Below are 115343 nucleotides of genomic sequence, written 5' to 3' on the forward strand. Positions count from 1 at the left end.
AAAATCCCTACGACTGTAACCTTGTTCTCTTATGCTCTCATAATACGTGGGGCTTAGGTCTCTTTTTTTATTCATAATAATAAATATATTAATAAAGGAATATAGATGGCCATTAGCCATTTTACCGACAGTTCTAAAGTTATTGAATCATTTGTACTCGAAAAATGATATATATCATGTTTTTGAGTCGTGTTTATTTATATTTTTATATGTTCTTTTATTTATAACAATTTATGCACGAACTATCTATAGCCTTAGGAATTGTAAGAATTGCTGAAAATGAAACAAAAAAAGCAAATGCAAAAAAAGTTGAAAAAATAGAGCTTGAAATTGGTACTCTTGCGGGAATAGAATTTGATTCTTTAGATTTTGTTTGGTCTTCTGCTGTGAAGGATACGGTCTTGGAAAATGCCATTAAAAAAATTAATGTTATTTATGGCGAAGCAAAATGCTTTGATTGTGATACAAGCTTTAAATTAGATAATATTTATGATGCCTGCCCAAACTGTAAAAGTTATTTAAAAGGCATTATAAAAGGCAAAGAATTATTAGTGAAATTTTTAGAGGTTTCTTAAAATGATTATCAATGCCATATTTTAAAGACACTGTACCAATTAACCAACTTTAAGAAAATAAAAACTATTAGTATTATGTGCGGAACATGTGGTTGTGGATCAGGAGCGGATGGGGTATCCATTCAAAATCCAAAGGAAATAAAAACTAACGAACATCATCACCATCAACATGATGGACATACGCATCATCATGGTCATTCACACGATCACCATGACAACCATTCTCACGGTCATGACCATCATCATCATAAAATGGTTATCGATTTGGAGCAGGATATTTTGCAGCAAAACGACATAATGGCCGCAAGAAACAAAGGCTATTTTGAGGCAAAAAATATTTTCGCTTTGAATTTAGTTAGCTCCCCAGGATCTGGGAAAACTTCTATTTTGGAAAAAACGTTATCAGATTTAAAAGATGAGATTCCTTTTTATGTTATTGAAGGCGATCAACAAACCCTTAATGATGCAAATAGAATTGATGCTTTAGATATTCCTGTTGTCCAAATAAATACTGGAAAAGGATGCCATTTAGAAAGTGATATGGTTTATAAAGCTGTTAAGCAGTTAAACATAACTGATAATTCTATACTAATGATTGAAAATGTTGGGAATTTGGTTTGTCCATCCATGTTCAATTTGGGAGAATCAAAGCGCGTAGTGATTATTAGTACTACCGAAGGTGAAGATAAGCCCATCAAATATCCCGATATGTTTCACTCGTCTGATATTTGCATCATAAATAAGATAGATTTGTTACCCTATGTAAACATCAACATGAATAAATTAAAAGAATACGCTTTACAAGTGAATCCGGATTTACAATTCTTTGAAGTCTCTGCTACAACCGGAGAAGGCATGACAAAGTGGTATGACTGGTTAAAAACCCAAAAACCCTAATTCGTAATCCAAAATATTATGTGTCTATCAATACCAGGGAAATTAATCGAAATTACAGCACAACTTGATGAAACTTTTAGAACAGGAAAAGTCTCTTTTGATGGTGTGGTTAAAGAAGTAAGCTTAACTCTTGTTCCAGAAGCAAATATTGGCGATTACGTCATGGTACATGTTGGTGCGGCTATAAGCGTAGTTGATGAGGAAGAAGCAAAAAAAACTTTTCAGATTTTAAAACAACTCGGTGAACTTCATGAATTGAATGAAGGCGAAGCGTAATACCATAATTATTTCAGGACTGTGCATATGACACACATCCTTGATTTCTAAACTATATTCAATAAAAAAAGTAACCTTAATAATCCTATTAATATCTACTGCATTAAATGCTCAAATTGGAAATACATTCGAATCTGCTACTCTATATTTAAGAAATAACGAAGTTTTAAAAGGAGAGGCAAGAATACTTAAAGACGGAACAATTAAATTTAGAAAAAAAAAGAAAGAGAAAAAAATAATTTACACTTACCGAAAAGTCAAAAAAATAGAAATATACGAAGACGGAGTTAATGAATGTTATAAGTATAAATTTATTGCAGGAAAGATACCTAAATTAATGAAAGTAATTAGAGAATATCCTGGACGAATCAATTTATTCGTAATTGAATACCATAATAATAATTCTGGAGCTTTTAATACTGGACAAACATCATAAATAATGACTCCCGCAGGAAAAACAAATGTAGTTACTAATACAGGATCAATTATGAATTCTGGAGTAGCATTAGGTGTAGTAAATGAATATTATGTCAATAAAGGCAGTGGACATGAAGTAATTAAAATAGGTAATGACCATCCTGTTTTCGGAAAACGCCATTTCAAAAAAAACGTTAATGAATTCTTTAAAGATTGCCCAGAAATTATAAGGAAAGTAAAGGAAAATGAATTTCGCAGAAGAGAAATGGTTTCTATTGTAGATTTTTATAATGAAAATTGTGCTTCCAAATAAACTGTTTCCAATAACTAAGTCTTCGTGTGGCATGAAATGCCCAACATGGAGACCGTGTTGACTGAACTGGGTTAGTATGCTGTTAGTGTCAACATCCAAAATTTTCTTTTAGGAATTTTAGTACTGTCGCGCTTATAATTAACTGTAAATGAACAACCCCAAAGCAGAGTTTCGAGGTATCTACTTAGCCAAACAAACTTAGTTGACTTTTATGGTAACTCTTGTATTCTTTCGTGTCATCCCCTTGATTACTGATATACTTCTGGATTACTTCTTCATTCGCATACTGTCCAACTGTATTTACATAATATCCACTGCTCCAAAATTGACCTCCCCATAACTGCTGTTTAACTTCTGGATGTAGTCGAAAAAGCTCTTTGGCTGTAATACTCTTTATTGTTTGATCTATCTTTTTTACCGATAACATTGGAACACTTTGAAGTAAAAAATGAACATGATTCTCATCTGAACCAATCTCTAAAAACTCTATTCCAAATCGCTTTTCATTATTTATACATACCTCGACCAAACTCAACTCTACATTCTCAGAAAGTATACTCCTACGATATTTTATAGCGCAAACTAAATGATATAGTAACAAGCTCTTATTGTGCCTCTTATGAATATGCTAACTCATAAGACAAATATAATCACTTAGTTACCATACCCCGAAGCAGAGCTTCGAGGTATTCTCTTGATTAAACAAGTTAAGTTATTCTTTGATTTTTTAGTAACTATTCAGTGGAAATTCACTGGTTATCAACAAATTCGTGTTGTACTCTTCTTGTTTTTCGAAAATCATTGGTTCTATTGACATTGATTGATAAGTCAATGATAGTATCACAATGAAACATCCTCAACTATTTTGATTACCGAAGCGCCAATGCATCAGTAGAATTTTTTAATGCCAAAATAAAAGCCTTTAGGGCAGAATTCAGAGAGGTTAGAAACGTGGATTTTTTCCTCTTTAGACTTACATCAATTTTTGTGTAATCCTAAAACCCCACAAGCTTTATCCTTAAACCCTTTTTCACATTCTTATGATATTGATGAAAATGCAAAAACCTGTAAGTCACAAGGTTACCAAGTTTTTGCTACTAATTGATTTGTTTAAAAGTCGGGGTAGCAGGAAGTATGCCTTAACCCTTATATCTATAATAATCAAAAAATTACATGTTATTAATTACTCTTGGTAACCGAATAGGTAACTTATTTGATAGGAACTTTTGTTACATTTTACCTTTTATTTAGTCGAGCCTTAAAAAAGAGGTTTCATTTTTCCAGTTACATCATTTTGTAATAGAATAAATTTTGATGCGCTTATTATAATTTGGGTATTGATTTTAGAAATAAGCCAAAGAGCTTCTGCTTTGAGTTTCTTCATTAATTTCTTGAAGTTAAACCCAGCAGCAGCCATTATAAAATTAATAGTATCTCCAATTTGTCCTTTAAGGAAGTTCCTAGCAGCCCTATGGTCAGATTTCAGGTGACCAATAATAGGTTCAATCGCAGCTCGTCTGCTAAAGTGTTTTCTTTTTTTCCGTTTTTGGTATTCGCTGTCTTTTTTCAATGGTGGTTTAGGGATGTTGATTTGGGTATTAGCAATCATTTGTTTGCCTTTATAACCTCTGTCCACGGTAGCTGTCTTTGGTGATTTACCTGTAAGATATTTGGTTTGTTCAATACATCCACCAAAGTATGGCCATCATATACATTTGTGCTAAAGGTCATTGCCCCTACAATAACACCTGTCTTTTGAGTGAGTACTACCGATGCTTTGCAACCATACTCATATTTTTTGTGAGCTTTTCCTTTACTCATGCAATAGGCCTCTGGTTCGTGAAGACTATAAATTTTGTTTTTAGTGTGTTTCTCTTGAGCAAGTACTTTTTTATAAAGTTCTAATTCACTACTGTAAATACCTTGTGGTAATTTGCGTTCTAATTCTCTAACCAAACGCCCTGCTATGGTTTTGAGTTTTCGCTTGGCTGCATTGGCTTTTTTTCTGCGTTTGGGGTGGTTGCCATTATAGGTATCCCTGACCAATTGCTTACTTGTACGTTTATAACTTCGTCTTAGTGCTATGTTTGATTTTTTAGCTTGTTTTACACACTTGTCAATGATCTTTTTGTGTAGTTTGGCATCTGTTGGATAGCTAATATTCTTTTCTTGTGCTGTACTATCAATACTGACATGTTTATCGTTTCCGTCTTTACCGTGTTTATCTATGGAGTGTTTTAATATTTTTTCTATGCCCTGTTCGCCTATACGATGACGAAAATGAACCAGATCACTTGCAGCACAGGGCTGTCCCCATTGTTGAACGGAATTGCCTGAAAAATATTGAAAATAGACATTCATCTCCCAATGTTCTTCCACTAGTTTCTCATCGGAGAGATTGTAGACAGTTTTTAAAATCAACAAGGAGGTCATTAACCTTATACTGTGGGCTGGACGACCTTTATTGGAATAGAATTTTTTGAATTCAGCCTCAAAATAATCCCAATCTATAGTATGTGATAGCAAGTAAAGCTCATGGTTGGGATTTAATTGCTCTTTTAATGTGGGAGCTAAAAAATGTAATTGGTTTTTTGATTCTTTTTTTGCACGCATTTGACAAGGTTTTATACAGAAAGATACTAAAACCTTGTCTTTTTTGAAAAGTTATTTAAGCTTTATTTAATCGCAATCAACTGATAAATAAATTGTTAAATGATTTATAAGGGTTGACTATTTAGGTGTGATAAATATATAATAGTATTAATTATTTTACAAGAGTAATCAGGGCTAATATTAAATGTAAATAGAAAAGGGCATTTTCAATAATTAATTTCTAATGTCATTAATTAAACAAATAACCTTTTTCACTTCTAGTTCTAACTTTTCATAGTCTTTACTGGCTATAATATCTTTTGAGATTAATTGAGAGCCCATGCCAACACAGGTAACGCCAGCATCAAACCAGCCTTTTAGGTTTTCCTCTGTAGGCGAAACTCCTCCTGTGGGCATAATGCTTGTCCATGGTTGTGGCCCTTTAATGCCTTTTACAAACTTTGGCCCGTACAGGTCGCCTGGAAATAATTTGACGATCTCACAGCCTAATTCCTCGGCTCTTGCTATTTCAGTTAAACTACCACAGCCCGGAGACCATAATACTTTTCTACGGTTACAAGCAATAGCAATATCTTCCCTTAATACAGGGGTCACGATGAAGTTTGCTCCCAAGGCCATGTACAAAGATGCAGCTGCTCCGTCTGTTACCGAGCCTACGCCCATGATCATTCCTGGTAATTCTTTAATGGCATACTTGGTGAGTTCTCCAAAAATTTCATGAGCGAAATCACCACGTGCCGTGAACTCCATTAAACGTGCCCCACCGTCATAACAGGCTTTTAAAACATTTTTGCTCAGTTCTATATCACTATGGAAAAACAAAGGGATCATCCCTATATCTTTCATAGTTTGCGCCACTTCCATTCTTGTAAATTGTGCCATTTTTCTAATTGTTTAATCGTTGATTTGTGTAGTTGTTGAACTGTTAAACCCATAAACGATCCAACAGATCAACAATTAAACATATATTATCTTGCTACGCGTCCTGAGGCGTCCCCACCCATTAATTTTTCTACTTCATCAACTGTAACTAAGTTTGCATCGCCTTTAATGGTATGTTTTAAACAGGATGCAGCAACTGCAAAATCCAATGCGTTTTGGTCGTCTTCTGGGTATTTTAACAAGCCATAGATCAAACCGCCCATAAACGAATCGCCACCACCTACTCTATCGACGATATCCGTTATTTGGTATTGGCGCGTTTCGTACATTTTTTTACCGTCGTATAAAACGCCTGCCCAAGTGTTGTGCGATGCAGAGATAGAGCCACGAAGTGTCGTAATCACTTTTTTGGCCCTTGGGAATTTTTCCATCATTTGCTTGCAGACCGATAAGAATGCTTCGGCTTTTACCTCGTGGCCATGTTTGTGAACATCTAAACCTTCTGGATGGATCCCGAAATGCTTTTCGGCATCTTCTTCATTTCCTAAAATAATATCACAATAGGAAGTTAGTTCAGTCATTATTTTTTCTCTATGTTTTTCATCACAAAAAGCCCATAGCTTTGCTCTATAGTTTAAGTCTGTGGAAATGGTAATGCCTTTTGCACTCGCCGCTTTTACAGCTTCTAAACAAACATCGGCAGCACCTTGAGAGATCGCAGGAGTAATACCTGTCCAATGAAACCATTCTACACCTTCAAATACAGCATCCCAATCTATCATGCCCGATCCAATTTCTGCTATTGCAGAATGGGCCCTATCATATACCACTTTACTGCCTCTGGAAACAGCTCCTGTCTCTAAAAAATATATTCCCAAGCGGTCGCCTCCCCAAACTATCTTATCCACTCCAACACCACGTTTGCGCATTTCCATCATAGCACATTCGCCAATATCATTCTTTGGTAAGCGCGTTACAAAATCAACATCAACGCCATAATTTGCAAGTGAAACTGCTACATTTGACTCGCCACCTCCATAAATAACATCAAAATTATTTGCTTGTGAAAATCTCAAAAATCCTTGCGGAGCTAATCTTAACATGATCTCTCCGAATGTGACTACTTTACTCATTTCAATATGTCTTATTTAATATTACTTTATTCAGAATTAATTTTTACAACTTCTTCAAACAAAAATTACCTGTTAAATCTGCCTGATGTATTACCCTCTAAAATGTTCATTACTTCATTTACAGAAGAAAAGTTTACATCACCTTCATAGGTATGTTTTAGGGCACTAGCTGCGGCTCCAAATTCCATAGCTTTAAAGTCGTCAAAATTTAATAAACCATAGATTAACCCAGCTGCATAAGCATCACCAGTTCCAATTCTATCAACAATATGAGTGATATCGAAATCGGTAGTCTCCCTAAATTCATCACCGTTCCACATTCTAGAGCGTATTTTATGCCAGGATGCATTAATAGGCGTTCTAATTTTATCAAATATTTTTTTGATAGAAGGGAACTTCTTTAATAAAAGCTTTCCAGCCTCAATAAAATCTTCATTAGAATCTCCGTAATCACTTCCTAACACTTCATTCATCTCATTGACACCACCAATAAAAATGGTTGAATAATTTAATAAATCTGATAATGTTTCTTTTGGGTCGGCCCCATATTTCCATAAACCACTTCTATATGTAGGGTCGGCTGATACCTCTATGCCTTTTTTCTTAGCTAAAACCAAACCTTCTTTTAACGTATGATATCCTCCTTCACAAAGTGCAGGAGTTATACCTGTCCAGTGGAACCATTTACAGTTTTTAAGTGAGGCATTCCAATCTACCATCTCTGGTTTAATCTCTGAAAAAGATGAATGTGACCTATTATAAGAAATAGAATTAGGACGCATTACTGCCCCTACTTCTAAAAAATAGATACCTAAAGGTAGTTTAGAACGCACTGTTGAAGAAGTATCTACTCCAAATTTTCTTAGATAAGAAATGGCAGTATCACCAACAAAATCATCAGATATGCACGAAATGTGCTTTACTTCACCACCAAAATTTGCAATTGAAATACCAACATTAACTTCTGTTCCACCGAAATAAAACTCTAGACGATTGGATTGAATGAATTTTTTGTTCCTTTCGGGGGAAAGGCGCATTATGACTTCTCCAAATGTTACTATTTGATTCATAATTGTTTGTATTCGCTATTAAATTTAGTGAGAGAAAATAGCCTTTAAAACTAGAAGGATGTTTTTTAATTTATCTTATTATAGAATGCTTATTAACTAAATGCCAATCCGCCATTAATATCCACATTATTGCCTGTTAAAAACGATGATTCATCACTAGCTAAATAAGCTACTAAATCGGCAACCTCATGTGCACTTCCTTCTCTTCTCAATGGTGTTGCACCAGCTACTTTTTCCCTAATCTCATCTTTTGTGAAGTCATCATGGAATTTAGTTCCTATTAAACCAGGACAAATTGCATTCACTCGAATTCCTTTAGGCCCAAGTTCTTTTGCCATCGCTTTAGTAAATGTGCTTACAGCGCCTTTAGAAGCAGCGTACAATGAAGATCCACCGCCACCACCATCTCTTGCTGCTTGAGAAGAAAGATTGATGATAGAGGCTCCTTTGCCCATCAAAGGTTCAAAAGCTTGCATAACAAATACAGTAGACTTAAAGTTGACATCCATAACTAAGTTAAAAAATGACTCATCCAACTCTTGTAATGACTTGCGTGCGAAAAGACCACCTGCATTATTCACCAAAATATCGACTTTATCGCCGAACGCTTCAACCGATTTTGCCTTTAAATTCTCAATATCAGCAAGTTTTGACACATCAGCTTTAACTGCAATAGCTTCACCTCCCATAGATTTAATTTCCTCTATTGTCTCCTTGGCTCCAGATTCAGAATTATAGTAGTTTACAACAACTCTAGCTCCTTCTTTCGCTAATTTAATCGATATTGCGCGACCGATGTCTCTAGAACCGCCTGTAACAACTGCCACTTTTCCTTTTAATTTACTCATTTAGTCTTTTGGTTTTTTGAAAAGTTAAATTGTGAACTACTAAAGTTTCACCTAATAACAATTTTAATATTATATCCCTAAAGCTTGCCCTCCACCAATTTGGATCGTTTCAGCTGTTATAAAAGCAGCATCTTTACTTGCCAAGAAAGAAATAACACCCGCTACATCTTCTGGTTGACCTAATCTACCTAGCATGATATTATTTGCCCAAGAAGCAAAAACTTCTGGTTTCGTTGCTTTAATTTGTGCATGGAATGGGGTATCAATGGTTCCAGGAGATACTGCATTTACCCTAATGCCATATTCAGCTAAATCTTTTGCTAAGGCTCTGGTTATGGCATGAACCCCTGCTTTAGATGTTCCGTAGATTCCTGCTCCAGGCCCTCCAGCAGTCCATCCTGCATTTGAGGTGTAATTAATTATAGAAGGGTGTTCTCCTTTTTTAAGAAAGGGTATGGCGGCTCTTGATGCAAAAAACACAGAATCGAGGTTAAGTGCCATCACAGATCTATAAAACTCAGTAGTCATTTCTTCAAATCGAGATCTTCCGCCTAATCCACCTGCATTGTTTACAAGAAGGTCTATTTTTCCGTACTTTTCACCAATCTTGGTAATGTTTGTGGTTACTTCTTCATCTTTTGTGACGTCGAAGCCGTAATATTCTGCAGTGATTCCTTCGGCTTTAAGCTCTTCAACTCTTTTAGCTCCTACTTCGTCTTCAATACCATTTAATATTACGGTATATCCATCTTTACCCAATCTTTTTGCTACTTCGAAACCAATACCACCAGTAGCTCCAGTAATTATTGCTACTTTTTCATTTAGATTACTCATATCTTTTAAATTTATTCTTTATGTTATACTTATTTTTCTTAATTTATTATTTCTTTTTCTACAGGTTCAATTTTTTTAATCAACATAAATATGGATATCACTGCCATTGGAGCTAAAATAGCTATTACTATAAACGCCGGTGTATACGATACAGATGCGATCATTGGGATTAACGAATTCATAATAATTACAGAAATTGCGGCAACACTTCCTGCTAATCCTGCTAATGTTCCAACTGAGGGGCCTTTTAATAAATCACTTGATATGGTCTGAATATTCCCAATGGCGAACTGAAAGCCGAAAAGAACAATGCTAACTATATATATAAATGTCATAGGGTTTTTCTCCGTTACCAAGAAAATAATACCCAGTAAGCCTACAAAAATCAAAGAACAACCGATGGTAATGGTTATCTTTCTGGCAGCATCCACTGATTTTTTCTCCATTAACTTACCAGAATACCAACCACCTAGTATACTACCAGCCATACCGCCTAGATAAGAAATCCATATGGTAGAGCCTATCTCTTCTATACTAAATTCGAATTTCGAATTTAAATATAGAGGCATCCACCCTACAAAAAGCCACCATATGGGTTCAATAAAAAATCTAGAAGCCAATACGCCCCACGATTCTTTATAACTTAAAATTTTCGCTACACTTAAACCTTTTCCTTTTTTTGAATCGCAAGCCTCTTTTTCAATTTGACTGTTCATAATAAGGCTTCTTTCTTTGTCGGTAATCCAAGGATGGGATTCTGGTGTTGTTTTATTTATAAATAACCAAGGAATCACCCATAGCAAACCGATTGCACCTATGATGATAAATGTTGTTCTCCAACCAAAATGACCGTATAGAAATGCAATTAATATTGGTGCAATAACACTTCCTAATGAAGCACCCGCATTGAAAATACCTTGTGCTATGGCCCGCTGTTTAACAGGAAACCATTCCCCATTACTTTTAACAGCTCCTGGCCAATTACCCGCTTCTCCTAATCCTAAGAGTGCTCTAAAAAGTGTTAATGAAAATAACCCGCGTGCAAATGCATGTAATATTGATGCAACAGACCAAACAACAATAGATACCGTAAAGCCTAAACGTGTCCCAATAATATCATATAACTTGCCTGATAAAAATTTGCCCAATGCATAGGTAATCATAAAGACATTAAGCATCACTGCATAATCTGACTCATCCATACCAAGGTCCTTGCCCATTTCTGGCCACATCACCCCAAAGGCAGTTCTATCAATATAATTGATAACTGTAGCAAGACAAATTAATGTAATAATCCACCAACGTAAACCTTTAATTTTCATCTGTTTCGTTTATTAATATTATTATAATAGGAAGTCTTCTTAAAACGAATGACTTCGTTCTAGAAAAAGGCAACATGTGCTGTTATGAATGTCATATGAATATAGCCTGACTATATTGCGTAGTACACTCCCCTCCTAAATATATTTATTCAAAAAATGAGAGCGTGCAATCTCATTTTTAAAATCAATTTATGTTATTTCACATTATAGCAATATTGATATAATACTCTAAAATGATCTTTCATTTTTTGTTTCGCCAATGCAGGATCTTGTTTCTTAATAGCTTCATAAATATCTGTGTGTTCCTTAATACCTAAAACAGATAACCGTTTATCACAAACATGATACTTCTCAAAATTCATAATTATTTGTGGTGTGATAGATAACATAAATGTATTCATTGTACTATTACCACTGGCCTTTGCTATTGCTAGATGAAACAACAAATCTTCTTGGACAGCATCTTCACCAGATAACACCTTTTCTTTATAGGCATCTAAAGCTTCTTTTATATTTTTTAAATCTTCATCAGTTCGTCTTAATGATGCTAACCGGACCGTTTTTAATTCTAATAATATTCTGGTTTCTACTAGCGATTTAAAACTTGGGGCTTCTAATCTTAAAATATCATCTATCATCCCATTCATGGCTACGACACCAATGTTGGCCACAAAAGTCCCGCTTTGGGGGATCGATTTCAATAAGCCATAAAACTCTAGCTTTTGTATAGCATCTCGAACGTTGCTTCTACTTACTTCAAATTTTTCGGATAACATTCTTTCGGAAGGGAGCTTATCCCCTGGTTCAAGATTTTTATAGTTTATTAATTCTTTAATCTTACTGATAATTGAATTTTGTATTTTCTGATTATCACTTAAAGTAAGTACTTCTAATTTCATATATTACAATTTAATGCTCAAATAGTTACTGTTGCAACTTCTACACAATGATTCCTCTAATTACTAATTTATTTCCTTTACTAGCTAATCTCATTATATCCATAAATTGGTTAACCAAACAATGTGGTTAAAATTAAGTAAAACGGTTTAAATTATTTGCTTTTTTAATTCATATTTTACTGGCCGTAATTAACGACCAGTGAAACATGACAAAAACTAACTCAAACTCAATTTCAATTATTAATGTTTTACTTCTAAATTATAATATTTGACAGTTGAAAAAGCACCTTCATCTTTTGTAACCAAATAGTTCCCTGCCTTAAAGTAATTTTCGAAAACACCCCATTTCTGAATATGGATATCATCATAAACTTTATTTTCCTTGTCATTTAAAATAACTTCCATTCTACCTTCTGCAGCTTTAATTTCTAAAGTAAACGGATCGAATCCTACATATTCTTCAAAGGTATATCCTTCAGCATCTCCCCAAGCATCTGTATATAATATCTCGGTGTCTGAGGCATTTAAGTTTTTTAATATTTTAGTTGTCACCCTAACTTTACCATAGGTCCAATAAAGCTTTAAAATTGGTGGTGCGTTATTATCGGCTTGACCAATTAAATCTCGTTGTGCATTTGTTAGCCTACCGTGAATTTGCATGATAATTGTTCTATGGTATTTATTATCGGTATCCTTCGACACGTCTCCCATCTGCAACTTACCTTTCATATTACCTCCTTGCTTGAAAGTCCAATTTGTATTGTTACTTCCTGGTACCATTTGTTCTCTTAGCTCGGTTCTGGAATAGGACGAGTTTGCTGTTGAGGCTCCTGGGTAGGTGTAAAACACTAAAGCTCCGTTTATAGAATCATTATAAAAAAATGGTTTTAATATGCCATTAGTCCCATAATTTAAAATCTCTGGTGGTTTAACTTCTGTAGGGTTCCCAATTGGCAGTGTCACTTTCCAATTATTTAAGTCTATATTCGGCAACTTATACGCTACTTCTTCAGTTTCCTCTGGCCCTTCTTCCCCTAACTCTTCTTCTAATATTATTTTATTTTCTTCATCGGTATTATTAGAAGAACAGCCAAACATTATGGCAAAAGCCATCATGGCTAAAAAAAAACTCTTAATACTTACCATATGTAATATTGTTTTGCTCAACTGAAAATAACTTTTAATGACCAACCTCTAATTCGTAAAACATGACTTTTGAAAATGATCCTTCATCTCTACTTTGAAAATAGTTTCCTGCTTTAAAATAGTTTTCGAAAATACCCCATCTGCGCATGTGAATATTTTCATAAACTTTATATTCATTATTATTTAGGACTACAACCATTTTTCCGTCAGACACTTTTACTTCAAGTGTAAATTTTCTAAAACCCACTTCTTGTTCAAAATTAAAACCTTCATCATTATCCCATGCATCTTCGTGAAGTAACTCTTCATCGGTGGCATGTATGTTTTTTAATACTTTTGTTTTTATCCTAACCTTACCATTATCCCAATATATTTTTAAAATAGGTGGTGCGTTATTATCATCTTCTCCTATTAAATCGCGTTGTTCATTGGTTAAACGCCCATGTATTTGCATAATAATGGTTCTGTGGTATTTCCCATTAGAATCTCTAGTTGTGGCTTCCATGGCTAACTTACCTTTCATATAAGCGCCTTGTGCAAATGTCCAGTTTACGTTATTATTACCTGGCATTATTTGCTCTCTTAATTCGGATCTAGTATACTTAGTATTTCTAGTTTTAGAATTGGTTGGCATGGCATGAAATACGATAGCACCTTGGGTTGAATCGATATACATGTAAGGCTTTGCCATCTCATTACTAGCGAAATCAAGAATTTCCGGCGGATCAATTTCATAAGGCTTTCCATCGTTATTCGTAGCTGGCAACGTGACTTTCCAGTGGCTTAAATCTATATTAGGTAGTTTATATTTTTTCCGTTTCTTCTTTTTCTTTTTAGATTTCTTTTCAATTTTAAAACCCGATTCTGTAACGTCACTTTTCTTGTTTTGAGAAGTAACGCTAACAGATAGAAATATTGATAAGATGATTACTAATAGTTCTTTTCGGAAGTTTTTCATTAATAATGGATTATAAATTATAACCTTGGGTATACCTTAACATTATCTACATATAAATCTACAGGAGTAACCGCCCACAACCATATAGATATTAGTCCAGAATCATTTGAAGTAAAATCAACTTTAACTTGAGTAAATGTTGTTTTCCCTTTAACCTCCGTTCCTAGATAAGTAACTATCGCATTTCCTGCAAGAGACTGATTAAGTGCATCAACACCATCGGTAAAATGACCATCAAGAATTTCGGCAACCATTCTTCTGCCACCTATTGGATCGTCTGCTGTATCGTCTTTTATAGCATATTCAAATTCTAGAGTATATTCCCAATTAGGAGATACTACAAGTGCTTGGTACGCATGCCTTGTATCACTACTGGCCCACTCTGCTGCAGACCTTCTTCTATTCCATTTTGCTCCTCTTGTTTTTGCCCCATTATCTGTTCCATCATACAGCAACCAAGACCCATCGCCACTAGATTCAAAACCATTATTTGACCATCCGTTTGAAAATGAAATTTTCCAATTATTACTACTATCTTCCATATCTCCGTTTAAAACGTCTGGATTAATGGGAACAAATCTATCTACTACTTCTACCTCCAAGGTTGTAGAGGCAGATGCTCCATTTGCATCACCAGCCGTGAGTGTTACCGGATAGGTACCTTCGCCTCCCTCAAACGTATAGGTAGGATCTTGTTCTGTTGAAGTATCTCCTCCTCCAAAATCCCAAAGAAACGTGGTAGATTCTGTAGCAAGGTTATTGAATTGAATGGTATTAAAATCTCTCTCTCCAGGAACATACGAAAAGTCCGCTGTTGGTAAAAAATTATCAGCTTGAGAGTTAGCATCTGGTAAATCATCTCTAAAAAGACTGTCATCACAACTAAATATAAAACTAGCTGTAACTATACAAAAAAGCAATAATGCTGTTTTATGGAAAATATTTACTTTATTTTTCATAGTTTTTTATTTTAAATATTAATATCCTGGGTTTTGTGTTAATAGGCCTCCACTTAAATTTATTTCTCTTGCCGGAATTGGCAATAATAAGGCTCTGCTATTATAGATATATCCCATTTCTGCAGCATGGGCACTCAATACAGCATCTGCAACACCAAATCTAATGAGATCGAACCAGCGCTGGTTCTCAAATGCTAATTCTACACGTCTTTCAAGTAAAAGTTCTTCTTTTGTGATGCTTGTTATCATATTTGGAGCAGTATCTGGAAACGCTCTATCTCTTATCCTTTGAAAAGAACTCAAAGCACCAGCGCCAACAGTTGCCGCACCTCCTGCCAAAACTGCTTCAACGTGCATCAAAAGTACATCGGCAAAACGTATAGCAATATAATCGTTACCGGCATTACGCGCGTTAGGCCCATAAGGGTCAGGATCTGCATTAATATCGAATCCATCAGGGAAAAACTTAGCGACTTCATTTTCATCATCTGGAAGGTTACCGTCCAAATTAGTAATAGAAACTGCTGTTCTCTCTCCTCCAAATGCATCAAAATCGGCCTTAAGGTTGGCATTAACTATGTTTTGACCATCTTCTCTACCTGCACGTACAAACGAAGTAAATTCAGAAGAAAAACTTTGGCTTTCTTGAGCATTTCCTGACTGATATTGAATAGCAAAAATAATTTCATTATTCAATTCAGAATAAAATACGTCGGAATAATTAGGTTCTAACTCAAATTGACCACTGTTAATTATGGCTTCACACAATTGCTGTGCCCCAGAATAATTAGGGCTTGCCTGTGTTAAATATACCTTTGCCAATAAAGCTTGAGCCGCAGCTTTTGATGCTCTAGATTTATAAGTGTTGTCTAGTACATTAATGGCTTCTTGAAAATCTTCTATAATTTGTGTATATACGTCTGCTACAGGCACTCTGGTAAAAAGAGGCGTTTTATCATCCGCAGGACCTATTACTGTAATAACCAATGGTACATCACCAAACAATCTAACTAATTTAAAATAAGCATAAGCTCTTAAAAATTTAGCTTCGGCTGTATATTTCGCTTGATTACCTGCATCAGCAATATCAATAAAATTAAGGACATTATTCGCTCTGAAAATAGCTTCATACATAGACGCCCAATAATCTTCAGATTCCACATTGTTGGCATTCACCACATATCTGTGAAAATCTGACTTTGAACCTTCGAGTGTTGCATTTCTCGTATTATCGGTGCGATGCTCTGTTAAAAGATGTTCAAATTGCACCCCTCTGTTAAAATTACCAATATTTGTTTCAGTATTTTCGTTTACTCCTTGAAAGGCATCATAAATTCCTATAACCCCCGCCAACACATCTGAATCAGATTGGAAAAATGCATCCACTGCCACTGCAGTATCTGGTAATGGGTTTAAAAACTCGTCACTGCAGGAAGTGAAGATAAATCCTGTAATGGCAAAGACTAAATATTTTATATGTTTCATAATTTGTTCTTTATTAAATTAAAAATCAATGTTTAGACCGAATGTTACCGTTTTATATATTGGTGTACCCGCTCTTTGCGATCCATAAGCTCTAGGATTATCGACATCTACATGCTCTGGGTTAAAACCGTGGTAATCATCTGCAGTGATATAAATCAAATTCTGAGCGGTGGCGTAAAGTCTTAGTCCTGTAACCCCTAATTTTGCTGTGATATCATCTGGCATATTGTACCCAAGATTTACATTACGTAATGAAAAGTAGTCTGCACTTGCAATAACCTCACTTGTTAACACCTTTTCTTGAATGAAGGATTCGTGTGGTACAAGACCATCAGTAACTGCTTGTGCTTCTCCCCCACTTCTGGTTCTGTTTCCAAACCAATTATAGAAATATTGATCCCCTATATTATTTACCTGGGCGCCAAGGCTACCTTGTAACATAAAAGAGAAATCAAAGGCTCCAAATTTAAATTCATTAGTAAAACTGTACACCAAATCTGGATAAGGATCTCCTAAAATAGTTTTGTCATCATCGGTAATGATACCATCTCCATTTAAATCTTTCACTATAGTGTCATCAGCTTGACCGTTAATTCGATTCCAAGGATTGTCTACATATGTTGTTCTAAATTCATCATCACTATAAGTTTCGTCTACTACAAAGCCCCAGAAAGATGATATGGGTTCGCCTATTCGGTTAATCCATTGCGAATTTCTACCATAAGTATCTTCTATTAACGCGTTGTTCGAATCACCAAAACTGAGTAGTTCATTTTGGTTGGTGGACGCAATTAAAGTCGAATTCCAAGAAAATTTCTCGCTGGAAACATTTCTCGTTCTCAACTCCAATTCCCATCCCCTGTTTTGCACTTTACCTAAATTTACAATACCACCATTAAATCCAGTAACATAAGACACTGGGTTAAATAACAGTAATTCATCACTGGTTCTTTGATAAAAATCCAGCGATCCAGATATTTTATTATTTAAAAATCCGAATTCCACTGCAGGATTTAATTCCTCTGAAGCTTCCCACTGTAACAATGGGTTTGCAATATTTAGTGACGAAACACCAGCAGCTATATTGCCATCAACAACTGCGTTGGAATTTTGTAACAACGCCAAATAGGGCCATGCGTTTACAACATCGCTACCTACATTAAAATTCTCAGCACCAGTAAGGCCGTAACTCACTCTAAACTTTAATTTGCTTAGAAAATCACTATCCCTTAAGAAATCTTCTTTATGAGCATTCCAACCTATAGATGCCGCTGGGAAATTACCATACTTTGTTTCTCTACCAAAAACGGAACTACCATCACGTCTAAAAGAAACGGACACTAAGTATTTATCAGCAAAAGCATAATTAATCCTACCAAAATAACCTACCTTTTTCAGCTCTGTATTGGATTCCAAATATTCGGCAATTGCCGTAGCACCTTGTAAGTTTTTAAGTAAATCGTTAGAAAACCCATTGCCTGTAACCTCACTATTTTCGCTTTTTCTCTGTTGTATGGTCATACCTGCTAATAGATCAAATTCATGATTACCAAATACTTTGCTATAATGTAAAGTATTATCTGAAATCAGTCTAGTTCTATTTCTATTCTGCAAATTATATTGCGCTCTACTATTTCCGGCAGCATGATGTAATGTACCATCATATCTTGTTCGCTTTCTTTGTTCCAAAGTAACCCCCAAAGATGTTTTTGCCGTAAGCCCGTCTAAAATTTCAACACTTAAAAATGTAGAACCATATAGCTTCGTATTATACTCATAATGTTCTCTCTCAACATATTGTGCATATGGATTTGAATCACCTGAAGTACGAGGTCTACTTGTGCTTCCATCTCCATTTATATCTAAGTTTAACAAATGGTTTTCATAGAAGTAATCCCCTATACCCACATCTGGATAAGACCCACGATTTATAAACTGAAGGGTTTCTGCTGTATGATAAATAGGTAACCAAGGTGATTGGCGTATTGGATTATGAATTGATGTTGGTAAACGTCTTTGTTTTGTGTAAGACGGTGTGGCACTTAGCCCAAATCTCACTTTTTTACCCAATTTTGAATCTACCTTCAAACTTGCAGTATATAATTTGTAATCATCTGTTATTACTACACCTTCATCATGAAGGTATCTTAAGGATGTACTGAACTTAGTAGTCTCGGAACCTCCTCGTGCGGCAAAAGAATGACTTGTTACGTTTCCTCCATCAAAGAAAACATCTTGCCAATCCCTGTCAATTCCAGTAGTAGCAACTAATAATTGGGCATATTGCGTTTCATTAGAAAGTTCTCCAGTTTGAGCCAGCTCCTTTTTAGCCCAACTTGAAACACTTTTTCTATAATCATCACTTCCATGCGCATCTTTAAAACCCGTGTAGGTTTGATAGCTAAATTTTGTTTTACCTTCCTTACCACGCTTTGTAGTAATCATGATGACCCCATTAGATCCTTCACTACCATAAATAGCTGCAGATGCGGCATCTTTTAAAACTTCAAAAGACTCAACATCATTCATATCAAGATTACCAAGAAAGTCTGAACTTACTACTATCCCATCAACTACAACCGCAGGACCAGAGTCAGCAGTAATAGAACCAACCCCTCTAATGGTAATGGTGGGAGCACCACCAGCTTCTGCATTGGTAGCTTGAATATTTACACCTGATACTTGGCCTATAAGAGCATCATCTACTCTTGATACTGCTATTTGGTCTAAATCATCATTAACAACTTTAGAGATAGCTCCAGTAAGGTGAGATTTTTTCTGAGTACCATAACCCACAACAACAACCTCATCCAATTGAGCCAAATCTTCAGCTAATGAGATATTAATAGTTGTTTGGTTACCAATTATTTGTACTTGTGTAGTAAATCCAATATAAGTGAATTGTAACACCTCTCCTTCATTGGCTTGTATTTGATAGTTTCCGTCGAAATCGGTGGTAGTCCCTCTAGTAGTATTTACCACAATAACATTTACACCGGGAATGGGAATGTTATCTGTAGCGGACACCACCGTTCCTTTAATGACCGTTCCATTCTGGGCAATCATTACAATATTGAAAAACAATATTATAATTAGAGTTAGCTTAGTTTTTAAATTCATAATTAGTTTTTTATGTTTAAAGTTTATTAGTAGTCTCCTAATTTTGATTAGCTTTTGGAAATTATCTAGCTAAAAAATCACTTTATTAAAAACAACTGTTCTGATTAAATTTTTGTAATTTCGCAGAACGCATGTTTTATGAAAGTAATGCATGTTTTAAGTTTTTACTTCCCTCCTAAAAGAAGTAAATGATCGTTAAAGGGATAGGCGTGCACCTATCCTTTTTTTGTACTATTTTTTCATATTGTATTAAAATTTTGTGAAGCGTTAGACATTTAGTTTAGTTGTTGTATTATTTGGAAAACCAAATTGGTTTACCAGATTGGTTTTCCAAATATATATTAATTTTTTGTTAAAACAAATTAATTCCAGATTTTAACACTGTTATTACATAAAGTCTTCACGAATTGGACTAAAAACATCAATTAATTTGCCTGCTTTCCTACAAATTGCCCCATGCATCACGTGTGGCGGAATGTAAAAAGCATCGCCAGCTTTCATCATTTTAGTTTCATTGCCAATAGTTAGTTCAAATTCGCCACTTACTACATAAGTTACTTGCGAATGGTAATGCTCATGCATGGGGCCAACGCCTCCTTCTGCAAAATTTACATCTACTAGCATGATTTTATCATCATAGCCCATTATTTTTCTTTGAACACCTTCTCCAGCGGTTTCCCATTCGATTTCATCTCCCATTAAAAACTCTTTACTTGCTCCAAATGTTTTCATTTTTATTTCTTTTTAATTTATAGTTATATACGTAAACGGTCCGACCCATTTATATTCATTGTTTGCGATTTCTAGTTTATGCTCATTGTTATTTGATGAATTACTATTAGCTAGCAGTAACATTTTTAGCTTGCCATTCACATCTTCAATTTGAATAGCGGTATAATTATCGTTATTATAAGCAACTTTTAAACTTACAATATTGCTATAAGCATTAACTGCAAATTCTGATACTGTACTATAATTTCCATGTGATTCAATTACAGATGCAAATGTTGTGTTTTTAGCATTTCTTCTAATTATAAGAGCTGGTTCTCTTCTTAAATTAAACTCTGGATCTTTTGCTCCTATTCTTGCCAAAATCAAATCATCTTCAGCATCTGCTGCGGTTGTAAGGGTATAAAAATTACCATGATTTAACCATGAAAATGTCGTATTGTCTGAAGCTGGTTTTCCTTCAGCTTCTTTCCATAAATGCTCATAACCATTTGACTTTCCCAATGGTACTAAAACTGAAGGCACTGTATATTCAAAATTCGTTTTCATGAGTTGCCCTAAGTAATAATATGGGAAATCATACTGGTTTTCACTTTCAGAAGTCACATTCATGATATCTACCACGAAAGGTTTTTCGAAATCTTCATCATCAATAATTGCAAAAGTTCGATGCAGTTGTGTTCCTGGATATGCATTCGTTTCTTTTGCACTTACTATTTGAACTTGTGGATTTGTATCATCATAAAGATGTAATTCTGAATGATGCTTACTGCCTACTTTGTATTCCCCTCCAAAATGACTAACCTCATTTTGCGTTATCGTATTATGTGCAATGGTTTGTTTTGCCCATGTTTTATTTTCTTTTAAATAATTGCCCCCGCCTTTTTGTTCTATATTAACAAAACGTGCCAAACCATAATCTTGGATAACTTCTTCACCATTTTCATATAGAGAAAAGGACAACTTATCATAATGTCCATGACTCAACCCTTGAGCTGCATATTTAAAAACAAGTTCTAAACCTTCACTTCTTAAAATGCCAACACCTCCTTGATCTCCATTGGGACCATCAGATAAATTGATTGATTTTTTCTCAAATAACTTTTCTTTACCTTCTTTAATACCTAATGCTACTGCCAATCCTGAGTCGTCTAACAAAACACAGTCTTGTTTTTTAGCAATACTTAATAATTCTGCATTGTTTCCTCCAAAATGATAGGCTATATCTACAGCTGTAACCAACTCTCTTGAATAATACGACATGCCTTTTTGTCCATCATTTAAAGGAAAAAACTCACCATCAGCATCTGATAAATTTATCAATGTATTGACTGATTTTAATAACACGCCTTCTTTATAGTCAAAAATATTAAGCTCTGGTTTTACATTATGTAATGCTTCAGCAAATATCAAAAACGGATACATAGCATAACGCTGATAGTAAGGGCCTTCGGTATAATACCCATCAGGAGAAAAAGGTTCATCTATATTAGCTAAAAACCCAACTTTTTGACCTTCAACTTTTATAAAACCTCCGTCATTATCCTTCATACCAACTTCTAAATTATCGGTTTTTAATCCATTTAGTGCTCTTTCAAGTAAGTCATCATTATCCATCACTAGTGCAATCATACCAACAGCAACATTCCCCCACGTACTATGGTTGTGTACTCGATTAAAAAATTGTGGGTTACCTTCCGAAATAAAATTTGCAAATGGAATAAATAAGTCGTTTTCTAACGTATCTCTTTCTTCTTTTGAAAGCCATTCATATATACAATCATAGGCTTGACTTGTATAAACCAACCAATTAGAATCGTTTAAACATTGCCAGAAAATTTTACCTCTTGCATACGAACGGGTTTGTGGGTGAATAGGCAAGTTTGGATATAATTTTGCATACGCCATTAGCATATCGCGTACATAAATAGCGTACTTTTCGTCTTCTAAAATTTGAAATAATACACCCGCCTTTTGAAGTATTAAAAAGTTTCGTTTGTGCCGCTCGTGTGTGTAACCCCCCGATAAATGTTTTGGTATAGGAACTTCTATACCTAATTCGATTTCGGCATCTACTTCTTCTATTGTGTTTTCTAAAGTTTTATCAAAAATTGGAATGCTTCCTAAATTTGCTCTAATATCTTTAACACCTTGTTGAGTTAAAATAAGATTTGGATGACCTGAATCATTTTCTGGAGTACTTTTTTCTTTCTTTTCAGAACAAGAAGATACCAATATCAACAGTAGAAAAAATTTCGCAAATTTCATCATTTATGTAAAATTGTTATATTTTAAAATTGGTTTACCAATTTGGTTTACCAAAAATACAATTTTATTTGAATTATCAAAATATTATAAGATTTAATTTTTTCAACTATCAATTGTATATAGTATAGCGTTTAACCACAAACAATTTAACGGCAAACTATACATTGTAGACGCCACCATTAATATCTAGCGTAGCACCAGTAATAAAGCCGTCGTATTCTGATGCCAGATATAAAACCGCTCGAGCTACATCAGCTGCGTTGCCTGCTCGTTGAATTGGAATGGAAGCCGTTGTTGTTGTCGCTGATTCTTTTGTCGTATGCGTGTTGTGAAAAGAAGTTCCAAGAATTAACCCTGGAGCGACGGCGTTAACGCGAGTACCTTGAGGTCCCAATTCAGCAGAGAGTGCTCGTGTTAACGTTAGGATAGCACCTTTACTAGTAGCGTAAGCAAGTGATCCTGGGTGACCTCCTTTACGCCCAGCCAGTGATGCCAAATTAACAATACTGCTATTGTCATTTTTTGCTAAATAAGGCGATGCGGCTCGGGTTACAAACATCATGGATGTAAGGTTAATATCCATTACCTTGTGCCAGAACCCAGTCTCCATTTCGCTCAGCATTTTACGTGCAACAAGTGAACCCGCGTTGTTAATAAGTATGTCCAGACCACCTAATACTTCTACTGTTTTTTTTGACCATTGCATTCGCATTGGCTTCGTTTGTTAAGTCACCACTTATAGCAACCGCCTTTTGCCCTTTGCTAGTTGCGTAGTCAATTAATTGGTTCGCAGTATCTGCACTAGAAAAATAGTGGATGGCAACATTAGCACCACTATTAATAAAATGCCTAGTGATTGATTCACCAATTCCTTGAGCACCAGCAGTTATTAGAACATTTTTGCCTGCTAATTTATTGTTCTTCATATTATTCTCAAATTAATTGATTTAATCATTTTTAGTGAAATAGCCTTCATTGGACACGGCATCATCACTAATAAATATACTTCCGGTTTTAAACCACACTTCAGCGTAGTTTCCGTCTTCATATTGTTTTTTAATGTCACCACCATGTATTTCAGCACCAGAACACCAATTTTTATTTACCTCTGGGGATTTTCCATTTGTTTGATTGTAAGCCCCAAGTTTAAAAAATAGACCTTCACCAGTGTACGCTTCTTTTCGTTCTACTCCATCTTGACCCATTGGCACAAATAATTTTTGTGTTTGCTCTGATATATCTGCAGTTGTTGTGTATTCTGATTCGATTAAGTTTTTTGTGAATGTTTTGGTTTCATGTCCTTTACTAATAAATTTTAAGGTCATAATACCATTCTTAACCTCGATTTCATAACTAAATTCTTCACCTAAAGCAATCCCCTCTTTAGGTTCTTCTGGGTAGGTGTTTGCTTCAGTACCAACAACAGAAAAGTCATGCCCCCAAACAGCTGTGGAATAATCCCATCTTCCAGAATTGTTATTACCTTTTGTATTGATTTCATAATGCCAAAAAACCGAACCTTTGGTATGACTAGGGAATTTTTTGTAAAATATTTTAAGTGGTTCGTTTTCATGTTTATCTGCACTATGAATTTGACCAACTACTACTGCGTGCGAAGCTGCTACGCGAGCATCACCGGTAGCAGATACATTCATTACTTTAAGTGTCGCTGTCAATTTATCATTAGCAGTTTTTGGATACCATTTTTTTACTTGCGCCAATTCAGTTCTTGTATTATTTGAAGTTCCATGTGTGTCTCCACCATTTGGTGTCTTAAAAACAATCCAATCGCTATTGCCATCATTTGCAGTATAAAAGAAATCTTTGTTTTCAAAATTATTTGCAAAACCCGCATTTGAACCATCGCCTAAAATCAATTTCCAATGATCAAAAAAAGGAATAATGTCACTTGCATAAACGGTTTTTTTGGTTTCTTTTTTATTCGTTTTTTTTGCAGTATTGTTACAGCTGTTAAGTATTATGAAAACACCGAAAATTAAGAGTGCTGATATTGATGTGATAATTTTTTTATTCATTTTTTTATTGTTTGGATTCATTATTAGAAATAATTCAAAAGTGCTAATATCCCATTATAGGAAATCACTAAAGAAAAGAACAATGCTGCATACATTCCAATATAAACACCGAGACTGGTTTTATAATCTTTCATCACCTTTTTACTGCTTAACATGAGTATAATTCCGAGTACTACAATGGGCAAGACAAATACATTAAAGACTTGTGATAAAATTTGAATCTCAATAGGATTTGCTCCAAATGCCGGCCCTATTAAAGCCACTAAACAAGCAATAGCGGTGATAATTCTAAACTGACGTGAATTGGTGTCTAAGGTTCCGGATTGATAATCGGCCACTAATAATGGTGCTATTAATAAACAAGGGAATATGGACGATAAACCAGCGCTTAAAGCCCCAAAAAAGAATATGGTAACGGCCCATTTACCAGCAACGGGTTCTAAGGTATTTGCCATATCCAAAACTTCAGTTACTACTTTTCCTTGATGAAACAAAGCCCCACAAGCAACTGCCATTATAGTGGCACTAATTATAAATATTAAAATAGCGGCTGTTATAGAATCCTTTTTTTGTTGCTCAAGATTTTTAATAGTCCACCCTTTTCCTTTTACAAAAAGGGGACGCGATAAGAAAGTGGCAGAAGCCATGGTCGTGCCAACAAATGCTGCAACCAACATTTTACCACCAGGAATCTCTGGAATGGTTGGTATTAATCCCTTAACTACATCTATTGGAAGTGGCTGCACAAAGAATAATGACAACACAAACGATAAACCCATTAAGGTTACAAATATGACTAGAATCTTCTCAAAAAAAGTATACTTCCCTACCAGCATCAGCAAGTAAAAAGTAACTATTATTATGACAGCTGTAATTAATACCGTTTCATATTTAAATGAACTTAAACCTTCAAAATTTACTGCTAAAATTTCAAAAATAATGTTTGAAGAAATACCTAAGATACCCATTAGAGAATTCCATTGTCCAAACGTAATCCCCACAATAATCAAAATCGCTAAGGCTTTACCATATTTTAAATGCTTTTTAAATCCGTAAAGGGCCGTTTCACCTGTAATCAAGGCATAATTACCATAAGCAAACATTAAAATCCCTGAAAAAAAACAGCTTAATAAAAGCACCCATAATAATTGCATTCCAAATTTACTTCCAGCAACAATCATGGACGTGACACTACCTGTTCCAATAGTATAACCAATGGCAAAAATACCTGGGCCAAAACCTAATATAATCGCAATAATTTTCTTAAGAAACGACTTTTTATTTCCGGATGTTGGCATAGTAAGGTGGTATTATTTTGGTTAGTTATTTCCAGTTAGTATGATAGAACTTTCCCGTGTCATCATCTACCCTTTGATAGGTGTGTGCACCAAAATAATCACGCTGTGCTTGTATTAAATTAGCTGATGAATTTGCTATTGCAAAGCTGTTTAAAAAGTTAATGGATTCACTTAAACACGGAATTGGCAATTCATTTAAGATACATTCAGAAACTACTTTTTTAACAGTTGGTTTTAATAATTTTATTTGCTGAATAATTTTTTCGTTAGACAATATATTATTTGTTGTTTTAAAAATTTCAACCAACTCTACCATAAGATCCGATTTGATAATACAACCGTTTGTCCAGATTCTAGACAGTTCACTTAAATTCAAATGCCAATTATAACTTTTAGAAGCTTCGTGAATTAATTTAAAACCTTGATAATGATTCATGATTCTAGCAAATTGATATGCTTTTAAAATATCGTCATTAGTCAGATTCAGCTTTGAATCGTCCTTCGATTTAAAATTTTTACTCACAGCTATTCTCTCTTCTTTATAAAAAGAAGTATAGCGAGCGAACAAGGCAGAAGCTATCATCGTACTAGGTACTCCTAACTCAGCAGTTGTTATGGTTGTCCAGTTTCCTGTGCCTTTATTTCCTGCTTTATCCATTATTTTATTAACTAGCCAATCATCGCCGTCCTTTTTTCTTAAAATATCAATGGTAATTTCCAGCAAATAACTATTTGTTATTTCTTTCCAGGATTTTAAAATATGAGCCATTTGGTCTGGATTATTACCCATAGCCTTTAAAATACTGAAAACCTCTGCCAACAATTGCATTTCAACATATTCAATGCCGTTATGTACCATTTTAACAAAATGGCCACTACCTTCGGTTCCAATATAGGTGCAACATGGCTTATTGTTTTCATCTTTTGCAGCGATGGCTTCTAAAAAGGGTTGCACTTCTTTGTAAGTATCTTTATTACCTCCCGGCATAATGGATGGCCCTTTTAAAGCGCCTTCTTCTCCACCCGAAACACCAGCTCCAACAAAATGTATATTTTTAGATTTTAAGTAATCGAACCGTTCTTTTGTTTTCTTATAATTTGAATTTCCGCCATCTATTAAAATGTCTTCTTCTGTTAAAAATGGCATCAAATCTTCAATAACTAAATCAATTATTTTACCAGCATTTACCATGAGCATAATCTTTCTTGGCGTTTGCAAAGAATTCACAAAAAATTCAATATTATCAAAGGGAAGTGCAGACGATAACTCCTCAAATTCATTCTTGAAATTAAATGCAATATTTTCTTCTACGCCATCTACATGTCTATTAAACATAGATATTTTAAATCCTTTATTTGCCAAATTTCTACTAAGGCTTTTGCCCATAACACCCAATCCAAACAAACCGAATTCTACTTTTCCTGATAACCCTTTTTTTATCACTTCTACAATATTCTTAGGCGTTAAACTTATATCTATTTTAATGGCATTTTTTGGTTCTTCTAAAATATCAAATTGCGATTTTAACAAATTAGAACTCATAAAATGATTATCCCGTTTATTAATTCTATCTAAAATTTGTTCAAATGACCCGTAAAGAAAAACCCATTTTGTATAACTTTCAATGCCACTATTTAAAATATCACGATAGCTTTTTTTTAATGCTGAACAAACAATAACACAACTGTTATTTTTCAATTGTTTTATAGCTAGTTTATTTAATGTTTGCAACCACTCCAATCTATCATCATCATTTAAAGCTTGCCCTTTTGACATTTTCAAAATATTGCTTTTAGGATGGTAATCATCCCCATCAAAAAAAGGAATTTGTAATGCCTCAGACAATAACTTACCTATGGTGCTTTTACCAACACCAGAAACACCCATGACATAAATAACTTGTTTTGAATTCATTTACTTTATAATTGTGAACTCCATTTTATTCCCAGGTTCGATCGTATGCTTTCTGTTTTCTGAAATACCATCAATAGATATGTGAATAATTTCGTCGGATAAAGATTGAATCATTAATTTATCATCGTTTAATTTTAAAAACACATCTGAAACGTCTGAAAACTCAATATTAATCTCATTTAATTGTAATTGTTTTACCGAAAAAAACATTTGAGCATACTCTTTTGTTAAAGAGGCTGATTGCTCTCCAGTGATTTTCCAAATTGAGGCATTTAGTTTCCAATCCTTCAAATCTGGATTTTCTCTTCCTTCTTCAATTCTATTTGAATAGCCTTTATAAGGATATAGTGCCGTTATAAAACTAAAATTGGTTTGGTCTTTTTTAGAAACTACAGACCAGCCTTTTCCACGTTGACCAGAACTAGCAACTTCATCTGTTGTAATTAATTGATAAATATCTAAACCCTCAGCATTATCGAAAGTTGACCTTATTAAATTTGGTGATTTTTCCAAGCTGTAATGCCCTTGCCAAACTTGTTTGTAAGTATGTTTATTATTAGATTTAAAATTATCCTTTACAATCCAAAAATCGTCTTTTACATAAATAACCTGTCGGCTGTAATCGACTCCAATATTTTCAAATCCATCGTGGCTACCAACAAATACATCTAAATCTTCACTTGTGTTCCAAACAATCATTTTTGGTTTTGGTAACTCTCTAAATTTTCCAAAACCACTACCCCCTTTATTCGATGTGTATTGCTTTCCTTGTAACTCATCATCTACCAAAGCAACATTTTTGGTCATCGAATTTTTAAACAACTCTAAATCTTTAAGCGAATATCTTACTTGATAATTTGGCAATATCACCTTGCCATTGGCCATAGCCTGAACACCTAGTATATCGCCATGCTGATGGTCTGGTTTTTTATCATCTAAGCCGTTAGAAATTATCATCATTTTATCCTCGTTATTCCAACCTTCACGCATAATGTAATACCCCGTTATTGGGAATGATAAAGATTTAGTAGTTGGTTTTACAGTCTCTATTTTTTTTAACATTTTTAACTGTTCCTCACTCAGATACCAATACATTTTGGACTTCACAAAGCTGTTAGCGAAATAGCCCATTTCTGGAGAATTAAAGAGTAAATACCCTAAAGTTAAGGCTCCCGAGATATTGTTTTTTTCTGCCCATGGATTATCGGTATCATCAGAAAGTACTGGAGCCGATTTATCTGGATAGGCAATTTTAGTCAAGGTTGTAAATAATGATTTTAATTTTTCCTCCCAAAAATCATTCACTTTTAAATGACTGTTTTTTGCTAATTGATAGACGTAGAAATAATTATCAATATCGCTCATGTGGTAATGCACGGTACGCTCAAACTGAAAGCCATCATCTTTAATTTCCTTTTCTAAATGCTTTTCTAATAACGCCATGGAACGCTCATACCACGCATCGGTATCTTTAAAATCCCTTAATAATATGGAAAGCATTGCGAGAGCAGACATCCCTCTTGTTTGATGATTTCCAGGAGTGAATTCGGGATTGTTTTCATATAAATTGGCACCATGTTGCAGTAAAGTCGCTATAGTAAGTAGTTGGTCTGAATCTGAATATTCCTTTTCGCCTAAAAACATGTTATGGATTTGCAACCAATTTAAAATGCGATACCCTGACCTGAATACTTCGTAAACCCCATTGCCGCCTTCTATATTCTCATAGTCATCTCTAACCAATGCGGCATTAAGTGACTTCAATTGGTTTTTAAAATAGTTTAAATATTCAGGGGTTTTATTTTGGTAATTATAATAAAAAGCAACATCCACCATTTTATGTTGACGTGCTAAATGTCTCAAGGCATAAGCATTGACAGACTCTCCGTTTAAATAGTTAAAAGGCAATTTCCATGGTGTGTCACCATTATATTTTGCCATGTGATCCAATGCTCTTTCTGTATGGTCTTGCCGAACTTTTGGATAAGTTTCTTGATATAATTGAAATCGCTGCTCAAAATTTTTCCAATCATAAAAATAGCGTTCAGAAAACGTCTCTCTAAAATACTGGGCTAAATGGGCTTCGGCTATAGATCCTTCATTAGTAATTTTATCCTTAACCTCAACTTTTAAATAGTTCGCTAGATTTTCATTTGAAATAATAGTGGTAGCAGGTATTTCCTGTGAAAAAATATTCTGAGATAATAGAAGTAATCCCAACAAAAATAATTGTATTGAATTTTTCATTTTTTAAACCCTTTAGTACATTAATTTTAATTTAAGGTTTTGAACTACTTTTATTTCTCCGGAATTTTTAGTAGTATTATCAACTGGTTTTTGCTCTTTTTCTCCCCATAAAACGGCAATAACTTTTACAGGATTATTACTGAATGTATTATTGGAAAAATCAACATTTACAATGCCTCGATTTTTTATCAAAATGTCCTCTTTTGAATCTTTACCAGAATTAGTAATCGTGTTATTTTTAAACACTAGATTGCCTCCAATGGTAGACTCGTCATAGCCTCCACGGTAGTAATCTAAAACAGTTTCATTTATATTGTCAAAAGTGGAATTAGTAACATATACAAACTCGGCATTATAGTCTCCTTTGTCATTGGTTTCTTTATTTAATTGAATCCCTTTATCACAATTTTTAATGATTGTGTTCGAAACCGAAACGGTATCTGCAAATGACCCTTTTGATACGCTTAGCACACTTTTAAAGTTACTTATTTCAGAATCTTTAACCCATAGATTATAAGATTTGGACATGTTTTTATCTAAGGTTGCAAATGCATCTTGTGTTTTGTTCCCTTTAAGTATAATATCTTCAATGACGAGGTTGCCCTTGGGATTCATCTCAAAAGCGGTATTTTCAGAAGTAAATACCAACTCAGCTTTGTTATTTTTATCTTTAGAAGTAATGGTGATTTTTTTGTCGATAACCAATGTTGAATCGATACTATAACTCCCAGAATTTAAGGAAAGAATATCACCTGAATTTGCCTTTTCTAGACTTTCTACCAATCTTTCATTTGTTGCAACTGAAATTGTTTTAATCTCATATTTTGGCCTTCCCGAAGAAAACCAATCTGTACCATATTTAGTTTTATCTATTAATACAGTGTTATCTTTTATAGGTATCACAATAGCTCCAACACCATTATTTTCTGAAGTTCTTTTATTACCAAAAATATCTGTGGTAATGGTTTCAAAATCAAAACCTGAATAGACCTCTTTATTATTTTCAGCAGGAATAAATAGTAAATCTGATACTTTACGTACTTCAAAACCTTTCGTTATTATGCCTTCTGGTTTTACTTTACTTTTATTTTCAACATTTAAAATGTTGTTTTTAAATAAAACGCCATCAACCTCATCATAATTCTCTATTGGATATTCATCACCTTCATGACTAAATATTAAATTATTAGCCACAATAGTTCTTATTGGTCTTGCCGAACGGATTTCAGATGCTGGTAACACATCACTCTGGCTTACATTAGACCCCACACTAAAATGAAAAGGGGTTTTACAATCTATATATGTATTGTAGGCTACCACAGCATCAGTTACTTGAAGATATCTATTTTGTGGTGACTTAGGTATGCCATTCATAACGGCTAAAGGCGCTCTAAATGTGTTTCCTTTTAACTTATAGAAATAGTTATTGGTAATCCAGTGCCCTGTATTTATAACACGAATGCCACCAATAAATTCTGAATTATCATTCCCTATAAAAACATTCCCATCAATGACCGCATAGTTGCCATGTCTTAAAACCAAAGAGCCTTCACTTTCAAAAAACACATTGTTTCTAAACTCATTAAAGTTTGATTTACTCGAAATTATTTCAACCTCGCCGTTACAACGATCAAAGAAATTATTCGCTACATAAGTGTGTGACGGTGCCATAGAAGTACCACTATCTCCTAGTTGCATTGTTTCGCCGTGAGGGCCACCTTTTCTAGGTCTTGATCCAAAATGATTATTAACTATTTGATGGTAATTTTTAATGTGTTCATTTCCTTTTAGTTGAACCATTATTGTAGGACCAAAATTAGATTTTCCAGTGATATAACAATTACTCAACTCGTTATGTCTACCCCAAAATTCCACCCAATGGTCGCTTACATCTCGATCTGGTTGTGTGAATTCTTCAATAACACAATGGGTGACTTTAGAATGATTTGCAATAGCACCTTTATCAATTTTAAACTGAATAACATTTTTTGAAGGCGTATATCCGTTTTTAAAATAAAGATCTCTAACCTCTAAATAATCACCACCAATTTGTAAATTTGAAGCGCCTTCAATAAAAACTTTACCAGGAGTTTCAGCTTTTAGAACAATAGGTGATTCTTTTGTTCCTTTTCCATAAAATTGAATTTGAACATCCTTCCAAACACCATTTGACAAAACAATATAATCTCCAGCTTTGCTGTTTTCTATTGCAGTATTTAGCTCTTCTATATTAGTTACTTTAATAGTGTTTAATTGTACTTGTTCCGTGCAAGCCACTAATACAATGACTAAGCTTAAAATGAATAAGTTTTTTTTCATGTGTTTATTTGTATTGTTTTTTATTGGTCACATGCGACATCCATCTAATCATTTCACTTCGGTATCAAGTTTTAGTTATGGATGTTTCATGTGTTTATTTATTATTCTTAATTAAGTCAATGAATCATTTTTTGTTATGCAAATAAGTAATGCTACTGCTAAGCTTGTTTCCAGATTTCCTGAATGGCATTCAAGTCTTTTTTCATGGCATCAAACACGACTTTTTTATCTACAGATAGTGTACTGTTCCCTTTTTCTGCGCCTCCCAAATCATACTCAAGATGGAGTGAAACTGGCGGTTTTAGTTTGTAATGCTTTAGTAACTTAAAATATTTATCGAAATCAACCATCCCTTCTCCTATTGGCACATTAACTGCTTGCCAACTACCATTAACCTTATCCCATTTATAATCTTTTAAAACAATCACTTTAATATTAGGATGTAAAAGTTGCAATCCGTTTTCCCAAGAAAACCCACCTTCAACCATGGCATGTCGAATATCATATTGTGCACCAAAATATTCTGGATTAACAGTTTCAATAATTTTCTTTATTTCCCAATAGGAGGCGCCCACATTCTTACCAGCATGATTTTGATAACATCCTACAAGCCCTAACTTCTCGTTTATATTGCCTAACTTATATATTTCTTCTTGATACATCTTTAATGTATCTAACATAGATTTTCCTTCTATGTATTTAAACCAATTGGTTCTATAATATTTAATACCACATTTAGAAGCACTTTGCAATATGTCCATATCCAGCGTGTTATTAACACTCTCAATACTTGTGGTGATCATTTTACAGTTAGAACCGCCTTCCTTGATTTCTTTAACTGCTATTGGGAGATCACTTTTTACAGTTTCTGGTAGGACATGACCTTTTGGTCGAACCGTTAAGTCAACTCCTGAAAAACCCATTTCTGCAGCCATTTCTCCAGTAGTCTTATAATCTAAAAACTGTAGATGTTTGGAAAAAATGTTAACATCTAAACGATTATCAACGGGACTTCCTTTTAACACTTGGTAAGGGAATGCTGAAAAGGACAGCAAACTTGCTGCACATGCCGTTTTAAAAATAAAATGTCTTCGAGTAGTCATTTATGTTTTTTATAAAATTAAATATAACTAGTAAAAAATTCACTCTCCAATTTACTATTAAAAATAAACTTCAGTTGTTTGCTTACAGGTTCAAAAAGAGGCTGTCTGAAAACTAATTAACTCTTGTCAAACTGAGCGCAGTCGAAGTTTCAATGTTTTGAAAACCAAAGCATGTCGACTGCGCTACCATTGACATCTATTTTATGTATTTGATTTTCAATTATTTAAATTTTAATCAAAATCTTTAAAGCACCCCTAAAGTCCCCTCTAGGGGACAATCCATAATTTAAAATTTTCAGTTTCAAATTCAAGTTCTGTTTCATTGTCAACATTACCGCTTGATAAAATTTTTTGGCTCGGGTCTCAATGTGACATTTAAGCTAAAAATTGACTTTTCAGACAGCCTCTTTAGAAATCAATAACAACTATTCAAACCAATCAACTATTACCTTCTTAACCAAACTTCCAGCATCAGCATTTATCTTTAAAAGACAAATACTGCTGCTTAAGTCTGAAATATTTAATCTGCTACTAATTTACCCAATATGAGAAAATAAAATAAAAGGGAATTTGTTTTCATAATTTTAAAAATGTTTCCTCAATTTTTTATATTAACTATAAATAATTATTTTTGGTTTTCCAATTTGGTTAACCAGATTGGTTTTCCAAATATAATTATTATTTTGCATTCTCCAAATAATTTTAACAAAAACACTAGAAATGAATAAATTATCAAAAGAATTAAAAGAAAAACTTTACAAGATAAGTACTGCAACCATAGCTACATGCTTATATAAAAGAGGATTACGGAATCAGTTTATTCAAAACGTGTTTTCACTTAGTATGTTGAAAAAAAACATGGTTGGAGAAGCTTTTACATTAAGGTATATACCAGCTAGAGAAGATTTGAATCCAGTTAGTGTATTTCGAGATCCAAAACATCCACAACGAGTCGCTATTGAAACTTGTCCTGAAGAAGCTGTATTAATAATAGATAGTCGGAAAAACGCACGAGCAGCTTCAGCTGGGTCTATACTCGTGACTAGACTTATGAAGCGTGGTGCTGCTGGTATTGTAACAGATGGAGGTTTTCGAGACTCCGAAGAAATTGCCAATCTAAATTTTGCTTCTTACCATCAAAAGGCATCAGCTCCAACCAATCTAACGCTTCATCAGGCTATTGATATTAATGTACCCATTGGCTGTGGCGATGTAGCTGTATTCCCTGGGGATATTGTTGTTGGAGATAAGGACGGCGTTATAATAATTCCTCAAGATATAATAAATGATGTGATTTTAGAATGTGAAGAAATGACATTATTTGAAGATTTTGTCTTAGAGCAAGTTAATAATGGTGCTTCAATAATTGGATTATACCCACCTACTAATGTGCAAACTTTTAGCGTATTTGAAAAATGGAAATCAAATAAAAAAAGTTCATATAATACTGAAAATAATAGATGATGGGATAAGGAAAACGCTCTAAAACGACATTACTATTATAATCTATTTCTTATTGGCGTGTTGTCTATATTGGTTTTTGTTTCTTTTGGGCTTGCAACAAAAAGTCGGACAAATTTTCTAAGACCTATGCCACATTTTTCATTTGATAAAATTCTAATTCCATTTCTTTAGGTGTTTTATTTCCCAAGGAAGAGTGTGCAGGGGTTTCGGTTTACCTCTTCCATCAATACTGAATCGGAACTGCTTTTTCGCTAAAGGATGTTTCAGCGGTGGGTGAGGTAAAATAAATGATTTATTCATTTTAAAGCCTTATTTGCATTGAAGTATTATAAATAGTATTTTAAAGCCTTATTTAGCAACCTAACTATATTATATGAACTGGGACTTAATCCTTCAGGGTATTTACATTTTAGCAGTAATCGCTACCTCTTTAAGAATCATTTGGGACACCCGTAGCCATAGTAAGACCATAGCCTATTTAATGCTAGTTATTTTCTTTCCAATTATTGGTATGATTATATATTTCGCCTTTGGTGTTAATTATAGAAAGAGAAAAATCTACGATAAAAAACTCTTTCAGAATAAGGATTTAAGATCAAAACTCGAAAAACAAATCAATTCAAGATCAAAAGATATATTGTCCGATGACACTAACGACATTGATGAGAACAACAAATTGGTAAAGTTCCTGATTCATGAAACCTTAAGCCCTGTTACGGCCAATAACAAGGTAAAACTATTGGTAAATGGAGAAACAAAGTTTCCCGAAGTTTTTAAAGCCATAGAAAGTGCTAAAGATCACATTCATGTTGAATATTACATTTTCGCAGATGATGAAATAGGATGCGAGTTTGTAGAAGCACTGATAAAAAAAGCAAAGGAAGGTGTAAAGGTTAGATTTATCTATGATGATTTTGGTAGCAGGTCAATAAGAAAGAAACAGGTTCCCAGATTAAAGGAGGCTGGTGTAGAAGCCTTTTCGTTTTATAAGATAAAGTTAATCGCTTTTGCAAATCGGATTAATTATAGAAATCACAGAAAAATAATTGTTGTTGATGGAGCTACGGCATTTGTTGGTGGCATTAATGTAAGCGACCATTATGTGAATAAAAGAGATACTGGTAATGATAAAAAAGAAAAAAAGAAGGCGTTATTTTGGAGGGATACCCATTTAATGTTGCAAGGCCCAGCCGTTGCCTATTTACAATACACCTTTATCACCGACTGGAATTATTGTTCAGAAAGTACCCTAGCACCCGATGATCATTTTTTTCCTAAGCATTCAAAAATCCCGAAAAGCGAATCCAAGATAATGCAGATTGCCGCAAGTGGTCCGGATTCTGATCTGCCTAATATAAAATTTTCCTTGTGCCAGGCAATACATCAAGCTGAGGAGGAAATATTGATTACCACACCATATTTTATTCCTGGGGAAAGCGTAATGGATACCATTATTATGGCTGCGAATAGTGGCGTAAAAGTAAAATTATTAGTTCCAGCGAAATCGGATTCAAAAATAGTTGATGCTGCGGCCAGGTCTTATTATACCATGTTGCTAGCCGAGGGTGTTGAAATATATTTGTATGAAAAAGGATTTATACATGCAAAAACAATGGTGACAGACAAAAAACTTTCAATAATCGGTACCGCAAATATGGACATCAGAAGTTTTGACCTTAATTTTGAAGTTAATGCATTGGTGTACGATGAAGAGTTTGCAAAGGAACTATGCGATGTATTTGAAGATGATTTAAAATATTCAAAGAAAATCGACCCAGAAAAGTGGATGTCACGCCCAAAACATATTCAGTTAATCGAGAAAACAGCGGGCTTATTGTCCCCAATGCTTTAAACACTGTATTTTTATAATTCTTTTAAATTGTGGGTTAAGAATTTCCAAAAATTTTCCCTTAATTTAAAGACTTCAATTAATAACGTTTTATACCATAAAGAACTCTCTATAAAAAGGGTGGTTATAAATCTAAGTGAATAGCAAGTGAGTAAGAGGCTCGCGCAATGTTACGGTTTACACCGTTTTGATTGCTAACGGTTTAATGATTTAACAGTTTTGTTTTTTAGTAATTTTGATACCGTTTGTTCTTTCTTGAAAATGGAAAATTCTAGCTCAAAATTTGAAAACTACCGTAATCGCTTAGGCAGAATATAGTCCAGATTTAAATCCAATAGAAAAGAAATGTGCACAAGCAAAAAGTGTCAGACGAAAATTTAACTATTACGCCTAACGAACTCTTTTTATATTCAAAATTATGACGTTTTATTTTGATTTAGCTATAATAAACTAAAAATTCCCCGATACTTTTGTATCGGCGCCCCTTTTTCTCCCTCTTCCTCAATGAGGGTTGAAGATTAGAAGGAAAATTAAAACACAAATTTAAGAATAATCCATAACAAGGAATTGGATTTCATACCTTTTGCCATCTTTTTGGTAAATTATTATTTCATTTGGTCAGCCCTTAAGTGGAATTGAAGTGAGGTATATATATAACACCGTATTCCCCCTTCTTTAGGTTTTTTTTTAAAATTCCATTACAGCACAAATAAGACTATAGTGTCCATAGATTAGAGATTCCCAGATATGAAAAGGCGCATAAAATGACGGGGTATCGATTAGCACACCTATTTTTTGGCATCACTGACTTGCCTTAAGATTCCCCAAACTAAAGAGAAAGAACTTAAAATAGTATTTTCATTTTGTTCAATACAAAAGTTTACAAACCTAATGCAGATAAAAGACACCTTACATCTTGATGTGCAGGTTTATTTCAAAGAGAAATAAAACAATCATTCCATATTTCATTAAAAAGAATATCATTCAAAATTATATATTTAAGAGACACACTTATCTCATTTTCAATAGGTCGACTTGATATATATCTTAAAAATTCATGAATTCGGTATAATTATTTGCTTTTCGATATAACTCAACTTCTTCTCTTTTCATATATCTTTTTACTTTATAGTTTAGTTCTTCTACATAACCAAAGAAATCACCGTGAGGATTATTATAATCATATAATGGTAATGCGTGAATATTAGCTTTCCCTGATTCTCCAATAGTTGGAATTCCTTGAACATCTCTATTTGTTAATTGTATAGGTGTTTTATTATAAAGAACTAAATTGAGCTTATGAATATGAAATCTAGCAGCTACATTTATATTACAAGCCACAAGACCAATATTGGCTGAAGGAAATGTGTTTCCTGCACTAACAACCTCAGGATTAAGATCTACGGTAATGTCTCCCAAATCTTTATCTGTACCAAACAGCTTCAATTCCAAAAAATTCACATAAACTACAGAGTTTTCCCATTTGTCTTTTGAAGGCGCACTTCTGGCTATTTTAAAAAAACCTTTAAATGGAACTTCAAAAGTCCCCATCTCTGGAATTCTAAATACATCAATGGTTTCCAGTGTCATATGATCTATTCCGGCAGGAGGATGTTGCTTACGGATATGTTTCTTTGGGGCCAATTCACCGTGAAATAATTCCTTTAATAACGATTTATCAACGACATTACCCCACATTGTTTTTTGCCTTCCTTCTACGATAGTTGTAGTTACAGAAGTTAGCTTTTTTATCTTTTCTGATAATGATTTATCAATTTGAGCTTTAGGTGAAACATCACCATAAGATTCTTCGAAGCCTTTTAACAATGCCCCAAGTTTTTTTCCTAATTCTAAATAATCCATAGTTTGTTTATGTTTAAATTAATATCTTTTTAGTACTTAACAATAGATACAAACATTTATCCGTTGTTAAAATAAATCCCTAATTTATTCCCTTCTGAATCTATAAATAGAGCAAAACTTCCCATATCTTCAGATATTAAAGCCTTAGGATTAATGATTTTTCCACTTAAAGTTTCAACATTATTTAATGTTTTTATTAAGATTATTACCTCCATTAATGTAGTGTATTACACCATATTTTTTATAGGGAAAAACCTATTTTTATAGATTAGAAATTCATTGTTTTAATTAAATTCAAAAAAATATTGTAAAATTTCAATCCATGGTCAAAATCTTGAACAGGGATTGTTATAACGGATCTTTCATATTCAACTTTTCTATAATCAGGAAAATTACGTTATCTTTTTTTTTGCTGTCATAATACATGTTTTAGTTACTAATTCGATTTATAATTAGTGGAGGAGAGAATCGGTAATCTAAATGTATTATTTAAATAGCATATAAACTATACCCAAGCTTGGGCATTTTCCTGCTAATTTGTTAAAGAAAACGAAAGGAATCTTTAAGAAATAAGATTAAATGTGACACCAAATGTTTTTTAATAGCCTTTAAGATGGATGCTTAAGTCATGGGGCCTCATCGACTCAGGGCAACTTGAAGTATAAAAATTCATTGCTACTACAATTCTAATTTTATCATTATCCCTTAATGGTGGCACATAATGGGAGAATTTTCTAGCATCAAAAAAAACAATGTGCCCTGAAACAGGATAGATTCTTGAACTGTTTTTTTCTATTTCTTGAATTGAATAGCAATCTTCAGAATTTGCTACTACTAATTCTCCTCCTTCTCCTGGAGTGTGTGTTGTCACATATAGAATGCCTTGTATTGGATTTGTATCAACATGCGCTTCATACCTCATAGTTGTTCCATTTTGTATATTTAAAACAGCAGCATGTAAATCATCTTTAGCAATGACTACTTTGTCGTCTGTTAAGTACTGAGCCAATTCAACAAACTTTGTGGCGTATAATTCATATAACCAAGGTGCTGTTCTTTTCAGTGTGATGCCATCAACATTTGCCACATTTACACCTTCTTCATTTGCTTCTCTACAGGAGCTATGTTTAGGAAGCAATAACCTTTCGTCTCTATATTCTTCAGCAATATCATGGATCATTTGTTTCCAACCTTTCGGTAACATATTATTGACATCAAATGATGTCCAATGAAATTTATCTTTCATGATTTTATTTTTTAATGCTATGCGATTTTCTCTTTAGATAATAATTATTCCATTATGTTTTAGCAGTTGTAATTTCTTTTAAATAATATGGAAGGTCTGTATAATTAATTATATATGGGTTGCCATCTTTTCTTTCATCTACGTCATCCCAATCCGTATTAGGTTTACGATGATAACGTTCTAAATTATAGTTTTCTGTAATTGGAAATATATAAGATTTCTCAAGGTTGTTGTTTTTTGTAAAAAAGCAAGATGGTAAAGTATGGTCTGTATGATAATTTGATTTATACATACTGACGTCATTAAAATGACTACAAGATTTGCTTAAAGCTATTGTTTTAACACTCCAATCTTTAGCTATTTTTGGTGTAAATAAATTAGCAAATACAGAATGACCCACCGCATTTATAGATAAAGCGATTCCTTGTGGAATCTTTCGATCATCCCACCATGTTGCATATGCTTTTTGAGAAAAGTAGTTGATGGGTGTATCCCAGCAAAATATTTTACTTTTAGTTATCGGGTTTTTAAGATAGACCTTTATTAATTCGGTGGCGTTTAACCCAACTTCTTTTTTTAGAAGTATAGAAGCCAGTTTTTTACTAATAGCTATTAGGTTCTCCGCTTTCAAAAGGTGGTCACATTTCAAATAAAGAATGAATCCCATGCTTTTTCCTAAATAGGTTTTAATTTCCCACTGACGCCTAGCTTTCCATATTTTTTCTTGGAGAAGAGACTCCTCCAACATTAAAAACTCATTTTCATTGATAATGCAATAATCCAGTAATTTTTTTTGCGCTGCATATCTAGCAAACAGACATGGCTGTCCTTTTTTCATCCACCGATTTAGATGTGTTACTATATCTTCATTTTCTTCAGACTCTGAAATTAAAGCACTAGTCTCAATAAATAATTTATCCGCTATAGCTGCGTCGTATAATTCCATAATTATCTTAATCTAAAATTATAACATATCATATATTCTCTTTGATGTTGTTTTTATACTAGAGCAGTTTTGTTTACTGAACTTATATGTATAGTATTATAGATATTTTCTGGCCAAGGTCTCCTTGGAAAAGATTTTGCTCTATACTTAAGCAAAAATAGTTTGGCTTCTAATTGAAAATCAATCGAGGGCATTAAACTTTTTAAGATGCCTTCAAAAGTTAACAAGGAGAATATAGCTCTTACAAAATCCTTAGAGCCAATCATTTGAAATTTATTTTGTACGCTGAATAAGTCGGTTACAAAACCTGAAATTTGAAATTCACTAATATTTAACCCATTGTATTGGTCAAATAAAAGACCAACAGATTCGTAAAACTTTTCTTTATTAAATTTTTTAGGAACCTGTTTACTTTGTCTAATGATAATATCGGAACACATTGTAACATCTCCTATAACAAAGCCATAAAAAAAATCTCCAAAATCTTTCTTTGTAGCGTCATTTAGTTTAGCAACAATCCCAAAGTCCAGTAGCACCATTGATTCATTTGAAAATCCTACATTTCCAGAGTGTAAATCTGCATGAACAACACCATTATCAAAAATCATTTGATAAACTGCTGTTAGTCCTTCTTTGAGTGCCTTTTTATAATTAAGTGTATCCTCTTCATTTATGTCTTTTGCTTCTTTGAATCCATCAATATACTCCATTGTAAGGACTTCTTTATTACTAAGCGTATCTATAATTTCTGGTATACGAATAGCCTTGAAGTGTTTTAGGTTTTCCTTTATTGTTTTAAGATTTTCAGCTTCTAGTTTTAAATCTGCTTGATTTTCTATTAATTCTTTTATTTCCAAGAGCGAATCAACAAATGGAATACTCTTATATATTTGTAAACGATCTAAAAAGCGAGCAAAAAATAGAATGATTTTAAAATCGGCAACCATGTTGTTAACCAATTTTTTATTGGACACTTTGAAAGCGACCAATGTGCCATTTCGTAACTTTCCTTTATATACTTGCGCAACACTACCGCAACCTATGGGTTTATTATCAATGCTTTCAATTAAAGTATCTGTTTTTTTTTCTCCAAGAAAACTTCTGACTAACTTATATGGATTATCTCGTTTTTTCGTCCTAACACTACTATGAAGCCTACCTAGTTGCGCTCTAATTTCAGTATTGAAAGTATCTGGACGAGACGCTGAAATCTGCCCGACTTTGATGAATCCTGATCCTAATGTTTCTAAATAATTTGTAAGAACCTTACCAAAAAAATTAAATCGATTGAAAATTTTACTTCTAAACCAAAGAATCAATAGCACAGGAATATACCAGAATGATATAATTATAAAGTATGTGATTCTTCTGATATATATCATTTTGAATTAAGGTTCTATTATTGTTTCCGAAACGAAGTATGATAATCCATTTGGATCACTAATCATAATCCCTTCAGAGCTTTCCATCGTTACAAGGCAATTGTTTTCGATTAAAATTTTCTTGGCTACAGGCATTGAATCGACTTCAAAAGCAAAAAATACTTGTCGATTGTTGTTTTCTTCTAAATAAAATGTAATCCCAGAAGCGCGTAATTTGATTTCTTGTTCATTTTCAGATAAAAACTCCATTCCCAGAACATCTGTATAGAAATCTCTGGCCCTATTAAGGTCTTTTACCTGTACAGCTATGTGGGGAGAAAACTTAAATTTCATTTCTAAGAATCCTTAAGCGGATATTTTGTTTTTGGTCCAGTTGATCTAGGATCATTATCACGTTTATAGTGATCTATAGGGTGAACTCCTGGGCATCGGTCATAATGCTCGCCTGGGGTTTCAGCTATCCCATCGCGATCTCTATCAATTTCTCCATCCAAAGTTGTATATGAAGGTAAGGTGTTTAAACCAATTATGCCTTTTACATCAGGTTCAATATTTCCATAATACGCACCTATAGTATAAGTATTTATATAAGGTCTTACACGTTCATCAATGATATCACCTAAGTGGAACAAACCAGCGATTAAGTCCATTCTTCCTGAAGGATCAAATGTTGCTTTGTCTGGTCTTGTGTAACCCCAAGCATGTATAATTCCTGTGACATTATTAATAGCATAATGATCTCTTATTTGAATATCTTTATTGAGCTGCCAGGTGGCCGCTCTAGCTACCAAAATATTGGCATCAGTAATAACTCCTTCAGATTCGTCTCCGACACGTCCAGAAGGGTAAAAAGGAATCTTCATCATTGTACGCATGCTTGCCACTCCTGTAACATCATCACGCATCACCGTTCTTCCAGTAAACAAAGTGCTTTCTATATGGAGTGAGCCATCAGTATGCAGACCTTCCAAATGTTTTGTTAATACAACTCTGTCCATTCTAGTTTCTACTTTAGTACATGCTAATAATTGCCCTGCTACTCGTTTCTCCTGAATTGGACCATACAGATGGTACATCCATTTCCCAGGCTCGACCTCAACATATTCCCTGAGTGCCACACGAAGAGGTATCGTTTGATCAAATATTTCTTTTTCATCTGATTTTACATCCAGGCGCTTTCCTCTTGTTACACCTCCTAGCGGTGCATTATAATATGCTCTGGCTAATTCAGGTATATCTTTGGGCACTCCTTTTAATTCTAAATAGTGTTTAAAGGCTTTGCCATCTAATCTCACCAATTCCTCAAATAAAGACTTTCTTACATCGCGATCGGTCTCTCCTTGCCAAAAATCTAATAACACGCCAAATGATGATTGATCATATCTATAGGAGTACTCCAAAAGGGCATATTCTCGTACTGCTGGGTCTGAATGATTTCCAGCATCTGATAAAAGTTGTTTATCGGATATTGGGACTATTGGTTTTGCAATGGCTTTCAAATGTCTAGCAAAATGATCTTGGGCTTCATAAATTGGATCCATGTAATATTTCCACATAATCTTTAGAATTTAAGGTTTGTATATTTTCACATTAATAAGACTAAAACTGCATCACTAGATGCTAACAGTTTCCATAAATTAAAGGAGAAATATGATTTTTCGCAATACCCAACCTTGGGCATTTTTATGATAACGAGTGGATCGTATTTATTTTATATCAAATTAAAGGCATATGCAAAAGGGTAGAGCTGCCCTACAGAGTGAATCTCTAACTTTCGATTTATATTTTTTCGGTGTTGCTCGACGGTGTATCTACTTATAAATAAATGCTCAGCGATTTGCGGATTGTTATTCCCTTTTATGAGTAGACCAACAATCTCTTTTTCACGTTGAGTGAGATGAGAAAATTTTTGCTTGTTTTTTTTGATAAACTCTATTTCTATAAGAATTCTATTTATTTTATGAATGATTTGACGCTGCTTACTAGGGGTAGGAAAGTTAAGCAATCTAGTGATTGAATTGAATACATCAAATTCAATCATATCTTTTTTGCTTTCTAATGCTTTAGATGTGATTTTCCCTTTCATCTGCTAATTAAATATATTGCAGTAATGCGTTTTTTAATTCTTTAGGAATACCTTCTCTATAAGTTTTTATTCCTTCATTTGTTCTTTCCATACAAGCCACTTCTTGCTTCCCTTTGGCTACAAGCTCTTCTCCATCTTCAGTTTCTCTGTAATAATTAAAATTCATAAAAATTCTATTGTTTATGAGGTCGTCTAAAGCGATGTACATATTTACGGTATCAAACGCTGAAAGTTCCTTTAGAAATTTACATTCTGTAGAGCATGTAATTAGTGCTAGTCTACCATCAGATAATAAAGATGTAATGGGCTCTTTTTCTCCTTTTTCGTTAGTGATTTTCATAACGTTTTGACGTAAAAAAGCTTCTCTGCATTTTCCTTGCCATTTTGTATAGTTTGAAAAATATACGTTACCAACGAGATTGGTTTCTTCAAAATCTACAGTAAAACTATGCTTAAATAATTTGGTATCCTTAGAGACTTTTTTGCAAACAGTTATAATTATTTCTGAAGCAATATCTTTATGTCTGGTTTTCCATGAGAAAGTACGAAAACCATCGCCAATAAATTCAATACTATTGGGTTGATCATTTACTCTTGAAGTTAATTTTATTGGTAAAAGAATCTCCATTTTCCTTAAGCTTTCTCTTACTCCCCATAATCGGGTACAAGCAGTATTAAAATCTTCATTTAAAGCTGTTGCGAGTTCTATATCTTTTTCTTTCAATAAGGTATACCAATTTTTTTCAGATCTGTCACTAATTATTTCTAAATCACAGCCTACAGCTATATTTGCCTGAACCGTTAAATGGATGTTTTCTAAATTAGATTTGGAAATAAAATTATCAGATGAGATTAGTAATGGTTTGCCATCTGGCCTATAGGTTTGTTCAGGAGTTGCTTTATTGATTTCTAAAGTTAAGCCTTGCATCTTCTCTTCAGAGAGCATTCTATTTAATGATAATGCTAATGTCGTATCTGAAAGTGCTTTGACTTGCTGTCTTCCCCCTTTTACAATTTTATAAGAGACACTTAAATATTGTGATAGGACATCACCTGTAAATGTAACTAATGTAACATCATAATTAAATACGTCATTGTCTCTATAGTTTTCTTTAGCATGGATTAATAACTCTTCATTTGATGATTGTAGTGTTTTTGTATCAATATAAATACGGTCTATAGATGTAGGTAATAATGTAAAATGAGGCACACAAGCTTGTACAACATGCAACATAGCATCATTTATCTCCGGATGAAGCGTTAAAACAGATTGATTTTTATTAGATGAGAACCACTTCACAGATTTAATATTAACGCTTGCTACGGCTTCAAAAGGACTTAAGTGGTAATATTTATTAATGCATTTAAAGCGTCCTGTATGAAAAAGTAGTGTACCATAAAGGTCCCCTTCAATATCAATTTTTGGGATATTAAATTCTGGTAAGAGAAGGACTTTAGCATTATGCTTTTTATCAATATTAAATTCTGCCTTAACATAAATCGTTTCTAATTTATTTGTGTTGGTTAAAAAGAGTTTAATCGTATTATCTTGACGATATGCATTTACTCTTAATAAGAGATCTTGTTCAGAAATCAGTATTGGTTCTATTAATTCTAAGCTTGAAAAATTTAATTGCTCAACAACTTTTCCTTGCAAAAAAGCAACAGTTTGAGTCATAATTTCGAGTGACATTACTGTTGGGTAAACGATAACATCGTCGATTTTATGATCTTCTAAATACAAATCTGTAGCGGTAGATAATGTAAATTCTAAGACAACTTCTTTATTTGGATATGATAAAATAGGGGTCTCGATAAATCTAAAATTTGAAATTTTAGGCTGCCAAGACTTTATCGTTTTATTACGACCATATCTTCCTGATACAATTAAGTTTTCTTTGGCATTAGACAATACCAGCTCTAAAAATTTTTCAACACCTGATTCAATACTTATAGGATCTATTCCTTGAATGCGTAACTGCTCTAACACACCTAAATGGTCTCCCATTCCTGTTCCTCTCCAAACAGACCATGCTATATTAAGCCATCTCTTTTTTGATGTATTTGCCCAATTTTTCAAAGTATTAACCATCCATTCATTTGCTAAAGCATAATCTGCATTTCCGCGCATTCCTGTGTGTGCTATAATAGAGCCAAATGTGATTACTTGCTCAACAGATTCTTGGTAGCATTGCAGTAAATTTTTAAGTCCTATATGTTTTGGTTCTAAAGTCTTTTTTAAATCATTATGGTTAAAATTAATAATTGGGGTAGGGGTATTAGTTCCAGCCCCATGAAGAATTACAGTTATTTTACCATATTTTTCGTTTATGTTTTTCTTTATTGCTAGTAAGTCTTCACTAGAGATCACATCACATTCATAATAATGGTAAATAAGTCCTGCTTGATCAAAACGATCTAAATTACGTTGTACTTCTTTATGCTCTTTTGGAGAACGACCTATGATAATTGTTACATTATTTTTCTTTTTTGCTAATGCCAATGCACATTCAGCTGTAATTCCTTTGGCGCCACCAGTTACAAGAACAATATCTGTATGTTTAATTTTTTCATCATTTAAAGAGACACTAGAAACCGGTTTCATTAATGCAATTTCCCTATGATTATTGTTTAAATAACTCACCTCATGTAACCCTGAAAGATTTTGCACTTCTTCTTTTAACTTAGGCAAAATGTCTTGGAGCTGATTGGCAGTAATCAATAGAATATCAATTTGTGGATATTCTAAGTACAAACTTTTGCTCCATCCTGATGCAAGGGATTTATCTTGGATTATGATTAATTTCTCGGGCAATTCACGGTTCATGTATTTTATTAGTAGTTCTAATTTTTTAATGACTTGTAATTCGTTACAACCAATCAATGAAATAATACAACCATAACCTGGAAGTTTTATATTTAGCTTACTGTCTATAGAGATCCACAAATTATCTTCATCATTCAATAGTGTAGTTGTAAAAAGAGATTCTTTAAACCACTCAATATTGAAAGCTTCAACCCAATGGTAGCGAGGTTGAATACTTTGTTCTATTGTGTTTCTATCAGTGCTATTACTATCAAAGACATGTACTATTTCTGAAAGTGAAGCATTTGCATATTCTATGGGAGTACCTGTTATTGTATACCCTAAAGTATGGCTTAATTCAGCAATAATATCACCAACCACAATAGAATTAAGATGTAGGTCGTCTAGCATTCTTCCATCATTTTCAATAGCTTCCAATGGTAGTTTTGTTCTCTTAGCAATGATCTGTTTTAAAACATCAATAGTTGAAGATGATGTATTAATGGCAATTGCATGTTCTTCAGATAGAGATGTTTTAATCATTTCGGGATTAGGGGAATATAAAAAATTTGTTGTTTTCTCACACGGATTACTAATAAACATAGGATTCCAAGGAAAATACATCTTTTTCACGTATCGTTTGTTAAACAGTTTTTCCAAGTTGATAGGGACTCCTTTTGTGTAAAGAATGCCCACGACCTCCAATAATCCATCCATATTATTTGAGATGTCAATGGACGTAACGGGTGTTCGTGTAATCGATTTTGCAATATTTGTTAGTGTTTTGCCACTACCAATTTCAATCCATAGATCTACATCTTTATCTCCTTTTTCAAAAATTTCTAAAAATTGAACAGGATTGTCAAACTGATCAAGCAACAATTTATTGATATCTTTCGTGGTACTTAATCTTCCAAGTGTTGTAGGTGAAAGTATTTTAGTTTTAATGGTATTGTAGGTCAAAGTATCTATGTAATGTTTAAAAGGTAATTTCCCGCTTCGCATTAAGGGAGAATGAAAAGCCCGTTTAACTTTTAATGACGCAAAGGGGATATCGGTATTAAGTAAAGCGTTTTCTACTTTTTTTAGTTCTGTATCAGATCCAGAAACAATGGTTTGTTTGTTAGAATTTTGGCATGCAATGACCACATCATACCCATTTAGAATATTTGTGACTGTAAGCTTGTCAGCCGATATACTGCACATTCTTCCGTTTTGATTTCCGAAATCGTTCATGAACTCGCCTCGTTTAAGAGAAAGCTCTTTCAAAGTAGTCAAATCAAGGGCTCCGCTCCAGTACAAAGCAGAAAGTTCGCCTAAACTATGACCAATGGCAAGATCTGCCTGAACCCCAAAAACAGATAACAATTTTAGTGCTATTGCCGTATTTCTTACAATAAAAGGTTGTGTTAAAGCGGTATTATCTAATTGAATATGACCATTTTCAATATCGAATGTCTTAAGAATACCTTCGATTTCGAAAAAACGGTTTTTATATAAATGAGATGATACAGCATGTCCAGTTCCTTGTCCTGGGAATAAATAACCAATCTTTACAGGTAGTTTTTCTGATTCAAAAAACACGCCTTCTGACTTTTTTGACGCATTTGTTATGATGTCTAGAGATTTTTTCAACCTTAGTGATAATTCACCAGGTGAAGATGCTACAATTGCTAAACGCTTTGTGACATTTTCTTTTAATTTTTTGAAAAGTACGTTACTTAAATCAGATAATTCTCCAATAGAAAGTTTTTCGGCAAAGCTCAGAATTTCCGACACCTGAAATACGAGGTCATCTATATTTGAAGACGAAAAAAGAAAGAGTTCCCCCTCTTGATATGATGGTATCGTTTCAGATATTATTTTTGTTTTATTCTTTGGATTGTTTTGAATAGATATATGAACATTAATGCCACCAAACCCGAAGGCACTAACACCACAAATAATATTTTTATCCTTTATATCAACCATTTCTAATGGAATTCTCAAGTTTTTACTTGAACTGAGAATATCGTGACTATCATAGTGTCCATGTTGTGCAGGTATTTTAGATTGCATTGCAACAAGAACCGTTTTAATAAATCCCGCTATTCCAGCTGCAGCCTTTGTATGTCCTATAAGTTCTTTAATAGCTCCTATATAAACAACATCGCTCAGGGGTTGAGTTAGAGAATCTAGAGCAGTTAATTCTGTTTTATCACCAATTCTTGTTCCAGTTCCATGAGTTTCAATGTATTTCAAAAAAGACATACTATCATTAGGGTAGGCTTTTCTAATTGCTTTTTCTTGCATCGAGGCTTTAGGCCTTGTAATACCCCCTTTACCATCAGACGATATGCCATAACCATTCATGAAGGCATAAATAGAGAGTCCTTTTTTTTCAGCAATATCTGCATCCATTAGTACGACAAAGCCGCAACCTTCACCTGGTAAAAACCCATTGGACTTTTTAGAAAAGACGTACATTTTTTCTTTAGCCAAAGCTCCAGCTCTTGAAAATCCTACTAACTCAAATGGATCTAAACTAATGTCTACACCTCCAGCCAATGCCATGGTTATCTCACCTGATTCAATAGCCTTACATGCTGTTGTTATGGCTAAAAGAGAAGAACTACAGGCGCCATCAACAGTATAGCCTCCTCCATTGAAGTCATAATAGTTGCATATTCTCCCAGCTATTGTATTTGAAAGGCCTCCTGCCAAAGAATCTTCTTGCATTACTGGAAAAGCAGCTTTGTAACGCTTTTCAATCCGGTTTAAAAAGTCGGTTACTTCTTGTGCATCCCATTTTTGCCCCTCTAACTCATGTCTAATAGTACTATAAACATATGGCCATCTTTGTCTGAGCAAATTTGACCTGGTCATTTCACCAGTTAAGGTATTACCAATAAATACCCCAGTAGAGCTTCTTAATGCATCATCAATCTCAAGCTTTGCATCATTTATTGCCTGACTGGCTATATCAAGGGCAATCCAATGAGTTATATCTGTAGATAAGTATGTTTCTTTTGGGATTTTGAACTTCACCCTATCGAAATTATAATCACTAATTACGGCTGCTTGATTTTGATAAATAGCATCTTGATTGTCCGAAAAATAGTTTGAATTGAGTCTTTCTTCTGGCATTTTTCTAAACGCTTTGCGTCCAGCCAAAATATTATGCCAGAGTTCTTTATATCCGTTTGCCTCAGGATATAAACATTCCATTCCTATTATGGCGATTCTTTTATTCATGTTTAAAAATCAGCTTATAAGGTTTTAAAACACTTCCCAAATTCTTTTTAAAATACGGTTGCATGTAAATGGCTAAACCTCTTATAAAACATACGATTAGAAGTGAGAAAAATAGTCCAAACACAATATGAGAAATCATTAGGAGACCATAAATTAGTGCAACTGAAGCACCAAAGACTATTTGTCCTATAAAACTTGTAGGAGTGGTTCCCGGATCGGACACCATGTAAAACGTAAATAATAAAAAGGCCAATCCAGTAATTGGCAATAATGCAGAAACAAAACTAGAATCAAAAAATAAAGCTCGTATGCCAGCCTGTAAGACAAAAACGCATAACCAAGACAATATTAATGGAAGTTTTCTGGTGTATTTAGCATTTAGCAATGTTCCAAGGATTACTAGAAATAACGGAAACATCCAATCTCCAATACCATGGAAATTTTCAGTAAACATATAGGGTTGGGAAATTCCTACCCAAGGAAATAGAATTAATGTTATTGCAATTCCCATGTTTGAAGGATTAAAAAAATGTCTAACCCGACCATTCAATCGTATGCGGAAAATGTATTTTGATAAAATAGCAAATGCTGTCGCGAATATTTGTATGAAATATTGCTCATTAGTATATAAAAGCATGGCAACAGCTAGAGCGGTTATATGTGCTGGAAGTAAAAAATAAACCCATTGTTTTAGGCTTCCTAAAAAACGAGCCTTACGTTTCTGAATCCGCGACTCTAAATACTCAAAGAACAATTCCAATATGTATGCTGTAAGCAAAGAAATTATGGGATGAGCATAGGACTGTTCGAATCCTAAGTATGCAAAACCTAAAATGTTTAAAGCAGTTATTGCGATTGAAAATCGTATAAGCGCTGCTAATCGTATATTTTTTATTTGTTTCATTTTTTTAGGTCTTGTTTAAGGTTGATTTCATGCCAGCCTGGAGATAATGTTAGTATTTCTTTCTGCCTCTTTCCGTTTCTATCTATCCATTTAAATTCTAAAGCTATACTAGACTCTGAATCGATATTTCCTAATCCAAAATGGACTTCGCAGCTATCAACTCCAGAGTGACCATTACCACCGTTTACGTACCCTATGAGCTGCTTGTTATCTGCCAATTTAACTCCATCTATTTTCAATATTCTTACTTGACAACCAATTGCAGGATACCTTGAGGTAAAAGTATTAACAGTTGTTTTTTGATTATTAATGGATTGGTAAATACTTAAGCCAATAAATGCTCCAGTTTGATTGTTTAAGTCATTATTATTTATATATAATCTCGAATCTTCCCATTGATTGGCAACTACAAAATCAAGATCTCCATCGTGATCTATATCAGAAATGGCAAGGCCTCGAGTTACTTGCTCCTGATCGATACCTAATTGTGAAGCGATGTCAAAAAAGTAGCCGTTTTGATCTTTAACAAAGAATGGGTTATGGGCATTGCCACAAAGGTCGTCACCTAGCTTAAACTTATGCCATAGAGAAGCATTGGAGAGTAACTCATCATTTCCCATAGCGACTTCATGTAGTTCAGGCCATCTATTAACTTCCCCTTTAATAAATCCGGTTGCCTGTATTGCCTCTTTTGTACCGTCATTATTAAAGTCGGCCAATTTGCAATCCCATCCCCAAGAACTTCTTGACAATCCAAGGGACTCACTTTCATTTTCAAAAGGAGCTAAACCATTGGTCATATCTTTAAAGTTTCCAGTATTTAGGAAAAGAAAATGGCTTTCTTCAAGCGCATATTCGGCAGCAATATTACTCACATAAATATCTAAAAGGCCATCGCCATTAATATCGGCAAAGTCGGCTCCCATGCCTTTAAAAGAATCTTTTCCCAAAACCGATGATGCCATTGTTGTGAGAGATCTAGTTCCTTTTAGTAATTCAAACTTTACATCCTCAGTTGTCGAGCGATTTAGTAGTAATTTATCAGGTCCAAAGTCATTTGCAATATAGATTTCTGGAAGTAAATCATTATTAATATCGGCAGCCGCTAAGGCTAATGTCCAATCTAAAGGAGTTCCTAATCCTTCTAGCCAATCTTCGTCTTCTAAAAATCCAGTTTTCGATTTGTAATTAGACAGAAACAATCTATTTCTGGATCCATTGTCGGCTCTAGACATTGAGTGTTGCATAAATTGGAACTCTGTATTTTTTACATTAAGTACCTCTGCCGAATCTGGGAAATAATTCCCTAATATTATATCAACACTGCCATCACCATTAACATCCGCAAGTGTTGCAGCATTTGTATACCATTTTTCATTTGTGTTAGTTAATTCCTTTTCTTCAAAAGATCCACTGTTTTGGTAAAAAATGACTGGCGTTCTTCCCCAATAGTAAATAAGGACGTCCATTTCTCCGTTTTCATCAAAATCTGCCGATAATGTGCCCATGGGAGCCATTGTTTCATTACTATAAGGCAATTGAGTAACTTCAAAAATGAACTGTGGCGATTTTGATTCAGGTATAAGATAGACTTTGTCCGTTCTTGGTTCAGTAAGAATGAGGTCATTAAAAATGCCTTTACCAGAAATATCTGTAAAAGTTGCAGCGGCACCCACTGAAGATATCCAGGACGAAATATGTTCGTACGATGGATGTACGCGACGGTTTTTTTTGAGGGAAGCTTCACCAATATCTATTTTGATAACTTCGAATTTAAAGCTTTCTGCCATCTTCTCTTTGTAACTATCATCTATTCTAGGAAGTTTCGCAGAAAAGTATAACAAAAATAAGATGCTTAAGGCCAGTATTCTAATAAGCTGTTTTTGTAAGAATGATTTCATTAGAAAATTGTTTTTGAAAGTTCAGTATGATATTGTGACGCCATTTACTATAGGCATTGTCCTCATGAAAGCTATTAACTAGCTTATGGTATTCAAAATCGGTTATAGCTGTAGCTTCTTTTACCTGTAACTCACAAAATATTTCTGAGGCCAATTCGGTATGCTCAACCACATTATCCGCTAAGGATCTGGCTTTACATGCGAATGCAACCCCTTGTGCCATGTCTGCTTTATATGATTTTCCATGAGTGCGTAATTCTATTAATTCTTTTTTGGAAACACCACCAGCATATCCTGCTGCAAGGCCTATACCTGACCATAAATCCGGTAAGTACTGTGAGTTGAAAGATGCTATTTTGGCAGCAATTTTAGATGGTTGTCCTCCATAAATAAACCATAATGCTCTACCCACACCTTGATAAAAATTATGTCTGGAGTTACTACTTTTTAACTCTGTAGGAATTTTTAAGTGATACACGTAGTCGTTCGTTTTAAAATATGCTTGATGAAACCCGTAACCATCCATTATCAGTCCTCTTAACAATGGATCATACATTTTAATTTGATGTTCTATTTTTGTAAATGGAAGCCTAGCAAAAGCCCAACCAATTCCAACGTGAATCATGTAAATATGTTCAGAATGTTTTTTCATCAACATATCTATAAGCTTTCTTTTATTAAAGGTAAAGGTGCCAACAAGAGTCAAAGACATAGAAAGCCCTTCGTAGAAAAAACCAGAGTACATTTGATCTTTCTTTTTGAAATTTGAATTTTTTAAATGAGGATCTTTGAAAATATGATGATAGCCTGTTAAAAAGGTTCTTCCTATTTTTTCTAAATGATTTTTTCTAAATGTATCTGGACAATCGAATCCCCGCACATCTATCTCAACATTTTTTGTGGATACATTTAAAAGCTTTGAAAGAAGGAAACTAATGAGTAACATATATAATTACTTTAAAAAATATAATCAATGTCTTATTCAACATTCTTAATAGAACAGTTGAGTAAATTAATTAGTTCTTTTTGCTATTTTTTGACGGGTGATTAAGCAAGATAAAGTTAGCTTAATCTATAAAAAATCAAATCTTTGGGAGATGAGATAAGATTTATAAAAGAGAGAATTATAAATATACAAAAAAATCTTATATAATTATTTAAATCAATTGGATTTTGATATGATTCCTTAAACTTTAAAAAAAAAATACTAAAGACTGCTACTTAACGTATTTAATTCTAAATATGGTAAGTCCAATTTAAGATAAGGCGTAATTACGCAAAGTCTTTTCAGGAATTTAAAATATTAAGCAAAATAACGGCATTAACAGTAATTCAATATTTGAATTACTTTGTCTTTAACAGAAATAGTAACAACATTAAAGTTAATTTAACCTAAATGTACTACCAGGTATGATTCTTTAATTCTTTATTGACATCGGTAATCATGGATAAATCCAAATACAATTGATCCAAATGAACTAATGGGGTCGGCACTTCTGTCAGGTTGGAAAAAATGGTTAGATTAAAATTCAATGAAGCATTTTCTAAGTTGCTTGTATTGTGAACTGCCATCCATTCAAGAATATATCCTGCCCAACTATCAATCATTTCAGCCAATGTTTTATTGATATCTGCCTTCGTTAGTTTTTTTACATTAAAACTTTGTAAAGGTTGCATCATAACCGGTAATTCGATATTTTCTAGCGCAGTATTAATTTGATAGTTAAAAGTATTGGTCATTAAAATACTCACCGTTGGTTGAGAATTTTCTTTGAGTAATATATCAAACATTGTGGTTAAATGCTGTTGTAAAGATTGCTCTAATTCCTTTCCGCTAATGGTCGCAATATTGATTAAACCACCATAACTAGCCACCGGATGATAAGGGTTTTGATAACCGATACTTCCCGTGGAATATTCAAAATCTGAAGTGGTTGTTTTATCAGGAACAAGTCCAACATTTCTTTTTAATTCTACTGTTGTTTCCGCATCCTGTCGAGCCAATAAATTCATTTCTGGTATTTTGATGGATCTTGGCCCAATACTTTGACCCTGTGAGGCAGGTAAAATTCTAGAAGTTGTAGCATCTTCAAAATAAAAACGGAAAACGTCTTCACTTGCTTCTGACAAAATTTTGGTGTCGTAACCTTCAATTATAACAGAAGGGTTTCCCACGCCTACCGGTGGTTTACCGGTAATGGAAATTATTAGGGCAGCCTTTTCATTATTAACTGTACCCACTTCCTCCTGCAATGAAAATACATAAGGATCAACCTCATTACTTACCCGGATGACAGCGAAATCTGACATCCTCAATCCATTTCCTTCTGCGGCATCGATGACCATGCTGATCATTGTGTTATATGCGCCTAGGGCTATGGCCGAATCTTTAAAAAGATTTTCATCTGTAGTAGCGGCAGTAATTTGTATTAATTGCTGTAAAAATACTTTTTCTACTTCTGGATATATCGTAATAAATTGTGCTAGTTGATTAAAGGCATCCTCAAAATTGGAGTCTGTCGATTTTGGTTTATCCATCACATTAAAGTTGACAACGAAATCAAGTTGGTCCTGAGGATAATGAGTCGTTTGCGAATAATTAATGAAATAGGACCATTCCAAAATATTATTAATATCAACTTCAGATTGACTCTTTTGAACCTTATCTCTGAAGGTTTTCCCAGTTTGATTGACCATGGTTGGGACCGCTGGGAAAGATCTAAGAATCATCGGCACTTTTGTTCTGCCCAAATCGGAATCCAAAGTTTTTGATTTATTTGCAAAACTTAACCAGGTAGAGGCCCGGTATTCTCCTATATTTGGGAGATTTCCAATTTGATGTTCAACCGCATTGCTTTCAAAACTTGTATCCAAATCAATATAAGGCAGAATGGCACCGGATTCATCTCTGACTAACTGAGGAGCGGAGACTAAAAATGGCAATGGGACATTATCCGAATTTTTCAGATTTAATTTAGCTGCAGTAAAACTAATGCCTTTTGCTAAATGACTAATGTCTATTTCCTTTTGTAGTTTTTGATTCAATGGCGGCATTGCTGATTGTCCAGCTAAATTTGCTATTGCTCCTGTAATGCTCACTTCAGCCCCCAATTTTGGTTGGGCTGATAAAGCTAAGGTGACAATTTGTAAACTATCTTGATCTAGTATCGCTGAATTCACATTCACACCACTTACCTGATAATTAGCGGCAGTTTCTGCAGCGGTTTTCTCCAATACTCCAGAAAAGTATACATAAATATTTGTCTTAATATCTGGATTAATGGCAGCACCGATGAACTTGAAATTCTGAGAAAAGTTTCCATAAAGCTCTGGTGTGGCCGCATTTCCATAGCCAACCATTTTAGTTGAATTGGCACAGATTTTATTTCCCGCGAAATCTGTATAGTCCTTATTGATAGTAACTATCGTTCTACCAACAACGGGAACTCCACTCAAGCTTATATTTACCAATTGCGGATTGTCAACGTTAAGAGTGGCGGCGGTTACTGTCAATCCATCACTAATAGTGTAATTACTAAGAGTTGTGGCTACAGTGCTATCAATATCGCTGGTAAATCGGACAATTAATCTATTGGCATTATCAGGGTCCAGGCCGACAAAGAATAATTTAAATGGTCCGGCCTCTACCTTGGCACTATATTGAATACCGGCTTTTACCGTATAAGCATTACCCAATTTTACTAGCAATTGCTGACGGAATGCTTCCCGAATAGTAGTCAAAGAACCAGAACCATCAGTGAAAACAAAAGTCATCCATTCCTGAATAATTCCAGCTAGCTTTTTCTTATTGTCTAGCATTTCCTGTAGATATGCAGAGCTATGATTGTGATCCACTATCTGATTGTGATCCACTAATTGAACAGCGGCCGTGTATTCTGAAGATAAATTACCATCGATTGCTTCAAAGAATTGTCGCCCCCAATTGTCCATATCAATACCAGTAAAATCTTTAAACATGGAAGGTCTTCCTTCAAAATCAATCCCTGTTTTAGGATCAAATTCCCAAATAGGAACATTCTTTCGATTCTGTAGTTTAGTGGTAATCGGTCTTGGTGCAAAAAGTTGGGGATTATCTTTATCCTTGATCTGATATCCAATACTTGTTTTTTTATCTGTACCTAATCGCACTACCCATAGTTCATTTCCATTGGTGCCAACTAAAGGTTCTTCCCTGTTAATACCCGTTGCAATTTTCAATTTGTAGGCATTAGGCTTGGAAAGTTTGCCTTCAAAATTTTTGGAGAACTCCAGTAAGTTAGAAGTGGCACCTCCGGCGCTTCCAGCAAAAGGCGAAATTTCAGTTGTTGTAAGTTGAATGCCATCTGTAGTTTCTAAATCACCCATAATAGAACCTCCGGTTCGCTCTATATTGAAACTTAAATCTAATTGGTATAATTCTGAAGGATTAAGATTTTTTGTATCGATGTCAAAAGAAACAGTATGTAAATTATTCGGAGCCTTAACCTCGGTTAGACCATGAGCTCTGTCATTAATATATTTCCAAATCGATGCTACCCATTCTTGAACCAGACTAGTAACCTGCTTTGTATCCAGAGTAAAATCATTACTCAATAAACTTGTTTTAACGGTGTATTCAATGCCATAAGGATCAGTCAATTGATACCACAACTGCGTGTAAGTTTCCAAATCACCTTTTGCTTTTTGCAACAGGGTAGAGGAAGGTTCGCCTCCAGCAGTAGGGTCATAAAAGCTGGCGACTCCTTGGGAACTGGTACTCTTGGCTACATTGCTAATATTCGCAATAGATAAAATGATTTCCTCATTTTGCGGAATACTATCCACCGTTAGGGTGACAGTAATGCCCTCCTCGCCCAGTACAGCAGATGCTATTTTAATATTGTGATTTAAAGTATAATTCACAATGTTTGAAGCAGAGGCTGGATCAAGTTTTTCTGTAAATACTACATTGATGGTGGTTGCACTTTTTGCTGTCGCAGACATTAATCCCTGATAAGCATCTGGAGAAAAAGTCAATAATAAATTAATATTGGGGATATTGCCAGCCTTTCCAATTTCATAGGTGGAAGCTACCGAAGGCCACTTCTTCAATCCAATTAATTGATCGCTATACCCAGTCAGGATAATTGGTTGATTTAATGGTGAAGGATCACCAGTTACTGGATTTGTAAGATTGGTATATAATCTATTACCATAGAAATCCTGCCAGGCAAAGTCTACTTGTAATAAGTCTCCCAGTCCATGATAAGGACTGTCTTTTTGATCTGGCATATCTACCAGGAGTTCTGGCGTTTGTATTGAAAGTTTATTATAGGGAACAGACTGCCGGAAATACCAATTATCTCCAACCTTTGTCACCATTGGGGTCTGTACCTTGGATACATTTTGAGCATTCTCTTTTTTAGTAGTTGGACTCGCTGGTAATCCTAAATTACTTGCAGAGAAATATGGATTTTTAACCACTTGATAGGAGAGTAGGCTATAAAGATTTTGTAAATATATCTTTCCATAACCTGCTCCGGCAGGTGCATCTGGAATGGCGGCCGGTTTAGGTCGAATAGCCTCAATATTTACATTTCCTTGAGGAACTGTCGATGCGGTAATGACTGGCCCACCGCTAATGGCAATATTTTGTCCATCTGCAAATATTCCTTTGATGTCCTTATTATGATTGGCTAAGGCAGTGAGATTCATACCATAATATTTAGCCAGATCACCAAGGGTCGTTCCTCCTTTTTCATTACCAATTTCAAAAGCTATTTCGATAGCTATTTTTGGTAAATATAAAGCGGTGTACTTTGGCAATGGATTTGGCCAGGATTTCACCTTTGGATTGGCATTTTTAATGGCCTCTGGGGATACACCAAAATGATCGGCAATTAATTGAAGATCGCCAGCCGGTTTAGTAGGGCCTACTTCATAGCTCCCTTCAGGAATACTAATATTTAATCCTGGTCTTAATAATGATGTGCTATTGTCACTGGCAATTTGAGAAACATTTCCAAAATAACTAAATGCTAAATCAGCCATTGTTTGATCGGAAGAGGAAAGAACAGTTCTTCCTTTAACCGGATCAGCTTCAGCAAACAGCACCGATTTTTTTCGATCTATTTTCTGACCGGTAACCAGAGCATTCATGTATGCACCAACCGTATTTTGCAGATTTACATCGGCAGGTTGGGAATAGACGACTACCATGGATAGCTGAGCTTCGCCCTTATCATTGAAAATGGCATCTGGAAGTCCGCCACTATTTTCTTCATTATAATAATATAGAAAATACCCACCAGTACGAATGATACTTGCTTCCCACAGGAGTCGTACAAAATCGGTTTTTTCATTCAAGAGTACCATGCCTTCGACGCCGCCTTTTGCTAATAATAAATCAATATTAAAGGCTGCATCTGGTCGGGTGATTGTAGATAAATTTACTTGTGCCAATCCCATAGTTAAAGCATTCGGATCATCCGTTTGGATGCCTTTGGAAGTCGTACTATTTGGATTGGAAGGGTAGGCCAAAATGAGCGTTTGTATAGCCTCATTATTGGTGCCAATTTCACTAACAATTCTTTCGAGTACTTTGGCTGTTTTTCCATCCGCACCCATTACTTCGTAAGTCGTTTTAGTGCTCGGACTATTAGAAACTACAGGCACTTTTTTAACCGTAAATTCTACCAAAGAAGCATAGCCATAATAATTCAAATCCTGACTTACCAAAGCTCTGGCCGCTTCATTATAGTTGCCCAACTTGACCGCTAGCCTTGGATTAATTTTACGCTTGTTTAAGTCGGGTAATGCGGTCAATACATCTGGTAATTGCCAAAGTTGCATATTTGGAATGCCGGTTGGTGCCCCACCTACAGGTAAACTAAATGCTGAAGCAGCATTCCAATTTATTTCTGAATTGATAGAATAAGTAGCTTCTTTTGTATTGAACATGCCCTTTAACCCCAAGAAGGATAAACCAGTATCCAGTCGAGTTTTAGTAGCAAATTCTGTTACAAGTTGTACTTGCTTAGCATCATTAGTTTTAGGCTTAACACTAATTTGTAATTTGGCAGGATCTGCGTTTACAAATGACAGCCATGGAATTCCGCCTGTACCAAAATCAGCATTGAAATCATCCGTGTCATTTAATTGCGGTAACGGGAATTGTTGACCAGTCAGAGCATACAATCCTGCGAAATCAGGCAGTTTTAAATCAGGTGCTTCACCAGTAACCCACATTCCTTTTTGCTGCGGTGTAATTCCACTGGTTGGTAACCTTAATCCAGCCATGTAATAGCGGGAGGTCATTCCAGATAGATGTTGCAGACCCTGAGTAGCCTGAATCTCTTTGATTAATTCTCCTACATTAAACTGAGACAGGTTGGCAATTTCTAATGCAGGTTGATTTGTTTTATTAAATAAATCAATCTGATCACCGTTAGTATCTATCGCTAGCTGCTCTAAGTCAATTCGGAATTTGGCAGCTATACCTTGTAGGGTATCTCCGTTCTCCGTAGTATAGGTAAATGAAGGAATCTTAAAAGTAGCTACAGGAAGTGGTAAATTGGCTAGAGATGTAATTTTTGTATTACTAATTAATGTTAATAAATCAATCTCTAATTCCTTGGCAATTTGTTCCAGAGATTGACTAGGTTGAGTTTTATATAAGGTGATTAAATTATCCGGCGGTTTTGGATAAGCAATGGTAATATTTTGTGTTAGCGTATTTTGAATAGTACTATTGGCAATCGCTAATTCTTTTCCTGTAAATCCACCTGCAAAAATTTTATTTTCCGCAATACTATCAAAAGTATCATTAGACTGAACCACATAGGTAGCTCCGGTAATAGTTAATTTTTTACCCGCATTCAATGGTGCGCTATCATTATCGGTGAATAATTCTAACAGTGTATAAATATCATCATTTGTAAATTGACCATTAGTATTGATCCATTTAACAATTTGATTTGGAGATTGACCATCTTGTATGTAGTATTTAAATTCCTGTAAGGAATCAATAGCAGATTGTAACATCTGACGAGCAATCATTAAGAAGTAATCGTTAAAAATGAAACTTCCAAGGGAATCACTTTCCGCATTGCTCAAATCAAAACTGTTTATATTATCTGGAGATTCCTTTTGCACTTTTACAGCTAAGTCATTAAAATAATTACGCAAGAATTTTAAATAATCTGAGGATGTTTTATTGTAATCGCTAAAAGCATAATTATATCCGTCATAGTCTGTTCCATATTTAGGTATGGTTAGTGTCATTGCTGGCGCAATGGGGAAATACGTTGCATTTGGTTCTTTATCCGTTGTAGGTCCTTCTACAGAAAAGGCAAATTGACCAGCCAAAAATGCATCCAGACTTGCTCCTGGAATCGGGAGTGGCACTTTCGGATTATCTAAAGATTGTAGTAATAATTTTAATTGTATCGCATTTACCACTAATGCATCCACTTCGGTAGAAGTTAGCGGAGCAGGTTGAATCGCAGCCACGCCCCATCGTAGTATGGTCTTGGCCAATACTTCGAAGGAGGTATCTGCCGTTGTACCATATGCCTTTTCAATTCCGCTCGTTCGGTCTTCCTGTGGAGGTTTTACCGAATCAATAAACATCATTGCTACATAGCAGGCAATTTGTTCAGAGACTTGGGAGGCAATATCTCCGGCCATGGTTAATCCCAAAGTCATATATCCCTGAAGGGGAGCTTTGGTGGTGGCAGCTTTAAGATTATTCCAGTTGACTGTGGTGTTGGTCACCATTGTCATAAACTCATTGTGATTAATCAAAGCTCTTACTCTGTTTCGTCTTCTCGCAACGTAGTAGGGAGTATTTCCTTCGGCCACTTCCCAAGGTGGATTACTACCAATGGCTGTGATTGTAACCGTAGCAGAAATTTTGGCAGAAAAACTAAAACTGATTTTAATTTTAAATAAACCTAAATTAATTGAGACACTTACCTCAATAACTACGGAGGCCATCAGGTTCAGTAAAATTGGTTCATAAGGTGCAAAAGTAAAAGAGGCTAGGATGCGAATGTCAATATTTACATTGGCCTTAATGATGGCAAAGTCGATGGTGCCATATAACTTTCCGATAATTCCTACGGTTCCTTTTAACCAGAAATAATAAGAGCTTTCTACCTGAGTATTTTGTGGAACTACACCGTTAGAATTCAAAGCAGGATATGGATTAAATTTAGCAATTACCCCTTCGACTATGGCGACGGCAGTGAGGCTAAATCCTGCTTTTAATATTCCCAAACTAAATTCATATCCGATACCCATTTGTATACCAAACCCAAAGACCAACACAGGATTAAAATTTCCGTTGATTATCTTAGGGACCTTGTCTGTAGTGGCACTGGAAAGTTTTCCAAAATATACGCCAAGTGAACCCATCACTGGAATTGGTATTCCAATAGGTGTCCAAATCAGGGTTTGAAAAGTCAATGAACGGGTGAAGTCTGCTTTCCAGGGGAATCCTACATCTACCTGGAAATCACCATTGGTGTAATATTCAATACCAAAAATTGGAAGGGTAATATTGTATTGCCCCATTTTGATAAAACGCATAGCATCTGGCAAAGCAATTTCTGCTTTGTACATACCAATGGAGTCGCTAATTTTCTTATATAAAATTTGAAAATCAAGTCCTTTTAAGACTTTGGCAGCATCACCATCCAATTTTATTCTTAAAGCATATAAATTGGGATCATTAAAAATGATTTGCATGGTGATGAAATAACCACTCTCAGTTTTAGGATCTTCTTGCATCTGGTACAAGGCAGTTCCTCCTCCATCTCCTCCTTTTTTATCATCGGGACCAAATCTCAAAACACCGAAATCCATTCCTATCAGCCAGGAACTATTTGCATCTAAGGTAACATCTGGAATAGAAAGTTTGTCCGGATTGGGTTCTTTTAAATTATTCCCCATTAACTTAATCGCTTCCTGCACAGAATTTACATCTGCAAATCCCGGATAGGTCACATGTTGACCCAAAGCCAATAATCTTAAATCTAAATATTTGTTACCCTGCCCTTCAGGAGCCGGAGTAGTTTCTGGTTTGGCAGCATTCCAAGGGGGTAGAGTTGCGCCATCCTTCATCCAGCGGAAGGATCCGATAAGTTCAACCTGAACACCATCATCCGCAGGGTCTTTCTGTTTGGATTTATAAGCTACATTTAAAGCTTTTATTTTGGCAATTCCCAATTCGATTGGGCCTATATCAATATTAAAGCTTACTTGTTTTGTAGTAAGGTTATAGACTAATGCTAAATTATTGAGTGGGATTGAATTCAAAATACTCCAGGGCGAAGTCAGACCAAATTTTGATCCGGTGGCCCAACTGATCATCGTTTCTACAATACCTCCAAGAGTTGTGGATTTTGTGAAACCCAGTGTGGCAATGCTGGTCTTCTTTTTGGTTTTCTTATCTTCAGTAGTTACAATTTTACCTTCTAATAGCCCCCATTTAATTCCGAAAGCCTGATAGTCAGGTTTGAAATCATAGTAAACGGTGATGTCAATAAATTCCCATTTAATATTAGCGCTAACGGTGCCAAAATAACCAGCTTCTGGTGCTACTGGATCAACTAAAGTTGTAAGGGGAACAATAGTTCCGTCTTCGTGTAACACAGGTATTTCAGCTAGCCCAATAATGGTCTCACGGCCACCCATATCAGGATTTACTGTTCCACCATTATAGCCCAGTTTCAAGTCTAACTCTGCTTCTATTCCTGTACCAGGAATATTAATCTTTACATCAGTTTTACCTGTGAAACTCCAGGAATTTGTTTTTGTCTCTACGGTTAATCCTAGCCCAGTTATATCTATATCAAATGTTTTTGCATGATCTCCTTCTGGCATCCAGCCTTGAGGTAAAAACTCGCCAATCAGATCGAGTAATTTTATGGGCTGTTTATTTTGTTGTGCCATGAATTTCCAACCATTTCCTTTTCCAAGATAATCGGCTACCATACTAAATCCGATTTTTTGGGTTTCTGGAAAAATTGTTATCGATCCGTTTAGTGAACCTGTTGAACTGGCTTGGGTGCCATCTAGCGACATGCCAATTGAGTTGATTTCTAGAATTGGTTTAGAAATTCCTGGAACATGAATTGGCCAATCTAACTGTAGTCCCAATGCCACAGAATAAGCTTTTGTGGAGAGTTGGTAAAAGAAATTGAAATCCGTAATCGCAGGGTCATTACCACCTGGCCATCCCGGTTCTAATCCTGGCCAGAATACATTGATTACATCATTGATGGGTAATTTTGGGGTGGCCAATTGTCCCTGTAAAGTAAGGTCTGGCACTGAACCCCCAAGTTTAATGGCTGGAGAAGTAGGAACATTTCCAAATTTTAAATTTCCACTGAAGTCTCCAATGGTTTTTCTTGTAGCTACTTTTATCGGATCAACGACAGTAATATTCAAAGCAATATCTGTCAGATTTAATGTATTGAAAAAATTCCAAGGAGAAGTGGTGACAACTTTTACAGAAATATAAGAGATGGTCTTGGTTTTAGTATTGTAGGCGAATTCCAGACTTTTCACTCCAATTCCTCCAAGGGCTTGAATAGGTTTAGGTAAAAAAGATTCAATATTAATACCTCCAAGAATTCCAAAGAAATCAGAAATCGTTTCGGCTTTCTCGAACTCACCTGTGATCACAATATTTCCATCTTCAGCAATCGGAAAATTCATGGATAGCTCAAAATCAGTTCCTTTTACTTTTCCTCCTATGGCACTATTAGGCGGTAACTCGGCTTGTGAAGCATCTATTCTTACAAAAGGTGATTCAAAAACGATCCATGGAATGTCGTCAAGATTCCAAGGTGATTGGGCAGTGAATTTTCCGCTACTAAATATGTCTCCTGCAAAAATTGAGAATTTAAAGTTAGACGCAGTTTTTAACTTAAAAGCATTCGTTTCTCCTGTAAGTAATACTCCAGTTAAATTTCCTTCTGAACCGGTAACTTTGGATAATATCGGATTGTCAATAATTAATCCATTACCAAAGTCTTTGAGTAGCTGAGTGTAAAAATCATTGATATTTCCTTCGGGGAATATTTCCAATAAATTAATTGATCCACTTTTTGCAGCAGCTTCCAATAGATTAAATAATTCTATCAATTTGCCTTCTTGTGCGAGCAAATCAAATGTATTTAATTGTTTGGACTGCAATGCAGCAACTAAAGTGAGGCCGACATCTAATTTTTCATTAAAATTATAAAGAGATCCAGATCCAGGTAAAGAATAAAATTCCTTGATGGAGCCAAAATACTTTTTGACATTGTTTAAACCATTTCGAGTTTTAAATATAAAATCACCCATTATGGAAGTCGGCGCATTAGCCACCAATGGTGGCCAATCATCTATATTGACTTCTATTTTATCGGCAATTTCTTGTAGCATACGGACTGGTTCAGTGATATTGGTGTTACCTAAGTAACCTGTTGGATAGAGGATAGAGTGGTCACCTGGGCGATTTGTATTAAAATAAGGTTTGCCTGTGTTGATGGCAACGACAGCTGTATTTGGACCTTCAAATAAGGAAGGATTTTTCGCCTTGGACAAGAAATAATTAAATATGAGTGGCGGGACAAATCCCATTTGAATAAATAAAACACGCTTTGGGGCGGCAGTTACCCAAGTAATTAATTCTTCAATAATTACTTGATCTTTTAAAAAATCTACAAATAGATATTGTGTATCAATGTTCGGAAATTTTACAGCATTGATTCTCGACGTTGCCAAGGCTTTACGACGGGCCCATTCATTAGCTTGAGGGAGGTCACCAGGATTACTTATAGATAAAAGACGAGTTGCCTGTTCTGAAATAGTATAGCCTCCTTCCAAGAGGTATTTAATATATTTAAAATTAACAAAGGCATCAGTGCCTGGGACATATTTCCCAAAGTTTACGATAATTGGTGGCTTTGCTATAGAAGAAGGATTTTCCAGTGATGTTCTTATGGCCGCCATCTCCAGAAAAATTCGATCAGGAATTGGTTTTGCAAATGCTGAAGCTCCTGGATAATTTATTCCATATACAGGAGTAATGTCTATTTGTGCTGTAACTCTTTCATCCGTTAATGTTTTTATGGCCTCTACCTTTTGCGTAACTTCTATGGGAAAATTACCTGATGTGAAATAAGCCCAATCTGCTCTAGTGGGAACAATGGTCGGCACATAAAAAGCCCTGGATTGTAATTTAAATGGTGCAAGATTTCCTTTATCTAAATTAATATTGATCTCTTTATTTTCAGGCGTTCTAATTTTCAGTAAGTTTCCTGGTGCTAAATCTTTGGCAAAAAATTCGATGCTATAATTATAGGGCTGCAAAATAATGGCATATGCTACATTCCATTCTTTGGTCAAATTTTCATTTACCGTATCATATCCACCACAGAAAGCAAAATTAATTTTATCCTTTGGAGAACCTCCATTTAAGATTTCAATTATTTTAATATTAGCATTCGATAAATTCCCCTGATTATTTCCGGCCAACTCTGGTAATAGGGAATGAATTTTGGCTAATGTCGAGTCTCCATTATCATCTAGGTTATCATATATTATTTCGACATTACGCGAATAGTTAAAACCCATCCAAGGACCATCAGGAGTTCCCACCAGTCGCCTTAGAATATTAATGCTGGAGGATTGATGACCATAACCAGGCGTACTTGCTACATAGACCCTGATGATTTCCTGGGTGTCCAATAAATTGGCATAACTGCCAAGTATGTTACCGAAAAGTTCTGATCTTTGTTGGGCAGCAGTATCGTTCAATAATGAAAATGGTGGAAACATATGGCTTAATAGTTAGATTGTTCTTTAATTAATTCATTACCTTTAGATTGAGGCTCTTTGGAGTAGACGGCATACCATCCCAATCCAGAAGCCTTGCCTCCTGCTTTGGGGTTTCCAAATAGATAGAAAGTGGTATTGCCATTGGGTGGAATTTTTAGCAAGCCTAAAAACTTTAAGGCAATGGTGGTAAACAGCAGTAAGAAAGAATCTTGCTCAGCGATATAACTCAATCGGATTTGTCCGATCGATAACTTCATCACATTTTGCAAGCTGATTATTTTAGCACCTCCGCCTGTTCCAGGAAGAGCGATACCAATACCAGCTTTGTAATTTCCTGCTTGATTGCTATCAGGAGACCAGGACATTAGGAAATAAGAATCCAAACTCACCTTGCCCGCTAATTCTCCAGGCGTGCCCATGTTCAATTTGAATTTTAAACCATACCAGTCACCGTCTGAAACACCACCAAGCCTTAGGTCGGGAATGACATCCAGAAATCCAGCCTCCTTAGACCCCTTATCCTTGGTACCAACTTCCAAGGATTTTAGATCCAACACCATATTTAGATAAAGGCTATTTTTTCTAGGAGTACTTATGGAAACATCAAAGGTGATTTCGTTTGTCTTAAATTCAAGTTTACTGTCTGTAGGGTTCTTTCCCGGGAAGGACATTTGAATTCCTAAATTGGCAAAGTTTAATCCTTTCTTCAATTTATCTTCACCAAGTATATTTCCAAAAGAGAAAATGTCAAAATTTGTATCATCCGTCAATTCCATCAGATCTGTATCCAGAGCCACCGCCTTAGTAGTATTGGTTAAAGAAAAGAAATCTATAAACCCGCTTATTCCGAACCAGGAAACTATTGTAGTGGCATCCTTACCAGATCGGGTGGATAGCAGTACATTAGTGATTTCTATTTTATTAATTATATTGTTATTGAGATAAAAAGCATCATCATTCTGGCTACTTAAGGCATAAACTGCCTTACCATTATTAATTTGCAGACTTCCAGCAAGTAATACGTTTTTATAAATATTTTCAGGATCTCCCATCTTTGAAACCAGGCTTCCAAATAGACGATTTAAGGTAAGCTGCGCATAACTTTCAAAACTTTTTACCGAAGTATTTTCGAATAATACTTTTAATGAAAGTAACCTGAAATCATAGGTATCCGCATTAGTGGGCGCGATTGACTTTGTAGGCTTAATATCTGCGAAATCGGGATCCATATAATAGATCAAGCCAAATATGGAAGAAGGTTTTTCAACCACAGGTCCATTAACTCCTTTTTTTACAGGACTTATTTCTATCCCCAAATGATGTGCATTAAAAGCGGCTTGATTGGTGATTCCTGCAGTGATACCTTTGAGGTTTTCTGGAAGACTTTTAATGTCTATTTTTAAAAATAGGATTCCGGTCCAGGTTTCGGAGGTGGCTATATCATTGAATTTTTTAAAATATGGATTTCCCTCTTGTTTTTGAGCATCTTCAAAATAGGTTTGTAACCATTGGGAGAGAATGATTAATTGTTGATCATCTCCGGTAGCCACAACATTTGCATGATCGGTTATTTGAGGAATCGCAAATTCTGAAGATTGGGTCCATTTTTTTGGACTCGCCACCAAACTATTTTTTGATGATTTTGGATCGAATAATTTTCCTTTTCTACCTTTGAAAATCATGATGTTACGATAGTCTCCATATTTTTGATCGGTACCTATGTTGGCTTGCATTCCCCAACTGCTGAGGCTCATAGTATTTTGAAAACCAGGTCCATTTGCAGCACCTCCCAAAGCACCAATATTTGTATTATTTGCAGCTATCAGAAATACATCGCTAGATTGTAAGGCATTGATTAAAGGATCGGTTGGATTTTCAAAGGCCATGGTATATTTTGTACCTTTATCCACATTCCAACCCAATTGAATTTCATCCCAGCGTACCGCGGTATTTCCATCATCTTGAGTGGTCTTGGCTATTAACCCCGAAGGTGTAGTAGCCAAAACAGTCTTCCCAACCAGGGAACCTTCTTCAAAAAGATGTGCATTGGTTTTTGATAATTTACTGACAATTAATCTTCGTTGAGGACTGAGAACCGTATTTTCAATTTGTTGGGTAACTGTGGCATCCAGGGAATTTTGCTTTTCATCAAAACCTGAATAGGGAAGCATTGGAAAAAAAAGTTCATTGTTTGCCTGAAATTGAAATGACGGAATACTATGATCAAAAAGATCTGGAAAATCAAGAGTCGCCGTTTTAGATGCATTCGTTTTTTTTCTACCTTTTTTAATAAAAGAGGGGTTCTTTTTTTTACTGCCAAAAAGTGCCGAACCTTTCGGCTGGGATACAAAGGAAATATTGTTTCCGGAATTATTAATGAGAGTAGCCCAGGAGGTTAAATAAGTTTTATCGAATGGTGATGCTGTGGGGTCTGTAGGAGGTCCAACCGGAGAAGAAGTCGGGTAAGGGAATTTCTTAATATAAGCTGGTTGACGGGAAATAAATCTTAATAAATCTCCTTTTTTATTTTGTATATGAGGCGTAATTGTAAAAAACTCAGTTCCGGAAAGCCCACAAGCCAAATAATTATTTTCGGTTAGAGGATTATCCCCAAAGCTTATCATAAAATCCCCCTCAGGGGATAATTGAAAATGTTGCCCTGTGTTATTGTTCATTATTTCTCCAAGGCTTAGTACTAGTCTGGCATTATATGTCACATTTGCGGAAGTACCAGGTATTAATGTAACTGGCGCACCGAAGACAGAGCTGTAGTTGCTTTGCAGTTGACAAACATTATCATTGAAATCTTTCCCTGTAAAATCAAAAAATGATCTTCTGGAGGAATATGCGGTTGACATGCTGCAGGAATTACCGGAGCAGGGATCAAGGGCAGCATTATAAAGATCGGAAGGATCGATTGAAATATTGAAACCCAAAAAATCGGCGGGTCCATTGGAGGGATTTGCAAAGGGTAGCCATTCTGAAAGTGGTGGTTCTCCTGTTTTACCATTGGGAATAATAATTTGAAACCCCATATTCAAATCTTCTATCAAAGAAGTCCTTTGAATAAATCCTGTGAATTGAACACAGCCACGAAGTGCTCCTGAAAAAGCGATCTTTCCCTTTACCACTCTTTGCATGGTCGGTGTATTGGTTCCCCCAAATTGAATTTGAAAATTATTAGTTCCTCCCTCCAATAGTAAAGCAGAGGCATCATCATCCAATTTTATTTCCATTCCGCTTTGAATTGTCAAAGTCAAAGAGTTGGTTAAATTTATGGTAAGGGCGGTTTGAAATTCCTTGGCACGTGCATTGACTTCAGCGGAAGTTATGGTACTTTCAGAAATATTATTCGGGTGAGTAATCCAAATGAATTTTCTGGTATTATTGGACAGTAAAGGATCTATTTTTTCGATAAAATCAATTGCTTGTGATGCTGTTGAAATATCTGGACCAATAGCTCCAAATACAAAGGACCCGAAATATTCCTGACTACTCAAAGCTTCTTTCAAGGTGATCACATCATTGACCGGCCTATGTCTGGCAGCAGGAATTATAAAAGCAATAAAACCTATGTCGGAAGTTTGTGTTGCCGCAACGAATAGGCGGTCAGTGAACTTTTGATTAAAATTCATTTAAAAAAGAGGTTAATGGTGAAAGTTGGACTGCTCATAAATTTGAACAGTCCCTATTCTTAATACAAAATTTCAAAGGAGACTAACCGTATTAAGGTAAGTCATGGAAATTATAATTGAACAGTATTTGATTTAATCAATGTAAAACTCAACGAATCTCTAATTAATAAATCTAATTTATTTACCAATCTGTCAGTTCTGTACAAACACAATAGTCAGACACCTTGAAATGAGCGATATTTTATACGCTAAAAGTAACTGTACAAGCCATGGCTGTTTGATCAGGCTTACTGTCATCATATCCACTCATAAATAATCCAATTGTGTACGTTTGTCCACGTTGTAAGTTAAGACCGTTTATTCCAGCAGTACTATTGCTTTGATTAGTTTGAATCTTATTAAAAGCCATTGGCGGTGGAGTTTTGTAGGGTGCTTGCTCAGAATTCCAAATACCTATCCATGCACCATTAGATAGTGTAGCTACGCCCGAAGGGAGTTTGTAGGTTACACTAACAGAATTGGATCCGACATTATTCATTGACAATGACGGGACGAATTTGTCTGGATTACTACCCGCTGCGTTTGGACCTGTTGCAGGAATGTAGGATGAAGCACATACGTTTCCTTGAGGTTGCATTCCAGGACCGGTTAATACTGGTCCAACAGCATACCCTACAATATAACTATTAATAGTCACATCGAGATTGTCAAAGTTTGCGGAACCAGTTGGGGTAGTGTTTTGAATTTTTTGCGTTTGTAAGGGTTTTGTGGTCCATGGAATCGAATTTCCGTTTTGCCAAATGGCAAGATAATCACCAAAAGCATTTGGCTGATTGCCATCAATGCCTTGAAAAGTCACAGATATACTGTTGCCTGAAACGGCTGTGACCGTTACCGATTGCGCTTGAGCAGCAGTATCCTCAATTTTCAAGTTTTCTGTTGTTTTTTCTTTTGAATAATTTTTCATAATATTTAGTATTTTAATGGTTAGAAATTAATTTTTATTGCTAGTTTTTTTACTGTTGATTGGAGCGCTTAAGTTATTGGTGGTTCTATATTAGAGATGTCGAGATAGCCCATTCTAATTCAATTAGCGCTAGTTTTATCCAGATCAATACTACCTGCAAATCCTGCTTCCAGAAAGAACACAGTTTTTCTAGTCTGAGTGAACGTTTTTTGCCAAAATAGCATTCCTATGCCTGATCTTAGACTATGACAACGTCGTATTCCTTTTTTTGTCTTTTCATAATGTATTTGCTTATACATTATATAAATTGTAGGATCATTTCATGCTTCATAACTATTTAAATAATTAGCGCGTTTTTAATTCGGCAATTTATTTTAAGCACGTTTTAAATATGGTATAAATTAGAGGCGATAATGAAGCAATTAGGTTTTATTGCTTTTTAGTATTTCATTGTTGAATGATATAAAACTAATTGTTTATTTCTGAAAGGAAGAAGAAAATAACTTACAAAAAGTAAGCTTAATGATTATAAGCAGTAAAAATATTTTTATAATATTGTTAAATGAATGATTTTCAAATCAAATAAACCCTTTCATACGAGCAGATAGTACTAGCTCTCTATCACTACCAGTGCTGATTTTAAATGCTTCTTTTAACAATCGTTTTCGTTTTTCTATACCAGCTTTAGATAGAGGAATATATTTAACAAAGTCTTTTGTTTTGGTACCATTAGTAATTTCTATTAAAATTTTTATATCTAAATCATCTAAAAAAAGTTTGTGAGATATTTTTTTTCTAATTAAGGTGGCGACTGATTTACTATATGAGGGAGTACCAGAAATTACCAATTCTATTGAGAAAGCTAATTCTTTTGCAGAAATATCTTTTTTTAATAAAAAACCATCGGGGTTTAGATTTCTAAGAATATTATTTATTCTAAAATTGTCCATATGGGAAGTTATTACAATAATTTTAATATCAGGAACCAGGTCCTTAATTAAGAGACCTAGTTCCTCACCTGAATTTATTTTATATTCATCACAATATGGAAGGCTTATATCCAAAAGGATTAAATCATACTTTTCTTTATGATCTGTTTGTGAAATTTTTTTAATAGCCGTAGAACATTCATTTGCAGAATCTATAATCAATTTGTAATTAATCCTATTTGATAAATAGTACATTATAGCATTTTTATAACCATCTACTATGATTTGATGATCATCTATAATTAAAATATTATAGGTTGGATTCATAATTTAATTAGCATTAATTTTTAAGATCAACTTAATTGCTAATAAATTTTTAGGAAGAATAAGGTAAATTTAAATTAAATTAATTTAAAAACAAATAGTTTGTTTGTAAAAACAGGATTATCAATAATTTAGGCTTCGTTGCATTTAGGTTGTTATGTTAAATGAATAACCCCGCAGCAAGCTGCAAGGAATTCTTTAGATTAAAGTTTGGAATCGACAAGGCATTTGAGATGCTCTATGAGATAAGTACCAGTAAAAAAGGAGCAAACAGTATTTGGTTGGCAGAGCATTTTGGGGTAAACCAGAAAACAGCTTGGTCTTTCCGTCAAAAAGTTCAATTAGCTATGAAAAGCAGTGAACAATACCCTTTAGAGGATGAAGTCCATGTGGACGAATTTGAAATAGGGACGCCACAAGTAGGTGAACAAGATAGGAGCAAAAGTGATAAAAAAGCTCGAACGTTATTGCTTTTGAACATAGAGCAGGAAAATCAGGCAAAGGTTATGATAAGGTTATTCAAGGTTACAGTGCTGCATCGTTAAAACCTATATTTGACACCCATATCAAAAATGACGCCCAGGTATTGGCAGATGGATGGTGTGGTTATAACCCTCTAAAAGAAGAGTGCCCAAATCTAAAACAAACATTATCAAACAAGGGAAAAAACTTTAAAATGCTTCATATCCAAATCAGAGATTTTAAAAACTGGCTTAGGGGTGTGCATTCTTATTGTAACAAAGAATATTTACAAAAGTATATTGATGAATATTTCTTTAGATTTAATAGGAGAAATCATAGAAAAATCAATTTTAGATAAAATTATTGAACGCTGCGTCATTCATAAACCTATGAATATCGATGAAATTAAAATATACGCGACTTAAATGGGTAACCCTATTAATAAATTCAATCCTTAATAATCTGTATCGGTTATTTAGGGCTAGACTTAATGACCAATTAGACGTGTAGTGCCCGGTCTTCCGTAGCAGCTAATGCCGCTTCTTTAATGGCTTCGGCAAACGTTGGATGCGCATGGGACATTCTGGCAATGTCTTCTGCAGAAGCTTTATACTCCATGGCAACAACGGCCTCCGCAATTAAATCGGCGCAACGTGCCCCTATCATATGCACCCCTAAAACCTCATCGGTCTTGGCATCTGCTAATATTTTAACAAAGCCATCCAAATCCATACTTGCTCGACTACGTCCTAAAGCACGCATTGGGAATTGTCCCAATTTATAAGCGATACCAGCTTCTTTTAATTCCTCTTCTGTTTTTCCAACAGCGGCAACTTCTGGCCATGTGTAAACGACACCTGGAATTAAATTATAATCGATATGTGGCTTTTGCCCCGCTAAAATCTCAGCAACCAACATGCCTTCTTCAGATGCTTTATGCGCCAACATAGCACCTTTGACCACATCACCTATGGCATATATATTTGAAGCAGATGTTTGTAAATGATCATTCACTTCTATCTGACCTCTATCTGTTAACTTAACGCCTGCTGCTTCAGCATTTAAACCATCTGTATACGGTTTACGACCAACGGAAACTAAACAATAATCACCTTTAAACTCAACTTCATTTCCTTTTTTATCATCTGCTTTCACAATGACCTCATCACCAACACGCTCCACTGATTTTACTTTATGCGAGGTGTTTATTTTAAATTTTGCCTTCTTAAAAACTTTGTTTAATTCCTTAGACAAAGCCGCATCCATGGTAGGTATAATGCGATCCAGATACTCGACAATAGTGACCTCAGATCCTAATCGTTTATAGACTTGACCCATTTCCAGACCAATCACGCCACCGCCTATGACGATCATGTGCTTAGGTATTTCTTTAAGCTTTAAAGCCTCTGTAGAAGTGATAATACGCTCCTTATCAATAGAAATAAACGGCAAGGATGCCGGTTTACTGCCTGTCGCTATAACGGTGTTTTTTGCTTCAATTTCAGTGGTTTCATCACCAGTAATGGTAATGTGCGTGGCATCTTTAAATGACCCTAAACCTTGGTAAACATCAATCTTGTTTTTCTTCATTAAATAATCAATCCCGCCGGTTGTCTGATCTACAACCGCCTGCTTACGACCAATCATTTTTTCAAGATTAATTTTAATTTCCCCTGGAATTTCAATCCCGTGTTCTTCAAAATGTTTTACGGCATCTTCGTAATGATGCGAAGAATCCAATAAGGCTTTACTAGGGATACAGCCTACATTTAAGCAAGTACCTCCTAATGTGGCATATTTTTCTATAATGGCAGTTTTCATCCCTAACTGTGCGCAACGAATTGCTGCTACATAGCCTCCAGGGCCAGAGCCGATAATGGCTACATCGTATGAATTCATATCAGATTTTTAAATTTTAGAGTTACAAAAATACAAATGTTTTATGGGAAGACCATGTAAAAATGAAACTTAGTAAAGTGCTATTGCTGCTTCACTTAAACCTTTAGAAACTAACTGTTTTCTTACTGCTTCAGCACTTTCTCACCACGTTCTGCATGATGTAGCAACTCTAATTTTGTGCGCCGTTTGTTTTTATACAGTATTATACTAAAAATTTATTTTTTTAAAATGTAACACGGTAAAATTATGTAGTTTTGTTTCTCATGCAGAAACACATTAATATACAAAACAAAAAAGCACGTTTTCAATACGAGATATTGGATAAATATACTGCTGGAATTGTTTTGACAGGTACCGAAATAAAATCGATTAGAACCAGTAAAGCATCCATAGCTGAAAGCTTTTGCGAGTTTAATGAGCAAGGGGAACTTTTTGTTATTAATATGACCATTGAAGAATATCTTTACGGCACGTACTACAACCACAAACCTAAGGCGGAACGTAAACTGCTTTTAAACAAGAAAGAATTAAAAAAACTGAATAAGGAAGTTCAAAACACGGGACTTACCATTATTCCCTTACGATTATTTATTAATGATAAAGGCTATGCCAAACTTGATATAGCACTAGCGAAAGGTAAAAAGCTTTACGATAAGCGTGACACTATTAGAGATAGAGACAACAAGCGTAATCTCGACCGAATCAAAAAAATCTATAAATAATTAATACAATCTTAACGTTTACCATTTAGTTAAATCATTAATTTGTGAGCTCTTGTAAAACTAAGGTCGTATGAAAAAAATCGTTCTTTTTCTAGGTGTATTCGTAAGTATGATGTTTGGTCATGCTCAGGAACCTTCAGGCAAAAAATCCAATTATTTAGGCCATGTTCAAACCATAGATAGCACTATAGAAACCCTGTATAAAGTTATTTCTGGCGAAAAAGGTGAAGCACGGCAATGGGAGCTTTTTAAATTCCTGTTTAAACCTGGCGCGAAGTTAATTCCCTCAGGCAAAAATACTAAGGGTGATTATCAAGTTCGCTATATGAAACCTGAGGACTATATTAAAGGTTCTGGCGATTGGCTTGTTGAAAATGGTTTTTTTGAAAAAGAATTATCTCGTACTGTAAATGCATATGGTAATATAGCCCATGTTTTTAGCACTTATGAATCTTTTAAAAGTGAAGCTGACGAAAAACCGTTTATGCGCGGCATCAATAGTATTCAACTTTTTCACGATGGCACACGCTGGTGGGTCATCAATATTTATTGGGCCAACGAGACAAAAGATAACCCGATTCCTAAAAAATACTTACCTTAAAATTATTATAGTATCTAATTCATAGACTATTCAACACCAAGCACTTATGTTAAAAATACTTACAATTACAACTAATATGAAACTAATTTTTACCTGTATAACACTTCTAAGTATTTCCTTTGCGTTTACTCAAAATGCTGAAACAAAAGCGGTTCCTGTTTTTCAAGATGGTGAAGCTCAAATAGTAGAGGCTTTTAACACACCAGATAAATGGATTCGTCATGATTTGTGGGTAGAGACTACGTTTGATACCGATGGTGATGGAAAATTAGACCAGATGCACGTAGACGTTACCAGACCCTATCAAACGGATACAGAAGGCTTAAAACTTCCTATCGTCTACGAATCTAGTCCCTACTATGCAGGTGTAGCGCCAGATGTAGATGGTGTATTTTGGAATGTAAAACATGAATTAGGAGCTACGACCAATGAACGTGTGCATCCAGAAGTAACCCGATTGGGAGAACGGCCAATAATATCAAATTCACAAATAAAAACATGGGTTCCAAGAGGCTATATTGTGGTACATTCCTCATCACCAGGAACAGGCCTCTCCCAAGGCTCGCCAACTGTAGGAGGCGACAACGAATCCTTAGCACCAAAAGCTGTGATTGATTGGTTAAATGGAAGAGCAAAAGGCTATACCGAACCTGACGGAAATGAAACCGTTGAAGCTTTTTGGAGTACTGGCAAGGTAGGCATGACAGGGACGTCTTATAATGGCACCATTCCTTTAGCAGCCGCAACAACAGGTGTGGATGGCTTAGAAGCTATTATCCCTGTGGCACCAAACACATCCTATTACCATTATTACAGATCCAACGGTCTGGTACGTTCTCCAGGCGGATATTTAGGTGAAGATATTGATGTGCTGTATGACTATATTCATAGTGGTGACGAATCCAAGCGTGCGGATAATAATAAGCGCGTTCGCGATACCGAAATGAAAGATGGTATGGATAGAATGACTGGTGATTATAACGATTTTTGGGCAGGACGAGATTATATCAATGACATGCAACCCATGAAAGCAGCCCTATTAATGTCCCACGGTTTTAATGATTGGAATGTGATGCCAGAACACAGCTATAGAATTTATAAAAAGGCGAAAGCCATGGGTTTAGCTACCCAAATATATTACCACCAATTTGGTCATGGGGGTCCCCCACCAATCTCTATGATGAATCGTTGGTTTACACATTATTTGCATGGCATTGATAATGGCGTAGAGAACGATGCTAAAGCCTGGATAGTGCGTGAGGATGATAAAATGAATGAACCCACCGCATACAAAGATTACCCGAATCCAGATGCTCAAGATATCACTTTATATTTAAGTTCAGGTGCACCAGGTGTTGGTGGTTTACATATCAATAGCGCCGGTAAGAAGCAAGGTGCAGAAACCTTGGTTGATAATTATTCGTTTACAGGCGAGGCCTTAGCACGTGCTGAAATCACAAAACATCGTTTGCTATTTGTCACACCAACTTTAACCGAAGACTTGCATATCTCAGGAGTTCCAAAAGTGACTATCAAATTAGCGAGTAGCAAACCTGCCGCAAATCTTTCGGTTTGGTTAGTATCCTTACCATGGAATGACGGCCAAAGAGCAAAAATAACAGACAATATTATTACACGCGGTTGGGCCGATCCACAAAACCACAGATCTTTAACCGAAAGCGAACCACTTAAACCAGGAAAATTTTACACGGTTTCTTTTGGTTTGCAACCGGATGACCAGATCATTAAAAAAGGTCAGCAAATTGGATTGATGATTTTTTCAAGCGATAAAAAATTCACCTTACATCCAGAACCAGGAACAGAATTGACCGTAGATTTGGACAATACATCTCTAACTTTACCAGTTGTAGGTGGTTTAAAAAGTTTTGAAGAGGCTATCAAAAAGTAAAAAATTCAATCTTCTTAATATGCCATATGTCCTTAAAAACGAAAATCTACAAATTCATATTGATTCACCTTTAGAAAATTATAATTTCTCAAGATTTGACTGGACTGGGAAAATCGCAGAAGTGAAGTTTAGAAATGCCCATTTATCAAGTGTTGAAAGCACCGATAATATTAATGAGCATCATTTTGGAAAAGGATTTTATAATGAATTCGGGATAGATTCCGCTTTAGGTTTTGATGACACGGCTATTGGTGGTTGGTTTCACAAAATTGGTGTAGGCTTGTTAAAAAAAGAGGATACCCAATATCTGTTCAGTAAAGATTACGATATCATACCAGCGGAATTTAAAACTATTTCCGAATCGAATAAACTTATAATTAGCTGTAAATCACAAGCTATAAATGGTTATTCTTATGAATTGAGAAAAGAGATTGAATTGCATTCCTGTGGTTTTACCATTAATTATTATTTAAAAAACACAGGTGAAAAAAATATCAATACCACTGAATACGTTCACAATTTTACGGCGATAAATAATGATTTGATTGGGAACAATTATGTATTAAGATTTCCATTTCAATTAAAACCTGAACGCTTTGGGGAAACCGTTAACCCTGAACTAAAAGTGGCTATCGGGCCTAATGAAGTTACATTTAACAGTACGCCAAAAGAACCATTCTTTTTTAGCGACCTTTCAGGTAGTGACCATGTTAAAGCAGAATGGGAATTAACAAATCTGGAACATAATATTGGAATCAGAGAAACCGGAAGTTTTCAAACGAATAAAGTAAATCTTTGGGGATTGACACATGTCATCAGTCCGGAGTTGTTTTTTAATATATTTATTAAACCTGGCGAATCAACGGAATGGTCCAGAAATTATAATATTTTTCAATTAAATAAAAATGTCTAGCTGCAAAGTACTGCGCAAGAAAGGTTTCAATTTTTATCCTCCAATAAAGGAACAAAGCGGAACTCGCCAAATTCCTCCTGTTCAAAATCTTTAGGACCTTTTCTAACAAACATGGTCATGGTCTGCACATCATCACCCACAGGAATAACCAACCTACCCCCTGTTTTTAACTGGCTCAATAATGGCTTCGGTACAAAAGGAGCCCCTGCCGTAACGATAATCCCATCAAAAGGTGCTTCATCTGGCAAACCCTTATAGCCATCGCCAAAAACCAGTTTTTTTGCGCGATACCCTAGCTTGGGTAAAAACTTGCTTGTTTTTTTAAACAATTCTTGTTGCCTTTCAATACTATATACCTTTGCCCCCAACAAGCACAACACTGCCGTTTGATAGCCACTACCTGTACCAATTTCCAAAATTTTATCCCCTGGCTTTATTTCGAGAAGTTCCGTTTGAAAAGCTACCGTATAGGGTTGGGAAATGGTTTGGTCTGCACCAATAGGAAAAGCCTTATCTTGGTAGGCATGGTCTATAAACCCGGAATCCATAAATAAATGACGTGGCACCTCACCAATGGCTTTTAAAACCTTTTTATTAGTTATACCCTTATTAATTAAAATGTTAACAAGTTGTTGCCGTAATCCTTTATGCTTAAATGTATCCTTCAATGTTCCCGTAGTTTATTAGGCTAAAATTAGTCAAACATTTTTAAGCAGAAAGCAAATAAGGCATAAATTATTTCGTAAAATCAGTGATTAAAAATTCATATAAAATTATCAATTTCATGTCTTAATTATCTTATTTTTGTTGAAAACGTAAAATTTATGCTTAAAGTTGGTGTACTTGGTGCAGGCCACCTTGGAAAGATCCATTTAAGATTGCTTCAACAGTCTGAAAAATATGAATTAGTTGGTTTCTATGATGCTGATCAGGAAAATGCAAAAAAGGTAGATGCAGAATTTGGATACAAATATTTTAATACTATTGACGCGCTTATTGATGCCGTAGATGTGGTGGATATTGTAACACCAACCCTATCGCATTATGATTGTGCCAAACAAGCCATTAGTAAAGGGAAACATATATTTATAGAAAAGCCAATTACCAATACTGTTGAAGAAGCTGAAGAAATTAGAGCATTGGTTGCTTCTAACAATGTGAAAGGGCAAGTTGGCCATGTAGAGCGATTTAATCCAGCATTTATTGCGGTTAAAGAAGAGATTAATTCGCCCATGTTTATTGAATCACATCGCTTAGCAGAATTTAATCCCCGTGGCACAGATGTTCCTGTGGTTTTAGATTTGATGATTCATGACATTGATATCATTTTAAGTCTCGTTAAATCTCCAGTTAAAAATATTTCGGCAAGTGGGGTTTCAGTCATTAGTGACACGCCAGATATCGCCAATGCACGTATTGAGTTTGAGAATGGCTGTGTAGCAAATTTAACAGCGAGCCGTATCTCACTTAAAAAAATGCGAAAGGCACGTTTCTTTCAAAAAGATGCTTATATCTCTGTAGACTTTTTAGAAAAAAAATGTGAAGTTGTAAAAATGAAAGACGCTCCAAAAAATCCTGGAGATTTCGACATGATTTTACAAAATGCAGAAGGCATTAAAAAGCAAATTTATTTTGACAATCCTCAGATAGAATCCAATAATTCTATTTTAGACGAACTGGAAACGTTTGCAGATGCCATTAACAATAATACAACCCCAATAGTGACACTTCATGATGGCACTGAGGCCTTACGGATTGCAAATCAAATTATTGGTTGTTTTAAATAAAGTAATGATGAAGAAAGCCTATTACGAAGTGATGTCTTCTTCTATAGCCTCTGCGTAACCACGACTATAATTTACCTTCATATAGAACAAACATACAATTACAAAAATATATTATAAATGAAAAACGTTGCAGTAATAGGTGCAGGTACTATGGGAAACGGGATCGCCCATACTTTTGCACAAAGCGGATTTAATGTTCAACTTATAGACGTTAGTGAAGATGCTTTAAAAAAAGGAATGGATGCCATTTCTAGAAACTTAGATAGAATGGTTTCTAAAGAAAAAATAACTGAAGCTGATAAAGCCGACACTTTACAACATATCACCACGTTTACAAATATTAAAGAAGGTGTTGAATATGCTAGTTTGGTCGTTGAAGCGGCTACAGAGCGCATAGATTTAAAACTGAACATCTTTAAGCAACTCGACAAGGTTTGTCGTGAAGATACTATTTTGGCTACCAATACCTCTTCCATTTCTATCACACAAATTGCTGCCGTAACATCACGCCCAGACATGGTTATTGGCATGCATTTTATGAATCCTGTACCCATTATGAAACTGGTTGAAATCATTCGTGGTTACAATACCAGTGATGATGTCACAAAACGGATTATGGATTTATCAAAAGAATTGGGAAAGGATCCAGTCGAGGTTAATGATTACCCAGGTTTTGTAGCAAACCGCATTTTAATGCCTATGCTTAATGAATCTATTGAAACCTTATATAATGGCGTTGCTGGTGTGCAAGAGATTGATACCGTGATGAAATTAGGCATGGCACACCCTATGGGTCCGCTACAATTAGCCGATTTTATTGGTCTTGATGTGTGTTTATCTATTTTAAATGTGATGTACGACGGATTTAAAAATCCAAAATATGCCCCTTGTCCCTTGTTGGTAAATATGGTCATGGCTGGAAAATTAGGTGTAAAATCTGGTGAAGGCTTTTATGATTATTCCGAAAGTAGAAAGGCGGAAAACGTCGCTCAACAATTTATAAAGTAGACAGTCCCAGTCCCAGTATGCAGTAACTCACTCCTGAGACTGAATACTGCGACTGAAAACAAATTTTCATGGCAAAAGTAATTCCGTTTAAAGCAGTACGACCAACGCGAGATAAGGTAAGCTTGGTTGCTTCGAGGTCGTATCAAAGTTACACGCAAGATGAGTTAGAATCGCGATTAGACTACAATCCGTTTTCGTTTCTTCATATTATAAACCCTGGTTACAAATACCATAAAGATATTACCGGTGAAGCACGTTACACCTTGGTTAGAAATCGGTATTTGGAATTTAAGGAAGATAAAACCTTTGTTCAAGACGCTTCAGACTGTTATTATATCTATAAAATAGTAAATCGTGAAGGGCACAGCTTTTCTGGAATTATTGCAGCGGTAAGTGCCGAAGATTACGAAAAAGACATCATTAAAAAGCATGAAGACACGATTGAGTATCGTGAAAATATTTTTAAGGACTATTTAAAAACAGTGGGGTTTAATGCAGAACCCGTACTACTCACCTATCCTGATAATGATGTAATTGCATCCTTAATTTCGACCATTCAAAAAGATAGAGCGGAGTATGAATTTACCACCACGTATCGAGATACCCATTACTTATGGAAACTTGATGATGAACATGCTATAACATCTATTAAGAACGCTTTTGAAGCTATTGAAACCATTTATATTGCAGATGGTCATCACAGATCAGCCTCTTCTTATTTATTATCGCAAGATTTAAAATTGGCAAACAAAAAACATAATGGTCATGAGGCTTATAATTTTTTTATGAGCTATTTAATTCCAGAATCTGATTTGAAAATATATGAATTTAATAGACTGATTAAAGATTTAAATGGACTTAGCAAAGAAGCCTTTTTAATTCAGCTTGATATGATGTATCGTATTGAAAACAGAGGTAGCGATTTATATATCCCAACCAAAAAACATCATTTTAGCATGTATTTAGATGGCGGATTTTATTCGCTATATTTAAGAAAACATAATTATACCATGGAAACATCCTTAGATGTTTTAGACACCCAAGTACTCTATAAGACTATTTTACAGCCCATTTTAGGAATTTCAGATTTGCGCAATGACACAAGAATAAGTTACTCGCACGGAAAAAATAATTTAGTGACTATTAAAAGTAAAGTAGATAATGGTGATTTCGCAGTTGGTTTTGGATTGTTACCGGTGACTATAGAAGAAATGAAAGCCATTGCTAATGATCATTTAACTATGCCACCAAAGAGCACCTTTATTGAACCCAAATTGCGTAGTGGCGTCACCATATATGAGTTTTAAAAAAATGTGGATGCGTTTATTTGTTAAGCTGTTTAATGGCTAATAGCTTAATGTAAATACCTTAATATAAAATAATGTCAATAAAAGAAAATCTTCAAAACATAAAATCAAAACTCCCAGAACACGTCACCCTAGTTGCCGTTTCAAAAACAAAACCTGTTAGTGATTTAATGGAAGCCTATAATGCTGGACAGCGCGTTTTTGGTGAAAATAAAATACAGGAAATGGTAGATAAATACGAGGATATGCCTAAAGATATTCAGTGGCATATGATTGGGCACGTGCAACGCAATAAGGTGAAATACATGGCGCCATTTGTAAGTCTAATTCACGGGGTTGATAATTTTAAACTGCTTAAAGAAATTAATAAGGGAGCTATAAAAAACAATAGAGTGATAGATTGTTTGCTTCAAATAAAAATTGCTTCAGAAGATTCAAAATTCGGTATGTCACCGGAGGACGCTAGTCGTCTCTTACAATCCGAAAACTATTCGGAATTAACAAATATAAAAGTAGTAGGCCTTATGGGCATGGCTACATTTACTGATAACACGGACCAAATAACTAAAGAATTCAATGAACTGAAATCTACATTTGAAGAACTACAAAAACTGGATACTACAAATTGTAAACTGGAAACTATTAGCATGGGCATGAGCGGTGATTATATGTTGGCTATAGATTGCGGTAGTAACATGGTTAGGATAGGAAGTAGTATATTTGGGGATAGGAGTTAACAATTAAAAGTGAAAAGTTAACAACTCTATGCAAGAATCCATATTAAAAAATAAAAGTTATGCGTTCGCTATTTTGATAGTAGAAACCTATAAAGTTATTTCATCTGAGAAGAAAGAATTCACGCTATCAAGACAACTTTTTAAAAGCGGCACTTCGATAGGAGCAAATATAAGGGAGGCCGAATTTGCTCAATCAAATAAAGACTATATAAGTAAAATGAGTATTGCTTTGAAAGAAACAAACGAAACTGGATATTCAATTTAATAAAATCCGAATGGAACAACATCAACGAATTAAAAAACGAATATCCCAGTGCAAGTATTTTAAAGGATAACCGAATAGCTTATAATATTAAGGGAAACAATTATCGCTTGATTGTAAAATTTAACTTTGAGTATAAAATATGCTGGATAAGATTTATTGGAACTCATGCAGAATATGACAAAATTGACGCAAATAACATCTGATTATGGACATAGCACCTATTAGAAACGAAAAAGACTATCAAAATGCTCTTGACCGACTTGAGCTAATATTTGATGCGGAAAAAGGAATGGAAGAAGGAGATGAGCTTGAAATCCTTTCAATCTTAATTGACCGATACGAAAACGAAAACTTTCCTATGGGAATGCCTGCCCCAATTGAGGCTATTAAATTCCGAATGGAACAGATGGGAATGAAACAAAAGGACTTGGCAGAGGTTGTCGGATTTAAAAGCAGAGTAAGTGAAATTTTGAATAAAAAGCGTAAACTTCCTTTGGATATGATTAGAAAATTAAATGCAACACTTCATATTCCGACTGAAGTTTTAGTACAAGATTATTAAAACGCCAGTGGCTATCAACCATTAAAACAAAGAAATCAAAACTTAATTAACTTTTAATTTTTAACTTTTAACTGAATTATTTGTACGCCATATTAGACATAGAAACAACCGGAGGAAAGTATAATGAAGAGGGCATTACTGAGATAGCCATCTATAAGTTTGACGGCCATGAGATCGTAGATCAATTCATTAGCCTTGTCAATCCAGAACGGGATATTCAGCCCTTTGTGATTAATTTAACAGGAATAAATAGCGGCATGCTAAGGCATGCTCCTAAATTTTATGAAGTTGCTAAACGGATTGTAGAAATTACCGAGGACTGTATTATTGTGGCACATAATGCTCAATTTGATTATCGTATTCTAGGGACTGAATTCAGACGCCTTGGTTTCGAATTCAAGCGAAAATCCTTATGCACAGTGGAGTTAGCAAAAGAATTAATTCCAGATCAAACTTCCTATAGTTTAGGCAAATTGGTGCGCTCGCTGGGAATTCCTGTCACCGATAGACATCGTGCTTCAGGTGATGCTCTAGCTACGGTTAAGCTATTTAAAATGCTTTTAGACAAAGACACTAACAAATCCATTATACAGCAATCTGTTAGATTAAACCCTAAGCATCAATTAGAACCCAGACATTTGGATATTATGGACGGGCTCCCAAGCACCACTGGTGTGTATTATATTCATAGAGCAGATGGTAAAATCATTTATGTTGGAAAAAGTAGCAATATCAAGAAGCGTATCAATCAACATTTTACCAATACCAATCAGAAATCAAAAAAAATTCAATCTCAAGTAACAGCGGTAACCTATGAATCTACAGGAAGTGAACTCGTTGCGCTATTAAAGGAAAGTGAAGAGATAAAGAGCCTTAAACCTATATTTAACAGGGCGTTACGAAGAACCGTATTTACGCATGCACTTTATAGTTTTAAAGATGAAAACAATTACATCAACTTAAAAATTGATTTGGCAGATGGTAGAAAAAAACCGATAACCACATTTAGCAACAAGCAAAGTGCTAAAAGTTTCCTAATGCGGGCTGTTGAGGATTATAAACTCTGTCAGAAATTAACAGGGTTGCATCCTACAAATTCAACCTGTTTTAATTATGAAATTAAACAATGTGAAGGTGCCTGTATAGAGGCTGAAGCATTTGAAACTTACAATAAACGCGTAGAATCACTAATTGCAAAAAATAGTTATTCAAACAAGAATATGGTTATTGTAGATAGAGGAAGGGAAATTGATGAGCGCAGTGCTATTCTTATTGAAGATGGTGTTTTTAAAGGCTTAGGCTTTTTTAATCTCAATTATCAAATAATAAATATAGAGGTTTTAGAGTCTTTGATTACACCCATGAAAAACAATAGGGATACCCAACATATTATCCAGAGTTATTTAAGACGAAATAAACGCCTCAAAACAATTGAATTGCATCATCGCTAATACACTACACTAACTTTTAGTATTTTTGACATCATGAGTGAAACCAAAAAAATTCCGTGGCGAACCAGACTTCATGAAATTATTTATGAAGCAGATACCCCTGCTGGTAAATTGTTCGATGTCATATTATTTATTGCCATTATTCTAAGTATTATCCTGGTCATGTTGGAAAGCGTCAATAGCTTTGACGACAAGTACCATGAATTTCTCAATATCTCAGAATGGGTAATCACCATTCTGTTTAGCTTTGAATACATTGCCAGAATTATCACTGTAAAAAGACCTATAAAATATATCACTAGTTTTTATGGTATTATAGATTTACTATCAACCACCCCCAAATACATCTCCTTATTATTTGGAGGTATTCATGCCCTAGCAGCTTTAAGGGCTTTACGGTTATTAAGAGTATTTAGAATATTAAAGTTAGTACGGTATTTAGGAGCATCAAACATGTTGGTAAGCGCCCTAAAAGCAAGTCGTGCAAAAATATCGGTGTTCCTTTTTGCCGTCCTTATTTTGGCCATTATTTTCGGGACACTCATGTATTTAATCGAAGGAGAGGAAAGTGGATTTACAAGCATCCCTACCAGTGTGTATTGGTGTATTGTAACGCTAACAACAGTGGGCTTTGGGGACATTGCTCCCATTACACCTGCTGGTCAACTCCTAGCCACTATTATTATGGTTTTGGGTTATGGCATTATTGCAGTACCAACGGGGATTGTTTCTGCCGAATATACCAGTCAAAATAAGAATAATATCCTAAGGAAAAAAAATAAAGTCGCATTAAACTCTCAATCTTGTGCCTATTGCTTAGCTGAAAATCATAAAGATGGCGCTAAATACTGTCATCAATGCGGTCACGGTTTACATCCATAGGCAATGTCGTTTTAAAAAACGCATCACATTACAAATCACAATACCGTATTAACTTCAAAAATAAATACCATAGATTTTAAAACTAAATACCTCATCGCCGTTATAGGGCCAACTGCTATAGGGAAAACAGCGCTTAGTATAAAGTTAGCACAACATTTTAAAACTCAAATTATATCAGCAGATTCTAGACAGTTTTATAAAGAAATGCAAATCGGAACTGCGGCACCAACCGATGAAGAATTACGTGCAGCTCCCCATCATTTTATTCATCATAAATCTATCCATGACGATTACAATGTAGGTGCATTTGAAAAGGATGCCTTACTGAAATTAGATGAACTTTACAGAGATAATAACCTTGTTATTTTGGTTGGGGGTTCTGGGTTATATGTAGATGCAGTAACCAAAGGACTGGATTATTTTCCCGAGGTTAACCCAGAAATTAGAAATGAATTAAATATTGAACTCAAAGAAAAAGGACTGACCCATTTACAGGAAAAATTACAAAAACTGGACAATGAATCTTATCAAAATATAGCCATTGATAACCCGCATCGCGTTATTAGAGCTTTGGAAATTTGTTTGGGAACGGGCAAACCCTACTCCTCATTTCTAAATAAAGGTAAGGTTTCGCGAAACTTTAAAACCATCACTATTGGTCTTGATGCAGAAAGGCCTACCATTTACGACCGGATTAATAAACGTGTTGATATCATGATGGCCATGGGGTTGTTAGATGAAGTGAAACAACTTCAAAAGCAGCAACAATTAAATGCCTTAAATACGGTGGGTTACAAAGAACTTTTTAATTACTTAAAAGGAACATGGGATTTCGACTTTGCCATCTCAGAAATAAAGAAAAATAGTCGTCGCTTTGCAAAACGACAACTCACATGGTTTAAAAGAAATAAACAAACCCTTTGGTTTCCATACGATACTTCACTTGAAAATATTACCACGGAAATTGAAAAGATTATAACTGAAAATGATTAATTTTAATGGGTTCTAAAAAATAGTATTGTGTTAGACTTTTTACTTACGGGAGATGCCTTAATGGCACTAATAACTTTGACGTTTTTAGAAATTATTTTAGGTATTGATAATATTGTGTTCATCTCTATTGCCGCCAATAAATTGCCAAAAAACCAACGCAGTAAAGCTACCAACATCGGGTTGTTACTAGCCATGGTTCAAAGGATTATTTTATTATTTTTTGTATCGTTCTTAGTTGGTCTAAAACAACCATTTTATCATTTAGAAACCTCATGGCTAACTGTTAGCGTAAGCTGGCAAGCCCTTATATTGTTTGCAGGCGGTATGTTTCTAATTTATAAAAGTACTTCAGAAATACGGGATAAGGTTGAGACACCCACTCATGATAGAGATACTGTTAAAAATAAACGCATTAACTCCCTATCTCAAGCTATTGTACAAATTATAATTATCGATTTTATATTTTCAATCGATTCTATACTGACGGCTGTTGGGATGACAAACGGCTTACATCCTAACCATAACTACACCTTAGTACTCATGATTATTGCCGTAATGATTTCCATTGCTATTATGATTGGGTTTGCCAACCCTATTAGAAAATTTATTGATGTACACCCCAGTATTCAAATGCTAGGTTTGGCCTTTTTAATCTTGATAGGTTTTATGTTGATTACGGAAGCCGCCCATCTTTCTGAAACGTCCCTATTTGGAAAAACAGTTGGTGCTATTCCTAAAGGCTATCTTTATTTTGCCATTGCATTTTCGCTATTTGTGGAATTTTTGAATTACAGAATTACTAAAAAGACCCAGAACCCTAAAGATTAGAATAGTGTAATCTGTCCTTCGTCGTCTAGATCCTTAGGTTTCTCAGTATTGATTTCTTCAGAAATAGTTTCTGGATCTATCACGTCAAGTTCGTCCGCATGAACCTCTTCTGGTGCGCTGTAAGGCAACGGCTCTAGTATATTTATTTGATTCACTTTATCTTTAGTGAGTTGATTTCCTAAGGCGCTAATACCTTTAATGGATATGAATTCTTCCAAATTAATTTCAAGATTCTCTTTACGTTCTTTACCACGCTCTTTGGCAAAAACAATTTCTGCCATGGGTTTCCAGTCGGTTGAAACAATTTCTAATTGTGAATTAGGGTGTTCAGAAATAAAGGATTCCTCCCGACCTTCATTTTCAATTAAAAAGCGCTTCACGTAGTACAGTTCCTTTTCCCCATTAAAATATATGGCTGATATCGGTTTTTTAGGAATCCATTTTTCCATAACAATCATATCATTATCAAAATGCATGGTCACCTCTGGCGTCACCGTTTTGACAGTTCCAGTTTGGGTAATCACCAGCAATTTATCCTCGCCTCTAAACTCACCGACCAATTCGCCCCGACCATCGACATTTAATCGTTGTACCGCATCATCAAACCAGATTTTACGTGGCTTCAGCGTAGATACTCCTTTCTCCTTGAGCTCGATACGTTTAATAGAATATTTAGTTACTAAATTACCTTTTGAAACCCGCCCTTTTATTAAGATATCAGCAAAATCGATATCCCATTTTAACTTTTTGATGCTTCCTGCTTGACGTAATAAAATAGTAACCACCTCGGCTTCTCCATTAGGGTTTGCTGAAAAATAAAGCACTACAGATCCTTTGTTGCCATTGGTAAGGTCATATTCCCTATCACGCGTGACACTAGTTACTGCAAAACGTTTTATATAGGATGGTCCGCCTTTTCCATCACGATAGATCATATTGTAAATGGTCCGCTTATCTTTCTTTTTAAAGACCGCTACATGAATAATGTCTTTTCCAATAAAGGTTTTAGAATCTACCTTGGTCACCATCATTTTACCTTCTTTTGTAAAGACCACGATATCATCAATATCACTACAATCGCAAACGTATTCATCACGCTTTAAAGACGTTCCTACAAAGCCCTCTGTTCTATTTACATAAAGTTTCGTATTTCTAATCACCACTTTGGTGGCATCGACATCATCAAAAATTCGAATTTCGGTTTGACGATTTCGTCCTTCACCATATTCTTTTTTAAGTCTTGTAAAATAAGCAATGGCATAATCAATAAGATGCTCTAAATGGTGTTTAACCTCTGCAATCTGATCCTCTAAAGCATCTATTTTCTGCTGTGCTTTATCAATATCGAATTTCGAAATACGCTTGATTCGTATTTCGGTAAGCCGAACAATATCGTCCTCGGTAACCGCACGTTTTAAATGTTTAATATAGGGCTGAAGTCCTTTGTCTATGGCATTAATAACCCCTTCCCAAGTTTCTTCTTCCTCAATATCGCGATAGATCCTGTTTTCAATAAAAATGCGTTCCAAGGATGCAAAATGCCACTGTTCTTCAAACTCGCCCAGTCTAATTTCCAACTCCTGCTTTAAAAGCTGAACGGTGTTATCTGTACTCCGGCGCAGCATTTCGGTTACACCAACAAATAAAGGCTTATTATCTTCAATAACACAACCCAATGGTGCAATGGATGATTCACAACTTGTAAATGCATATAAGGCATCAATGGTTTTATCGGGCGATAGACCAGACGGTAAATGCACTAATATTTCTACCTCTGCCGCGGTATTATCTTCAATCTTTTTAACCTTTATCTTTCCCTTGTCATTCGCTTTTAAAATGGAATCTATGAGCGTTGAAGTCGTGGTGCCAAAGGGAATTTCCGTAATGACCAAAGTGTTCTTATCGAGCTGTGAAATTCTTGCCCGTACGCGAACCCTTCCGCCTCTTAAGCCATCATTATAGTTGGAAAAATCTGCAATTCCGGCTGTTGGAAAATCCGGTAGAATGGTAAATCGTTTCCCTTGTAAATGCTTAATGGACGCATCTATAAGTTCAATAAAATTATGTGGTAATATTTTAGTTGATAAACCAACAGCAATCCCTTCACCACCTTGTGCTAACAATAGCGGAAACATGACCGGAAGATTCACGGGTTCCTTTCGACGACCATCATAACTGGCTTGCCACTCTGTAATTTTTGGATTGAATACAACGTCTAAGCCGAACTTGGAGATACGTGCTTCTATATAACGAGATGCCGCAGCACGATCACCCGTTAAAATATTGCCCCAGTTTCCTTGAGTATCTATTAACAAATCTTTCTGACCAATTTGCACCATGGCATCTGCAATACTGGCATCACCATGGGGATGGTATTGCATGGTATGGCCAACAATGTTTGCTACTTTATTGTAGCGCCCATCATCCAAATCTTTCATGGAATGCATAATACGGCGTTGCACCGGTTTAAAACCATCTTCAATGGCCGGTACAGCACGCTCTAAAATAACATAGGATGCATAGTCTAAAAACCAGTCTTTATACATGCCCGTAATACGGGTGATGGTTTCTTGGGGCTCTTCTTGGTCGTTTATTAAATCGTCGTTGTCTTCTTCAATCATTAATTGCTAAACCTTATTTCTGGTACTCTGAGGGTCTTACCTAATTTATTTTCTTTACTATATAATTTATTTGACTTTTTGTATAGTTGTCTTATATAATTATTTCTCTTATTCTTACTAATTAATCTATTCTATAATGTCCAATTCCACCTTCAAATTGTCAATAATAAATTCTTGACGGGATGGGGTGTTTTTGCCCATGTAAAAAGACAGTAAATCTTCAATAGACATATTATCATCTAACATGATAGGATCTAAACGGATATCATCACCTATAAAATGCTTAAACTCATCTGGTGAAATTTCACCCAAACCCTTAAACCGTGTGATTTCTGGTTTAGGTTTTAATTTCTCAACAGCATTCCGTCGCTCCTCTTCAGAATAGCAATATATAGTTTCCTTTTTATTTCTTACTCTAAATAATGGGGTTTGTAATATATACAAATGGCCTTCTTTAATGACCTCAGGGAAGAATTGCAGAAAAAAAGTAATGAGCAACAATCTAATATGCATCCCATCTACATCGGCATCTGTAGCAATAACGACATTGTTATAGCGTAAATCTTCTAAAGACTCCTCAATATTTAAAGCGGCTTGTAATAGATTGAATTCTTCGTTTTCATAAACAATCTTTTTACTTAAACCGTAACTATTCAGAGGCTTTCCTTTTAAACTGAATACGGCCTGCGTGTTTACATCTCGCGATTTTGTAATACTTCCGGATGCAGAATCACCCTCAGTGATAAAAAGCGTAGTCTCTAAATTACGTTCGTTTTTAGTATCCCCAAAATGCACACGACAATCACGTAATTTTTTATTGTGTAGACTCGCTTTTTTAGCACGATCCTTAGCTAGTTTACGAATGCCCGATAACTCTTTCCGCTCACGCTCTGCTTGCATGATTTTTCGTTGGATTTTTTCGGCAGCATCTGTATTCTTATGCAGATAATTATCAAAATACTTTTTAACGAAATCATTGATATACGTGCGTACCGTTGGCAAATCGCCACCCATATCTGTAGAACCCAACTTGGTTTTTGTCTGACTTTCAAAAACAGGCTCCATCACCTTGATGGCAATGGCACATACTACCGATTTTCTAATATCCGAGGCATCGTAATTTTTACCAAAATACTCACGAATCGTTTTTACTAAAGCTTCGCGAAAAGCATTTAAGTGTGTGCCACCCTGCGTCGTGTTTTGACCATTGACAAAGGAGTGGTATTCTTCACTGTACTGTGTTCTACTATGGGTTAGCGCGACTTCAATATCTTCACCTTTTAAATGAATGATGGGATATAACCTATCCGTTTCATTTATATTTTCGGAGAGTAAATCCTTTAGTCCATTTTCGCTATAATACTTCTCGCCATTAAAAACAATCGTTAGTCCTGGGTTTAAGTATACATAGTTTTTAAGCATTTTAATGATATACTCATTTCTATACTTATAGTTTTTAAAGATAATTTCATCGGGAACAAACGATACCTTCGTCCCTTTTCGTCTGGAAGTGTCGTCAAGTAATTCTTTATTGATTAAGTTTCCTTGTTCAAATTCCGCGGAAGCGCTTTTATTATCACGAGTCGATTCTACTCTAAAAAATGAGGATAAAGCATTTACCGCTTTGGTACCCACACCATTTAGTCCAACCGATTTTTTAAAGGCTTTGGAATCGTATTTTCCACCGGTATTCATTTTAGAAACTACATCGACCACTTTCCCTAGTGGGATGCCGCGACCGTAATCGCGAACGGTTACTTTGGTGCCTTGAATAGAGATCTCTATGGTTTTGCCTGCACCCATAACATACTCGTCAATGGAGTTGTCCAACACCTCTTTTAAAAGGATGTAAATACCATCGTCTGGAGAAGAGCCATCACCCAATTTTCCAATATACATTCCTGGTCGCATACGGATATGCTCCTTCCAGTCTAGTGAACGAATATTGTCTTCGGTATATTTGGTTTCTTCAGCCATAAAATGGAGCAAATTTTAATGATAGAACGCTAATATAACACAAGGTTACTAATTAAAAAACAGCCCGTTCACAAAGTAATTAACAATCCTGCTATTGTTTTTGTTGAGAACCTAATTTTTGCTTGATTTTAGTTACCAATGTACATTTTACAGCTCACTATTTCTAAAATCATTGTTTTACACGTTATCGGAATTTCATATAAAATATATCTAAAGGTAGAATACTAAATATTGCTTTTTGCCTCGCAATAACATTTGGATGCGTCATTGCGAGGAGGTACTACGTGGCAATCTGCTGATAATTATCTAAGATTACGATGCAAGACTATTTATTTATAAACTGTAATGATTCAATTGAAAAGAATGCTTCGTTCCTCGCAAGGACGTTCGAATTAGTCGCAGTTTTCAGTCTCAGTCGCAGTATTCTGCATTCGTTAATTGTTATTCGTTAATCGGCATTCACTAATTTTTTATTTTTTTTTGTTGACACCAACACAATTCCAATTACAACTACCAAAGCGCCAAACAATTGCAATAATGTTAAGATTTCATTTAAAAAAATCGCCGCTAAAATTATGGTGGAAATAGGTCCTACACCTGCAACAATTGCAAAGTTAGAAGAGCTAATCATTTTTATGGATTTGGATACCAAAAACGACGGAATCACCGTAGCAAAAACCGCAATTAAAAACCCTAAAACATAGACTTCCCATGAAAAGCTAAACAGGTCAACTTTACTAATTATACTATAATGAACAAATACGCAAATACAAGAAACCAACATCGCATACGCCGTGAATTTAATCACGCCAAATTTCGGAATTAACCAACCACTCCCTACTAAATAAGAGGCATATGCTATGGCACTTAGCAATATGAAAACACCACCAATATAGGTGTCGCTTCCTGAAATACTTACCTCATCCCAAAAAGCAATCACAATACCTAAATATGTTAATACAATAGCACCAGCCTGAATTTTGGTTATGGGTTGTTTTAAAAATAGCTTATTTAAAAGTAATACCACTGTAGGATACAGAAATAAAATAATTCGCTCTAAACTGGCTTTTATATAGGTTAGCCCCACAAAATCAAAATAACTAGCTAAGTAATAGCCTACAAAACCAAAGAAAAATAACCATACATAATCTTTACGACCCACACGTATATTGAGATTTTGATTACGATATAAATAGGCAATAATAAGATAGAACGGAAATGAAAATAACATTCTTAGCAGTAAAATACTAATGGCGTCAACTTCATAATTATAGGCTAATTTCACCATTACGGCTTTGGAAGAGAAAAGTACGATTCCCAGAATACCGATAGCAATTCCGTATATAAACGTTTTAGTAGCTTGTTGCATAAAGCGAATATATAAGAGGATGTTTTAAAATGATTTCATATCCATTGAAGAATACGATGTTCAGATAACGTTACTAAATATATTGCCATATTTTTATAAACAAAAATAACAAGAAATGTACTCAACAACTAAACGAATAACGATTTAACGTCTCAACATCAAAATTACACGTTAAACAAGAAATGCATCACATCGCCATCTTTAACAATATAATTTTTTCCTTCTACACGCATTTTTCCAGCTTCTTTCACTTTGGCTTCACTGCCAAAAGCGACATAATCATTATAGCCAATAACTTCGGCGCGAATAAATCCTTTTTCAAAATCCGTATGGATTACTCCAGCCGCTTGTGGCGCGGTAGCCCCAATATCAACCGTCCATGCGCGCACTTCTTTTACGCCTGCAGTGAAGTAAGTTTGTTGATTTAAAAGTTTGTATGCCGAACGAATTAATTTAGCAGAACCCGCTTCATCTAAACCTATGTCTTGTAAAAACATCTGGCGCTCTTCGTAATCATCTAACTCATTAATATCTGCTTCTATCCCTACGGCTAGTACCAGGACCTCAGCATTTTCATCTTTTATAGCGTCTTTAACTTGCTCTACATACGCATTGCCTGAAACAGCAGCACCTTCATCTACATTACAAACGTACATGACGGGTTTGTCAGTAATTAGTTGCGATGGCTTAACAAAATCTTCATAATCATCCTCGCTAAATTCTAAAGCTCTCACAGAGATTCCAGCTTCTAATCCGGCTTTTATTTTTAACAACACCGCTTCTTCTTTTTGGGCTTCTTTATTACCCGTTTTTGCAGCGCGCTTTACTTTATCTAATTTCTTTTCTACGGTATCCAGGTCTTTAAGCTGCAATTCCATATCGATGGTTTCTTTATCTCTAATAGGGTTGACATTACCATCCACATGCACAATATTGTCATTATCAAAACAACGCAATACATGTAAAATGGCATCGGTTTCTCTAATATTGGCTAAAAACTGATTTCCTAAACCTTCACCCTTACTGGCGCCTTTTACTAATCCTGCAATATCTACAATCTCTACAGTTGCTGGTTGTACACGCACGGGTTGCACCAATTCTTCCAATTTTTCCAATCGCGGATCTGGTACGTTTACCACACCAATATTAGGTTCAATTGTGCAAAACGGAAAGTTGGCACTTTGCGCTTTTGCATTTGATAAACAATTGAATAAGGTCGATTTCCCCACGTTTGGCAATCCTACAATACCTGCTTTCATTTTTTTAGATCATTAGATTAAAGAAACAAGAACCAAGACCTTGGTTTTTGCGACTGCAAATGTAACTATTTCCTTTGTTATTTTTTGTAACATTATCAAGCTTTAATCGTTAAGTTGATATAAACCATCGAGAATGAAACATCCGCTTATAGTCTTAATTTTTTGTTTGAGTTATTTCACTGTTTTTCCACAGCAGATTACCGCGAAATTAGTTGATAAAAGTAACGGCACTCCTATTCCATTTGCCACAATAAAAACAGGAGCCTTTAGTGGTGTTATTTCTAATGAAGAAGGCTATTTTACTGTTAATTTAGAAGATGATCTAAAATCCGTTACCATATCCTGTCTGGGTTATCAAAACAAAATAGTGAGCATCCAAGCGATTGAAAATTCTAATTATTTAATTGAACTGGAGGAAGCCATCAATCAATTAAGTGAAGTTTTTATAAGTAATAAAAAGCCCAATGCAGATGCTATTATTGCGAGGGTTAACGCGAGAATTACAGATAATTATAATACCAACCTCAACAAATACAACATATTTCATAGAACGACCGATTATGTGGATTTTAAAAGTCTGGTCTTTGAAATTGAAAAAGCATCCCATGTTAAGAAAAAAAATCTGGAATCTGCCAATGCCAACTTAGAAGCCTTATCGAAAAAAATCCGTGCCAGTGATATGAAACATTTTACGGATTTTAAAGGCGCATTGTACAGTTTAAATAAAGACAGTAGCAAACTCGTGGTACACAAAGCCACAAAACTGATGGACTTTAAAAACGATTTTTCTATTGATGATATTCAAGATAAGGCGCAAAGCATCGTACTGACCTATTTAGACACCACAAAAACCTATAAACTAAAAACAGGATTGTTTAAAATTGAAGATTCCTTATCCTTAAAGGATGAAGATTTTAAAGACGACCGTGAAAATGAGTTCGACTTACCACATTTAAATAATGAAACACGATCCTTATTACGACGTGCGCAATTTTATAAAAACTCCTTTTTAAACCGCATTTTAAACCCCGATAATTACGACTATTCGTTTGTTAGCACCACTTATAACAATGGCGACTTAAGCTATGTGATTCGTTTTGAACCGCGAAAAGGAAAATCGAAATACACCGGAAAACTTTTTGTAAGCGATAGCACTTATGCCATTACCAAAATCGATTATACTTATTATAAAAACCGCCATGGTCAAAAGCTGAACTTAAAATGGCTATTAGGCGTTAAATTCATATCCAATATTAGCGAAGGCACGATCTTGTTTGAAAAAAATAGCAATAATATATACCAGCCAAAATATATCAAGCGCACTTCAGGCAGTTATTTTTATGTCAACCGCGATGTAAAATTTATTGAAAATAGCCGCGCCAGAAACAAAGTGGGTTTTAGTTTTAAAATTGAAGGCGATAATCGTAACAAACAAGAATTGCTATTTACTGCGAATACAAAGCTTAGCGACAACGAGTTTGCTACTATTACACAGGATAGTATAGCACCTTATACCCTATTGAGTAAATTTGAAAAAACCATTTGGGAAAACGAGGAGACTTTAGAGCCTTTACAGGAAATGAAAGCGTTTGAGGTTGAGGAGTGATTTTGGGGTTATGATTATCGGTTTGAGTATGGTTTGTTGCTTGGTTAAGTAACTAATCCAGGAAATAAAAACTAAATAGAAAATCCTCACGGATTTTCGTAAGTAGCCTCAAATCAAGCAATTAATTATATACCGTGCTGTACAATGGGCTTTTTATTTGTCAGTATTAAAATCAGTCCGACAATGACAAAAGGAATACTTAAAATTTGTCCCATATTTATTGTCATTCCGTTTTCAAAACCGACTTGATTTTCTTTAAAAAACTCTATTATAAATCTTGCTGAAAATAGTAAGGCTAGAAACACTCCTAGAATCAGTCCGTTAGTTTTTTCTGTATCTCTGTTCTTATAGATAAACATTAATATTCCAAATATTAAAAGATACGAAAATGCTTCATAAAGTTGAGTTGGGTGTCTTGGTATTAAATCCTCTCTTTGAAAAATAACCCCCCAATGTCCATTTGTCGGTTTTCCATATATTTCCGAGTTCATAAAATTCCCAAATCTTATGAAAGCGGCTGCAATTGGTGCAACAATTGCAATTCTGTCTAAAACCCATAAAAAGTTGGTTTTATATTTTTTACAATAGATTCCAATTGCTATTAATACTCCAATAGTTCCTCCGTGACTTGCTAATCCTTGAAATCCGATGAACTTATATGTATCTCCAATTTTTTTAATCGGTAGTAAAATCTCGATTGGATTTTGAAAATAATAGGATGGGTCATAAAATAAACAATGTCCAAGTCTTGCTCCCAAAATTGTCCCAACAACTATATAGATAAATAACTTTTCTAAATTTTCAATAGGTATATTTTCTTTAAAGTAAATACGTTTCACAACGTAATGTGCTAAAAGAAGCCCTGTAATAAATAACAAACCATAATATTTTAAAGGAAAAGAATCAGTTATCCAATATATTACTGGGTCAAGATTCCAATTTATAATTCCATCATGCATTCTTTATTGTGGGGTTTTTGACTTGTGTACATCGATTAGAATATGAACTCGTTTAAACTTTTTGGATTGAGGCGAAAATTAGCCATTTTGTAACCAGTTGAAGGCTTTTTTGAGTTGCATAGCATCGCTACGGAACGAAAAAAAAACAAAAAAAGAGTGCAAAAGGACAGTTTTTTAGCTAATTTAAAAAGTTTAAATGAGTTCTATAAATCTGTTTCAATGATTTATATCCACCGATGAGCAAAATTAAAATTTTCTTACTAGAATCACTAGAAAGTCAATTCTATTTATCTAATGTTATAAACAAAAAAATCCCAAGCATAAAGCTCGGGATTTTTATTATAAAGTATTGTAAATAATCTACTTAGCCTTCTGGGTGCATAAAGCGTTGTTTTGCCAATAATTCCTCTTCGGTTTCCACCACATCTTCATCTGGCACACAACAATCCACCGGACATACCGCAGCACATTGTGGCTCATCATGAAAGCCTTTACACTCTGTACATTTATCGGGTACGATATAGTAAATTTCATCACTTATAGGTTCCTGGGCGGCATCCGCATCTACCTCATGACCGTTTGTTAAAACCACAGTACCGTCTAAACTGGTACCGTCTTTATAGCGCCAATCATCAGCTCCTTCATATATTGCCGTATTTGGGCATTCCGGTTCACAGGCACCACAATTTATACATTCATCTGTTATAATAATTGCCATAGCATTTTTTCTTTCTAACTTTGCATGGCAAAAATAACGCCAAAACTATTCATAACCAAATAGACGATGCATTTACAAGAAAGAATTAACGCTTTTGTAAAATTAGGACATTTTTTAAGTCAATTCTCTAATGAAGCTATCGAAATGAAAGACGATATTGAACACAACGCCCTGTTTTTCGATGGTTTTAGACATCAACTCAAACTGGCAGAAGAACACAATGGGTGGTTTACCAAAGAAAATATCACATTTGCCTTAAAAGGTTGGGTGGAATCGTTAACTGAGGACAACCTAAAAAAATGGTTGAAACCGTATTCCATTGCTATTGAATCACCAAAACGCGTGGCCATTATTATGGCTGGTAATATTCCCTTAGTGGGCTTTCACGATTTTCTGTCGGTATTAATATCGGGGCACCACGTATTGGTAAAACAGTCCAGTAACGATAAACAATTACTCCCCTATTTAACGAAGTATTTAGAACATATCGAACCCCGTTTTAAAGGCGCGATACACTTTACTGAAGATAAGGTTGAAGATTTTCAAGCAGTAATTGCAACAGGGAGTAATAATACAGCGCGTTATTTTGAATATTATTTTAAAGGGAAACCGACCATTATTAGAAACAACAGAAACTCCATAGCCGTTTTATCGGGTGAAGAAACCGAAGCCGACTTAAAAAATTTATCTGAAGATATCTTTAGGTACTATGGTTTGGGATGCAGAAATGTCTCTAAAATATATGTGCCTACAGGTTATAAATTTGATGCATTTTTTGAAGCCATGTATCATTGGCATCCTATTGTTAATAAAGCCAAATACGCCAACAATTATGATTATAACAAAGCGGTGTATTTAATGAGTGAATTTGACATGTTGGAAAACGGCTTTTTTATGATTAAGGAAGATGAAAGTCTGTCGTCTCCAATTGCGACGCTTTTCTACGAATATTATAATGACAAGGAACACCTGAAGCAAATCTTAGACTCACAAAAACAAAACATTCAGTGTATTGTAGCCAAAGATTTTACTAAAACTGAAATTCCATTTGGGCAGACACAAAAACCGCAACTTTGGGATTATGCAGATGATGTGGATTCTATTGAATTTTTGTTAGGAATATGACCAAAAAATTATCATTTTTATAACACTTAATACCCAATTAATTAGCAACTTTGCATCTCTAAATACCTCATTTTTTATTCTTCCTAAGCGAAGACTATTTGATGGAAAACTGAATATTAATTAAAATTACCCAATACATGCCCTTTCCTTTGGAAAGGGTTAGGGATAGGAAAAATGAAGAAACATAACTTTAGTGCAGGACCATGTATTTTACCTCAAGAGGTGCTTTTAAAATCATCAGAGGCCATCCTTGATTTTAATAACAGTGGTTTATCTTTAATCGAAATATCTCACCGAAGCAAGCCTTTTGTTGATGTTATGGAGAAAGCCAGAGCCTTAGCTTTAGAGTTACTTGGCTTAGAAGGCAAGGGCTATAAAGCCTTATTTTTACAAGGAGGAGCCAGCACACAGTTTTTAATGGTGGCTTTAAACCTTTTAGAAAAAAGAGCGGGATACCTAAATACCGGTACTTGGGCTGACAAGGCCATTAAAGAAGCAAAAATCTACGATGACATTTATGAAGTGGGGGCTTCAAAAGAAGCAAACTATAACTACATCCCTAAAGGTTACGAGATTCCAGAAGATTACGATTATTTTCACTGTACCTCTAACAACACTATTTTTGGAACTCAAATGAAGGCATTTCCAGAATGTTCAATACCCATGGTATGTGATATGAGTAGTGATATATTTTCTAGGGTTTTAGATTTTTCAAAATTCGATCTAATATATGCTGGAGCACAGAAAAATATGGGTCCTGCGGGTACCACACTTGTGGTCGTTAAAGAAGATATTCTTGGTAAAGTATCACGCAAGATTCCATCGATGATGGATTATAAAACACATATAAGTAAAGGTAGCATGTTTAACACACCTCCCGTATTTGCTGTGTATGCATCTATGCTCACTTTAGAATGGTTAAAAAATCTTGGAGGCATCAAAGCAATTGAAGAAGAGAACGATAAAAAAGCGAGTTTGATGTATTCTGAAATTGATTTAAACCCATTATTCAAAGGGTATTCCACTAAAGAAGACCGTTCGAATATGAATGCCACATTCACGTTAGAAAACGAAAATTTAAAGGAGACCTTTGAAACCATGTTGAAAGAAGAAGGGATCAATGGCTTAAATGGTCATAGAAGTGTGGGTGGTTACAGAGCATCCATGTACAATGCCTTACCGCTTGATAGCGTAAAAGTATTGGTAGAAGTGATGAGCGAGCTGGAGAGTAAAGCTTAAAAAGAGTCTCAGTTGGCAGTGGCAGTTAGCAGTTGCTTGCTCAGGCTCATAAAAAATAAATCAAATACAAAGTGTAAAGTATAACAGTTCTCGCAACTTTTAACTTTTAACTTTTAATTTTTAACTTAGAAAGATGAAAGTATTAGCAAACGACGGGATTTCACAAAGCGGTATTGATGCACTTGAAAAAGCAGGTTATGAGGTTATTACAACTACAGTAGCACAAGAGCAATTAGAAAATTATATTAACGATAAAGACATTGCGGTGTTATTGGTTAGAAGTGCCACCACAGTTCGTAAAGAATTGATCGATGCCTGCCCAAGTTTAAAAATCATTGGTCGTGGTGGTGTTGGTATGGATAATATTGATGTGAAATACGCTAGAGAAAAAGGCCTTCATGTGATCAATACACCAGCAGCCTCATCGCACTCGGTGGCAGAACTCGTTTTTGGTCATTTATTTGGTTTAGCCCGTTTTTTACATAACTCTAATAGAGATATGCCTTTAGAAGGCGATTCAAATTTTAAAGGTCTTAAAAAAGCCTATGCCAAAGGTACCGAGCTTAAAGGCAAGACTTTAGGCGTTTTAGGTTTTGGACGTATTGGTCAAGCAACTGCAAAAGTAGCTATTGGTGCTGGAATGAAAGTGGTGGCTTTTGACCCGTATATAGAAAAAGCAAACTTAGAATTAGACTTTTTTGATGGTCAGAAATTGAATTTTGAAATTGAAACGATTTCTAAAGAAGACGTTCTTAAACAATCCGATTTTATAACCTTGCACGTACCTGCTCAAGATGGTTACGTTATTGGGAAGAAAGAGTTAGATATTATGAAAGATGGGGCTATTTTGGTTAACGCCGCACGAGGTGGTGTGGTTGACGAAGTGGCTTTAGTGGAAGCGCTTACAAGCGGAAAAATATCACGTGCTGCACTGGATGTTTTTGAGAAAGAACCGAAACCGGAAATTCAATTGTTAATGCATCCTGCATTATCACTTACGCCACACACGGGTGCTGCCACCAATGAAGCACAAGATCGAATTGGTACCGAATTAGCAGATCAAATTATAAGAATATTGGGGTAAATTATCTACCTGTAAATTATATAAAAGAATATCAAAACTTCTATCAACTATGGTAGGAGTTTTTTTTGTACTTTATACATCTATAAAAACATAAAAAACAATGGCAGGTATATTAGATTTATTAAATAGCGATTTAGGAAAAACAATTATTAGCGGTGTTTCAAGTGAAACCCGTCAACCGCAAAATAAAACCCAAGATGTGCTAACCATGGCGATGCCACTTTTAATGGCAGCCATGAAACGTAACGCCCAAAGCCCGCAAGGTGCTCAAGGCCTACTTAGTGCTTTAGATAATAAGCACGACGGAAGCATCTTAGACAATTTAGGTAGTTTATTTGGTGGCGGTGTAGACAATAGCGTAAAAAACGATGGGAAAAAAATTCTAGGTCATATTCTTGGAGGCAAACAACGCAATGTGGAGCAAGCTCTAAGTCAGAAATCTGGTATGGACATGGCTGATGTCGCTCAAATTTTAAAAGTAGCTGCCCCTATCCTACTGGGAATCTTAGGGAAACAAAAAAGAGAAAATAATGTGAATAATCAAAGTGGTATTGAAGGCTTACTAGGAGGTTTACTTGGTGGCAATTCAAAACAGCAGGAACAAAGTTTTCTTGAAACGATTCTGGATGCCGACGGAGACGGTAGCGTCATGGATGATGTAGCAGGCATGGTGTTAGGAGGAAATAAAAAGAAAGGCGGTCTTGGAGGATTGTTAGGCGGCATGTTCGGAGGAAAATAATATTTAAGATTATACGATAAAAAGAGGATGTCTAAAAAGACCGTCATTGCGATCCCGAATATTCGGGAGAAGCAATCTGTTAAGGCTCTAGTTTATTAGTGCGTTGTTTTAGTAATATGTATTCAACATAAACATGTTTGACACATTAGATAATTAAAAGTAAGCCTACTTGCAGGAACGATCGTAAATCTGAGGATAATAGATAAGAAATTAAAGTATTAAGCCACGAATTACACTAATGATCACGAATAGAAAAATCTAAAGATTTTTCTATTCGTGATATCATTTTTGTCAATCATTCCACGAATTTTAAATGAGCTAAGCTCATTTATTCGTGCTAATTAGTGTAATTCGTGGCAAAAACCAATAATATCAACGCACTAATAAACTAGAGCCTCTGTTAAATTTAAGTTACTGATTAACAGATTACTTCGAAATTAAAATTTCTGGTAATGACGAATAAAAATGACTTTTTCGGACAGCCTCTTTTTTTTTGTTAAAAATTACAAAATGGCCGTTTTTAAATAGAGTTTTTCGTAACTTTAAAAGTAATCATGCTCATAAAAATAAATTTAAAAATGAAACTTGTCTTAATAATTTTAATTGTGTGTTCCTCCATAGTTGGCTGTCAATCATCTAAAACAACGACTCCACCTCAAGATGAACGTTTGGCCAATGTTAAGGATAGTGATACGGTAACCATAGCCAATGATGAGCTGGAATATCAAATCATTATAATCGAACCTGGTTTTAATTTCTGGTTAGCAAGTAGAGCTAGGCCAGAAGGGTTTTATTCCCAAAATTATTTAGAAAACCGCAACCTTATTTACGTGATTGAATGGAACAATAGGGTTAACCAACCCTTTCGATATAACCCGGATTTATATGAAATGCAAATCGATTATCAACAAGGCATTGACTATGGCTATGAAGTGAACTATAAGCTCTACAATTATTTCATCTATTTTCAATTGACCTATAAGCAAAGATTAGGGCCTTTTGTTCCTAGAATTTAAATCACTTTAGCTATTTTTGCACTCTAAATAATTATTTTGAAGAAATTAAAGGAACGCTGGGGTGTTGAATCTAATTGGCAAATTATAGTCATTCTAATCGTATTTGCAGTTACAGGATCTACAGCTTCATATATTGGAAAACCTATTTTAAACGGCTTAAATATAACATCTGAATCTATCTCTACCTTTGGATATTGGGTGATTCGTATTTTATTATTGTTTGTTGTTTACCAATTTATGCTGGTGTTTTTTGGCTGGTTGTTTGGACAATTTAATTTCTTTTGGAATTTCGAAAAAAAGATGCTTCGCCGTTTAGGCTTAAAACGTTTAGTTGATCAGTGACTATTTGGAAAGAACATATCGCTTTTAAGACAGTGACGGTGTTACTAATATTGACACTTTTAGTGCCATCTGCAGTAAAATTTTCTCATATATTCGCCAATCATAAACATGAAGTTTGCTTAGGCGAGCAAACGACCCACCTACACGAATTTGATTTAGATTGCGAATTCTACAAATTCAAATTAAACACGGCTTATACTTTCGAAGTTCTGACCGTTGATTTTTTAAGCAGAATAAAATCAACAGAACCCATAGCATCACAATACTTCTTTATTAGTAAATTTCAACGTTTACAAACCGCACTTCGCGGACCTCCCGCTTTAGTTTAATATCTGAAATCGCTGAAACTGTTCAGCAACAATTCATATTAAATTAAAACCATTACAATGAAACTATTAATTAATACGCTGCTATTATTAGCGGTAACAAGTATATACGCCCAAAACAGCCTAACCGGAACCGTTTTGGACGAAAACAGCAATAGTCCCCTAGCCTATGCGAATGTCTATTTTTCTCAGCTTGAAAAAGGCACTATAAGTAATGAAAAAGGTCAATTTCTATTGGAAAACTTACCATCTGGTATGCATACCCTAGTGATCTCCATAATAGGTTATGAAACAAAATCCCTCGTCATTACACTACCAACACTGGACTATCTAGATATAGCCTTATCACCATCGGCTATCGAAATGGAGGACATTATTATTTCTACACCATTTCATAAACTGCAACGTGATAATGTTATGAAAGTAGAACAACAACGCATTTCTGATTTAAAAGCCCATGGGTCTATAAACCTTGCCGATGGGATTACAAACATAGCGGGTGTTGAGAGCATCACAACGGGATTGGGCATTGGTAAACCCGTGATTAGGGGTTTAAGTTCCAACCGTGTTTTGGTTTATACACAGGGGATCCGATTAGAAAATCAACAGTTTGGCTCAGAACATGGTTTGGGCATAAACGATGCAGGAATTGAGAGCGTTGAAGTTATTAAAGGTCCTGCATCATTGCTTTATGGTAGCGATGCCTTAGGTGGTGTGCTCTATTTAAACCCTGAAAGATTTGCTCAAGCTCATAGTAATTCAGGCGATGTATCTGCAAACTATGTCAGTAATACATCGGGATATATTACAAACGCTGGCTATAAAGCATCCTCAGAACATTTTAAATTTTTATTTAGAGGAAGTTTGACCGAACATGCTGATTATGAAACTAAAAACTATAGCGTTACCAATACACGGTTTAGAGAACAAGATTTTAAAGCAGGAATGGGCTATCAGTATAAGGCTTTTAAAACCGAATTACGATATAATATCAATCATGCAAAATTGGGTATTCCAGAAGGTGTTGGCGAACAATCCAATAATCGTTCACCATTGCTTCCTTATCAAGATATTACCAATCATATATTTAGCTCTAAATCTTCAGTTTTTTTTAACAATTCAAGATTAGATATCAGTTTAGGGTATATATATAACGATCGTAAGGAGTTTGAAGAGCTTCATCACGAAGACGAAAATGAAGAAGAAGACCATGAGGAAGAAGATGAAATATTGGAAGCAGCATTGTATATGAAGCTTAAAACTGCCAATTATGATATTAAATACAACCTCCCAAAACTCGGTAAAGTAGAGACCATTGTTGGACTTCAAGGCATGCATCAAACCAATTCAAATTATGGCGAGGAACTACTTATACCTGATGCCACCACAAACGATATTGGCGTTTTAGCAACCTCTCATATTCATTTTGAAAAAGCAGATGTGCAGCTAGGTGCTCGCTTTGATAATAGGACTTTAAGTATTGAATCTCAAGAGAAACAATTCAACAGCTTTAATGGTGCTATGGGTGTTAAAACGAATATCACAAATGCACTGGTTGCCAGATTAAATCTTGCGACTGGTTTTAGAGCTCCTAACCTATCTGAATTAGCTTCAGATGGTACGCATGAGGGCACGAATCGTTATGAAGTTGGAAATATCGATTTAATAAGCGAACGAAATTTCCAAACGGATTTAGCTCTAGAGTTTCAAAGTGAGCATTTAGAGGTGTTTGCCAATGGGTTTTATAACATCATAAACGATTATATATTTTTATCCCCCAGTGGGTCATTTATTGACGGCGATCCCGTATTTAATTATATCCAAGATGATGCCACACTTTATGGTGGTGAGTTTGGTTTTCACTTGCATCCACATCCTTTAGACTGGTTGCATTTTGAATCTAATTTTGAAATGGTCATAGGAAAACAGAATAATAGGGATTACCTCCCGCTGATTCCTGCAAACACCTTAAATAATACCATTCGTTTAGAATTTGAAAAATCTTGGATTAAAAAAGGCTATGCCTTTATTAAACTCCGTTCTACCTTTAAACAAAATAAGGTGAATGCTTTTGAAACTGCAACCGACGGATTTAATTTATTAAGTGCTGGCTTTGGTGGTAGTTTTAAAATTTTAGATAACGAGTTACTTATTTCTATATCTGGAACTAATCTTTCCAATAAAAGATATATAAATCATTTATCTAGATTAAAACCAGATGGTATATTCAATATGGGGAGAAATATAAACGTGGGCGTTACTTACAAACTGTAAAAAAATTATCCACTATATGTCATGTCGCTTATTCACCCGTCATGCTGAACTTGTTTCAGCATCTCATCAATGACTTTCTCAAAGCGACCCTGAAACGAGTTCTAGGTGACGAATATGTAATGGCTATTTCATGAAAATCAAAAAGAGGCTGTTTGAAAACTAATTAACTCTTGTCAAACTGAGCGCAGTCGAAGTTTCAATGTTTTGAAAACCAAAGCATTTCGACTGCGCTCAATGTGACATTTAAGCTAAAAATCGACTTTTCAGATAGCCTCTTGTTTTTATACTTCAATCATGGTTTCTTCTTTCTTAGTTTGAAAAACATAGGTATAAAACCACATGATGGTAAATGTTGGGATGATATCAAAACCGGGAATGGCTTCTTCTATAAATGAGAACACCCCTCCTATTTTACCTTTTCGTCCTTTATAAAGCTTTGTCATTAAATACCCTGATACTGGCGCCCAAATAATATCAACAAATGTGATCATACCTATAGCATCAAAAATCAAACTTAATACGAGTTTTTTATTTTTACTTAAATTTTCTAAATTCATAATTATTGGTTTCTTTAATTAATGCAAAAAAGATACCAAACTTTACAATCTCCTATTTTCCTATTAATTTAAGGAATTCATTTCTGGTTTCGTTCTTTTCGAACTGCCCTCGAAACCCTGAAGTCGTTGTAATGGAGTTTTGTTTTTGTACCCCGCGCATCATCATGCACATGTGTGCAGCTTCTATAACAACCGCTACGCCTTGCGGTTTGAGAGTATCATTAATACAGTCTAAAATTTGCTCCGTTAAACGCTCTTGAACTTGAAGTCGGCGTGCAAATACATCCACGATTCGTGGTAATTTACTCAACCCAACAATATGACCGTTGGGGATATACGCCATATGTACTTTCCCGAAAAAAGGCAAAATATGATGTTCGCACAGAGAGTATAATTCAATATCCTTTACAATGACCATTTCATTATAAGATTCTTTAAACATCGCACTTTTCAAAATCTCAACAGGATCTTGATGGTAGCCTTGCGTTAGAAACTGCATGGCCTTGGCAGCACGTTCTGGGGTTTTTAAAAGACCATCACGCGTGGTGTCCTCACCTAAATCTTCTATTATATTTTTGTAGCGCTCTTTAACATCATCAGTAACTTGAATGTTATACTCTTCAAATTGTTTATATGGCATAATTTACGTGGTCTTTAATTTATTGGCGTAATACGTGTTTAGCTTTTTTATTTTGGGGTTGATAACAAATTGGCAATAAGGCTGCTCTTTATTGGCATTGTAAAAATTTTGATGATCTGCTTCAGCATTATAAAAAACATCCAATTCTGTAATTTCAGTTACTATAGGATTAGCAAAAATACGCTCCTTTTCCAAGGCACTTATAAAGACTTCTGAGGCTTCTTTTTGGGCAATAGTGTTGTAGAATATTGCCGATCTGTATTGCGTACCAACGTCATTTCCCTGTCGATTCAATGTCGTGGGATCGTGGGTTGCAAAAAAGACTTCTAAAAGCTCCGTAAAACCAATAATGTCTTCGTCATAAAATATTTGAATACCCTCGGCATGTCCCGTTCTACCCGTACAAATTTCCCGATATGCAGGATTTTTTATGTTTCCACCTGTATAACCAGATACGACATGCTCCACACCCCGAAGTCTATCAAATACAGCTTCGGTGCACCAAAAGCATCCACCGGCAAAGGTAGCCACTTGTAATTCTTTTTTCATAGCCCTTAAAGTTAAGCAAATTTTAGTTGCTCCGACTGACAAATACTTACATCATACAGAAAAAATTAACTTTTAATTAATAAAGTTAAAGATTCTCAAAAGTAAATTTACTGCTAAACCTTTCTAGAATATTATCATTTTGTTAACAACCTCATCATCAATCAACTAAATTTAAGCCATTTAATGATTCGTTTTTCGATACTCTTTTTTTCTTTTCTTTTTACAATTTTCAGTTTCGCTCAGACTAAAAAGGCTTTAAACATTACCAGAACTGATGACCCTCCAAAAATAGACGGACTACTTAATGAAGCTATATGGTTGGATGCTAATATAGCAACAGATTTTACGCAATTTAGACCAAATATTGGTGTTGAATTTCCCGATAGCGAACGCACCGAAGTGATGGTAACCTATGACGATGATGCCATTTATTTTGGTGCTTATTTGTACGATGACCCGGATAAAATCATGAGTCAAGTCACTAAGCGCGATAATTTTGGACAGAATGACTTTTTTATGATTGTGCTAAATCCCAACAACGATGCTCAAAACAATACCATCTTTATAGTTCAAAATTCTGGCAGTCAAGCAGATGCCATAGCCACTTTAAATAATGAAGATTACGGCTGGAATGCAGTTTGGAAAAGCGCGGTTAAGATGCATGATGACGGCTGGTCTGTAGAAATTAAAATTCCATATCGGGCGTTGCGATTTGCTAATGAACCTATCCAAACTTGGGGCATACAGTTTCAGCGAGAAGTGAGGCGAGAGCGCGCCCGTTATTCATGGAATCCAATCGATCCTACAACGGGATCCTCGTTTCTATATCATGGCGAACTTACTGGCTTAACAAACCTAAAACCGCCAGTGCGATTAAATTTATATCCTTTTATTTCTGGCGTGGGAACCTCATTTGATGGCCAATCAGAAACCGATATCAATTTTGGTTTGGATGTTAAATATGGCATCACAGACAATTTTACTTTAGACGCCACTTTGGTTCCAGATTTTAGTCAAGTGGGCTTTGACAGGCTTACGCTAAATCTAGGCCCCTTTGAACAAACCTTTAATGAACAAAGACAATTTTTTAAAGAAGGTGTAGACTTATTTAATAAAGGCAATTTATTTTTTTCAAGACGTGTTGGAAACGCACCCATTACGGCTCCAGAATTAAATGATAATGAAAAATTTGTCAACTATCCGCAGGCCCTTAAAGTTTTAAACGCAGTAAAAATATCAGGACGCACAAAAAACGGTTTGGGAATTGGGATATTTAACGCCATCACTGAAAAAACGGATGTACGGATTTTAGATACTCTATCTGGTAATTCTAGAACGGTCGTTGCAGAGCCATTTTCGAATTACAATATTTTGGTGATAGATCAACAATTCAATAATAATTCTTCTGTGAGTATAATTAACACCAATGTTTCACGAAAAGGGAACTTTAGAGATGCCAACGTCACAGGATTATTAATGGATGTCTCAAACAAACGAAACACTTATAATATATATGGGCAAGTTAAAATGAGTAAAGTAAATCTATCTAATAACACGTCTACTGGGTACAGCAGTTTTTTTGCAGCTAGAAAAATTCATGGCAATTTTAGATATAGTTTTGACCATAGTTTTGCAGATAAAAATTACGACATTAATGATCTTGGATTAATTCGAAGAAATAACTATAATAATATTGGAATTGATGCATCCTATCAAACCTTCAAACCTTCAAAAGAACTCAATAATTATAGAATAAATGCCTATTTAAACTACAGACAATTGGCTGAGCCAAATGTGTTTACTGGCACTAATTTAGGGATTGAATTTCGAGCAACATCCACGTCGTTAAATTCGTTTGGATTCGATTTGAATTTTGAACCTGGAAAACAGTTTGATTATTTTGAATCGAGACAGGAAGAAAAATATTTTATATATGAAAACGCTGTATTTGTGGGTGCTTGGATTTCCTCAAACTATAATAAAACCTTTGCCTATGATATAAGGTCAAATATAAGTACGCTTTTTGAAAACGGCAGGGATCTTTTTAAATACAGAATTTCTGTGAGTCCTAGAATGCGCGTTAATGAACATTTCCTTTTGGATTATGATTTTCGGTTCGATTATAACAACGGAAGCCGTGGATATGCCACATCGGAAAATGATGAATCTATTTTCGGCGAACGTAAAAGAGTCATAATTTCCAATAGTCTTTCTGCCAACTACAATTTCAATCCCTTGCACGTTTTATCACTCACACTAAGAAAATACTGGGATACGGTTACCTATGATAAAACTCTTTTCACCTTGCAAGATAATGGCCGTTTAACTAAGAGCTCAGGATATACAGTGAACTCTGTTGAAAACAATCCAAATATAAATTATAGTACTTGGAATCTGGATTTAAGCTATTCGTGGGAAATGGCACCTGGAAGTTTTTTAACAGCCCTGTATAGGAATCAATTATTCAATAGAGATCAAAATGCAGACATCTCATTTAGTGATAATTTAAATCTATTATTCAATCAACCCATTCAACATACCTTTTCGTTAAAACTTCAATATTTTATTGATTACGGTTCTATAAAAAGTGTTTTCAGGAAGAAAAGAGATTCTTAATTGTACATAAACGCTTTAAGTTGTAAATTCACGGCTGATATAAATACGGTATGATTCAGGCAAAAAATATTCATAAATTTTATGGTGATTTAGAGGTTTTAAAAGGCGTTGATATTCATGTTAAAAAAGGAGAGGTCGTTTCTATTGTGGGTCCCTCAGGAGCCGGAAAAACGACACTTTTACAAATATTAGGGACGCTAGATAGAGCTTCTAAACAGAATGGGTTAGAACTTCAGATTAATGATATCAACATTCAATCGTTAAACGACAAAGCCTTGGCTAAATTCAGAAATGAACATATTGGTTTTATATTTCAATTTCATCAATTATTGCCAGAATTTACTGCTTTAGAGAATGTATGCTTACCGGCGTTTATTAAAGGCACTAAAAAAGCGGTTGCCGAAAAACGTGCTAAAGAATTATTGGATTTTTTAGGACTTTCGCATCGTTATGATCACAAACCTAATGAACTTTCTGGTGGTGAACAACAGCGGGTAGCGGTTGCAAGAGCCTTGGTTAATAATCCAGATTTAATATTTGCCGATGAACCTTCTGGTAATTTAGATAGTGAATCTGCCGAAACACTTCACAGTTTATTTTTTAAACTTAGAGACCAATTTGGTCAAACCTTTGTTATTGTAACACACAATGAAGAACTGGCTAATTTAGCCGACAGAAAATTAACCATGGTAGATGGCCATATTGTTGCGTAATTTTAAAAAACGCAATATGTGTTTCAAAAACAACAGCTTTTTTATTGAATTAAAATTATAATTCACTTAAAATGAAGATGTCATAATTTTTTGTAACTTGGAGAGTGACTTTTCTAACCGTCTAAATGTCTTTATTATGAAAACTCTTTTTTCTTGCCTCTTAGCTGCCATCCTTCTTATCTCCTGTAAAAATGATAAAACTCCAGAAACCAGCGAATCAGCAGTAATTGATAAAAAACCAAGTCTTGAAGGGGTTTGGCAAATGGTGGGATACTACAATTATATGGATAATAAAATAACAGATTCATTTATGAGCAGTGATACGTATAAGCAAATAAAAATTTATACGCCTACAAAAGTGATGTGGAGCAGATTAAATAAACAAGATTCTACCGATTGGTTTGGCTATGGCAATTACAAAATTACAGATAGCACGCTTAGAGAAACGATAGTTTATGGTTCTAATTCTATGAACAAAGCTATTGAAAAGAACAATGAGTTTAAATTTGAACTTGTTGTAAACGAAAACACCTTTAATCAAATCGAATTGGATGAAAATGGGGATCGCATTTTATCAGAGAATTACATTAGAATAGAATAGGTTTATTAGCAGATTTACAGCGTTTAAATATTTAGTCACTATTTTTGCATGGCTTAATTTACGCTGTGCTAAATCCGTTAAAAACATCAGAACTTAAAGACTTTCTTGACACTAAGGTGGAACTTTATAACAACCCTAAGTTTATTGAAAGTGACCCTATCCAAATCCCACATCTATTTCATAAGAAAGAAGATATTGAAATTGCTGGTTTCTTAACCGCTACAATTGCTTGGGGAAACCGGAAAAGCATCATCAATAATGGGAAAAAATTGGTGGAATTGATGGATCACGCACCACACGAATTTATTTTAAATCATGACGAAAATGATTTAATACCTCTTCAAGGATTTGTACATAGAACCTTTAATGGTCATGATTGTATTCAATTTATAAAGTCACTTAAAAACATTTACACGAAGCATGATGGTTTAGAAAACGTGTTTTCAAGTCACGCCGAAGCCCATTCGCTCCAAAAAACAATTTCAGAATTTAAATCCATTTTTTTTGAAATGGATCATTTAGCAAGAACCGAAAAACACATTAGCGATCCTTTAAAAAACTCCGCGGCTAAACGCATTAACATGTTTCTACGTTGGATGGTTCGAAACGATTACGCAGGTGTAGATTTTGGTATTTGGAAAACCTTAAACGCCAGCCAATTATCTTGTCCGCTCGATGTACATTCTGGCAACGTTGCTCGTAAATTGGGCTTGTTAAAGCGTAAGCAGAATGACGCAAAGGCTGTATTGGAGTTAGACACCGCCTTAAGAGATTTAGACTCAACAGATCCTGTAAAGTATGATTTCGCCTTATTTGGTCTTGGTGTTTTTGAAGGGTTTTAAAAATTCTTTTACATATCTTTATGGTACTAATTATTTCTAATAATCTTATGAAAAATTCTCTTAGCTTCTTATTGTCAATTTTAACTCTTGTTGCTTTCTCCCAAAATATAAAAATACCCGTGGACACGATGGTGGTTACCACGCATAACACCACAATTAAAGGGGTGAATTTTTCATACACAGCAACCACGGGTACACAGCCCGTATGGAATAAAAAGGGCGAACCAACAGCAACGCTCTATTATACTTATTATGAAAGAAACGGCATAAAGGACAGAGCTAACAGACCTCTAATTATTTCTTTTAACGGTGGTCCTGGTTCAGCTTCTGTTTGGATGCACATTGCCTATACCGGACCGAAAATATTAAAAATTGATGATGAAGGCTACCCCGTGCAACCTTACGGTATCAAGAGCAATCCAAACTCCATACTCGACGTAGCGGACATTGTTTTTGTGAATCCTGTAAATACAGGATATTCAAGAATGGTTGAGAATAAAGAAGGAGAATTGTCTGAAAGAGAAGTATTCTTTGGTATTAATGCCGATATAAAATATTTAGCAGAATGGATCAACACCTTTGTTTCCAGAAAAAACAGATGGGAATCGCCCAAATATATTATCGGTGAAAGTTATGGCGGAACCCGTGTTATGGGGCTAGCTAATGAATTACAAAGCAATCAGTGGATGTTCCTAAATGGCGTTATTTTAGTCTCTCCTGCAGATTATAAACAATATAGTACAGGGCAACCGCTTTATTCCGCACTTAATTTGCCTTATTACACTGCCGCAGCATGGTATCAAAAAGTGCTACCCAAAAATTTACAACAACAAGA

90 protein-coding genes and 2 pseudogenes (2 of these 92 only partly in view) are annotated in these 115343 nt (G+C 35.0%); 40 read left to right on the plus strand and 52 right to left on the minus strand.

Annotation, left to right across the window (positions count from 1 at the left end):
* A protein-coding gene (locus FAF07_RS17670) for a hydrogenase small subunit (RefSeq protein ID WP_142786363.1) crosses the window boundary here: on the minus strand, nucleotides 1-75 show its 5' portion. Its footprint begins 1050 nt before the window's first position; 75 of the gene's 1125 nt are visible here — the first part of the coding sequence; its start codon is at nucleotides 73-75; its stop codon lies off the left edge, out of view.
* A gap of 158 nt (nucleotides 76-233) precedes the next feature.
* Here FAF07_RS17670 and FAF07_RS17675 point away from each other — a divergent pair, with 158 nt between their 5' ends.
* From FAF07_RS17675 to FAF07_RS17695, 5 genes are all read left to right on the plus strand, one after another.
* Complete coding sequence (locus tag FAF07_RS17675; protein WP_142786364.1) at nucleotides 234-575, plus strand: hydrogenase maturation nickel metallochaperone HypA/HybF; 342 nt, start codon at nucleotides 234-236, stop codon at nucleotides 573-575.
* Between the two features lie 75 nt (nucleotides 576-650).
* The gene (gene hypB / locus FAF07_RS17680; protein WP_142786365.1) at nucleotides 651-1472 is read left to right on the plus strand and encodes a hydrogenase nickel incorporation protein HypB; all 822 of its coding nucleotides are present in this window, start codon (nucleotides 651-653) and stop codon (nucleotides 1470-1472) included.
* 18 nt (nucleotides 1473-1490) lie between these two features.
* The gene (locus FAF07_RS17685) at nucleotides 1491-1748 is read left to right on the plus strand and encodes a HypC/HybG/HupF family hydrogenase formation chaperone (protein WP_142786366.1); all 258 of its coding nucleotides are present in this window, start codon (nucleotides 1491-1493) and stop codon (nucleotides 1746-1748) included.
* 40 nt (nucleotides 1749-1788) lie between these two features.
* Entirely contained in the window at nucleotides 1789-2184 is a 396-nt protein-coding gene (locus FAF07_RS17690; protein ID WP_142786367.1) for a hypothetical protein, read from the plus strand.
* Between the two features lie 3 nt (nucleotides 2185-2187).
* Nucleotides 2188-2478 (plus strand): hypothetical protein, encoded by a 291-nt coding sequence (locus tag FAF07_RS17695; protein WP_142786368.1) that lies wholly within the window; start codon nucleotides 2188-2190, stop codon nucleotides 2476-2478.
* A 184-nt stretch (nucleotides 2479-2662) separates the two neighbouring features.
* Here the strand turns inward: FAF07_RS17695 and tnpA are convergent, their stop codons facing one another.
* Nucleotides 2663-3103, minus strand: coding sequence for an IS200/IS605 family transposase (tnpA, locus tag FAF07_RS17700; RefSeq protein WP_246067828.1), 441 nt, complete (start codon nucleotides 3101-3103; stop codon nucleotides 2663-2665).
* A gap of 227 nt (nucleotides 3104-3330) precedes the next feature.
* On the opposite strand from tnpA, the gene FAF07_RS17705 reads away from it, so the two are divergent.
* Nucleotides 3331-3471 (plus strand): transposase, encoded by a 141-nt coding sequence (locus FAF07_RS17705; RefSeq protein ID WP_246067829.1) that lies wholly within the window; start codon nucleotides 3331-3333, stop codon nucleotides 3469-3471.
* 265 nt (nucleotides 3472-3736) lie between these two features.
* Here the strand turns inward: FAF07_RS17705 and FAF07_RS17710 are convergent.
* From FAF07_RS17710 to FAF07_RS17815, 23 genes and pseudogenes are all read right to left on the minus strand, one after another.
* Nucleotides 3737-5091, minus strand: a pseudogene (locus FAF07_RS17710) (IS5 family transposase).
* A gap of 213 nt (nucleotides 5092-5304) precedes the next feature.
* Complete coding sequence (locus FAF07_RS17715; protein ID WP_142786369.1) at nucleotides 5305-5973, minus strand: bifunctional 4-hydroxy-2-oxoglutarate aldolase/2-dehydro-3-deoxy-phosphogluconate aldolase; 669 nt, start codon at nucleotides 5971-5973, stop codon at nucleotides 5305-5307.
* A gap of 86 nt (nucleotides 5974-6059) precedes the next feature.
* Nucleotides 6060-7106, minus strand: a complete 1047-nt coding sequence (locus tag FAF07_RS17720; RefSeq protein ID WP_142786370.1) for a sugar kinase — start codon at nucleotides 7104-7106, stop codon at nucleotides 6060-6062.
* A 65-nt stretch (nucleotides 7107-7171) separates the two neighbouring features.
* Nucleotides 7172-8176, minus strand: coding sequence for a sugar kinase (locus tag FAF07_RS17725; RefSeq protein ID WP_142786371.1), 1005 nt, complete (start codon nucleotides 8174-8176; stop codon nucleotides 7172-7174).
* 92 nt (nucleotides 8177-8268) lie between these two features.
* Nucleotides 8269-9024, minus strand: a complete 756-nt coding sequence (locus FAF07_RS17730; RefSeq protein WP_142786372.1) for an SDR family NAD(P)-dependent oxidoreductase — start codon at nucleotides 9022-9024, stop codon at nucleotides 8269-8271.
* Nucleotides 9025-9093: 69 nt separating this feature from the next.
* Nucleotides 9094-9858, minus strand: a complete 765-nt coding sequence (locus FAF07_RS17735) for an SDR family NAD(P)-dependent oxidoreductase (protein ID WP_142786373.1) — start codon at nucleotides 9856-9858, stop codon at nucleotides 9094-9096.
* A 38-nt stretch (nucleotides 9859-9896) separates the two neighbouring features.
* The gene (locus FAF07_RS17740) at nucleotides 9897-11180 is read right to left on the minus strand and encodes an MFS transporter (RefSeq protein ID WP_142786374.1); all 1284 of its coding nucleotides are present in this window, start codon (nucleotides 11178-11180) and stop codon (nucleotides 9897-9899) included.
* Nucleotides 11181-11374: 194 nt separating this feature from the next.
* Complete coding sequence (locus FAF07_RS17745) at nucleotides 11375-12079, minus strand: FadR/GntR family transcriptional regulator (protein WP_142786375.1); 705 nt, start codon at nucleotides 12077-12079, stop codon at nucleotides 11375-11377.
* A gap of 240 nt (nucleotides 12080-12319) precedes the next feature.
* Entirely contained in the window at nucleotides 12320-13225 is a 906-nt protein-coding gene (locus tag FAF07_RS17750; RefSeq protein ID WP_142786376.1) for a polysaccharide lyase family 7 protein, read from the minus strand.
* A gap of 34 nt (nucleotides 13226-13259) precedes the next feature.
* Complete coding sequence (locus FAF07_RS17755; RefSeq protein WP_142786377.1) at nucleotides 13260-14183, minus strand: polysaccharide lyase family 7 protein; 924 nt, start codon at nucleotides 14181-14183, stop codon at nucleotides 13260-13262.
* A 17-nt stretch (nucleotides 14184-14200) separates the two neighbouring features.
* Nucleotides 14201-15142, minus strand: coding sequence for a PKD domain-containing protein (locus FAF07_RS17760; protein WP_142786378.1), 942 nt, complete (start codon nucleotides 15140-15142; stop codon nucleotides 14201-14203).
* An 18-nt stretch (nucleotides 15143-15160) separates the two neighbouring features.
* Complete coding sequence (locus FAF07_RS17765; protein WP_142786379.1) at nucleotides 15161-16627, minus strand: RagB/SusD family nutrient uptake outer membrane protein; 1467 nt, start codon at nucleotides 16625-16627, stop codon at nucleotides 15161-15163.
* 18 nt (nucleotides 16628-16645) lie between these two features.
* On the minus strand, nucleotides 16646-19747 hold the full coding sequence (locus FAF07_RS17770; RefSeq protein WP_142786380.1) for a SusC/RagA family TonB-linked outer membrane protein: 3102 nt from the start codon (nucleotides 19745-19747) through the stop codon (nucleotides 16646-16648).
* A 387-nt stretch (nucleotides 19748-20134) separates the two neighbouring features.
* The gene (locus FAF07_RS17775; protein ID WP_142786381.1) at nucleotides 20135-20479 is read right to left on the minus strand and encodes a cupin domain-containing protein; all 345 of its coding nucleotides are present in this window, start codon (nucleotides 20477-20479) and stop codon (nucleotides 20135-20137) included.
* Nucleotides 20480-20491: 12 nt separating this feature from the next.
* Nucleotides 20492-22747: an alginate lyase family protein gene (locus FAF07_RS17780; RefSeq protein ID WP_221930766.1), complete on the minus strand. Its 2256-nt coding sequence runs from the start codon at nucleotides 22745-22747 to the stop codon at nucleotides 20492-20494.
* 154 nt (nucleotides 22748-22901) lie between these two features.
* Nucleotides 22902-23456 carry an SDR family NAD(P)-dependent oxidoreductase gene (locus FAF07_RS17785; RefSeq protein ID WP_317130308.1) on the minus strand — a complete coding sequence of 185 codons (555 nt, stop codon included), beginning with the start codon at nucleotides 23454-23456 and terminating at the stop codon, nucleotides 22902-22904.
* On the minus strand, nucleotides 23395-23670 hold the full coding sequence (locus FAF07_RS18935) for an SDR family NAD(P)-dependent oxidoreductase (protein WP_246067736.1): 276 nt from the start codon (nucleotides 23668-23670) through the stop codon (nucleotides 23395-23397). Before FAF07_RS18935 ends, FAF07_RS17785 begins: the two co-directional genes overlap by 62 nt.
* A gap of 21 nt (nucleotides 23671-23691) precedes the next feature.
* The gene (locus tag FAF07_RS17790; protein ID WP_142786382.1) at nucleotides 23692-24780 is read right to left on the minus strand and encodes a polysaccharide lyase family 7 protein; all 1089 of its coding nucleotides are present in this window, start codon (nucleotides 24778-24780) and stop codon (nucleotides 23692-23694) included.
* A 23-nt stretch (nucleotides 24781-24803) separates the two neighbouring features.
* On the minus strand, nucleotides 24804-26078 hold the full coding sequence (locus FAF07_RS17795; RefSeq protein WP_185956475.1) for an Nramp family divalent metal transporter: 1275 nt from the start codon (nucleotides 26076-26078) through the stop codon (nucleotides 24804-24806).
* Between the two features lie 25 nt (nucleotides 26079-26103).
* Nucleotides 26104-27993, minus strand: a complete 1890-nt coding sequence (gene gndA, locus FAF07_RS17800; protein ID WP_142786383.1) for an NADP-dependent phosphogluconate dehydrogenase — start codon at nucleotides 27991-27993, stop codon at nucleotides 26104-26106.
* Nucleotides 27994-30240, minus strand: coding sequence for a heparinase II/III family protein (locus FAF07_RS17805; protein ID WP_142786384.1), 2247 nt, complete (start codon nucleotides 30238-30240; stop codon nucleotides 27994-27996).
* 12 nt (nucleotides 30241-30252) lie between these two features.
* Nucleotides 30253-32559, minus strand: a complete 2307-nt coding sequence (locus tag FAF07_RS17810) for a chondroitinase-B domain-containing protein (protein WP_142786385.1) — start codon at nucleotides 32557-32559, stop codon at nucleotides 30253-30255.
* Between the two features lie 158 nt (nucleotides 32560-32717).
* The gene (locus FAF07_RS17815) at nucleotides 32718-33662 is read right to left on the minus strand and encodes a sugar phosphate isomerase/epimerase family protein (protein WP_142786386.1); all 945 of its coding nucleotides are present in this window, start codon (nucleotides 33660-33662) and stop codon (nucleotides 32718-32720) included.
* Nucleotides 33663-34382: 720 nt separating this feature from the next.
* Between FAF07_RS17815 and FAF07_RS17820 the strand changes: the two genes are divergently transcribed.
* On the plus strand, nucleotides 34383-35126 hold the full coding sequence (locus FAF07_RS17820; protein ID WP_142786387.1) for a ribonuclease activity regulator RraA: 744 nt from the start codon (nucleotides 34383-34385) through the stop codon (nucleotides 35124-35126).
* A gap of 373 nt (nucleotides 35127-35499) precedes the next feature.
* Nucleotides 35500-36978 (plus strand): cardiolipin synthase, encoded by a 1479-nt coding sequence (gene cls / locus FAF07_RS17825; protein WP_142786388.1) that lies wholly within the window; start codon nucleotides 35500-35502, stop codon nucleotides 36976-36978.
* 1044 nt (nucleotides 36979-38022) lie between these two features.
* Here the strand turns inward: cls and FAF07_RS17830 are convergent.
* From FAF07_RS17830 to FAF07_RS17880, 12 genes are all read right to left on the minus strand, one after another.
* The gene (locus tag FAF07_RS17830; protein WP_142786389.1) at nucleotides 38023-38838 is read right to left on the minus strand and encodes a DUF6073 family protein; all 816 of its coding nucleotides are present in this window, start codon (nucleotides 38836-38838) and stop codon (nucleotides 38023-38025) included.
* 56 nt (nucleotides 38839-38894) lie between these two features.
* Complete coding sequence (locus tag FAF07_RS18635) at nucleotides 38895-39053, minus strand: VOC family protein (RefSeq protein ID WP_185956476.1); 159 nt, start codon at nucleotides 39051-39053, stop codon at nucleotides 38895-38897.
* A 383-nt stretch (nucleotides 39054-39436) separates the two neighbouring features.
* Nucleotides 39437-40042 carry a 2OG-Fe(II) oxygenase gene (locus FAF07_RS17835; RefSeq protein WP_221930767.1) on the minus strand — a complete coding sequence of 202 codons (606 nt, stop codon included), beginning with the start codon at nucleotides 40040-40042 and terminating at the stop codon, nucleotides 39437-39439.
* Between the two features lie 94 nt (nucleotides 40043-40136).
* Complete coding sequence (locus tag FAF07_RS17840) at nucleotides 40137-41030, minus strand: hypothetical protein (RefSeq protein WP_142786391.1); 894 nt, start codon at nucleotides 41028-41030, stop codon at nucleotides 40137-40139.
* A gap of 53 nt (nucleotides 41031-41083) precedes the next feature.
* Nucleotides 41084-42412: an ABC1 kinase family protein gene (locus FAF07_RS17845; RefSeq protein ID WP_142786392.1), complete on the minus strand. Its 1329-nt coding sequence runs from the start codon at nucleotides 42410-42412 to the stop codon at nucleotides 41084-41086.
* A gap of 6 nt (nucleotides 42413-42418) precedes the next feature.
* On the minus strand, nucleotides 42419-42745 hold the full coding sequence (locus FAF07_RS17850) for a VOC family protein (protein ID WP_142786393.1): 327 nt from the start codon (nucleotides 42743-42745) through the stop codon (nucleotides 42419-42421).
* A 2-nt stretch (nucleotides 42746-42747) separates the two neighbouring features.
* The gene (locus FAF07_RS17855; protein WP_142786394.1) at nucleotides 42748-43968 is read right to left on the minus strand and encodes a hypothetical protein; all 1221 of its coding nucleotides are present in this window, start codon (nucleotides 43966-43968) and stop codon (nucleotides 42748-42750) included.
* 155 nt (nucleotides 43969-44123) lie between these two features.
* Nucleotides 44124-44498: a response regulator transcription factor gene (locus tag FAF07_RS17860; RefSeq protein WP_142786395.1), complete on the minus strand. Its 375-nt coding sequence runs from the start codon at nucleotides 44496-44498 to the stop codon at nucleotides 44124-44126.
* A 7-nt stretch (nucleotides 44499-44505) separates the two neighbouring features.
* Nucleotides 44506-50538, minus strand: coding sequence for a type I polyketide synthase (locus tag FAF07_RS17865; RefSeq protein WP_142786396.1), 6033 nt, complete (start codon nucleotides 50536-50538; stop codon nucleotides 44506-44508).
* Nucleotides 50531-51442 carry an RnfABCDGE type electron transport complex subunit D gene (locus FAF07_RS17870; RefSeq protein WP_142786397.1) on the minus strand — a complete coding sequence of 304 codons (912 nt, stop codon included), beginning with the start codon at nucleotides 51440-51442 and terminating at the stop codon, nucleotides 50531-50533. Before FAF07_RS17870 ends, FAF07_RS17865 begins: the two co-directional genes overlap by 8 nt.
* Nucleotides 51439-53343 carry a CRTAC1 family protein gene (locus FAF07_RS17875; protein ID WP_142786398.1) on the minus strand — a complete coding sequence of 635 codons (1905 nt, stop codon included), beginning with the start codon at nucleotides 53341-53343 and terminating at the stop codon, nucleotides 51439-51441. Before FAF07_RS17875 ends, FAF07_RS17870 begins: the two co-directional genes overlap by 4 nt.
* Nucleotides 53312-54289 (minus strand): DUF1702 family protein, encoded by a 978-nt coding sequence (locus FAF07_RS17880; protein WP_142786399.1) that lies wholly within the window; start codon nucleotides 54287-54289, stop codon nucleotides 53312-53314. Before FAF07_RS17880 ends, FAF07_RS17875 begins: the two co-directional genes overlap by 32 nt.
* Before the next feature lie 306 nt (nucleotides 54290-54595).
* On the opposite strand from FAF07_RS17880, the pseudogene FAF07_RS18940 reads away from it, so the two are divergent.
* Nucleotides 54596-54739, plus strand: a pseudogene (locus FAF07_RS18940) (IS982 family transposase); the annotation flags it as partial.
* A 5-nt stretch (nucleotides 54740-54744) separates the two neighbouring features.
* On the opposite strand, the gene FAF07_RS17890 reads toward FAF07_RS18940, so the two are convergent.
* From FAF07_RS17890 to FAF07_RS17905, 4 genes are all read right to left on the minus strand, one after another.
* Nucleotides 54745-67155: a LysM peptidoglycan-binding domain-containing protein gene (locus FAF07_RS17890; RefSeq protein ID WP_142786400.1), complete on the minus strand. Its 12411-nt coding sequence runs from the start codon at nucleotides 67153-67155 to the stop codon at nucleotides 54745-54747.
* Between the two features lie 5 nt (nucleotides 67156-67160).
* Complete coding sequence (locus FAF07_RS17895; RefSeq protein WP_142786401.1) at nucleotides 67161-70790, minus strand: hypothetical protein; 3630 nt, start codon at nucleotides 70788-70790, stop codon at nucleotides 67161-67163.
* Nucleotides 70791-71031: 241 nt separating this feature from the next.
* Nucleotides 71032-71757 carry a hypothetical protein gene (locus FAF07_RS17900; protein WP_142786402.1) on the minus strand — a complete coding sequence of 242 codons (726 nt, stop codon included), beginning with the start codon at nucleotides 71755-71757 and terminating at the stop codon, nucleotides 71032-71034.
* A 578-nt stretch (nucleotides 71758-72335) separates the two neighbouring features.
* Nucleotides 72336-73013 carry a response regulator gene (locus FAF07_RS17905; RefSeq protein WP_142786403.1) on the minus strand — a complete coding sequence of 226 codons (678 nt, stop codon included), beginning with the start codon at nucleotides 73011-73013 and terminating at the stop codon, nucleotides 72336-72338.
* 161 nt (nucleotides 73014-73174) lie between these two features.
* Here FAF07_RS17905 and FAF07_RS17910 point away from each other — a divergent pair, with 161 nt between their 5' ends.
* A complete protein-coding gene (locus FAF07_RS17910; RefSeq protein ID WP_142786404.1) occupies nucleotides 73175-73555 on the plus strand; it encodes a hypothetical protein in 381 nt (126 codons plus the stop codon).
* Entirely contained in the window at nucleotides 73528-73830 is a 303-nt protein-coding gene (locus FAF07_RS19135) for a transposase (protein WP_394344979.1), read from the plus strand. The genes FAF07_RS17910 and FAF07_RS19135 overlap by 28 nt, the downstream gene beginning before the upstream one ends.
* Nucleotides 73831-73970: 140 nt before the next feature.
* Here FAF07_RS19135 and lpdA read toward each other — a convergent pair whose 3' ends face one another.
* The gene (gene lpdA, locus FAF07_RS17920) at nucleotides 73971-75371 is read right to left on the minus strand and encodes a dihydrolipoyl dehydrogenase (protein WP_142786405.1); all 1401 of its coding nucleotides are present in this window, start codon (nucleotides 75369-75371) and stop codon (nucleotides 73971-73973) included.
* Nucleotides 75372-75634: 263 nt separating this feature from the next.
* On the opposite strand from lpdA, the gene smpB reads away from it, so the two are divergent.
* The 4 genes from smpB to FAF07_RS17940 all read left to right on the plus strand — a co-directional run bounded on the left by smpB (nucleotide 75635) and on the right by FAF07_RS17940 (nucleotide 79516).
* The gene (smpB, locus tag FAF07_RS17925) at nucleotides 75635-76093 is read left to right on the plus strand and encodes an SsrA-binding protein SmpB (protein WP_142786406.1); all 459 of its coding nucleotides are present in this window, start codon (nucleotides 75635-75637) and stop codon (nucleotides 76091-76093) included.
* A gap of 70 nt (nucleotides 76094-76163) precedes the next feature.
* Nucleotides 76164-76694 carry a hypothetical protein gene (locus tag FAF07_RS17930; protein ID WP_142786407.1) on the plus strand — a complete coding sequence of 177 codons (531 nt, stop codon included), beginning with the start codon at nucleotides 76164-76166 and terminating at the stop codon, nucleotides 76692-76694.
* 76 nt (nucleotides 76695-76770) lie between these two features.
* Entirely contained in the window at nucleotides 76771-78603 is a 1833-nt protein-coding gene (locus FAF07_RS17935; RefSeq protein ID WP_142786408.1) for a Xaa-Pro dipeptidyl-peptidase, read from the plus strand.
* A gap of 19 nt (nucleotides 78604-78622) precedes the next feature.
* Nucleotides 78623-79516 carry a hypothetical protein gene (locus FAF07_RS17940; RefSeq protein WP_142786409.1) on the plus strand — a complete coding sequence of 298 codons (894 nt, stop codon included), beginning with the start codon at nucleotides 78623-78625 and terminating at the stop codon, nucleotides 79514-79516.
* 26 nt (nucleotides 79517-79542) lie between these two features.
* Here FAF07_RS17940 and FAF07_RS17945 read toward each other — a convergent pair whose 3' ends face one another.
* On the minus strand, nucleotides 79543-80184 hold the full coding sequence (locus FAF07_RS17945) for a protein-L-isoaspartate(D-aspartate) O-methyltransferase (protein WP_142786410.1): 642 nt from the start codon (nucleotides 80182-80184) through the stop codon (nucleotides 79543-79545).
* Between the two features lie 156 nt (nucleotides 80185-80340).
* On the opposite strand from FAF07_RS17945, the gene FAF07_RS17950 reads away from it, so the two are divergent.
* From FAF07_RS17950 to FAF07_RS18000, 11 genes are all read left to right on the plus strand, one after another.
* Complete coding sequence (locus tag FAF07_RS17950) at nucleotides 80341-81303, plus strand: Gfo/Idh/MocA family protein (protein WP_142786411.1); 963 nt, start codon at nucleotides 80341-80343, stop codon at nucleotides 81301-81303.
* A 117-nt stretch (nucleotides 81304-81420) separates the two neighbouring features.
* On the plus strand, nucleotides 81421-82311 hold the full coding sequence (locus FAF07_RS17955) for a 3-hydroxyacyl-CoA dehydrogenase family protein (RefSeq protein ID WP_142786412.1): 891 nt from the start codon (nucleotides 81421-81423) through the stop codon (nucleotides 82309-82311).
* A 68-nt stretch (nucleotides 82312-82379) separates the two neighbouring features.
* Complete coding sequence (locus tag FAF07_RS17960) at nucleotides 82380-83618, plus strand: DUF1015 domain-containing protein (protein WP_142786413.1); 1239 nt, start codon at nucleotides 82380-82382, stop codon at nucleotides 83616-83618.
* A gap of 74 nt (nucleotides 83619-83692) precedes the next feature.
* Nucleotides 83693-84355, plus strand: a complete 663-nt coding sequence (locus tag FAF07_RS17965; protein ID WP_142786414.1) for a YggS family pyridoxal phosphate-dependent enzyme — start codon at nucleotides 83693-83695, stop codon at nucleotides 84353-84355.
* 28 nt (nucleotides 84356-84383) lie between these two features.
* Nucleotides 84384-84620, plus strand: coding sequence for a four helix bundle protein (locus FAF07_RS17970; protein WP_142786415.1), 237 nt, complete (start codon nucleotides 84384-84386; stop codon nucleotides 84618-84620).
* Entirely contained in the window at nucleotides 84608-84823 is a 216-nt protein-coding gene (locus FAF07_RS17975) for a type II toxin-antitoxin system HigB family toxin (RefSeq protein WP_394344980.1), read from the plus strand. The genes FAF07_RS17970 and FAF07_RS17975 overlap by 13 nt, the downstream gene beginning before the upstream one ends.
* A 2-nt stretch (nucleotides 84824-84825) precedes the next feature.
* Nucleotides 84826-85182, plus strand: coding sequence for a helix-turn-helix domain-containing protein (locus tag FAF07_RS17980; protein WP_142786416.1), 357 nt, complete (start codon nucleotides 84826-84828; stop codon nucleotides 85180-85182).
* An 80-nt stretch (nucleotides 85183-85262) separates the two neighbouring features.
* Nucleotides 85263-86633 carry an exonuclease domain-containing protein gene (locus FAF07_RS17985; protein ID WP_142786417.1) on the plus strand — a complete coding sequence of 457 codons (1371 nt, stop codon included), beginning with the start codon at nucleotides 85263-85265 and terminating at the stop codon, nucleotides 86631-86633.
* Between the two features lie 33 nt (nucleotides 86634-86666).
* On the plus strand, nucleotides 86667-87515 hold the full coding sequence (locus FAF07_RS17990; RefSeq protein ID WP_142786418.1) for an ion transporter: 849 nt from the start codon (nucleotides 86667-86669) through the stop codon (nucleotides 87513-87515).
* A 69-nt stretch (nucleotides 87516-87584) separates the two neighbouring features.
* Nucleotides 87585-88508: a tRNA (adenosine(37)-N6)-dimethylallyltransferase MiaA gene (gene miaA, locus FAF07_RS17995; protein WP_394344981.1), complete on the plus strand. Its 924-nt coding sequence runs from the start codon at nucleotides 87585-87587 to the stop codon at nucleotides 88506-88508.
* Between the two features lie 27 nt (nucleotides 88509-88535).
* Nucleotides 88536-89336: a TerC family protein gene (locus FAF07_RS18000; RefSeq protein WP_142786420.1), complete on the plus strand. Its 801-nt coding sequence runs from the start codon at nucleotides 88536-88538 to the stop codon at nucleotides 89334-89336.
* Here FAF07_RS18000 and FAF07_RS18005 read toward each other — a convergent pair.
* The 4 genes from FAF07_RS18005 to ychF all read right to left on the minus strand — a co-directional run bounded on the left by FAF07_RS18005 (nucleotide 89333) and on the right by ychF (nucleotide 96562).
* Nucleotides 89333-91957, minus strand: coding sequence for a DNA gyrase/topoisomerase IV subunit A (locus FAF07_RS18005; protein ID WP_142786421.1), 2625 nt, complete (start codon nucleotides 91955-91957; stop codon nucleotides 89333-89335). The two genes, FAF07_RS18000 and FAF07_RS18005, sit on opposite strands and share 4 nt — an antisense overlap.
* A gap of 126 nt (nucleotides 91958-92083) precedes the next feature.
* On the minus strand, nucleotides 92084-93934 hold the full coding sequence (locus FAF07_RS18010) for a DNA topoisomerase IV subunit B (protein ID WP_142786422.1): 1851 nt from the start codon (nucleotides 93932-93934) through the stop codon (nucleotides 92084-92086).
* A gap of 448 nt (nucleotides 93935-94382) precedes the next feature.
* Nucleotides 94383-95303, minus strand: coding sequence for a DMT family transporter (locus FAF07_RS18015; protein ID WP_142786423.1), 921 nt, complete (start codon nucleotides 95301-95303; stop codon nucleotides 94383-94385).
* Between the two features lie 164 nt (nucleotides 95304-95467).
* Nucleotides 95468-96562, minus strand: coding sequence for a redox-regulated ATPase YchF (gene ychF / locus FAF07_RS18020; RefSeq protein WP_142786424.1), 1095 nt, complete (start codon nucleotides 96560-96562; stop codon nucleotides 95468-95470).
* A 166-nt stretch (nucleotides 96563-96728) separates the two neighbouring features.
* Between ychF and FAF07_RS18025 the strand changes: the two genes are divergently transcribed.
* Nucleotides 96729-98168 carry a carboxypeptidase-like regulatory domain-containing protein gene (locus FAF07_RS18025; protein WP_185956477.1) on the plus strand — a complete coding sequence of 480 codons (1440 nt, stop codon included), beginning with the start codon at nucleotides 96729-96731 and terminating at the stop codon, nucleotides 98166-98168.
* Between the two features lie 125 nt (nucleotides 98169-98293).
* Here FAF07_RS18025 and lgt read toward each other — a convergent pair whose 3' ends face one another.
* On the minus strand, nucleotides 98294-99127 hold the full coding sequence (gene lgt / locus FAF07_RS18030; RefSeq protein ID WP_142786426.1) for a prolipoprotein diacylglyceryl transferase: 834 nt from the start codon (nucleotides 99125-99127) through the stop codon (nucleotides 98294-98296).
* Between the two features lie 364 nt (nucleotides 99128-99491).
* Nucleotides 99492-99845 carry a 4Fe-4S dicluster domain-containing protein gene (locus FAF07_RS18035; RefSeq protein ID WP_142786427.1) on the minus strand — a complete coding sequence of 118 codons (354 nt, stop codon included), beginning with the start codon at nucleotides 99843-99845 and terminating at the stop codon, nucleotides 99492-99494.
* A gap of 66 nt (nucleotides 99846-99911) precedes the next feature.
* Here FAF07_RS18035 and FAF07_RS18040 point away from each other — a divergent pair, with 66 nt between their 5' ends.
* The 8 genes from FAF07_RS18040 to FAF07_RS18075 all read left to right on the plus strand — a co-directional run bounded on the left by FAF07_RS18040 (nucleotide 99912) and on the right by FAF07_RS18075 (nucleotide 107990).
* Nucleotides 99912-100970 (plus strand): acyl-CoA reductase, encoded by a 1059-nt coding sequence (locus FAF07_RS18040; protein ID WP_142786428.1) that lies wholly within the window; start codon nucleotides 99912-99914, stop codon nucleotides 100968-100970.
* A 174-nt stretch (nucleotides 100971-101144) separates the two neighbouring features.
* The gene (serC, locus tag FAF07_RS18045; protein WP_142786429.1) at nucleotides 101145-102209 is read left to right on the plus strand and encodes a 3-phosphoserine/phosphohydroxythreonine transaminase; all 1065 of its coding nucleotides are present in this window, start codon (nucleotides 101145-101147) and stop codon (nucleotides 102207-102209) included.
* Nucleotides 102210-102342: 133 nt separating this feature from the next.
* Nucleotides 102343-103293: a D-2-hydroxyacid dehydrogenase gene (locus FAF07_RS18050; RefSeq protein ID WP_142786430.1), complete on the plus strand. Its 951-nt coding sequence runs from the start codon at nucleotides 102343-102345 to the stop codon at nucleotides 103291-103293.
* 100 nt (nucleotides 103294-103393) lie between these two features.
* Nucleotides 103394-104032, plus strand: coding sequence for a DUF937 domain-containing protein (locus FAF07_RS18055; RefSeq protein ID WP_142786431.1), 639 nt, complete (start codon nucleotides 103394-103396; stop codon nucleotides 104030-104032).
* Between the two features lie 578 nt (nucleotides 104033-104610).
* Nucleotides 104611-105048: a DUF6146 family protein gene (locus FAF07_RS18060; protein ID WP_142786432.1), complete on the plus strand. Its 438-nt coding sequence runs from the start codon at nucleotides 104611-104613 to the stop codon at nucleotides 105046-105048.
* Nucleotides 105049-105084: 36 nt separating this feature from the next.
* Nucleotides 105085-105390, plus strand: a complete 306-nt coding sequence (locus FAF07_RS18065; RefSeq protein ID WP_142786433.1) for a DUF6787 family protein — start codon at nucleotides 105085-105087, stop codon at nucleotides 105388-105390.
* Nucleotides 105387-105719 carry a hypothetical protein gene (locus tag FAF07_RS18070; protein WP_246067737.1) on the plus strand — a complete coding sequence of 111 codons (333 nt, stop codon included), beginning with the start codon at nucleotides 105387-105389 and terminating at the stop codon, nucleotides 105717-105719. The genes FAF07_RS18065 and FAF07_RS18070 overlap by 4 nt, the downstream gene beginning before the upstream one ends.
* Before the next feature lie 57 nt (nucleotides 105720-105776).
* Nucleotides 105777-107990 carry a TonB-dependent receptor gene (locus tag FAF07_RS18075; protein WP_142786434.1) on the plus strand — a complete coding sequence of 738 codons (2214 nt, stop codon included), beginning with the start codon at nucleotides 105777-105779 and terminating at the stop codon, nucleotides 107988-107990.
* Nucleotides 107991-108271: 281 nt separating this feature from the next.
* Here the strand turns inward: FAF07_RS18075 and FAF07_RS18080 are convergent, their stop codons facing one another.
* From FAF07_RS18080 to msrA, 3 genes are read right to left on the minus strand one after another with little or no spacing between them, the layout of a single operon-like run.
* The gene (locus tag FAF07_RS18080) at nucleotides 108272-108547 is read right to left on the minus strand and encodes a hypothetical protein (RefSeq protein WP_142786435.1); all 276 of its coding nucleotides are present in this window, start codon (nucleotides 108545-108547) and stop codon (nucleotides 108272-108274) included.
* Nucleotides 108548-108599: 52 nt separating this feature from the next.
* Entirely contained in the window at nucleotides 108600-109187 is a 588-nt protein-coding gene (gene folE / locus FAF07_RS18085; protein WP_142786436.1) for a GTP cyclohydrolase I FolE, read from the minus strand.
* Nucleotides 109188-109190: 3 nt separating this feature from the next.
* The gene (msrA, locus tag FAF07_RS18090) at nucleotides 109191-109736 is read right to left on the minus strand and encodes a peptide-methionine (S)-S-oxide reductase MsrA (RefSeq protein WP_142786437.1); all 546 of its coding nucleotides are present in this window, start codon (nucleotides 109734-109736) and stop codon (nucleotides 109191-109193) included.
* 183 nt (nucleotides 109737-109919) lie between these two features.
* Here msrA and FAF07_RS18095 point away from each other — a divergent pair, with 183 nt between their 5' ends.
* The 5 genes from FAF07_RS18095 to FAF07_RS18115 form a co-directional block, all read left to right on the plus strand.
* On the plus strand, nucleotides 109920-112352 hold the full coding sequence (locus FAF07_RS18095; RefSeq protein ID WP_142786438.1) for a DUF5916 domain-containing protein: 2433 nt from the start codon (nucleotides 109920-109922) through the stop codon (nucleotides 112350-112352).
* Between the two features lie 50 nt (nucleotides 112353-112402).
* Entirely contained in the window at nucleotides 112403-113065 is a 663-nt protein-coding gene (locus FAF07_RS18100) for an ABC transporter ATP-binding protein (protein ID WP_142786439.1), read from the plus strand.
* A 136-nt stretch (nucleotides 113066-113201) separates the two neighbouring features.
* On the plus strand, nucleotides 113202-113666 hold the full coding sequence (locus tag FAF07_RS18105) for a hypothetical protein (protein WP_142786440.1): 465 nt from the start codon (nucleotides 113202-113204) through the stop codon (nucleotides 113664-113666).
* 65 nt (nucleotides 113667-113731) lie between these two features.
* Nucleotides 113732-114508, plus strand: a complete 777-nt coding sequence (locus tag FAF07_RS18110) for a TIGR02757 family protein (protein WP_142786441.1) — start codon at nucleotides 113732-113734, stop codon at nucleotides 114506-114508.
* Nucleotides 114509-114555: 47 nt separating this feature from the next.
* Nucleotides 114556-115343 carry the 5' portion of a S10 family peptidase gene (locus FAF07_RS18115; RefSeq protein WP_142786442.1) on the plus strand. Its footprint extends 700 nt past the window's final position, so the window shows 788 of its 1488 coding nt (coding positions 1-788); the start codon lies at nucleotides 114556-114558; its stop codon lies beyond the right edge, outside the window.

It is taken from the genome of Changchengzhania lutea (assembly GCF_006974145.1).
GTDB classification, from domain to species: domain Bacteria; phylum Bacteroidota; class Bacteroidia; order Flavobacteriales; family Flavobacteriaceae; genus Changchengzhania; species Changchengzhania lutea.

What these genes read in the sequence shown, in the direction of transcription:
- FAF07_RS17675 (WP_142786364.1), top strand. Translation starts at nt 234, where the DNA reads ATGCACGAACTATCTATAGCCTTAGGAATTGTAAGAATTGCTGAAAAT.
- hypB (WP_142786365.1), top strand. Translation starts at nt 651, where the DNA reads ATGTGCGGAACATGTGGTTGTGGATCAGGAGCGGATGGGGTATCCATT.
- FAF07_RS17685 (WP_142786366.1), top strand. Translation starts at nt 1,491, where the DNA reads ATGTGTCTATCAATACCAGGGAAATTAATCGAAATTACAGCACAACTT.
- FAF07_RS17695 (WP_142786368.1), top strand. Translation starts at nt 2,188, where the DNA reads ATGACTCCCGCAGGAAAAACAAATGTAGTTACTAATACAGGATCAATT.
- FAF07_RS17715 (WP_142786369.1), bottom strand. Translation starts at nt 5,973, where the DNA reads ATGGCACAATTTACAAGAATGGAAGTGGCGCAAACTATGAAAGATATA.
- FAF07_RS17720 (WP_142786370.1), bottom strand. Translation starts at nt 7,106, where the DNA reads ATGAGTAAAGTAGTCACATTCGGAGAGATCATGTTAAGATTAGCTCCG.
- FAF07_RS17725 (WP_142786371.1), bottom strand. Translation starts at nt 8,176, where the DNA reads ATGAATCAAATAGTAACATTTGGAGAAGTCATAATGCGCCTTTCCCCC.
- FAF07_RS17730 (WP_142786372.1), bottom strand. Translation starts at nt 9,024, where the DNA reads ATGAGTAAATTAAAAGGAAAAGTGGCAGTTGTTACAGGCGGTTCTAGA.
- FAF07_RS17735 (WP_142786373.1), bottom strand. Translation starts at nt 9,858, where the DNA reads ATGAGTAATCTAAATGAAAAAGTAGCAATAATTACTGGAGCTACTGGT.
- FAF07_RS17740 (WP_142786374.1), bottom strand. Translation starts at nt 11,180, where the DNA reads ATGAAAATTAAAGGTTTACGTTGGTGGATTATTACATTAATTTGTCTT.
- FAF07_RS17745 (WP_142786375.1), bottom strand. Translation starts at nt 12,079, where the DNA reads ATGAAATTAGAAGTACTTACTTTAAGTGATAATCAGAAAATACAAAAT.
- FAF07_RS17750 (WP_142786376.1), bottom strand. Translation starts at nt 13,225, where the DNA reads ATGGTAAGTATTAAGAGTTTTTTTTTAGCCATGATGGCTTTTGCCATA.
- FAF07_RS17755 (WP_142786377.1), bottom strand. Translation starts at nt 14,183, where the DNA reads ATGAAAAACTTCCGAAAAGAACTATTAGTAATCATCTTATCAATATTT.
- FAF07_RS17760 (WP_142786378.1), bottom strand. Translation starts at nt 15,142, where the DNA reads ATGAAAAATAAAGTAAATATTTTCCATAAAACAGCATTATTGCTTTTT.
- FAF07_RS17765 (WP_142786379.1), bottom strand. Translation starts at nt 16,627, where the DNA reads ATGAAACATATAAAATATTTAGTCTTTGCCATTACAGGATTTATCTTC.
- FAF07_RS17770 (WP_142786380.1), bottom strand. Translation starts at nt 19,747, where the DNA reads ATGAATTTAAAAACTAAGCTAACTCTAATTATAATATTGTTTTTCAAT.
- FAF07_RS17775 (WP_142786381.1), bottom strand. Translation starts at nt 20,479, where the DNA reads ATGAAAACATTTGGAGCAAGTAAAGAGTTTTTAATGGGAGATGAAATC.
- FAF07_RS17780 (WP_221930766.1), bottom strand. Translation starts at nt 22,747, where the DNA reads ATGATGAAATTTGCGAAATTTTTTCTACTGTTGATATTGGTATCTTCT.
- FAF07_RS17785 (WP_317130308.1), bottom strand. Translation starts at nt 23,456, where the DNA reads ATGCGAATGCAATGGTCAAAAAAAACAGTAGAAGTATTAGGTGGTCTG.
- FAF07_RS18935 (WP_246067736.1), bottom strand. Translation starts at nt 23,670, where the DNA reads ATGAAGAACAATAAATTAGCAGGCAAAAATGTTCTAATAACTGCTGGT.
- FAF07_RS17790 (WP_142786382.1), bottom strand. Translation starts at nt 24,780, where the DNA reads ATGAATAAAAAAATTATCACATCAATATCAGCACTCTTAATTTTCGGT.
- FAF07_RS17795 (WP_185956475.1), bottom strand. Translation starts at nt 26,078, where the DNA reads ATGCCAACATCCGGAAATAAAAAGTCGTTTCTTAAGAAAATTATTGCG.
- gndA (WP_142786383.1), bottom strand. Translation starts at nt 27,993, where the DNA reads ATGAATTCAAAACAAGTTATTTATGTCATGGGTGTTTCTGGTGTTGGT.
- FAF07_RS17805 (WP_142786384.1), bottom strand. Translation starts at nt 30,240, where the DNA reads ATGAAAAATTCAATACAATTATTTTTGTTGGGATTACTTCTATTATCT.
- FAF07_RS17810 (WP_142786385.1), bottom strand. Translation starts at nt 32,559, where the DNA reads ATGAAAAAAAACTTATTCATTTTAAGCTTAGTCATTGTATTAGTGGCT.
- FAF07_RS17815 (WP_142786386.1), bottom strand. Translation starts at nt 33,662, where the DNA reads ATGACTACTCGAAGACATTTTATTTTTAAAACGGCATGTGCAGCAAGT.
- FAF07_RS17820 (WP_142786387.1), top strand. Translation starts at nt 34,383, where the DNA reads ATGAATAAATTATCAAAAGAATTAAAAGAAAAACTTTACAAGATAAGT.
- cls (WP_142786388.1), top strand. Translation starts at nt 35,500, where the DNA reads ATGAACTGGGACTTAATCCTTCAGGGTATTTACATTTTAGCAGTAATC.
- FAF07_RS17830 (WP_142786389.1), bottom strand. Translation starts at nt 38,838, where the DNA reads ATGGATTATTTAGAATTAGGAAAAAAACTTGGGGCATTGTTAAAAGGC.
- FAF07_RS18635 (WP_185956476.1), bottom strand. Translation starts at nt 39,053, where the DNA reads ATGGAGGTAATAATCTTAATAAAAACATTAAATAATGTTGAAACTTTA.
- FAF07_RS17835 (WP_221930767.1), bottom strand. Translation starts at nt 40,042, where the DNA reads ATGTTACCGAAAGGTTGGAAACAAATGATCCATGATATTGCTGAAGAA.
- FAF07_RS17840 (WP_142786391.1), bottom strand. Translation starts at nt 41,030, where the DNA reads ATGGAATTATACGACGCAGCTATAGCGGATAAATTATTTATTGAGACT.
- FAF07_RS17845 (WP_142786392.1), bottom strand. Translation starts at nt 42,412, where the DNA reads ATGATATATATCAGAAGAATCACATACTTTATAATTATATCATTCTGG.
- FAF07_RS17850 (WP_142786393.1), bottom strand. Translation starts at nt 42,745, where the DNA reads ATGAAATTTAAGTTTTCTCCCCACATAGCTGTACAGGTAAAAGACCTT.
- FAF07_RS17855 (WP_142786394.1), bottom strand. Translation starts at nt 43,968, where the DNA reads ATGTGGAAATATTACATGGATCCAATTTATGAAGCCCAAGATCATTTT.
- FAF07_RS17860 (WP_142786395.1), bottom strand. Translation starts at nt 44,498, where the DNA reads ATGAAAGGGAAAATCACATCTAAAGCATTAGAAAGCAAAAAAGATATG.
- FAF07_RS17865 (WP_142786396.1), bottom strand. Translation starts at nt 50,538, where the DNA reads ATGAATAAAAGAATCGCCATAATAGGAATGGAATGTTTATATCCTGAG.
- FAF07_RS17870 (WP_142786397.1), bottom strand. Translation starts at nt 51,442, where the DNA reads ATGAAACAAATAAAAAATATACGATTAGCAGCGCTTATACGATTTTCA.
- FAF07_RS17875 (WP_142786398.1), bottom strand. Translation starts at nt 53,343, where the DNA reads ATGAAATCATTCTTACAAAAACAGCTTATTAGAATACTGGCCTTAAGC.
- FAF07_RS17880 (WP_142786399.1), bottom strand. Translation starts at nt 54,289, where the DNA reads ATGTTACTCATTAGTTTCCTTCTTTCAAAGCTTTTAAATGTATCCACA.
- FAF07_RS17890 (WP_142786400.1), bottom strand. Translation starts at nt 67,155, where the DNA reads ATGTTTCCACCATTTTCATTATTGAACGATACTGCTGCCCAACAAAGA.
- FAF07_RS17895 (WP_142786401.1), bottom strand. Translation starts at nt 70,790, where the DNA reads ATGAATTTTAATCAAAAGTTCACTGACCGCCTATTCGTTGCGGCAACA.
- FAF07_RS17900 (WP_142786402.1), bottom strand. Translation starts at nt 71,757, where the DNA reads ATGAAAAATTATTCAAAAGAAAAAACAACAGAAAACTTGAAAATTGAG.
- FAF07_RS17905 (WP_142786403.1), bottom strand. Translation starts at nt 73,013, where the DNA reads ATGAATCCAACCTATAATATTTTAATTATAGATGATCATCAAATCATA.
- FAF07_RS17910 (WP_142786404.1), top strand. Translation starts at nt 73,175, where the DNA reads ATGAATAACCCCGCAGCAAGCTGCAAGGAATTCTTTAGATTAAAGTTT.
- lpdA (WP_142786405.1), bottom strand. Translation starts at nt 75,371, where the DNA reads ATGAATTCATACGATGTAGCCATTATCGGCTCTGGCCCTGGAGGCTAT.
- smpB (WP_142786406.1), top strand. Translation starts at nt 75,635, where the DNA reads ATGCAGAAACACATTAATATACAAAACAAAAAAGCACGTTTTCAATAC.
- FAF07_RS17930 (WP_142786407.1), top strand. Translation starts at nt 76,164, where the DNA reads ATGAAAAAAATCGTTCTTTTTCTAGGTGTATTCGTAAGTATGATGTTT.
- FAF07_RS17935 (WP_142786408.1), top strand. Translation starts at nt 76,771, where the DNA reads ATGAAACTAATTTTTACCTGTATAACACTTCTAAGTATTTCCTTTGCG.
- FAF07_RS17940 (WP_142786409.1), top strand. Translation starts at nt 78,623, where the DNA reads ATGCCATATGTCCTTAAAAACGAAAATCTACAAATTCATATTGATTCA.
- FAF07_RS17950 (WP_142786411.1), top strand. Translation starts at nt 80,341, where the DNA reads ATGCTTAAAGTTGGTGTACTTGGTGCAGGCCACCTTGGAAAGATCCAT.
- FAF07_RS17955 (WP_142786412.1), top strand. Translation starts at nt 81,421, where the DNA reads ATGAAAAACGTTGCAGTAATAGGTGCAGGTACTATGGGAAACGGGATC.
- FAF07_RS17960 (WP_142786413.1), top strand. Translation starts at nt 82,380, where the DNA reads ATGGCAAAAGTAATTCCGTTTAAAGCAGTACGACCAACGCGAGATAAG.
- FAF07_RS17965 (WP_142786414.1), top strand. Translation starts at nt 83,693, where the DNA reads ATGTCAATAAAAGAAAATCTTCAAAACATAAAATCAAAACTCCCAGAA.
- FAF07_RS17970 (WP_142786415.1), top strand. Translation starts at nt 84,384, where the DNA reads ATGCAAGAATCCATATTAAAAAATAAAAGTTATGCGTTCGCTATTTTG.
- FAF07_RS17980 (WP_142786416.1), top strand. Translation starts at nt 84,826, where the DNA reads ATGGACATAGCACCTATTAGAAACGAAAAAGACTATCAAAATGCTCTT.
- FAF07_RS17990 (WP_142786418.1), top strand. Translation starts at nt 86,667, where the DNA reads ATGAGTGAAACCAAAAAAATTCCGTGGCGAACCAGACTTCATGAAATT.
- FAF07_RS18005 (WP_142786421.1), bottom strand. Translation starts at nt 91,957, where the DNA reads ATGATTGAAGAAGACAACGACGATTTAATAAACGACCAAGAAGAGCCC.
- FAF07_RS18010 (WP_142786422.1), bottom strand. Translation starts at nt 93,934, where the DNA reads ATGGCTGAAGAAACCAAATATACCGAAGACAATATTCGTTCACTAGAC.
- FAF07_RS18015 (WP_142786423.1), bottom strand. Translation starts at nt 95,303, where the DNA reads ATGCAACAAGCTACTAAAACGTTTATATACGGAATTGCTATCGGTATT.
- ychF (WP_142786424.1), bottom strand. Translation starts at nt 96,562, where the DNA reads ATGAAAGCAGGTATTGTAGGATTGCCAAACGTGGGGAAATCGACCTTA.
- lgt (WP_142786426.1), bottom strand. Translation starts at nt 99,127, where the DNA reads ATGCATGATGGAATTATAAATTGGAATCTTGACCCAGTAATATATTGG.
- FAF07_RS18035 (WP_142786427.1), bottom strand. Translation starts at nt 99,845, where the DNA reads ATGGCAATTATTATAACAGATGAATGTATAAATTGTGGTGCCTGTGAA.
- FAF07_RS18040 (WP_142786428.1), top strand. Translation starts at nt 99,912, where the DNA reads ATGCATTTACAAGAAAGAATTAACGCTTTTGTAAAATTAGGACATTTT.
- serC (WP_142786429.1), top strand. Translation starts at nt 101,145, where the DNA reads ATGAAGAAACATAACTTTAGTGCAGGACCATGTATTTTACCTCAAGAG.
- FAF07_RS18050 (WP_142786430.1), top strand. Translation starts at nt 102,343, where the DNA reads ATGAAAGTATTAGCAAACGACGGGATTTCACAAAGCGGTATTGATGCA.
- FAF07_RS18055 (WP_142786431.1), top strand. Translation starts at nt 103,394, where the DNA reads ATGGCAGGTATATTAGATTTATTAAATAGCGATTTAGGAAAAACAATT.
- FAF07_RS18060 (WP_142786432.1), top strand. Translation starts at nt 104,611, where the DNA reads ATGAAACTTGTCTTAATAATTTTAATTGTGTGTTCCTCCATAGTTGGC.
- FAF07_RS18075 (WP_142786434.1), top strand. Translation starts at nt 105,777, where the DNA reads ATGAAACTATTAATTAATACGCTGCTATTATTAGCGGTAACAAGTATA.
- FAF07_RS18080 (WP_142786435.1), bottom strand. Translation starts at nt 108,547, where the DNA reads ATGAATTTAGAAAATTTAAGTAAAAATAAAAAACTCGTATTAAGTTTG.
- folE (WP_142786436.1), bottom strand. Translation starts at nt 109,187, where the DNA reads ATGCCATATAAACAATTTGAAGAGTATAACATTCAAGTTACTGATGAT.
- msrA (WP_142786437.1), bottom strand. Translation starts at nt 109,736, where the DNA reads ATGAAAAAAGAATTACAAGTGGCTACCTTTGCCGGTGGATGCTTTTGG.
- FAF07_RS18095 (WP_142786438.1), top strand. Translation starts at nt 109,920, where the DNA reads ATGATTCGTTTTTCGATACTCTTTTTTTCTTTTCTTTTTACAATTTTC.
- FAF07_RS18100 (WP_142786439.1), top strand. Translation starts at nt 112,403, where the DNA reads ATGATTCAGGCAAAAAATATTCATAAATTTTATGGTGATTTAGAGGTT.
- FAF07_RS18105 (WP_142786440.1), top strand. Translation starts at nt 113,202, where the DNA reads ATGAAAACTCTTTTTTCTTGCCTCTTAGCTGCCATCCTTCTTATCTCC.